Source organism: Pseudomonas sp. AE27, assembly GCF_037113495.1.
Lineage (GTDB): Bacteria > Pseudomonadota > Gammaproteobacteria > Pseudomonadales > Pseudomonadaceae > Aquipseudomonas > Aquipseudomonas palmensis.
This window is the reverse complement of the sequence record NZ_CP146966.1, coordinates 3954298-4069640: the sequence shown is the minus strand read 5'-3', so window position 1 is coordinate 4069640 and position 115343 is coordinate 3954298. Positions and strand designations below refer to the sequence as shown.

The window sequence follows — 115343 nt, the reverse complement described above, 5'->3', positions numbered from 1 at the left end:
CGATGGCCAGGGCGGCGTCAGATTCGTCCTGCCCAGCCGGTTAAGTGAGGTTGAAACCGTGTACGCCATGACGGTGCACAAGTCCCAGGGCTCGGAGTTCTCCCACACGGTTCTGGTGCTTCCCGACGCCTTGAACCCGGTGTTGACCAAGGAACTGATCTACACCGGCATCACCCGCGCCAAGGACTGCTTCAGCCTGATAGAGCCGCGCCAGGGCATTTTCGAGGAGGCGGTGCGGCGCAAGGTCAAGCGTATTTCCGGGCTGATGCTGGAACAGGTGTAAGGCGCCGGCGCAGGCGACGATTCGGCTGATCCGCCCTTGGAGGCGACCTCGCGGGAAAAGCAGGCGTTATGCTATCTTGCCCCCACGCAAGGCATGGTCTTAAGAGATTTCCTATATGAAGGTCGCCGCCCTTACACCGGGACGTGTAAAACGCTGGAGGCTCATGCTGCTGGCGGCGTTGGTGCTGGTACTTCCGCTGCACGGCATGGCCCAGGGCGCCGCAGCCGCCACACTGGCCGAGCAGCGGGCCAAGGCAGTGACCCAGGTGGTACTGGGTATCCTCAGTTACGCGCGCTGGCCGGTGGAACCCGAACAGCTGCGCCTGTGCCTGATCGGCCCTACCGAATATGCCGACGACCTGGTCAAGGGGACCACCCAGGCCACCGGCCGGCCGCTGACCGTACGTCGTCTGCTGGCGGGGGATCCGCGTATCCTCACCCAGTGCGACGCGGTGTACATCGGCAAGCTCAGTGGCGAGGCGCGCAGCCAGCTCATCAGCGCGATCAACGGCAAGCCGGTGCTGAGCATCAGCGAAGCGGATGACCCCTGTACGGTCGGCAGCCTGTTCTGCCTGCGGGTCAAGGACACCCAGGTGGCCTTTGACGTGAACCTCGACTCGGTGGCGCGCAGCGGCGTGCGCATCCATCCCAGCGTGCTGCAATTGTCGCGGCGCCGAGCGCTGCAGCCATGATCGGCTGGCTCAAGACACGCGAACGGACCACGTTGCGCGCGGTGCTCAGCCGCGGGCACCTGGGCGTGGCGTTGCTGGCCATCGGGCTGGCCGGCATCTCGCTGACCGTGCTGGGGGTGCTGGCATTGCGCGTCTATGCCAACCACAACCTTCACCTGATTGCCCGTTCGATCAACTACACCGTCGAGGCCGCGGTGGTGTTCAACGACAGCAGCGCCGCCAACGAAGCCCTGGCGCTGATTGCTGCGGCCGAGGAAGTGGCCAACGTCAAGGTCTTCGACGATGCGGACCAGTTGCTGGCCAGTTGGGAGCGCAGCGAAGGCGGCATGCTCGACCAGCTGGAGCTCAAGATCGCCCGGACCCTGCTCGAAGAGCCGATCCGGCTGCCGGTGGTGCACCAGGGCCAGCAGGTGGGGCGCATCGAGCTGGTTGGCCAGGGCGGCAGCCTGATGCGCTTTCTGCTCAGTGGCCTGGCGGGCATCCTGCTGTGCACGGCGCTCAGCGCGGTAAGTGCCCTGTACCTCTCGCGCCGACTATTCGCCGATATCGTGGGGCCCCTGCGCGGGCTGGCCAGCGTGGCCCATGCGGCGCGGCGCGAACGCAGCTTCGACCGGCGCGTGCCCTCCACCCAGATCGCCGAACTCAACGAGCTGGGCAACGACTTCAATGCCCTGCTCGACGAAATGGAAGCCTGGCAAAACCACCTGCAGAGCGAGAACGAGACCCTGGCCCACCAGGCCAGCCACGACAGCCTGACCGGCCTGCCCAACCGGGCGTTCTTCGAGGGCCGCCTGAGCCGCAGCCTGCGCAACGCGATCAAGCATGGCGACGGGCTGGCGCTGCTGTTTCTGGACAGCGACCGCTTCAAGGAAATCAACGACAGCTACGGCCATGCCGCAGGCGACGAGGTGCTGGTCGCCGTGGCCAGCCGGGTGCGTGCGCAGCTGCGCGAGCACGACCTGGTGGCGCGTCTGGGGGGGGACGAATTTGCGGTGCTGCTTACCCCTCTGCATCGCTTCGAGGATGCCCAGCGTATCGCCGACAAGATAGCCGCCAGCATGAGCCTGCCTATCCGCCTGCCGGACGGCCAGTGCGTCGTTACCTCGTTGAGCGTTGGCATCGCAGTGTTTCCCGATGACGGCCGTACCCCGGCCGAGTTGCTCAATGCCGCCGATGCGGCGATGTACCAGGCCAAGCGTCACACCCGTGACGGGCCCCAGTCGGCAGAGGCGGAGTTCTCTGCGTCCAGCGCAAAAACAGGAGCTGAACCGTGATTCACCTGACTCGATACCTTCGCTTGCACCTGGCCTTTCTGGCCCTGGCCCTTTTCGCCCTCGGCGGCTGCCAGACCCCGCCGCCCAAGGGCCTGACCCCCGAGCAGATAGCCGTGCTCAAACAGGAGGGGTTCACCCCCACCGACGAGGGCTGGACCTTCGGCCTGTCCGGCAAGGTGCTGTTCGGCAGCGACCTGGATGCACTCAACACCCAGAGCCGCGAGATCGTCGAACGTATCGGCAAGGCGCTGCTGTCGGTGCGCATCGAGCGGGTGCGGGTGGATGGCCATACCGATTCGTCCGGCAAGGCCAGCTACAACGAACAGCTGTCGGCGCGCAGGGCGGCCAGCGTGGCCAGGGTGCTGGTGGGCGTGGGCATGCGCCCGGAGAACGTCGAGACCCGCGGCCTTGGCAGCCGCGAGCCGGTGGCCAGCAACGACACCGCCGCCGGCCGCACCGAAAACCGCCGCGTGGCGATCGTGGTCGCCTCCGACTAGTCGGCAAAACTCATCGTGTGCGACTCGCCCATCAGCAGGGGCGCGTTGCGCTCGGTCACGTCGCGGATGTAGTCCCACAGCAGCGTGATGCGCTTGAGCTTGCGCAAGTCTTCCCGGCAGTACATCCAGAACTGCCGGGTAATCTCCACTTCCCCCGGCAGCACCGGCACCAGCCGCGGGTCCTGTGCGGCCAGAAAACACGGCAGGATGGCCAGCCCGCGACCCTGCTGGGCCGCCACGTACTGGGCGATCACGCTGGTGCTGCGCAGGTGTGCGGTGGCGGTGGGCAGCAGGTTGGCCAGGTACAGCAGCTCGGAGCTGAATGCCAGGTCGTCCACGTAGCTGATGAACGGGTGCCGGGCCAGGTCGCTGCTGCGCAGGATCGGCTCGTGGTTGTCCAGGTAGTCGCGGGTGGCGTACAGGCGCAGGCGGTAGTCGCACAGCTTGCAGCACACATAGGGCCCGTGTTCCGGGCGCTCCAGCGCGATCACGATGTCGGCCTCGCGTTTGGACAGGCTGATGAAGTGCGGCAGCGGCAGGATATCCACCGAGATCGCCGGGTAGGCATCGACGAAGTGGCTCAACTGCGGGGTGATGAAGAAGCTGCCGAAGCCTTCGGTGCAGCCCATGCGCACATGCCCCGACAGCGCCACGCCCGAGCCGGACACCTGCTCGCAGGCCATGTGCAGGGTGCTCTCGATGGCCTCGGCATAGCTGAGCAGGCGCTGCCCCTCGGCGGTGAGCACGAAGCCGCTGGTGCGCGACTTTTCGAACAGCAACGTGCCCAGCGCCACCTCCAGCGAACTGATGCGCCGCGACACCGTGGTGTAGTCCACGCCCAGGCGCTTGGCCGCGCTGCTGGCCTTGCGCGTGCGCGCCACTTCGAGGAAGAACTTGAGGTCGTCCCAGTTCAGCGACCCCAGGGATGTGATGTTTTTTTGCATGTTGGTCCGGCTTTTATGTGCGTTCTTATTAGAAGTTTGCACATCTATACTCCAATTCAGCCCAGGACCCAAGCACCGTCGCGGCTGCCGCGTCGGCGTTTCTCTCCCTAACAATAAATCCAGGAGAACCCCTCATGAACGCATCCCTCACGCCCGGCCAGACCAAGGTCGACAGCGTCAAGCTGCTGATCGACGGCCAGTGGGTCGAGTCGAAAACCACCGAATGGCGCGACGTGGTCAACCCGGCCACCCAGCAGGTGCTGGCCCGCGTACCCTTTGCCACCGCCGAAGAAGTCGATGCCGCCATCGCTGCCGGCCAGCGTGCGTTCAAGACCTGGCGCGACACCCCGATCGGCGCGCGCATGCGCATCATGCTCAAGCTGCAGGCGCTGATCCGCGAACACTCCAAGCGCATCGCCGTGACCCTGAGCGCCGAGCAGGGCAAGACCATCGCCGACGCCGAAGGCGACATATTCCGCGGCCTTGAGGTGGTCGAGCATGCCTGCTCCATCGGCACCCTGCAGATGGGCGAGTTCGCCGAGAACGTGGCCGGCGGCGTCGATACCTACACCCTGCGCCAGCCCATCGGCGTGTGCGCCGGCATCACCCCGTTCAACTTCCCGGCAATGATTCCGCTGTGGATGTTTCCGATGGCCATCGTGTGCGGCAACACCTTCGTGCTCAAGCCGTCCGAGCAGGACCCGCTGTCGACCATGATGCTGGTGGAGCTGGCGCTGGAAGCCGGTGTGCCGGCCGGCGTGCTCAACGTGGTGCACGGCGGCAAGCAGGTGGTGGATGCGCTGTGCACCCATACCGACATCAAGGCGATCTCGTTCGTCGGCTCCACCGAGGTCGGTACCCACGTGTACAACCTGGCCGGCCAGCACGGCAAGCGCGTGCAGTCGATGATGGGCGCCAAGAACCACGCCGTGGTGCTGCCCGACGCCAACCGCACGCAAACCCTCAATGCCCTGGTAGGTGCCGGTTTCGGCGCCGCCGGTCAACGCTGCATGGCCACCTCGGTGGCGGTGCTGGTGGGCAAGGCCCGCGAATGGCTGCCGGAGCTCAAGGCCCTGGCCGCCAAGCTCAAGGTCAACGCCGGCAGCGAGCCTGGCACCGATGTGGGCCCGCTGATCTCCAAGCGCGCCAAGGAGCGTGTGCTGGGCCTGATCGAAAGCGGCATCAAGGAAGGCGCCACCCTCGAACTCGATGGCCGCGACGTGCAGGTGCCCGGCTACGAGCAGGGCAACTTCGTCGGCCCCACGCTGTTCTCCGGCGTGACCACCGACATGCAGATCTACACCCAGGAAATCTTCGGCCCGGTGCTTGTGGTGCTGGAGGTCGACACCCTCGACGAGGCCATCGCGCTGGTCAACCGCAACCCGTTCGGCAACGGCACCGGCCTGTTCACCCAGAGCGGCGCCGCGGCGCGCAAGTTCCAGAGCGAGATCGACGTGGGCCAGGTGGGCATCAACATTCCGATCCCGGTGCCGGTACCGTTCTTCAGTTTCACCGGTTCGCGCGGCTCCAAGCTGGGTGACCTGGGCCCCTACGGCAAGCAAGTGGTGCAGTTCTACACCCAGACCAAGACCGTCACCGCGCGCTGGTTCGACGACGACAGCGTCAACGATGGCGTGAACACCACCATCAGCCTGCGTTAAGGAGTCGACCATGCGTATTGCATTCATCGGGCTGGGCAACATGGGCGCGCCGATGGCGCGCAACCTGATCAAGGCCGGCCATCAGCTCAGTCTGTTCGACCTGAACAAGGAGGTACTGGCAGAGCTGGCCGAACTCGGCGGGCAGATCAGTGCCTCGCCCAAGGACGCGGCCAGCGCCAGCGAGCTGGTCATCACCATGCTGCCGGCCGCTGCCCATGTGCGCAGCGTGTACCTCAACGAAGACGGCGTGCTGGCCGGCGTACGCGCCGGTACCCCGGTAGTGGACTGCAGCACCATCGACCCGCAGACCGTGCGTGCGGTGCATGCAGCGGCGGCCAGGCAGGGTGTGGACCTGGCCGATGCACCGGTGTCGGGCGGCACCGGCGGCGCGGCGGCGGGTACCCTGACCTTCATGGTCGGCGCCAGTGAGGCGCTGTTCGCCACCCTGCAGCCGGTGCTGGCGCAGATGGGGCGCAATATCGTGCACTGCGGCGAGGTGGGTACCGGGCAGATCGCCAAGATCTGCAACAACCTGCTGCTGGGCATCTCGATGATCGGCGTGTCCGAGGCCATGGCCCTGGGCAATGCCCTGGGCATCGACACCAAGGTGCTGGCCGGCATCATCAACAGCTCCACCGGGCGTTGCTGGAGTTCGGACACCTACAACCCGTGGCCGGGCATCGTCGAGACGGCGCCGGCATCACGCGGGTACACCGGTGGCTTTGGTGCGGAGCTGATGCTCAAGGACCTGGGGCTGGCCACCGAGGCGGCGCGTCAGGCGCACCAGCCGGTGATTCTGGGCGCGGTGGCGCAGCAGCTGTACCAGGCGATGAGCCTGCGCGGGGAGGGTGGCAAGGACTTCTCGGCGATCATCGAGGGCTACCGCAAGCCCGAGTAGAAAAGCTTCGCCAGCAAGGCTGGCTCCTACAGGTGAACGTGTTGCCTGTAGGAGCCGGCCTTGCCGGCGAAAGGGCCCTCAAGCCCACCAGTACCGTACAAAGTGAAAGAACACCGGCGCCGCGAAACATACCGAATCCATGCGGTCCAGCATGCCGCCGTGCCCCTCGATCATGTGCCCCCAGTCCTTCACCCCGCGGTCACGCTTGATCGCCGACATCACCAGCCCGCCAAAGAAGCCCATGACGTTCACGGTCAGCGCCATCAGCGCCGCCTGCCAGAAGGTGAACGGGGTGATCCAGAACAGCGTCGCGCCGATCAGCGTGGCCAGCGCCACACCGCCCAGCAACCCCTCCAGCGTCTTGGACGGCGACAGCCGCGGCGCCACCTTGCGTTTGCCGAACAGCTTGCCGCACACGTACTGCAGTACATCGGAAATCTGCACCACCAGAATCAGCCAGGCGATCAACAGCAGGTTGCGCCCCTCGAACCCGGGGATATCCAGCGTCATCAGGGCCGGTACCGACGACAGGCAGTACACCGCGATCATCAGCCCCCACTGCACCTTCGAGGCCCGCTCCAGAAAGCGCGTGGTATCGCCGCCGAAACTGGCCAGGATCGGCAGCAGCAAGAACAGGTACACCGGGATGAAGATACTGAACAACCCGTACCAGTCCATCGCGATCAGCAGGTACTGCACCGGCAGCGCCACATAGAACGCCGCCACCAGTGCCGGGTAGTCGCCACGCCGGGTGGGCGTGAGGGTGAGGAACTCGCGCAGCGCATAGAACGACACGCAATAGAACAGCAGGATGACCCCCAGCTTGCCGAACACGAAGGCCAGGCCGATCACCAGCACCATCACCCACCAGGCATTGATGCGCGCATTGAGGTTGTCGATGACCGCGTGCGGGGCCGGGCCCGCGCGCCATTTGAGCAGGCGCCCGATCAGGCTGGCGAGCAGCAGCAGGCCACCGATACCGGCAAACAGCAGAAGTGTGTTGTGGTCCATCTCAGGATTCCTTGGGGGCCAGGGCCAGCAGGGCAAGGCGTGCCCGTTCCAGAAACGCGTGCTTGCTGTCATCGGGCAAGCGTTGCAGCGGCTCGCCGAAGCTCAGGGTGCACAGCAGCGGCAGGGGCAGGGCACGGCCCTTGGGCATCACCCGGTTGAGGTTGGCGATCCACACCGGGATCACCTCCACCTCGGGGTGGGCACTGGCCAGATGGAACAGCCCGCTCTTGAACGCCAGCAAGGGCTCGTCGCCCAGGTTGCGCGTGCCTTCGGGGAAGAAGATCAGCGAGTCGCCCTGCTCCAGCGCCGCATGGATCGGCTGCAAGGGGTCGCTCTGAGCCTCGCTGTGCTGGCGGTCGATCAGCACGCCGTTGAACACCCGGTTGATCAGAAATTGGCGAATGCCCGGTTTTTGCCAGTAATCGGCCCCGGCCACCGGGCGGGTGTGCCGGCGCAGTTCCTGGGGCAGCGAGGCCCAGATCAGCACGAAGTCCCCGTGGCTGCTGTGGTTGGCGTAGTACAGGCGTTGCACCGGCTGCGGTGTACAGCCCAGCCACAGGGCGCGGGCGCCCGTGATCAGGCGGGCCACCGAGGTGATGCCGAAGGCGGTGAGGGCGGCTAGCATGACGAGGTCCTTATCCGACGAGAGAAAGCCAGGGCAGGCACAGGATGCCGGCAATCGCCAGCAGTACCTGCACGCCAAGGCACAGCAGTTGCTGGCGCATCAGGCGCAGTGCGGCCCGGCTGCGCGCCTGCCAGTCGCGGTCGTCGACCGGGGCGGGCTTGAGGCCCAGGTCGAACAGCGCCTGGTCCAGCGCGCGGGTAGTTGGCGACAATGTTGCGGCCTGGGTGGCCAGGTGCGCGAACAGCTCGGCGTCCAGCGCAACCCGCATGCCCCAGTATTTTTGCAGCAGGCCGGCTGCCAGCAGCAGTACGCACAACAGGGCGCCGATCACAGGGGCCGGCGCGCCGGCAAGTGGCGCCAGGCCATAGGCCAGCGCCAGCAGGCTGATGCCGTCCGACAGGCGTTCCACCTGGCGCCCGCGCCGCAACAGGCTGGCCACCAGCGCCAGGTGGGTCTGGCTACTCACAGGCCGCCCCCCGCCGGCAGGCTGTCGATCACCTGGCGGTGCGCCGGGTGCAGCACGACCCCGGGGCGGGCCTGGGCGATCAGTTGCTGGGCCTGCTGTGCGTTCTGGCAGCGCCCGCCGAGTACCAGCCAGGCGGCCACGGCGCAGGCACTGCGCGAGTAACCCAGGGCGCAGCACACCAGTAGCGGGCCCTGCTGGCGCAGTCGCTCGATGGCCTGGGCCGCCTCGCGGCAACGTTCGGCACTGGGCACCACCAGGTCCAGGCAGGGCAGGCTGCAATAGGCCTGGCCCGGCGTGTGTGCCGCCGGCAGTTCTGCACACAGGTCGACCACCGCGGCAAACGATGCCGCCTGACCTCGTGCAGGCACCCGCCCCAGGTACACCCCCTCGCACACCTCGTCGGCCTGTGGATGGCGGCGCGTCCACCAACGCGAATTGAGCCAGGCGCCGATCAGGTACGGCGCCAGCAGCCAGCGCGCGGCATACGACAACTGGCCGCTCGGGCCTTTCTGAAAGCCCTCGACGCCCAACACGGCATAGTTGAGCGCCACCATCAGCAGTGCGAGGGCGGGCCACAGCAGCAACAGGGCGATACCGCCGGCATACAGCGCCAGCCCACCCAGCACGGCGCTGCCCAGCGCGTAGTACGCGGCCAGGCGCCAGCGCCGGCGGTCACGGGTCGGCTGCAGGCTGCCCAGTACCGGCCGGCCCTCCACGGGCCACAGCCACACACACAGCGCGCCTGCCACTGCGCCACTGGGCACGTCGATGAAGTGGTGCTGCCAGGTGGTCAGCACCGACAAACCGATCAACCCCATCCAGCCATGCAGCAGCCAGCGCACCAGCCGCCCACGGGTGTGCCGGGCGAACATCGCCCAGATGATCACCAGCAGCGCGATGTGCAGCGAAGGGGCCTGGTTGAACGGCTTGTCGAAGCCCATCAGCACATCGAACAGCCAGCCGAACACGCCCTGCAGTTCAGGGCGCTCGAAGGTGAAGCGCAGCGGCCACAGCAGAAAGCCGGCGATGCAGATCAACTGTGCGCTCAGCAGGCGCAAGGCATGCCGGTCTATCTCCAGGCGGCTGAGCGGCAGCAGGAAGGACAACCCGTACAGCAGGTCGATGGACCAGTACGGCAGGATGGTCCACGGCCACAGCGGGATGCTGCTTTCCCAGGCGAACACCAGGCTGCCGACGTCGCTGCGCCTGGCGGTGAAGGTGTTGCTCAGGCCATAGCTCAAGAAGAACAGCGGCCCGAGCAACAGCAGCCAGAGCACGCCGCGCCGGATCAGGCCCGGCTCGCGCACTGTGCTCATTCAGCAACTCGCTGGGCCAGGCTGACGCTGAAGATGCCCCACTCGTCGATGCGCTGGCACACCTTGCGAAAGCCTGCCGCTTCCACCAGCTGGTCCATCTCCACCTGGCTGCGCCGACGCATCACCCAGGCCTGACCGGCGCGGTGGCTGGTCAGGGCGCGGGCGATCATCTCCAGCTGCGGGTGCCACGGCTGGCCGGTGTACACCAGGTAGCCGCCCGGCGCCACGGCCTGGGCCAGGCCGCCCAGCGAGTCGCCGACCATCTGGTTGCTGGCGAACAGTTCATACAGCCCCGATACCACCGCCAGGCTCGGACGCGGTTCAAGGGTGGCCAGGCTCTGCGCATCGAAGGCATCGCCCTGCACGAAGCGGGCGATGTCGGCCAGGCCTTTGTGTTCGATCAGCGCCGTGCCTTCGCGCACGTTGAGCTCGCTGTAGTCGCGCAGCAGGATCGAATCCGGGCGCTGCTCCAGGCCCTGCAGGGCTTCGAGAATGTAGCGGCCATGGCCGGCGGCGATGTCGACGATATGCACCGGTGCGCCTTGTTCGCGCAGGCGCTCGATGGCCAGGCGCAACAGCTCTTCCACATGCAGCTTGCGCTGGCGGATGCCCTTCCAGCCGATGGCGTCGAGGTAGTTGCGGTCGATCATGCGGCCCAGCTTGCCCTTGCCGGTGGCCTGGTTGCGGTAGACGTAGTCCAGCGTGCTGCCTGAATCGAAACCGGTGTCGAAGCCCAGTTTTACCCCGCTCGACAGGCCCTTGCCCAGGCGCAGGCCGGCGCGGGTTGCGCGCCAGTACAGGTCGGCCGGCGAGTTGTGCGGCAGCGGCGCGGCCAGGCTTTCGGCCTCGGCGCAGCTGGCGCCGAGCTGGTCGGCATCGAGCAGCGACGGGCGCTGGGGCGCCACGCTGAAGCAGTGCTCCACGAAGCGCCGGATACGCGCCAGCGCATGCCCGCGATCACGCTCGCCGAGGGTGTCGTGGAAGAAGCCGGGCAGCACGTGCTTTTCCTTGTGTACGCTGCCCAGGCGCTCGAAGAACTGCTCCTGCGGCTGGCGCTTGACCACGAAGTCGGCGCCGGAAATCAGCACTTGGGTCGGCACCTGGATCGCCTGGGCATCGGCCACCACGCGTTCGGCAGCTTCGTACAGCCCCAGCAGCATGTTCACCGAAATCGGCCGGCTGATCAGCGGGTCGTTTTCATACGAGGCGATGCGCTCGGGGTCGTGGCTGAGCAGGCGCGGCTTGACGTAGCTGTTGACGAAGAAGTTGCCGCGCCAGGCGCGCATCAGCTTGAGCCCCGGGCGGGCGAACGGCACGTACAGCTTGACCTTGAAGGCCGGCGAGGCGAGCACCAGGCAGCGCACCTTCGGCGCATAGTCATGCGCCCAGGTTGCGATCAGCACGGCGCCGACGCTTTGCGCCAGCACCGCCATGTCCTGTTCGTCGATGGCATGCTCGCGGGCGATGTGCTCGATGAAGGTCTGCACATCGCGCACGCTGCACGCGAAGCTCGGGCTGTCGCCACGGGCCCCGGGCGACTCGCCATGGCCACGGGCGTCCCAGGCGAAGAAGTCATGGCCGGGCAGGTCGAGTTCATCCACCAGGTGGGCCATGCGCCCGCCGTGTTCGTGGCCACGGTGGAACAGCACCACGGCGCGGCGCGGCTGGCCGGGCTGGCGGTTGGCCGGCCAGTGGCGGTAATGCAGCTCTACGCCGTCATGGGTGGTGAAATGCAGGGATTGCGCGGTGCGCATGGCAAATATCCTTATCTGGCTCGGAGGGCTTCAGCGGGGTTGCGCCAGGCCTCGGCTCACCCGGTTGTAGAGGGTATGAAGCGACAGCAGCAGCACCACCAGCAACACGCCGTTGAGCCACGCTGCGCTCAGCAGGCCGGTGGCCACGCCGGCACCGAGCACACCGAACACGAAGGCACGGTCGCTCTTGCCCATCGGGCCGTCATAACGGCGTTCGGCGCCTACCAGGGGGCCCATCACCCCGGCGTATTCGCTCACCAGCGCGGCCAGCACCACGATCACCACCAGCGCCGGCGACACGCCCGGCAGCAGGGCGAAGGGCAGGTACAGTGCGCTGTCGGCGACCACGTCGCACAGCTCGTTGAGGTAGGCGCCCAGGCGTGACTGCTGGCCGAATTCCCGGGCGAGCATGCCGTCGATGGCATTGAGCGCCATGCGCAGCAGCATCCAGGCCGGCACCAGGGCGAACAGCCAGGTGATGTGCGGTGCGGCGGCCAGCAGCAGGCCGAGCGCCACACTGACCGCCGCGGCGGCGACCGTCACCTGGTTGGCAGTTATGCCGCGCTCGTACAGACGCTTGACCATAGGGCGCAGCAGCGCCTGGAAGCGCGGTTTCAACTGGTAGATCGACGGCACGGAAAACTCCCTTTACGGCTCGTAGGCACGGCATTGTCTTGTTACATAGCGGTGCGCGAAGGCGATTGTGGGTGGATTGTCCCTGCCGGGGCAATAGCGCCTGCCGACAAGCTTTGCAGAAGTGTGCGCGTGTGCCCGGGAAGCGCCGAAAAATTGCGGCTGCACAGGCGCAGCTGGCGTTGTGCCCAGGGTTCGTCCAGCGCCAGGCTGTGCAGCGCCAGCACCCCTTGCCAGCGTTGCACGGCAGCCTGCGGCACGATGCCCAGGCCTGCGCCATGGGCCACCATGCGTATCACCCCGTCGAAGCCTTCGGCACGTACCCGCACCTGCAGCCGGCGCCCCAGGTGCAGGGCCTGTTCCTCCAGGTACAGGGCCAGGGCGCTGTCTGCCTGCAGGCCGACATGGCCATGTTCAAGGGTGTCGGCAAAGCGCAGGTGCGGGTGGCTGGCCAGCGGGTGATCCGGCGCCATGATCAGCACCAGCGGGTCGTCGCGAAACGCCACGCTCTGCAGGTGCTCGCTGGCCACGGCATTGGAGATGATGCCCAGGTCGGCCTCGCCCTGGGTGATCGCCTGCACGATACGCAGGCTGGGCAATTCGACCACGTCCACGTCGATGGCCGGGTGGCGGGCCAGAAACGTCGCCAGCAGTTCGGGCAGGTACTCGGTCAGCGCCGCGGTGTTGCACAGCAGCCGCACCTGGCCCTGCAACCCCTGGGCATACTGGCCCAGGTCGAATTGCAGCCGCTGCACCTGCTGGCCGATCTGGCGCGCATGGTTGACCAGGGCCTGGCCGGCGGCCGTGGGGTGCACGCCGCGCCGGTTGCGCTGCAGCAGCGGTACGCCCAGCGAGCTTTCCATGGCGCGAATGCGCGCGCTGGCCGCCGGCAGCGACAGGTGGCTGCGCTGGGCGCCGGCGGTGATGTTGCCGCACTCCACGGTGTGCAGAAACAGTCGTAGGTCAATCAGATCGAAATGCATGAGCCTCTGCCTGGGCAATAGTCTGGCTCAGTATATGGCAACTGTTCACGGGCGTGCGGGCAGGGCAGCATGGGCCCATGACGACTTTATTCGGCTTCTATCAGGCTATCGGCCCGGCGCTGTCGCTGCTGGTTGTGCTTACCTTCGTGCTGGCAGGCACGGTCAAGGGCGTGATCGGCCTGGGCCTGCCCACCGTGGCCATGGGGTTGCTGGGGCTGGCTATGTCACCGGCGCAGGCTGCCGCGCTGCTGATCGTGCCGTCGACGGTCACCAACCTTTGGCAGCTGGCGGCGGGTGGCCACTTGCGTGCATTGCTGCGCAGGCTCTGGCCGATGCAACTGATGATCTTCATCGGCACCTTGCTGGGCAGTGTCTGGCTGGGCATCGACAGTGGCGCGTGGGCGGCGCACGCATTGGGCGTGGCGTTGCTGGTGTATGCACTGTACGGCCTGTGCCACCCAGGCCTGCACCTGGCCCCCCGCCACGAGCGCTGGCTGGGCCCGCTGTGCGGGTTGGTGACGGGCATCATCACCGCCGCCACCGGGGTGTTCGTGATACCGGCCGTACCGTACCTGCAGGCCCTGGGCCTGCACCGTGAACAGATGGTGCAGGCGCTGGGCCTGTCGTTCACCGTCTCGACCCTGGCGCTGGCCGTGGGCCTTGCCGGGCAGGGCGCACTGGGCGGCGAGGCGCTGGGGGCCTCGCTGGTGGTGCTGATACCGGCATTGCTGGGCATGTGGCTGGGCCAGTGCCTGCGTCAGCGCATCAGTGCCGTGCTGTTCAAACGCTGCTTTTTCATCGGCCTGGCGCTGCTGGGCGCCCATCTGGCGCTCAACGGCTAGCCGAGGACGGGCTGAGCATCTCGATCAACTGGATGTCGAAGTCGCGCTCAAGGTATTCCATGCGCCGCTCGGCAAACTGCTGCATGTGCGGCAGCGCCGAATGCACATCCAGTGCGGCCTTGCTGGCCCAGATTTCGTAGAACACGAACAGGCTTGGGTCCTGCCGGTCGCGCAGCATGTGGTACTCGATGCAGCCGGGCTCGGCACGGCTGGGTTCTACATAGCTGCGAAACAGCGCCTCGAACTCCTCGGCCTTTTCGGGGCGGGTCTTGGCTTTGAGGATGAAACCGTAGGGTTCGCTCATGGGGAGGCTCCTGTAAAAAGTGAGCCAATCTTATTTCAACAATAAGCGCTGAATTCGTGCTTTTTGGTCAAAAGCGTTTTGCCCGCGCGAGGGTATTTGCGCTGCGCTGAACTGATTAATCTGCCGCCATCACATTCACCGGGCCGCCCTTCTGTTGGCCGCCCCGAACACACATGAGGCAGATGATGAAGAAGATCCTGTTGCTCAACGGCGGCAAGCAGTTCGCCCACTCCGATGGCCGCCTGAACGAGACCCTGCACGAGGCCGCGCTGGCGTTTCTCGACCGCGCCGGTTTCGACGTCAGGAGCACCTACATCGATGGCGGCTACGACGTTGCCGAAGAAGTGCAGAAGTACCTCTGGGCCGACGTGGTCATCTACCAGATGCCCGGTTGGTGGATGGGCGCGCCGTGGACCGTCAAGCAGTACCTGGACGAAGTGTTCACCGCCGGCCACGGCAGCCTCTACGCCAGCGACGGGCGCACCCGCTCCGATGCGTCGAGCAAGTACGGCAGCGGCGGCCTGATCCAGGGCAAGCAGTACATGCTGTCGCTGACCTGGAACGCACCGCAGGAAGCGTTCGACGATCCGGCGCAGTTTTTCGAAGGCAAGGGCGTGGACGCGGTGTACTTCCCGTTCCACAAGGCCAACCAGTTCCTGGGCATGAGCGGTCTGCCGACCTACCTGGCCACCGACGTGATGAAGAACCCCAACGTCGAGGCTGCCGTGGCCGGCTACGAGCAGCACCTGGCCCGGGTTTTCCACACTGGCGCCTGATGAAGGGTTGCGCGGGCAACGCCAAGCGGCTATCTATCACGGCTGAACGCCACACCAGGGAACAGCCGTGAAAGCCAGGTCCGATGAATTGCAGATGTTCGTCTCGGTCATCGAGTGCGGCTCTATTTCCGCCGCCGCCGAACAGGGCGGGCAGACCCCGTCGGCCATCAGCCGCAGCCTGTCGCGGCTGGAGGCCAAGCTGGGCACCACGCTGATCAACCGCACCACGCGGCGCATGGACCTCACCGAAGAGGGGCGGTTTTTCTTCGAGCGTGCCAAGGCCATCCTGCAACAGATGGACGAACTCGAAGAGCGCCTGAGCCTGCACCGCCAGACCCCGTCCGGGCGCCTGCGCATCAATGCGGCGGCGCCGTTCATGCTGCATGCCATCGTGCCCTGGGTGGGGGAGTTCCGCCAGCTGTACCCGGATATCCAGCTGGAGCTCAACACCGACGACTTGATCATCGACCTGCTCGAACAGAGCACCGATATCGCCATCCGCATCGGCGAGCTGGCCGACTCCAGCCTGCACGCCCGCTCGCTGGGGTGCAGCCCGCTGCATGTGCTGGCCAGCCCCGCGTACCTTGCGCGGCGCGGTACGCCACGGCATGTGGAGGAACTGGCCGGGCATTCGCTGCTGGGCTTCACCCAGACCGAAACCCTCAATCACTGGCCGCTGCGCCACACCGAAGGCGACCGCCTGGCGATCCGCCCCGACCTGTGCGCCTCCAGCGGCGAAACCCTGCGCCACCTGGCGCTGGCCGGCGAAGGCATCGCCTGCCTGTCGCACTTCATGACCCACGAAGACCTCCAGGCCGGCCGCCTGCAACTGGTGCTGGCCGAGGCCAACAGCGGCTATCGCCAGCCGATCAACGCGGTGTACTACCGCAACTCGCAACTGGCCCTGCGTATCCAGTGCTTTCTGGATTTCATCCAGCACAAGCTGTCGATCTACGCCTGCTGAAAACCGCAGGCGGCATTTGAAAAATCCCTGGGCATGCGCCTTAATGGTTGTTCGATAAAAACAACACCAAGGAAACCCGCATGCGCACTCTGATGTTTCGAACGCTGACCTTGAGCGCTGCGATCGTCGCCAGCTCATCAGCCTATGCCGTGACGCTGGACGGCGGCGCGGTGGCCGCGCCCGATCAATATGGTGCACAGGTCGCCGCCGACATCCTCAAGAAGGGCGGCAACGCAGTGGACGCCGCGGTGGCCACTGCCTTCACCCTGGCCGTTACCTACCCCGAGGCCGGCAACATCGGCGGCGGCGGTTTCATGACCCTGTACATGGATGGCAACCCCTACTTCCTCGACTACCGTGAAGTGGCGCCCAAGGCGGCCAGCCGCAACATGTACCTGGACGACAAAGGCGAGATCATCGAGAACCTCAGCCTGGTGGGCGCCCGGGCCGCCGGGGTGCCGGGCACGGTGATGGGCCTGTGGGAGGCGCACCAGAAGTTCGGCAAGCTGCCCTGGGCCGAGCTGCTGACCCCGGCGGTGGGCTACGCGAAGAACGGCTTCAAGATCGCCGCCAAGCAGTACCAGTACCGCGAAGATGCCCAGGGGCTGTTCAAGGACAGCACCAACTTCAACGACTATTTCGGCAGCATGAAGGTGGGCGAGACCTTCAGGCAGCCCGAGCTGGCGCAGACCCTGGAGCGCATTGCCGACAAGGGTGTGAGCGAGTTCTACCAGGGCAAGACCGCCGACCTGCTGGTGGCGCAGATGCAGGCCGACAAGGGCCTGGTCAGCAAGGAAGACCTCAAGGACTACAAGGCCGTGTGGCGTGAGCCGATGGGCATCGAATGGCGTGGCAACGTGGTCTACACCGCGCCGCTGCCCAGCTCGGGCGGCATCGCGCTGGCGCAGTTGCTGGGCATCAAGGAAAACCGCGCAGCCGACTTCAAGGGTGTCGAGCTGAACTCGGCACGCTACATCCACCTGCTTTCGGAAATCGAGAAGCGTGTGTTCGCCGACCGTGCCGACTACCTGGGCGACCCGGCGTTTTCCAAGGTGCCGGTGGCGCAGCTGATTGCCAAGGACTACCTGGCCAAGCGCGCGCAAGAGGTCAACCCGACCGCCATCTCCGACACCGCCAAGGTGCGTCCGGGGCTGGAGCCGCACCAGACCACGCACTTCTCCATCGTCGACAAGCAGGGCAACGCGGTCAGCAACACCTACACCCTGAACTGGGACTACGGCAGCGGCGTGGTGGTGAAGGGCGCGGGCTTCCTGCTCAATGACGAGATGGACGACTTCAGTGCCAAGCCGGGTGTGGCGAACGCCTTCGGTGTGGTCGGTGGCGATGCCAATGCCATCGAGCCGGGCAAGCGCATGCTGTCGTCGATGGCGCCGAGCCTGGTGACCCGCGATGGCAAGGTCACGCTGGTGCTGGGTACGCCGGGTGGCTCGCGGATCTTCACCTCGATCTTCCAGGTGCTCAACAACCTATACGACTACAACCTGCCGCTGGAGAAGGCGGTGGCGGCGCAGCGTGTGCACCACCAGTTGCTGCCCAAGGACACTATCTACTACGACGCCTATGCGCCGCTCGATGGCAAGGTGGCCGAGGAACTGAAGAAGATGGGCTACACCCTGGAGGACCAGGGCTGGGAGATGGGCGATATCCAGGCGATCCGGGTGACGGGTTCGGCGCTGGAAACCGCGTCTGACCCGCGTGGACGCGGGGTGGGGCAGGTCGTCAAGTAAGGGCTGACAGCATCGCGGGCCAAGTCCGCTCCCACAAGGTTTCGCTGAACCTGGTGGGAGCAACTGTCTTTTTGTAGGAGCCGGCTCTGCCGTCGATGGGGTGCTTAGCGCCCCTGGCCCGGCGTAGCCGGGCATCGCCAGCAAAGCTGGCTCCTACGGTTGAGCGATCTGCTCCTGCCACGGCGTACCGGCCTTGAGCATCGCATTCAAACGGACGATCAGGACTCTCATGCATGCCACTACCGCTACCTTCGCTAGCTTTCCCTGGGCCCTCATAGCGGTATAACGCTCAGTGAAGTCCTTGTTGTGCCGGATGACGACCCAGCACGCCATGTACAGCGCCCGCCTGATTCGTGTCCGCCCTCCCCAGATCGAACGTTTGCCAGAGTGTTTGCCACTATCTTCGTTAAACGGCGCGACACCCACTAGAGCCGCGATCTCCTGGCGACTCACCTGACCCAGTTCCGGTAGCAATGCCACCAGTTTGGCGGCTGTGACCAGGCCGATACCTTTGACCTGCATGAGCTGCGCTACGCGGTCGTCATGCAGTTCCTCCGCCTGCTTGGCAATTTCTTGCTCAAGCGCTTTGATCTCGGCCTTCAGATAATTGATATGGCGCTCCAGACTCGCCAAAACACATGCCGTTTGCGCTTGCTTCAGTCGGCGCTTGTCATCGTCACGTTGCTGGACGAAACGATCCCGCTGGATCAGCAGTTCACGTAGCAAAGCTCGCTCAGGGGTCATCGTTACGCAACGTTGAGGCGGCAGCACCTCGGCGAAATGGGCAAGCACAGCTGCATCGATAGGGTCGGTCTTGGCACGCTTGCCCATGGACTTGGCGAAATCCCGGGCGCGATTGGGGTTGATTCGGAAGGCCGGGAAACCAGCACCTTGCAGTGCCCGAAGGGCACTGCATTCATAACCGCCGGTTGCTTCAAGCAAAATGGCTGAAACCTGGTACTCGCCAAGTTTTTCGACGAGCTGCTTAAATCCACTCAAGTCATTGGAAACATTGAAACTAATATCCTCGGGGCGGATGTGAACGGCGAGCGTGGCACTGGAAACATCGATACCGACAGAGGAAGACATGGCCAAACCCTCTTAGACTCAAGGTGTGAGAGTACTTTGGCTTGGCCCACGCTTGTGATTCGAGATTTGGCCCTCATCCAACTGTTCGGGCTCTCGCCAAAGTAGAACGGTGAATGGCAGCTTGTGCTCCCACGCGTGCTCAGGGCACCTCGGGCTATCAGCTTGCCATTCACCGCTCTCACTTCAGATTCTAACCCCTCCTCAAGACACAAGCGGGCTTGACCCGCGATGGCTACGCCGTCCGATTCGGTCAGACGCGGAAGTGGCTGACCAGCATCTGCAACTGATTGCCCAGGCGCGCCAGCTCGACGCTGGATGCCGCCGTCTCCTGGCTCGCCGCCGCCGTCTGCTCCGACACATCACGCACGTTCAGGATGCTGCGGCTGATCTCTTCGGCCACCGCGCTCTGCTGCTCGGCCGCCGCGGCGATCTGCTGGTTCATCGACTGGATGTTCGACACCACGCGGGTGATGTTCTCCAGCGAGGCACCCGCCTTGCGCGTCAGCTCCACGCTGCTGTCGGTCAGGCTGCGGCTGCCATGCATCACGTTGGCCACCTGCTGGGTGCCGCTTTGCAGGCCCGCCACCAGCACCTCGATTTCCTCGGTGGACTTCTGGGTGCGCTGCGCCAGGCCGCGCACTTCATCGGCCACCACGGCAAAACCACGCCCGGCTTCACCCGCCCGTGCCGCTTCGATCGCGGCGTTGAGCGCCAGCAGGTTGGTCTGTTCGGCCACCGACTTGATCACGTCCATCACGCTGCCGATCTTCTGGCTTTCCTGCTGCAACTGGCCCATGGCCTCGGTGGAGCGGTTGACCTCGACCGCCAGGCGCTCGATCTGCGCGATGGCCTGGGCCACCACCTGGTCACCGGCGCGGGCCTGGCCGTCGGCGTCGGTGGCGGCCTCGGACGCCTGCTCGGCATTGCGCGCCACTTCCTGCACGGTGGCCGCCATTTCGTGCATGGCGGTGGCCACCTGGTCGGTCTCGACCTTCTGGCTGTTGACCCCGGCGTTGGTCTGCTCGGTGACCGCCGACAGCTCTTCGGCCGCACTGGCGATCTGGGTCACGCCGTCACGGATGCCGCCGATCAGGTCGCGCAGGGTTTCGCCCATGCGCTGGATGCCTTGTTGCAGCACGCCCAGTTCGTCACGGCGGGTGACGCGCAGGGTGTGGGTCAGGTCGCCGGTGGCGATCTTCTCCACCACTTCCAGGGTCTCGCGCAGCGGGCGGGTGATCTGGCGGGTGATGATGATCGCCGCCAGCACGCCGAACAGCAGCGCCGCCAGGGTGCTTGCCAGTTGCCAGGTACGCGCCTGGGCACTTTCGAGGTCGCGACGTTGCAGCTGGATGGCGTACAGCTCATCGCTCAGGCGCACGATGTCGTAGCCCTGGGTGGTCATTTCCTTGCGCGCCTCGCCGATCGCCGTGTTGGCGGCCTTGAAGCTGCGCACCGCTTCGGCGTAGTGCAGGGTGGCGGCCTCGAGCGGTCGGGCACGAGCATCGGTGGCGGCCAGCTGGCGGGTTTCGGCCAGGGTGGCGTCGAGCTGGCGGGCGGCGACCTGTTCGGTTTCCGGGGTGAGGTCGGCGATGTAGCCGCGCACCTCGAAGCGGGCCAGCAGCAGGTGCTGGCGTACGGTGGTCAGGCGCTTGAGATGTTCCAGGCGCTCGCTGTCACTCTGGCCAGAGGACAGGCTGTCGGCCAGCAGGGTTTCCATCAGGGCACCGGCCTCATTGGCGGTAACGCCCATGCTGCGGCGCGCTTCGCCACCCTGCTTGTAGGCGCTGCGCATCTTGGCCAGGGACACCTCGTAGGCGGCGACCACCTGCGCCTGTTCGCGCAGCAGCTTGACGTTCTCCGGGCTCTTGAAGGTGTTCAGCAGGTTCTGCTGGCGGGCCTTGAAGGTATCCAGCTTGGCCTGGACATTCTGCGCGAGCTTGTCGTCACCGTCGGCAATCATGTACTGCAGGCGGGCGATGCGCAGTTCGGTGAGCTCGTTGTTGAGCTGGGTGATGTCGCTCATCCAGTTGCTGCGGTCGATCAGACCGCCCAGGCTGGTCCAGCCGGTCAGGGCCAACAGGCCGGTCAGCAGCAGCACCAGGCCGAAGCCCAGGGCGAGTTTCAGGTTGACGCTGATATTGGCAAACCAGCTGTTCATGCGATCCCTCCAGGATTCTGTGCGCTCTTTGATCTAAATCGCTGGAGGTTGTTTTTCTTGGAGGCCAGCTGATGTGAGCTGCCTTTATCGGCGGGATGTTGCAGAGCTGAAACGCTTTTTCTCCAATTCCGACGAAAACCATCAACAAAATGTTTAGGGTGTTTGCGCGAGGCCGCAAACACCCCATTACAGGCGTCAGAGTCTGCTGGCGCCAAAGGTGTCGCACTGGTTGAGGTCGCCCTTGGCGAAGCCGGTCTTGAACCAGCGCACGCGCTGCGCGGAAGTGCCGTGGGTGAACGAGTCGGGCACCACGCGGCCTTTGCTCTGCTGCTGCAGGCGGTCATCGCCGATCGCGTTGGCGGCGTTCAGGGCCTCTTCGATATCGCCCGGCTCCAGCCAGTTATGGCGTTGCTGTGCCTGGTAGGCCCACACGCCGGCCAGGCAGTCGGCCTGCAGTTCCTGACGTACCAGCAGGCCGTTGTCGCCTTGCAGGCGCTGGCCGCTGCGACGGGCCTGGTCGATCCTGGCTGACACCCCCAGCAGGGTCTGCACATGGTGGCCGACCTCGTGGGCGATCACGTAGGCCTGGGCAAAGTCGCCCGCTGCCGCGAAGCGGGTTTCCATCTCCTTGAAGAAGCTCATGTCCAGGTACACCTGCTGGTCGGCCGGGCAATAGAACGGGCCGGTCGCCGACGAGGCAAAGCCACAGGCGGAGTTGACCTGACCGCTGAACAGCTTGAGGGTCGGGTCCTTGTACTGGCGCCCGGCCTGGGCAAACAGGGCGCGCCAGGTGTCTTCGGTGTCGCCCAGGATGCTGGCGACGAACTCGGCCTGTTCGTCGCCGGCCGGTGGTGCCTTGCGCTCGCCGGTGCTTGCCGGCGCGCTCTGTTCGCTCATCTGCCCGCTCAGCTGGCCAAGGATCTGCATCGGGTCCTGCCCGGTCAGCAGGCCGATCCCCACGATCAGTACCACCGCCGTCAGGCTCAGGCCCTTGCCGCCCAGGCGCATGCCACCACCACCGCCGCCTTCACCGCGAGCGTCGACCACGTTGTCGCTGCGCCTGCCTTTTCGCCAGAGCATGAGCGTTCTCCCAAGCTTGAAATATGAAGATAAAGATTAGTCCACCCGGCCCGGCGGCGTCAGCGCTTTGGACATAACCATACGGTTATGGGTTCAAGGATTCTTTTCAATGTTCGCCGGTGCATGCCTCGGCCACACTGCCCATCACTCCTGCCCGTACAGGCCTCCAAAAATCCAATAAGAGGAGAACGGCATGTCTGCACAAGACACCAGTCGTTTCGTTATCCGTGATCGGAACTGGCATCCGAAAGCCCTTACCCCCGACTACAAGACCTCCGTCGCGCGCTCGCCTCGCCAGGCGCTGGTGAGCATTCCACAGTCCGTCAGCGAAAGCACTGGGCCGGATTTCTCCCACCTGAAATTTGCCGAGCACGACAATGACCTGCTGCTGAACTTCAACCACGGCGGCCTGCCCATCGGCGAGCGCATCATCGTGGCCGGGCGCGTGTGCGACCAGTATGGCAAGCCGATCCCGCACACCCTGGTCGAAATGTGGCAGGCCAATGCCGGCGGCCGCTATCGCCACAAGAACGACCGCTATCTGGCGCCGCTGGACCCCAACTTCGGGGGTGTGGGGCGCGCGCTGACCGACAGCGAGGGCTACTACAGTTTCCGTACCATCAAGCCGGGCCCGTACCCGTGGCGCAACGGCCCCAACGACTGGCGCCCGGCGCATATCCACGTGTCGATCAGCGGCCCGTCGATTGCCACGCGTCTGATCACCCAGCTGTACTTCGAAGGCGACCCGCTGATCCCGATGTGCCCGATCGTCAAGTCGATCGCCAACCCGGACGCGGTACAGAGCCTGATCGCCCGGCTCGACATGGCCAATGCCAACCCCATGGACTGCCTGGCCTACCGCTTCGACATCGTTCTGCGCGGCCAGCGCAAGACCCACTTCGAAAACCGCTGAGGAGCCCCGCCATGCCTATCGAACTGCTGCCGGAAACCCCATCGCAGACCGCCGGCCCCTACGTGCACATCGGCCTGGCCCTGGAAGCGGCCGGCAACCCGACCCGTGACCAGGAAATCTGGAACCGCATGGCGCGCAGCGATGCGCCCGGCGAGCACATCCTGCTGATCGGTCACGTCTACGACGGCAACGGCCACCTGGTGCGCGACTCGTTCCTGGAGTTCTGGCAGGCCGACGCGGCCGGGCAGTACCACAGCGAATTCAACCTGGAACAACCGTTCAACAGCTTCGGACGCACCGCCACCACCTTCGATGCCGGTGAATGGACGCTGCAGACGGTCAAGCCCGGTGTGGTCGCCAATGCCGCCGGCGTGCCGATGGCACCGCATATCAATGTCAGCCTGTTCGCCCGCGGCATCAACATCCACCTGCACACGCGGCTGTACTTCGACGACGAGGGCCAGGCCAATGCCAAGTGCCCGGTGCTCAACCTGATCGAACAGCCACAACGCCGCGAGACCTTGGTCGCGCGGCGCTGCGAAGTGGATGGCAAGCTGGCCTACCGTTTCGATATCCGCATCCAGGGTGAAGGCGAAACGGTGTTCTTCGATTTCTGAGGCCGCCTAGCGGGGGACCGGGTTCAGGTCGAAGTGGTTGCGCTGATACTGGAACAGCAGGCAAGGCTCCTTCTTGGCGGTCATCTTGCAACCGCTCTCATGTTCCAGCCCGGCCGGCAACTGGTAGTACGAACCGGCCGGGTACTCGGTCTCGACCAGCTTGCCGTTCTTGTCCTTGATGCGGGCGTAGAACACGCCGCTCATCACCACGGTCGGCAACGTCTCGGTGTGGGTGTGGTAGCCATTGTCCACACCGGGACGGAAACTGACGAAGGCCTCGTAGGCACCACTGCCCAGGATGTCGCCCTGCACGTTGGCGTAGGTGACGTTGTTGTTGGTGCCCGGTACCACTTTCCAGGTCAGTGCATTTTTCGGCAGGGAGATGAGTGGGGCGGTGCAGTAGCAGACCGCAGCCACGGCGGTAGTGGCGCAAGCTGCCAGCAGCAAGCCGGCGGCGGTAACTCGAAGTGCTTTCATGGTTGAAACCCTCTGATGAACAATCGAAAGAAGGTTAATCAAACAACGAACGCACAAATACGGCAGAAGCAGCCCAGAACCTGTGTGCTTCTTGCACAGATCACATCTTGATTTCCCATCGTGGTTCAGCGTAGTACGCCCGCGCATACTCGACCAATGCCCGAACCTTGGGCGCCAGATAGCGGCTTTGGGGGAACATCGCGTACACGTGCCGGGAGGGCTGCTGCCATTCGGGCAGCACCTGTACCAGGCGCCCGTCGAGCAGGGCGTCATGCACGATGAAGCGGTCGAAGCTGGCGATACCCAGGCCGGCAATGGCCGCCGCACGCAACGCCATCGGCGAGTTGGCGCTCAGCCGGCCGGGCATTGCCACGTCCAGGCGCTGCCCGTCGGGCCCCTGCAGGCTCAGCCGTTGCGGCTGGGCCAGGCGGTTGTAGCCGAGCAACGCATGCTCGCCCAGGGTGTGCGGTTCGATGGGGGCCGGCCAGCGCTGCAGGTACGCGGGGGCGGCTACCAGCACGACTTCGCTGACGGCCAGTTGCCGGGCCACCAGGTTGGAGTCGGGCAGGTGGGTGGTCACCCGCAGGCACACATCGATCCCTTCTTCGAGCATGTCCACAAAGCGGTCGGTGCAGATGAGCTCCACCTGCAACTGGTCGAAGCGCTCGACGAAGTCCGGTAGCCAGCGCCCCAGCTCCAGTTCACCGAATGCCGTGGCCACGCTCAGGCGCAGGGTGCCTGTGGGTTGCTGCTGGTGTTCGGAAATCTCCAGGCTCATGGCTTCGAGCTGCTCCAGCACCTGCACGCAATGGCGGTAGCACAGTGCGCCGGCTTCGGTGACGTGCAGGCGCCGCGTGGTGCGGCTGAGCAGCTGGGTGCCGAGGTGGCGCTCCAGGTTCTTGACCTGGCGCGACAGCACGGTGTGCGATTGCCCGGTCAGGGCCGCAGCGGCGCTGAAACCACCACTCTCTACCACGCGGCGAAACGCCTGCATCGCGCTGATCTGGTCCATGGTCGGCTGGCTTTCATGAAGGAGTCGGGTCGCCAGTCTAGCAGCAGCCGGCGCGCCTACTCGTAGGCACTGACCCCGGCAATGTGCCGCCCGGCGATGTAGCCGAAGGTGGTCGCCGGCCCCAGATTGATCCCGCCCGCCGGGTAATGCCCGCCCATGATGCTGAGCATGTCGCTGCCGGCGGCATACAGGCCGGCAATCGGCTGCTGCTGTGCATCCAGTACCTGGGCGTGGGCATTGGTCCTGAGCCCGGCAAAGGTGCCGAAGCAGCCCGGCTCCACCTTCACCGCATAGAACGGCCCCTGCTCGATGGGCGCCACGCACGGGTTGGGCCGGTGCAGCGCATCGCCCTGCTTGCGGTTGTAGGGCGTGCTGCCACGGCCGAACTGCGGGTCTTCGCCGTGGCGCGCATGGCGGTTGTAGTCGCTGAGCGTGGCACTCAGGCCCTGGGGGTCGATGCCGCAGGCGATGGCCAGCGCCTCGATGCTGTCGCCGCACTTGAGGTAGCCGCTGCGAATGAAGGGCGCCACCGGCAGTGGGAAGGGCCGGGAGATGCCCAGGCCGTAGCGGCGCTGGAAGGCGTGGCTGCAGATCAGCCACGAGGCCACCTGCTCGCCGGGCGCGCTGGCGACCATCGCGCTCACGTAGTCGTAGTAGCCGTTGGCTTCGTTGACGAAGCGCTTGCCGTTGGCCAGCACACCGATGATGCCGGGCTTGGCACGTTCGATGATGTGCGGGAAATGGCCGAAGCTGCCGTCCTTGTACGGCACTTTCGACACCGGGGCCCAGGCCACCGGGCTTGCCAGATCGTCGACCACGTGTGCGCCCACGCTCTCGCCCAGGCGCAGGCCATCGCCGCTGGCGCCCAGCGGCGGCAAGGCCAGGTGCTCATGCCCGGTGGGGGTACGCGGGAACAGCGCCTTGCGCCGCTCGATATCGTTGGGGAAGCCGCCGGCTGCCAGCACCACGGCCTTGCGCGCATGAATGCTCACGTCGCCGTTGGCCGTCTGCACCACCGCCCCCGTCACCCGGCCAGCGTTGTGCAGCAGGCGCTGCGCCGGGGCCGATGCCCACAGCAGCACGCCGAGGTCTTCGGCCGACTTGGCCAGGCGCGCGATCAGGGCCACGCCGTTGACCAGCTGCATCGCCCGGCCGTAGCGTGCGAGGTCGAGCAGATGGCGTGCCAGGCGCTTGCCCACATGCAGCAGCGAGCGCCACGAACGGGTCAGGGTGAGAAAGGCGGTAAGGTCCTTGCCGGCCATGATCGGCATGCCCATGAATGAGGTTTCGCGCATCGTGCGGCGCAGTTGCCTGAGCAGCTTGCCGACCTTGCGCCCGTCATACGGGGCGGCGATCACCGAGCGCCCGCCCGTGCCGGCCCCGGGCGTGTCGCCGTGGATATCGGCAATGCCGTTGCCGTCGGCGAACTGCAGGGCGGTATGGCGTTCGAAGAACGACACCATGTGGGGCGCCGCCTCCAGGAACGCATCGATCATCGCCGGTTCGAAGCGTTCGCCCAGTTCGTGTTGCAGGTAGGTGCGCGGCAGCGAACGGTCCTCGACGATGCCGGCGCGCTGTGCCAGCGGGTTGCACGGTACCCACATCCAGCCGCCGGACCAGGCCGTGGCGCCGCCGAACACCGGGTCTTTTTCGACCACGATGACCTTCTGCCCGTGAAAGGCGGCGGTCACCGCGGCGCTCAGGCCGGCAGCGCCGGAGCCGATGACCAGGACATCGCAGTCCACCGGGCGGGAGGTAGGGGTGTGGGCAGTCATGCTGGGTCCTCGCAGTGCGCGCAATTATTATTTTGGAACTAAGTTCCATATTCTATGATTGCACGTCGGCTGCCAAGGCCGTTGCCTGCAAAGTTGGGCGAAGATCGAACAGTGGTTTGCGCTTTGCCCAGCGCTCTTTAGAATCGGCGAAATTTTCAGGGACCGTGACCATGGCCGGCAGTCAGATCGAACGTGCTTTCAGCCTTCTCGAAAGCCTCACCAGCGAGCCGCGCGGGCTGCCGATGCAGACCCTGGCCGAGCAGCTGGACATCCCCAAGAGCGCGACCCATCGCATGCTCGCCGAGCTCATGCGCCTGGGCTACGTGCGCCAGAATCCGGAAAACAGCCGGTACCTGCTGAGCACCAAGCTGGTGGGCATGGGTTTTCGCTACCTGGCCCAGAGCGGTGCCGACATCGTCCAGCCGATTCTCGACCAGTTGGCCGCGCAGACCGGCGAGCTGGTGCGACTGGGGATCATCGACGGCGAGCGCCAGGTGTGGATCGCCAAGGCCCAGGGCGCCCGCTCCGGCCTGCGCTACGACCCGGACATGGGGCGTGAGGCGCCGCTGTTCTACAGCGCGTCGGGGCATGCCTGGCTGGCCAGCCTGAGCGATGCCCAGGCGTTGCTGCTGGTGGAGCGCCAGGGCGTGGGCCGGCGCGAGGACTTCGGGCCGAACGCGCCAGCTTCCAATGCCCAGCTGCTGGAACGCCTGCGCATGGCGCGGGAACTGGGCTATGCGTGGGTGGTGGAGAGTTCGGCGCTGGGTACGTCGGCGTTGGCGGCGGTGGTACGTCACCCGCAGGATGGGCATGTGGTCGGGGTGTTGAGCGTGGCCGGGCCGACCGCGCGCCTGAACGAGGCGCGCCTGCACGAGCTGGCGCCGGCGTTGCTGGCGGCGGCGGCCGAGCTGTCGGCGGCCAGCCCGGCGTCGCAGCTGTTTGTCTAGACGCTTCGCTGCCAAGCCAGCGAAGCGGTCCTCAGGCAAACAAAGGCAGTTTTGCGGAGCGCAAAGCTGTTTTTTTGTACTTGCATTGAAATTGGAACTAAGTTCTAAATAATGCAAATACAACAACGCACCCGAGACTCCTCCATGAACCCACGTGTCATGTCCCTGGCCGCCCTCACTGTCCTTGAGCTGTCCCCACCCCGGATGGTCGAAGTCGCCGCCCGGGCCGGCTACAGCCATGTCGGCCTGCGCCTCGAGCCGGCCACCCCCGAAGAGCATCACTTCCCGCTGGCAAGCGACGCCGGCCTGCGCCGGCAGACAGCCGAGCGCCTGCGCGACACCGGCATCCGGGTGCTCGATGTGGAGATTCTGCGGCTCAAGCCCGACACCCTGGTCGCCAACTTCGAGGCCCTGCTCGCGGTGGGCGCCGACTTCGGTGCCAGTGAGCTGCTGGTTGCCGGCAACGACCCGGATGAACAGCGCCTGACCGACAACTTCGCGGCGCTGTGCGACCTGGCCGCGCCGTATGGCCTGCACCCGCACCTGGAGTTCATGCCGTGGACCGATGCCAAGGACCTGACCCAGGCCACCCGCATCGTCGAAAACGCCGGGCGCGCCAACGGCTGCGTGCTGGTCGATGCCTTCCACTTCGATCGCTCGGCGTCGCGCCTGGAAGACCTGCGCCGCTTGCCGGCCTCGCGCATCCGCTACGCGCAACTGTGCGACGTGGCGGGCCCGCGCCCCGACGACATGGCCGAGATCCTGCGTCAGGCGCGTAACGAGCGACGTTTTCCCGGGGATGGGGAGTGCGACCTGAACGGGTTGCTGCACAGCTTGCCGGCCGACCTGCCGCTGAGCCTGGAGATCCCCACGCGCCAGTTGCTGGAACAGGGGGTGAGTGCGCTGCAGCGCGCGCAGTGGGCGCTGGAGAAGGCCCGCAAGGTAATGAACGCCGGCTCCCTGTAGGAGCCAGCGTTGCTGGCGAAGGGCTGCATTGCAGCCCGGGCTTACGCCTCGACTGTCGGGATCCTGCGCGGTGCCATGAAATACATCCACAGCAGCGCGATGAAATACATCGCCGGAATCATGGTGAACAGCACGGTGTAGTTGTTGTTGGTGCTGGTCAGCACATGCCCCACGATCTGGGTCATGAACATCCCCCCGGTGGCCGCGCACATGCCGCCAAAGCCGAACACGGTGCTCATCATGTGCTTGGGCGTGTAGTCCATCACCAGGCTCCAGATGTTGGCGGTCCAGGCCTGGTGCGCGGCAATCGCCAGGGAGATGGCCAGTACCGCCACCCACAGGCTGCTGGCGCCTGCGGCGAAGATCACCCCGACGATGGTGGTGGCGAACAGCAGCATCGACAGCAGCCGCGCCTTCACCGGCGCCATGCCGCGACCGATCATGAACGAGGACAGGATCCCGCCACCCACGCTGCCGAAGTCGGCACTGAGGTAGATCACGATCAGCGGGATGCCCATCTGCGTGACGCTGATGCCCAGGTTGTACTGCTGGTTCAGAAACGGCGGCAGCCAGTACAGGTAGAACCAGAACACCGGCGCGGTGATCGAGTAGGCCAGGGCAAAGGCCCAGGTGCCACGCATGCGCAGGATACGGGTGAACGGCACGGCCGCCTGTTCAGGCTCGACCTCGCTCTGGATGTACGCCAGTTCCGCCTTGCTCACGCTCGGGTGGTTTTCCGGGTTGAAGTACTTCAGGCCCCAGAACGTGGCCCACACCAGGCCCAGCGCGCCCATGGCCATGAACGCCGCCTGCCAGCCCCATACAGTGAGGATCAGCGGCAGCAGCATCGGGGTGAACATGGCGCCGACGTTGGTGCCGGCGTTGAAGATGCCGGTGGCCACCGCCCGCTCGCCCGCCGGGAACCACAGCCGGGTGGTCTTCACGCAGGCCGGGTAGTTGGCCGCTTCGGTCAGGCCGAGGATGAAGCGACAGACCATGAAGCCCACCGCCGAGGTGGCCAGGCCGTGGGCGCCAGTGGCCAGGCTCCACAGCAGCACCGCGCAGAAGAACACGCGCTTGACGCCGATGCGGTCGATCAGCCGGCCCTGCAGCACGAAGCCGATGGCGTAGCCCACCTGGAACCAGAAGTTGATGTTGGCGTAGTCCATCGCCGTCCAGCTCATTTCCTTGGCCAGGATCGGCTGCATCACGCCCAGTGCGGCGCGGTCGATGTAGTTCAGGGTGGTGGCGAAGAATACCAGCGCCAGCATCACCCAGCGGGTCTTGCCGACGCCCATGGCGCCACGGATCTTGTCGCCGATGCCGGCGTGCGGGGTACTGGCCGATGGCTGGGCCAGGGGAGTGCTTTGGCTGTGGATCATGTGGTGATTACCCGTATTTTTATGTTTATGGGTCAAGCCAGGATGACACGCGGTACACCAGTCGACTACGGCAGGTTCGTCGGTGCTTTTGGCAAGATGCTCATCTGCCTGGTGGTAAGAAATGGTGCGCATTGGTCAAAAAAGGGTCAATTGATCTGGGCGGGTACTGGGCGATAATCGCACACAAAACTAACCAGTTCGTACCTTTTGATTGAGCTAGGATAAACCCCAGCCAATAATTCGTGCAGCTGGGCACTGCCTGCCCGTTGGAGCCTGAAGATGCAGCGTTCGATTGCCACCGTGTCCCTGAGCGGCACCTTGCCGGAAAAACTCGAAGCCATTGCCGCCGCCGGATTCGACGGCGTGGAGATCTTCGAAAACGACCTTCTCTACTACGACGGCAGCCCCCGCGAGATTCGCCAGCGCTGCACCGACCTGGGGCTGGACATCACCCTTTTCCAGCCGTTTCGCGATTTCGAGGGCTGCCCGCGCGGGCGCCTGGCGCGCAACCTGGAGCGCGCCGAGCGCAAGTTCGAACTGATGCAGGAACTGGGCACCGACCTGGTGCTGGTGTGCAGCAACGTGTCGGCCGACGCGCTGGGCGGCCAGCAACTGCTGGTCGACGATCTGAGCCTGCTGGCCGAGCGGGCCGCCGCCCACGGTGTGCGCATCGGCTACGAGGCGCTGGCCTGGGGGCGGCACGTGAACACCTGGCAGCAGGTGTGGGACATCGTGCGCCAGGCCGATCACGCCAACCTGGGCATGATCCTCGACAGCTTCCACACCCTGTCGCTCAAGGGCGACCCCAGCGCCATCGCGCAGGTGCCGGGGGACAAGATCTTCTTCGTGCAGATGGCCGATGCGCCGATCCTGGCCATGGATGTGCTGGAGTGGAGCCGGCATTTTCGCTGCTTCCCGGGGCAGGGCGAGTTCGACCTGCCGGGGTTTCTGGCGCCGATTCTGCAGGCCGGCTATCGCGGGCCGCTGTCGCTGGAGATCTTCAACGACGGTTTTCGTGCCGCGCCGCCACGGGCCAATGCCGCCGACGGCCTGCGTTCGCTGCTGTACCTGGAGGAAAAGACCCGTCAGTTGCTCGAACGCACCGCACCGCTGGCCGACCCCGAGCTGCTGTTCGCGCCGCCGCCGGCCAGCAGCTGCGATGGCATAGAGTTTCTCGAGTTTGCGGTCGACGACGCCTCGGGCGCCAAGCTGGGCAACTGGCTCGAAGGCCTGGGCTTTGCCCGTGCCGGCAAGCATCGTTCGAAGAATGTGAGCCTGCTGCGCCAGGGCGAGATCAACCTGATCCTCAACGCCGAGCCCTATTCGTTCGCGCACAACTTCTTCGAAAGCCACGGCCCCTCGCTGTGCGCCACGGCGATCCGGGTCAGGCACAGCGCCCAGGCGCTGGCCCGGGCGGTGGCCTATCACGGCCAGCCCTATCGTGGCCTGGTGGGGCCCAACGAACGTGAGCTGGCAGCGGTACGCGCCCCCGACGGCAGCCTGATCTACCTGGTGGACCAGGGCGCGGACGGACGCACCATCTACGACACCGACTTCAGCCTCAGCGAGCAACCCGCCCATGGCCTAGGCCTGACCCGCATCGACCACATGGCACTGGCCCTGCCGGCCGACAGCCTGGACAGCTGGGTGCTGTTCTACAAAAGCCTGCTCGACTTCAGCGCCGATGACGAGGTGGTGCTTCCCGATCCCTATGGCCTGGTCAAGAGCCGCGCCCTGCGCAGCCAGTGCAGTTCGATCCGGCTGCCGTTGAACATCTCCGAAAACCGCAACACTGCGATTGCCCACGCGCTGTCCAACTACCGCGGCTCGGGCGTGCATCACATCGCCTTCGACTGCCAGGACATCTTCGCCGCCGTCAAGCGCGCCAAGGAAGCCGGCGTGGCGCTGCTCGATATCCCGCTGAACTACTACGACGACCTGGCGGCCCGGTTCGACTTCGACGATCAGTTCCTGAGCGAGCTGGCCTACTACAACGTGCTGTACGACCGTGATGCCCAGGGCGGCGAGCTGTTTCACGTATACACCGAGCCGTTCGAGGAGCGCTTCTTCTTCGAGGTGCTGCAGCGGCGCAATGGCTACAGCGGTTACGGCGCGGCCAACGTCGCGGTGCGCCTGGCAGCGATGGCCAAGGCGCGCAGCGGCGGGCTGCGGCATGCCAAGCTGTAACGTGTCAGCGCCCGTCAGGCTTTCTTCTGGCGCACCCCGGGGCCATAATCGCGCGGTTAACCGACTGGTCAAGAGCCCCGTATGACGACAACTCCAGCACCCTTGGCGGCACCTGCCGAGGCGCCGCGCAAGAGCCGCAAGAACAATCCTGAGAAAACCCGCGAGAACATTCTGCAGGCGGCCATCAGCGAGTTCGTGCAGCAAGGCCTGGCCGGTGCCCGGGTCGATGCGATCGCCGAGCGCACCCAGACCTCCAAGCGCATGATCTACTACTACTTCAACAGCAAGGAGCAGCTGTATGTGGAGGTGCTGGAGAAGCTTTACGGCGATATCCGCAGCACCGAAAGCAACCTGCACCTGGCTGAACTGGAGCCGCGCCAGGGCATTCGCCGGCTGATCGAATTCACCTTCGATCACCATGATCGCAACGTCGACTTCGTGCGTATCGTGTGCAACGAAAACATGCACCACGGCGAGTACGTCAAGCAGTCGGCCGCGATCCGCTCGATGAACAAGACGGTGCTCACCGCGCTGGACGAGATACTCCAGCGCGGGGCTGCCGAGGGAGTGTTCCGCCAGGGCCTGACGGCGCTGGACGTACACCTGCTGATCAGTTCGTTCTGCTTCTATCGCGTGTCCAACCGGCACACCTTTGGCGAGATCTTCCAGGTGGATTTCGAGGACAAGGCGCTCAAGGACAAGCACCGCGAGATGATCTGCGAGTCGGTGCTGCGCTACCTGCAGGCGTGATGCCGGGGAGCCTCCAGTCGCCGGCAGGGCCGGCACCTGCGGGTTGACCACCCTGTACAGGTGCCGGCTAAGCGTTCAATCCCCCAGGCTGTTGAAGTGCCCGATCATGCGCTGTGCATCCGGCACCACGCCGCTGAACAGCTCGAAGGCCTTCACCGCCTGAAACACCGCCATGTTGGCCCCGTTGAGCGTGCGGCATCCCAGTGCCCGCGCCTCGCGCAGCAATAGGGTCTCCAGCGGGAAGTACACGATCTCGGCCACCCACATTTCGGCGCGCAGCAGCGCCCTGGGCACCGGCATGCCCGGCAGCTTGGCCATACCCATGGGGGTGGTGTTGACCAGCCCGCAGGCCTGGCCCATGGCCGCTTGCAGGTCATGCCCGCAGCGTGCGGGGCTGCCCTCGAAATGCTGGTTGAGGTTGTCTGCCAGTGCCTGGGCCCGGGCGGGCTCCACATCGAAGAGCGTCAGCTGGGCCACCCCTTCGCTGAGCAGCGCATGGGCCACCGCGGCACCCGCACCGCCTGCCCCCATCTGCACCACATGACGGCGTGAAACATCACCCAGGCCACGCCTGAAGCCCTCGGCAAACCCCAGGCAGTCGGTGTTGTGGCCGATGCGTCGACCGTCCTTGAGCACCACGGTGTTCACCGCGCCGATACCACGCGCCTCGGGCGACAGCTCATCGAGCAGGGGCACGATCGCCTGCTTGCACGGGAAGGTGATGTTGAGCCCGGTAAAGCCCATGTACTCGGCCGCGGTCAGCAGTTCTTCGAGGGCGCTGCTGTCCAGCTTCAGCTGGTCCAGGTCGATCAGCCGGTACAGGTAGTTGATGCCCTGGGCGGCGCCTTCGTGCTCGTGCAGGGCCGGGGTACGCGAGGCCTGGATGCCGGCGCCGATCAGGCCGGCGAGAATGCCGGAAGGGGAGGCCAAACTCATCGGTAAAACTCCATTGTTGTTCTTGGCAGGGGGAGGGAGCGTCACGACTAAAATGTACTGACTGGTTAATGGGGTCAATCGGGGCGGGCCGTGCATTGATCGTTTCTGTTCGCTGATCGAACAAGCTGTGCTAAACCTGTTGTTTTGCACGGCACCACGGAGGGCGACATGGCGGCGCAGTTCGAAGAGATGCGGGACGTTCACGACACCTGGCCGGGCCTGGCCAGCCTGACCCAGTCGGTTTTCGCCGGGTTGGGCGCCAGGGGCTTCAGGAATCCGTTCCGGCTCGAGCGCTCTACAGCCACCTGCCTGCTGTTGATCGACGGCTTGGGCTGGAACCTGCTCAAGGCGCACGCCGAGCATGCACCGTTCCTGGCCGCGCTGATGCAGCCCGACAGCCATTTCAAGGTCGGCTTCCCGGCCACCACTGCCGCCAGCCTGGCCGCCGTGACCTCCGGCATGGGCAGCGGTGCGCATGGCATCGTGGGCTGCGATTTCGCCCTGGATGCCCATTCGGTGTTCTCGCCGCTGTCATGGACCACTGCGGCCGCGCAGACGGGCAGCGTGCCGACCGCGGCGCCTGTCGCGGCCTCCTTCATCGTGCCGCAGACCGCCTGGGAAGACGCGGCCGCCCAGGGCGTACAGATCAGCACGGTCATGCTCGGGCGCTTTGCCGACTCGGACTTCACCCGTGCCATCTACAAGGCCGGCGGCATCCTTGCCGCGCCGGCCTACGATGCCTATCCCGAGCTGGTGCGTAGCGCACTGGAGGTAGAGGCGCCAGCCTTCTGCTTTGCCTATTTCGGTGACCTGGACTTTGCCGGGCACCTGTATGGGCCGGGCTCGCCCGACTGGTGCAGGCAACTGGAGATTGCCGATCAGCTGGCCCGCGACATTGCCGGACGCCTGCCGCGCTCGGCGCGCATGCTCGTGATTGCCGACCACGGCATGCTCGACCTGGACCGCGCCCAGGTGCATGACTTCGATACCGACAGTGCCTTGCAGGACGGGGTGCGGGCGATGGCCGGGGACATCCGGGCGCGCTACCTGTACACCCACGAGCATCAGCAGGACCGCGTGCACGAGCGCTGGCAGAACCGCCTGGGGGATGAATACCGGGTGTTGAGCAAGGCCCAGGCGATTGGCGCGGGGTTGTTCGGGGACGTGATGCTGAGCCAGGCCGAGGGGCGTATCGGGGACCTGATCGTGGTTCCGACCGGGGCCGGCGGGATCATTCGCAGCGTGGAGGAGAAGCACCCCAGCCAGTGGCGCGGGCACCATGGGGCGTTGACGGACGCGGACCAGGTGGTGCCGCTGTTGATGTACTCAGATTAGGGCCATCGCGGGTCAAGCCCGCTCCCACAGGTACCCCACTGCCCTTCAGAGCCGTGACATTCCTGTGGGAGCGGGCTTGACCCGCGATAGAACACCGCCGATCCGGGCCTAGCGCCGAACCAGCAGCACCCCGCTTTCCATATGGTGCGTATACGGGAACTGGTCAAACAGCGCACACCGCTCGATACGGTGCGTATCGCTCAACTGCTCGATGTTCGCCGCCAGTGTCTCGGGGTTGCACGAGATGTACAGGATGTTATCGAAGCGCCGGGTCAGCTCGCAGGTGTCCGGGTCCATGCCCGCGCGCGGCGGGTCGACGAACACGCTGCCAAAGGCATAGCTTTTCAGGTCGATGCCTTCCAGGCGCCGGAACGGCCGCACCTCGTTCAGGGCCTCGGTCAGCTCTTCGGCCGACAGGCGCACCAGGCGCACGTTATCCACGCCGTTGTCGTCCAGGTTGTGCAGCGCGGCGTTCACCGAGGTCTTGCTGATCTCGGTGGCCAGCACCTTGCGCACCCGCGTGGCCAGCGGCAGGGTGAAGTTGCCGTTGCCGCAGTACAGCTCCAGCAGGTCGTCCTCGCGCTCGCCCAGGGCCTCGTAGGCCCAGTTGAGCATCTTCTGGTTCACCGTGCCGTTGGGCTGGGTGAACGCGCCTTCTGGCTGGCGATAGCGGAAAGTGCGCCCGCCCACGGCCAGCTCTTCAACCGCATAGTCACGGCCGATCACCACGCGCTTGCCCTTGGAGCGCCCGATGATGCTCACGCCCAGGTCGGTCGCCAGTTGCCGGGCAGCGGCTTCCCAATGCTCGTCCAGTGGACGGTGGTAGCACAGGGTGATCATCGCGTCGCCCGCCAGGGTGGTCAGGAACTCCACCTGGAACAGCTTGAAGCTCAGCGCCGAACTGGCCTGCCACGCCGCCTTGAGCTGCGGCATCAACTGGTTGATGCGCTGGCTGGCGATGGGGAAGTCGTCGATCAGGATCGCCTGGTGCTTTTCACCCGGGGCGAACATCGCGTAGTGACGCTGCTCGTTCTCGCGCCACAGGCGAAACTCGGCGCGCAGGCGGTAATGCTCGCGCGGCGAGTCGAACACCGCCGGCTCCGGTGCGCCGAATGGCGCCAGCAGTGCGCGCAGGCGCTCGACCTTGGCCTCAAGCTGCGCGGTGTAGGTAGTCGGGTCGTAGACGGAACTCATGCGGCGTACCAGCCCAGCTTGATCACGAACAGGATGGAGAGCACCACCAGCGCCGAGTTCAGTTCATGCCGGCGGCCCGAGATCAGCTTGATCACGGTCCAGGAGATGAAGCCGAAGGCGATGCCGTTGGCAATCGAATAGGTCAGCGGCATGGCCAGCGCGGTGACCACCACCGGGGCGGCCTCGGTCACGTCGTCCCAGTTGATTTCCGCCAGGCCCGAGGCCATCAGCACGGCGACGAACAGCAGTGCAGGCGCGGTTGCGAAGGCCGGCACGCTGCCGGCCAGCGGGGCGAAGAACAGTGCCAGCAGGAACAGCCCAGCCACCACGATGGCGGTCAGCCCGGTGCGTCCGCCGGCACTCACGCCGGCCGCCGATTCGATATAGCTGGTGGTGGTCGAGGTGCCCAGCAGCGAGCCGGCCATGGCCGCGGTGCTGTCGGCGATCAGGGCGCGGCCCATCTTCGGCATGTGGCCGTCCTTGCCCATCAGCCCGGCGCGCTTGGCCACGCCGATCAGGGTGCCGGAGTTGTCGAACAGGTCGACGAACAGGAAGGCGAAGATCACGCTGATCAGGCCGACATCCAGTGCGCCCTTGATGTCCAGCTGCAGGAAGGTCGGGGCCAGCGAGGGCGGCATCGACACGATGCCGTTGAACGGGGTGTAGCCCAGGCCGATGGAGGCGACGGTGACCGCCAGGATGCCGATCAGCACGGCGCCGCGTACCTTCATCGCCTCGAGCGCGACGATCAGGAAGAAGCCCAGGGTGGCCAGTACCGGTGCCGGGTTGCGCAGGTCGCCCAGGCCCACCAGGGTGGCCGGGTTGTCGACCACGATGCCGGCGTTGTGCAGGGCGATCAGCGCCAGGAACAGGCCGATGCCGGCGGCAATTGCCGAACGCAGCGGCAGCGGAATGCTGTTGACGATCCATTCGCGGATGCGAAAGATCGACAGCAGGAAGAACAGCACTGCCGAAATGAATACCGCCCCCAGTGCCACCTGCCAGGTGTGGCCCATGTGCAGCACCACGGTGTAGGTGAAGAAGGCGTTCAGGCCCATGCCCGGCGCCAGCGCGATCGGGTAGTTGGCGATCAGCCCCATCACCGCCGAACCGATGGCGGCAGCCAGGCACGTGGCGACGAAGATCGCGCCCTTGTCCATGCCGGTCTCGCCGAGGATGCTCGGGTTGACGAACAGGATGTAGGCCATGGCCAGGAAGGTGGTGACCCCCGCCAGGATTTCGGTGCGCACGTTGGTATTGTGCGCTTTCAGTTGAAACAGCCTTTCCAGCATGCCAGCTCCCCGTGGCGCACTGCGGCGCCTTGAATGTTCGACCCCATCAGCAAAGCACAGACTGTACCGGACACGGGGTGCCGGACTGAGTGATTTTTGAATGGGCCGCAAAAAAGCCGCGCATCATATCAGCAAGACCGCCACTTTTGGACCAGGACCATGACCGTGCAGCTGATTCACTACGATGCGCTGACCCCGGCCCAGCGCGCAGGCCTGCCCGGCATCGAGGTGCTGGCGGCGCAGCGGGCGTTTTGCGGTGACATCGAGGGCGCGCTGCATACCCTGCTGAACCGGCCCGGCGACGATGTGCGCGGGCTGGCGCTGCTGGTGGGGGGCGTGCCGCAGGGCTTCCTGCTGCTCAAGCGTGGTGCACACCTGCCGCCGTGGGCCCGCCATGATGCGGCCACCTTGCATGCCCTGCAGGTGGACTGGCGGGCGCAGGGGCAGGGGCTTGGCCGCTGGTGCCTGGCGGCGCTGCCGGCGCGGGTGCGCGAAGTGTGGCCGCAGGTGCGTTGCCTGCAACTGTCGGTGGATACCGACAATCAGGCGGCGTTGAGGCTGTACCGCGCGGCGGGGTGGGTGGACAGCGGCGAGGGGTATCGCGGGCGGGTGGGGTATGAGCGGCAGATGACCCTGATGCTTTGATCTGGCTGGCCTCATCGCCGGTCAAGCCCGCCCCCACAGATTCAGTGAGGCCCTTGTGGGAGCAGGTTTGACCCGCGACTGGGTGTGCGCGGTCAGCCCTTTTTCTGGGTATGCATGTGATCGCGCCCCGCCAGCGTCGGGAACAGCTTGATCCACACGCCCGTCACCACCAGCGTGCCCACCCCGCCCAGCACCACAGCCGGCACGGTGCCGAACCAGTGCGCCGTGACCCCGGACTCGAACTCGCCCAGCTGGTTCGAGGCGCCGATGAACAACCCGTTCACCGCGCTTACCCGACCACGCATCTCGTCCGGCGTCTCCAGTTGCACGAACGCGCTGCGGATCACCATGCTGATCATGTCCGCCGCGCCCAGCACCGCCAGCACCGCCAGCGAGAACCAGAACGAGGTCGACAGGCCGAAGGCAATGGTCGCCACGCCAAAGACCCCCACCGCCGTGAACATCACCCGCCCGACCTTGCGCTCGATGGGGAAGCGCGCCAGCCACACCGACATCAGCAGCGCCCCCACCGCCGGCGCCGAGCGCAACAGGCCCAGGCCCCACGGGCCGGTCAGCAGGATGTCCTTGGCGAACACCGGCAGCAACGCCGTGGCGCCGCCCAGCAGCACGGCGAACAGGTCCAGCGACACCGCGCCGAGCACGTCCGGGCGGCTGCGAATGAAGCGAATGCCCGCCAGCAGCGATTCCAGGCTCGCCCGGCCCCGGTTGGCCGGCTGGCGGGCGGCGCTCAGGCGCAAGGTCAGGCCGCAGGCGATCACGTACAGCACCACGGTCGGGCCATACACCCACACGCTGCCAAAGGCATACAGAAAGCCCCCCAGCGCCGGCGCGACGATGGTCGCCGACTGCATGGCCGAGGCCGACGCGGCCACTGCCCGCGGGAACAGCGCCGAGGGCACCACGTTGGGCAGCAACGCCTGGGTGGCCGGCATCTCGAAAGAGCGCGCACTGCCCAGCAGGAACGCCAGCACGAAGATCAGTTCGCGGGTCACACTGTGGGTGCTGCTGCCCACCACCAGCGCCAGGGCGATCAGCGCCTGGGCGAACTGGCACAGCGCTGCCACCCGGCGCCGGTCATAGCGGTCGGCCACATGCCCGGTGTGCAGCATGAACAGCACCCGCGGGGCGAATTCCACCAGGCCCACCAGGCCCAGGTCGAGCACGTTGCCGGTCAGCTGATAGAGGTGCCAGCCGATGGCCACGGTGAGCATCTGGAAGCCGCTGGCAGTGAAAATTCGTGCGCACCAGAATGCCAGGAAGGGGCGGTGATGGCGCAGCAGAAGCGGGGCATGGTCTGACATGTGCGATACAGAGCCTTTGCGGGGGCGGCGGGGCAGATTATCACCAGTTTGTAACAGCAGGTTGCGAAAGCCGTCATCCCCGTGCGGTAGGCGCACCGATTCGTGTGTGCGTAAAGGGGGTGAGGCAACCGGTCACGCGGCAAACCACCACACAACCATGCGGCCCGTTCAGGACTATGCTTTCAGGCAATCGTTGACCTGGATCAATTGTTGTTTTTGCAACTGTTTCAAATGCAACGATGTGGCCGGAGGGCCGAATTCCCTGCGATTGCAAGTTTTCAGAACAATTCCAACTCGCCGCACTCAATGACGTAGGGGCAGTTGGCGCCAAGGCCGTGACCCTGACGCCGGATAACCTGACAGAGGAAGCACTATGTTCGGATTAGAGGCTCTAGATCTCGCCCGAATCCAGTTTGCGTTTACGATCTCTTTCCACATCCTGTTCCCGGCCATCACCATCGGCCTGGCGAGTTACCTGGCGGTGCTCGAAGGCCTGTGGCTCAAGACCCACAACAGCGTCTACCGCGACCTGTACCACTTCTGGTCGAAGATCTTTGCCGTCAACTTCGGCATGGGCGTGGTCTCCGGCCTGGTCATGGCGTACCAGTTCGGCACCAACTGGAGCCGCTTCTCGGACTTCGCCGGCTCGATCACCGGGCCGTTGCTGACCTATGAGGTGCTCACCGCGTTCTTCCTCGAAGCGGGCTTTCTGGGGGTCATGCTGTTCGGCTGGAACAAGGTCGGGCGCGGCCTGCACTTCTTCGCCACCATCATGGTCGCCGTCGGCACGCTGATCTCCACCTTCTGGATCCTGGCGTCCAACAGCTGGATGCAGACCCCGCAAGGTTATGAAATCGTCAACGGCGTGGTGATCCCAGTCGACTGGTTCGCGGTGATCTTCAACCCGTCCTTCCCCTACCGCCTGGCGCACATGGCCACGGCAGCATTCGTGGCCACGGCCTTCTTCGTCGGCGCCTCGGCCGCCTGGCACCTGCTGCGCGGCAAGGACAACCCGGCGATTCGCAAGATGCTCTCGATGGCCATGTGGATGGCGCTGATCGTGGCGCCGGTGCAGGCGGTGATCGGTGATTTCCACGGGCTCAACACCCTCAAGCACCAGCCGGTGAAGATCGCCGCCATCGAAGGCCACTGGGAAAACGTCGGCGACGAGCCGACCCCGCTGATCCTGTTCGGCATTCCCGACATGAAGAACGAGACCACCCACTTCAAGCTGGAGATCCCGGCGCTGGGCAGCCTGATCCTGACCCACAGCCTGGACAAGCAGGTGCCGGCGATGAAGGAGTTCCCGCCTGAAGACCGGCCCAACTCCACCGTGGTGTTCTGGTCGTTCCGCATCATGGTCGGGCTGGGCATGCTGATGATCGCCGTGGGCCTGTGGAGCCTGTGGCTGCGCAAGCGCGGCACCCTGTACAGCTCGCGCCCGTTCCTCTACCTGACCCTGTGGATGGGCCCGTCCGGGCTGATCGCGATCCTGGCCGGCTGGTTCACCACCGAGGTCGGTCGCCAGCCGTGGGTGGTGTACGGGCTGATGCGTACCGCCGATGGCGTGTCCAACCACAGCTATGCACAACTGGGCATCACCCTGGTGATGTTCGTGGTGGTGTACTTCGCGCTGTTCGGCGCGGGGCTCGGCTACATGATGCGTCTGGTGCGCAAGGGGCCGGAAACCGGCGAGGGCGACGAGCCGACCCATGGCGGGCCTGGCCAGCAACGCACCCCGGCGCGGCCGTTGTCGGCTGCCGACGACGACCATGCCGACGACCACGCCAGCCTGAGCAAGGGGAACTGACTCATGGGTATTGATCTTCCGCTTATCTGGGCCGTGATCATCATCTTCGGCATCATGATGTACGTGGTGATGGACGGCTTCGACCTGGGCATCGGCATCCTGTTTCCCTTCGTCAAGGGCGAGCGCGACCGCGATGTGATGATGAACACCGTCGCCCCGGTCTGGGACGGCAACGAGACCTGGCTGGTGCTGGGCGGGGCGGCGCTGTTCGGCGCCTTCCCGCTGGCCTATGCGGTGGTGCTCTCGGCGCTGTACCTGCCGTTGATGCTGATGCTGATGGGGCTGATCTTCCGTGGCGTGGCCTTCGAGTTCCGCTTCAAGGCCAAGGCCGACAAGCGCCACCTGTGGGACAAGGCGTTCATCGGCGGCTCGCTGGCCGCGACCTTCTTCCAGGGCGTGGCACTGGGCGCATTCATCGAAGGCTTCAAGGTGGTCGAACGCAACTACGCAGGCGGCTCGCTGGACTGGCTGACGCCGTTCAGCCTGTTCTGCGGGGTGGGGCTGATCGTGGCCTATGCCTTGCTCGGCTGCACCTGGCTGATCATGAAGACCGAAGGCCCGTTGCAGAGCAAGATGCATGACCTGGCGCGCCCACTGGCCTTCGTGCTGCTGGCCGTGACCGGTGTGGTGAGTATCTGGACGCCGCTGGCGCATCCGGACATCGCCACGCGCTGGTTCAGCCTGCCCAACCTGTTCTGGTTCCTGCCGGTGCCGATCCTGGTGCTGGTCACCCTGTACGGGCTGGTGCGGGCGGTGGCACGCCATGCCCACTACACCCCGTTCCTGCTGACGCTGGTGCTGATCTTCCTGGGCTACAGCGGGCTGGGCATCAGCCTGTGGCCGAACATCATCCCGCCGTCGATCTCGATCTGGGACGCCGCAGCGCCGCCGCAGAGCCAGGGCTTCATGCTGGTGGGCACGCTGTTCATCATCCCGTTCATCCTGGGCTACACCTTCTGGAGCTACTACGTGTTCCGCGGCAAGGTGACCCACGACGACGGCTATCACTAGGAGGGCCTGGCAATGACTGGCAAAGACACCTTCGAACCGGAGAAAAAGCCGCTGATGCAGCGCCTGGGCTGGCTGCTGCTGATCTGGGCAGTGAGCGTGGCAAGCCTGGCCGTGGTGGCCTGGCTGATGCGGATGTTCATGGCGGCGGCGGGCTTGAGTACCCACTGAGCCAAGGTATTTCCCATCCCGCCCTGGGCGGGTTTACACCCTGCGCCGCGTGAGCTGCGCAGGGTTTTTTTTGCCTGTCTCGGCCGCCTGGCGCAGGAGCCGCTTGCCGGCGAAGGTGTCGGCCCCGTACCCGGCCTACTTGCGCGCCTTGAGCACCACGAACTTCGGCGTGGCTGCCACCTGCTCCACTCCCCGGAACAATCGCGCCAGCTTGCTGTGATAGCCCAGGTGCCGATTGCCCACGATGTACAGCGCCCCGCCCACCACCAGTGCCTCGCGTGCCTGCTGGAACATGCGCCAGGCGAGAAAGTCCCCCACTACCTGCTGCTGGTGAAACGGCGGGTTGCACAGCACCACGTCCAGGGACTGCGGCGCCTGCCCGGCCAGCCCGTCGTCGGCGCGCACCGTCACGGCTCGCTCGCCCAGCGCCGCCTGCCAGTTCTGCTCGGCCGACTGCACCGCCATGTACGACTCGTCCACCAGGGTGTAGTGCGCCTGCGGGTTGGCCAGCGCGCTGACGATGCCCAGCACGCCGTTGCCGCAGCCAAGGTCGGCCACCCGCGCATCGCCCAGGTCGCGGGGCAGGTGTGGCAGGAAGGCACGGGTACCGATATCCAGCCCTTCGCGGCAGAACACATTGGCGTGGTTCACCAGCTCCAGCGGTGGTTGCTCCAGCTGATAACGGGTGGGGTAGGGCGAGGCTGCCGCCGCCCTGGGCTCGGCCGTGGCGATCAGCAGGCGCGCCTTCTTGCGCGCCAGCGATGCCTGCACCGGGCCGATGTACTTCTCCAGCAGGTCGCCGGCTGCCCGTGGCAGGTGCTTGATCATCGCTCCGGCGATTACCTGCGCGCCGGGTGCCAACTGGCCCTGCAGCCGGATCAACTGCTCTTCGAGCAGCGCCAGGGTCTTGGGTACGCGCACCAGCACCCGGTCGAACGGCCCCTGCCAATGCTGGCTGGCGGCGATGAAGGGCACGCTGTCGAATGCCTGGCCATTGCGCACCAGGTTCTTCTCCAGTGCCAGCCGGGCCAGGTAGGAGTCGCCGCTGCCCAGCACCTGGGCATGTGCGCGCAGGCTGATGGCCAGCGCGCCGAAGCTGTCGTTGAGTACCAGTACCCGGCTTGTGGCAGGCAGCGCCTGCGCGGCCAGGTGTTCGAGCAGGTACTCGTCGGCCGCGTCGAAGGCCTGCAAGGGGTCGTTGGCGTATTCAGGCTGGCGAAGCAGCTCGAGCTCGGCGAAGGGGGTGATCAACAGGGGCATGGCGTAGGGCTCTGGGCTTTGGCGCGCGCGCTGGGGCTTGGCGCTGGACGGGCGCAGATTCTACAGCGTTTTTACCGGTGGGGAGGGGGGTGGCGAGCAGAACCTCAGATCAACCCGTACTGGGTGGCGATGGCGACCGCGCTGGTCTTGTTGGTGGTGTTGAGTTTGCTGGTGATGCTGCGGATATGAAAATTGACCGTGCTTCTGGACAGCGTGAGGATGCAGCTGATGTCTTCGGCAGTCTTGCCGGCAGCGGTCCACTGCAGCACCTCGCGTTCCCGGGGCGAGAGTGCCTGCAGACGGGCCTTGGGCGGATGCAACTTGGCAACCATCAGGGTGTGCAGCAGGTTGCACAGCCACAGGGTCTGGGCCGACTTTTCGTATAGTTCCGCCATGCTCACTTCGCCCTGCCGGCGTGATACGCACAGCACGCTTTCGTTGCCGCGCAGGTCCTGGGTGCCCTGGCTCCAGCCATGGCACAGGCCATGTTCGCACGCCGTCTGTCGCAACTCGGGGGCTTGCTTGTACAACTGCGGGGACCACAGCACCGGCATGTTCGAATGATGGCAATGCACAAGCACCGGGTCGATGCGCGCGTACTCGTTCTTCTTGTAGAGCTCGTTCCATTCGGCCGGGTAGTTGTTGAACATCATGACCTGCGGGCCTTCGGCGACCGTCCTGCCGGTCAGGCGGTATGCCAGAAACTCCATGTCCAGTTGCTCGGCCAGTGACAGTGCAGTGGCAAACATCTGTTGCTGGTTTTCCTCCTGCGTCAGTTGTTGCAACTGCTCCTGCTTCCAATATGGCATTTGAGCCTCCGTGCACCTTTGCAATTTAGTCACCCTGGATCGAGTGTAGGAAAAGTCGCACGTTGTTCTAGGTTTTTTTTGCTATAGAAATGTTCCAGAGCTCTACATAAAAAAAGGGTTGTACAACCCGCGTTACATGTTTTGTTACGTGGTTGAAACACATGAGCGTAATGCCATTACACCGCGGCGGTGTTTATCCTGTCAGCTTTGCGCGACACTGTGTTTACCTGAATTGTGGAGCACACCATGACTGCCAGTGCGGAGAAGTTCACCCGCCAGACCCTGCTCGATGTCCAGCCGCTGACCCCCAACCTGTTCAGCCTGCGCGTAACCCGTGATCCCGGTTTTCGGTTCCGGGCCGGCCAGTTTGCTCGCCTGGGCGTGACCCGTGCCGATGGCAGCGTGGTGTGGCGGGCGTACTCGATGGTTTCGTCGCCGTTCGACGAGTACCTGGACTTTTTCTCGATCGTCGTGCCCGGCGGCGAGTTCACCAGTGAGCTGAGCCGGCTGCGCGAGGGTGACCAACTGTTGATCGACCGCCAGGCGTTCGGTTTCCTGACCCTCGATCGCTTCGCCGACGGGCGGGACCTGTGGTTGCTGGCGACCGGTACCGGCATTGCGCCCTTCATGTCGATACTGCAGGACTTCGAAGCCTGGGAGCGGTTCGACACCATCAAGCTGGTCTATTCGGTGCGCGAAGCCAGGGAGCTCGCCTATCAGCAGGAGATCGCCAGCCTGGAGCAGCGCGACTACCTGGCCGAACATGCGGGCAAGCTGCAGTTCATTCCGGTGGTCACCCGCGAGCAACACCCGGGTGCGCTGAACGGGCGTATCACCACCCTGATCGAGAACGGCGAACTGGAGCGTGCGGCCGGCCTGGCGCTGACCCCCGAACATTCGCGGGTGATGCTCTGCGGCAACCCGCAGATGATCGACGACACCCGCCAGGTGCTCAAGGCACGTGATCTTCAGCTGAGCCTCAGCCGCCGGCCGGGCCAGGTGGCGGTGGAAAACTACTGGTAGACAGCACAACGGCGCCCGAAGGCGCCGTTACGGTCAGGCAGGCCCGGTTCAGGGCTGCTGGTTCTGCGCCTTGAGCAGGTCGCGGATTTCGCCCAGCAGTTCTTCTTCCTTGGTGGGTACCGGCGGCAGGGTCGGGGCCACCGCTTCTTCGCGCTTGAGGCGGTTGATCACCTTCACGCCCATGAAGATCGCGAAGGCCACGATCAGAAAGTCGATCACCGTCTGGATGAACTTGCCATAGGCCAGCACCACCGCCGGCGCGTCACCCTCGGCCGCCTTGAGCACCACCGCCAGATCACTGAAGTCCACTCCACCGATCAGCAGGCCCAGGGGCGGCATCACCACATCGCCAACAAACGATGAAACGATTTTGCCGAACGCGGCGCCGATGATGATACCGACGGCCATGTCGACCACGTTGCCCTTGACCGCGAAGGCCTTGAATTCACTGATCACGCCCATGGTTTATTCCCTGTAACAGATGAGATTGGTCATCGCAGTGTAAATCAGCTATGCGCTTCATGCTCCGCGTTGCAGTAAAAGACCCCGGCTATGCCGAATAGTTTTGTCGCCCAGGCGGCGCCCCGCAGCTGGGTCGGCTCGGCTATCATGGCCCCTTTTTCCAGGAGACTGCCCCATGGCCAAGGCCAAGCGCATGTACGGCTGCACCGAGTGCGGCGCGACCTTTCCCAAGTGGGCGGGCCAGTGCGGCGAATGCGGCGCGTGGAACACCCTGGTCGAGACCATGATCGAAAGTGGCGGCGCCGCGGCGCCTGCCGGGCGCACCGGCTGGGCCGGGCAACAGGCGCAGATCAAGACCCTGGCCGAGGTCAGTGTCGAGGAGATCCCGCGTTTCAGCACCGCCAGCGCCGAGCTGGACCGCGTGCTCGGTGGCGGCCTGGTCGATGGATCGGTGGTGCTGATTGGTGGTGACCCGGGCATCGGCAAGTCCACCATCCTGCTGCAGACCCTGTGCAACATTGCCACGCGCATGCCGGCGTTGTACGTCACCGGGGAAGAATCCCAGCAGCAGGTGGCCATGCGTGCCCGTCGCCTGGGCCTGCCGCAGGATCAGTTGCGGGTGATGACCGAGACCTGCATCGAAACCATCATTGCCACCGCGCGGGTCGAAAAGCCCAAGGTGATGGTGATCGACTCCATCCAGACCATCTTCACCGAACAGTTGCAGTCGGCGCCCGGTGGCGTGTCGCAGGTGCGTGAGAGTGCCGCCTTGCTGGTGCGCTATGCCAAGCAGAGCGGCACGGCGATCTTCCTGGTCGGCCACGTGACCAAGGAGGGCGCGTTGGCCGGGCCGCGGGTACTGGAACACATGGTCGACACCGTGCTGTATTTCGAGGGCGAGTCCGACGGTCGCCTGCGCCTGCTGCGCGCGGTGAAGAACCGCTTTGGTGCGGTCAACGAACTGGGCGTGTTCGGCATGACCGACCGCGGCCTCAAGGAAGTCTCCAACCCGTCGGCGATCTTCCTGACCCGTGCCCAGGAGGAAGTGCCGGGCAGCGTGGTGATGGCCACCTGGGAAGGTACCCGGCCGATGCTGGTGGAGGTGCAGGCGCTGGTGGATGAAAGCCACATGGCCAACCCGCGCCGTGTGACCCTGGGCCTGGACCAGAACCGCCTGGCCATGTTGCTGGCGGTGCTGCATCGCCATGGCGGCATCCCCACCCACGACCAGGACGTGTTCCTAAACGTGGTGGGCGGGGTCAAGGTACTGGAGACCGCGTCGGACCTGGCCTTGATGGCGGCGGTGATGTCGAGCCTGCGCAACCGCCCGCTGCCACACGACCTGCTGGTGTTCGGCGAGGTGGGCCTGTCTGGTGAAGTGCGCCCGGTGCCGAGCGGGCAGGAGCGCCTGAAGGAGGCCGCCAAACATGGCTTCAAGCGCGCCATCGTGCCCAAGGGCAACGCGCCCAAGGAAGCGCCGCCGGGGCTGCAGGTAATTGCGGTGACGCGCCTGGAGCAGGCGTTGGATGCGTTGTTTGAATAAAATGTAATCAATTTGCCATGATGGCTAATTGGCACCATTGTTCTGTCTCTCTACTATCGCGCCTTCGTTTTTTGCTTCCAGGGATGGGAAGATGGCGTTTTTGGTATCTGGCACAAAGCTGTCCTGCTTCTGGCTGTTGTTGGGCATCCTTGCTGGCCCTGTATCGGCCGCGAGCTTGCCGGGGGACCAGGAACTGATTCGCGAGCGTCAGGGGCGGTTGCTTGAAGAGCAGCAGCGGCGACTGCAGGAACTCAAGGAGCTGCCTGGCAGCACCGCCCCGGCCCAGACTGCACCGGCGCCGGCCGATGCCCGCTGCTTTATTAAATATGGAGTTTTGCGATGAGTCTTACTATCTTGGAGTTTGCAAGATCGTATGTAGCAGGAAGACTGACAGCCAAAGTTTTTTCTGAGGCGTATATTGAGCTTTGGAAAATTGAGCGAGATAGGAATGTCCTTCAGCTCGATGAGCCTTCGTTGAGCGAGTGCTTGTCCAGCATTTTTTGTGCTGCGGATATGTACGAGCCAGATGAATCAAGGGAAGAGTATGAGCTTGACGATGAAATGCTTAAATCTAAGGTCGCGAGCTTGATGCAAAAAATAGTCACTGATTAGTTTGTGCAAAAGCAACCTCTCCTCTCGCAACAGATCTTGGGAAGGCTTCATTTGATGCTGCTAATGGGGGCCTAACAATGTACTTCCCGAAAGTGACGATGAATGCCGGTGAGGTCATATTTGACGACTTTACTGTTGGTGCATCGAAAGGTTTTATTGGCAATGGTCCCGGTGGGGCTGCCGAGTTAGTTGGGCCGCTTAAAAAAACTCCTACAATATACCCAATCTCAAGGAGGCAAGACGGTCACTATTAAAGGCTGTTATGCATCAGAGGTAGGCGCAGCATTAGGGGCTGGAAAAGTGGGGGAGCAGTTATCTTTTAGTTTTCCCCGCTACCAAAGAAGGTCTTAAAGTTTTTTGAAGAGTCTCAAATAGATGGGTCATCAAAAAACAGTATGCAAGCATCTTGAAAGTCTTATTGTGTCTGGTTGTGGAGATTATATGTCTCTCAGTTATGATTTAAGTTAGGGGCGTATCGAATAGATTTCGATGGCGGCGTTTTGAAGTTTTTTGAAAAGGATATAATTGTAAGTCGTCAGAAATAAAACATTGAAGTGTTGTGTTCTGATATTTATAAAATTCGCTTTCCGATGGCCAACAGGCACACACAAAAAGGGCCGGTGCACGTGCACCAGCCCTTCCTCATCAACCGAGCACTATCAATGCTCAGCCACCGTCTCTCGCCTCACTACCTGCCCCCCATGCTCATCCTTCTCCAGCAACGGAATCTCCTTGCCCTCGGCATCGAACAGCTTGCCGTCTTCGAAGTAGTCGCCGTCACGCAGCCCGGAAATGTCCGAGTAGTTCAGCGTGCGCTCGGAGGCGGCCACGAACACCGACTGATGATCGGAGTTGCCGGTCTTGAAGTGGTTGAACACCAGGTTCAGCAGAATCGCCATGATCGCCGACGAACTGATGCCGGAGTGGAAGATGGTCTCGAACCAGTTCGGGAACTGCGCGTAGAAGTTGGGCGCGGCAATCGGGATCATGCCGAAGCCCAGTGAGGCGGCCACGATGATCAGGTTCATGTTGTTGCGGTAGTCCACCTTGGACAGCGTGCGGATACCACTGGCCGCCACGGTGCCGAACAGCACGATCCCCGCGCCACCCAGTACCGAGGTCGGTACGGCGGCAATCACCCGGCCCATGATTGGCAGCAGGCCCAGCACCACCAGGATCACGCCACCGGTGGCCACCACGTAGCGGCTCTTCACCCCGGTCACGGCCACCAGGCCGACGTTCTGGGCGAATGCGCTCTGGGTGAACGAACCGAAGATCGGCGCCAGGATGCTCGAGGCCATGTCGGCACGCAGGCCATCGCCCAGGCGCTTGGAGTCGACCTTGGTGTCGATGATCTCACCTACCGCGAGGATGTCGGCCGAGGTTTCCACCAGGGTCACCATGATCACGATGCACATCGACAGGATGGCCGCGATATGGAAGGTCGGCATGCCGAAGTGGAACGGGGTAGGGAAGGCCACCAGCGGACCTTCGAGCACCTTGCTGAAATCAGCCATGCCCAGCGACCAGGCGATCAGGGTGCCGAACACCATCGCCAGCAGGATCGACAGCCGCGAGATCGCCGCGCTGCCCAGCTTGCTCAGTATCAGCACGATCAGGAAGGTCACCGCCGCCAGGCCGATGTTGGACATGCTGCCGAAGTCCGGTGCCTTGCTGTTGCCGCCCATGACCCAGCGCGCCGCGACCGGCATCAGGGTCAGGCCGATGGTGGTGATCACGATGCCGGTCACCAGTGGCGGGAAGAACTTGGTGATGCGCGAGAACACCGGGGTGATCAGAAACCCGATCAACGAGGCCGCCATCACCGCGCCCAGCACCCCCGGCAGGCCGCCGCCGCCCTCGCTGCTGAGAATCGCGCCCATGGTGGCCACGCCGGCAAACGAAACGCCCTGTACCAGCGGCAACTGGCAACCGAAGAACGGCAGGCCCAGGGTCTGCAGCAGGGTCGCCAAGCCACCGGCAAACAGCGATGCGGCAATCAGCAGGCCGATGTCGGCCGGGCCCAGGCCGGCCGCCTGGCCGAGAATCAGCGGTACCGCGACGATACCGCCGTACATGGTGAGTACGTGTTGCAGCCCGTACGCCAGGTTGGCGCCGAGCCCCAGGTTCTCGTCTTCAGGACGTGATGCCGTGGACGTGTCGGGGGAGGACGTAGTCATGGGAGCAGGTTCTCTGTTTTATTGTTGTGGCGCTACTGTAGACAACTCGTGCCATTCATTGCCAGAACAATTGTATACAATTTTTAGATTGGCACAGGAACAGTCAGGTCATTGGTTTGGGTGCAGGCGTGGATGCAGTTATCGTTCCAACACGCAGCACCAGGCCCGCCAGGGCTGGGTCCGGTGGCATGAACGGCTGTTTGAAAGCTGTCTGGGTGGACAGGAAGGCGGGGCGGGGTCAGGTCGGTAGCGGGCTAAAAGATTTCAAATGTCGATGAGTTGATGGAATTCGCGCTCCAGTTCGGTGCGATCGGCCAGGTTGAGCTCCACCAGGCGGCACAGGTGCTCCAGCGAATCGAGGTCGATGTGCTCGCAGATAAACCCCAGCTGGGTGTCGTCGACATGGCGCAGTTCCACCGTCATGGTGACAAACGCCTCTTCACCCAGGCGTATCTGCGCAGCGAACGGCCGCTCGAGGTCGGCGTCCCAGGCCTTGGGCGCCTCGATCAGCAGGCCCTTGAGCGACAGGTCGAGCAGGTTGACCGGCCAGCGTCGTTCGCCCTGGAGCAGTTCGGTCGGTGCATCGAAGGGTATGCGCTGGAAGCGCCGGCGTTCTGGGTGATCGCTCATGGTGGAGGCCCTTTGCAGTAGAACCTGGCTGGAACCTGACTGACTATAGCTCAGGGCTTGCCAGCATGATCGCGAACGCGCATAACGAGACTGTGGGCGGGCCTGCAGGCTCTAGACCAAAGCAAGTATGGCAATGCGCCAAGACTCGCCCTAGACTCGATGGGCGGTCTTTCATATCCACTAGCTGGAAGCAAACCATGAACAACAATAATAGCCTGCTACGCCATATACCGTGGCTGCTGCTGGCAGTCCTGGGGGCCTGTGCGCTGGGTGTGGTTGCCCTGCGCCGTGGCGAAGCGATCAACGCCTTGTGGATTGTGGTTGCCTCGGTAGCCCTCTACCTGGTCGCCTACCGTTACTACAGTCTGTTCATCGCCACCAAGGTGATGCAGCTGGACCCGCGCCGGGCCACCCCGGCGGTGCTCAACAACGATGGTCTGGACTACGTGCCGACCAACAAGCACATCCTGTTCGGTCACCACTTCGCGGCCATCGCCGGCGCTGGCCCGCTGGTGGGCCCGGTACTGGCTGCGCAGATGGGCTATCTGCCCGGTACGCTCTGGCTGATCGCCGGCGTGGTACTGGCCGGTGCAGTGCAGGACTTCATGATCCTGTTCCTGTCCACCCGCCGCAACGGTCGCTCGCTGGGCGACATGGTGCGTGAGGAAATGGGCCGCATTCCGGGCACCATCGCCCTGTTCGGCTGCTTCCTGATCATGATCATCATCCTTGCGGTGCTGGCGCTGATCGTGGTCAAGGCCCTGGCCGAAAGCCCATGGGGCATGTTCACGGTGATGGCGACCATCCCCATCGCGATGTTCATGGGCGTGTACATGCGTTATATCCGCCCGGGCCGCATCGGCGAGATCTCGCTGATCGGTGTGGTGCTGCTGTTGCTGTCCATCTGGCTGGGGGGCCTGGTGGCCGCCGATCCGGTGTGGGGCCCAGCGTTCACCTTCACCGGCGTGCAGATCACCTGGATGCTGGTGGGCTATGGCTTCGTCGCCGCCGTGCTGCCGGTATGGCTGGTGCTGGCGCCGCGTGACTACCTCTCTACCTTCCTCAAGATCGGTACCATCATTGCCCTGGCCATCGGCATCCTGGTGCTGGCGCCCGAGCTGAAGATGCCGGCGCTGACCCAGTTCACTGACGGCACCGGCCCGGTGTGGAAGGGCACCCTGTTCCCGTTCCTGTTCATTACCATCGCCTGTGGCGCGGTATCGGGTTTCCATGCGCTGATCTCCTCGGGCACCACGCCCAAGCTGCTGGACAACGAAGTCAACGCCCGCTACATCGGCTATGGCGGCATGCTGATGGAGTCGTTCGTCGCGATCATGGCCATGGTTGCCGCCTCGGTGATCGAGCCGGGCGTGTACTTCGCCATGAACAGCCCGGCCGCGGTGGTCGGTGCCGACGTGGTGTCGGTGGCGCAGACAGTCAGCAGTTGGGGCTTTGCCATCACCCCCGAGCAGCTCGAGGCGGTCGCCCGGGACATCGGCGAGCACACCGTGCTGGCCCGTGCCGGTGGTGCGCCGACCCTGGCGGTGGGTATCGCGCAGATCCTGCACCAGGTACTACCGGGTGAAAACACCATGGCGTTCTGGTACCACTTCGCGATCCTGTTCGAAGCCCTGTTCATCCTCACTGCGGTAGACGCCGGTACGCGTGCCGGGCGCTTCATGCTGCAGGACCTGCTGGGCTCGTTCGTGCCGGCGCTCAAGCGCACCGAGTCGTGGGGCGCCAACCTGCTCGCCACCGCCGGCTGTGTGGCGTTGTGGGGCTACCTGCTGTACCAGGGCGTGATCGACCCGCTGGGTGGCATCAACACCTTGTGGCCGCTGTTCGGCATCTCCAACCAGATGCTGGCCGGTATCGCGCTGATGCTCGGCACCGTGGTGCTGATCAAGATGAAGCGCCAGCAGTACATGTGGGTCACCCTGGTGCCGGCGGTATGGCTGCTGATCTGCACCACCACCGCAGGCTTCATCAAGCTGTTCGACCCGAACCCGGCGGTGGGCTTCCTGGCCCTGGCCAACAAGTACAGCGCGGCGCTGGACGCCGGTCAGGTACTGGCCCCGGCCAAGGACATCGCGCAGATGCAGCACGTGATCTTCAACGCGTACACCAACGCGACGCTGACCGCGCTGTTCCTGTTCGTGGTGTTCAGCATCCTGTTCTTCGCGCTCAAGGTCGGTATCCGCGCCTTGAACAAGAAAGAACGTACCGACAAGGAATCGCCGTTCCAGGCCTTGCCGGACGCGTAAACCAAGAGGATTGCAGACATGTTCAACGATCTCGGTCGACTGGGTAAGTACCTGGGGCAGGCAGCCCGCCTGATGGTCGGCATGCCCGACTACGACAATTACGTCGAGCATATGCAAACCCGGCACCCCGACCTGCCGCCGATGACCTACGAGGAGTTCTTCCGGGAACGCCAGGAGGCGCGCTACGGCGGCAAGGGCGGGCCCAAGTGCTGTTGAAAGACGGCACCGCCCGCGTGTGACAAACCTGTGGGAGCCCGGGCAGCCGGGCTCCCACAGTCATTTCAGTGTTCAGGAGATTTTCCGTGCAACCCATTCCCGTCACCGTGCTCAGCGGTTTTCTGGGGGCCGGCAAGACCACCTTGCTGCGTCACCTGCTCAAGGCCGAGCACGGCCTGAAAATCGCCGTGATCGAAAACGAGTTCAGCGACGCCGGCATCGACACCCAACTGCTGGGCGACGAACCGGTGCAGGTCATGACCCTGGCCAACGGCTGCGTGTGCTGCACCATCCACACCGACCTGACCAAGGCGCTGTTCCTGCTGCTGGAGCGTCTGGACAGCGGCGAAATCGCCTTTGACCGGCTGGTGATCGAGTGCACCGGCCTGGCCGACCCGGCACCGGTGGCGCAGACCTTCTTCATCGACGAAGAGCTGCGCGAGCGCTACATCCTCGACGGCATCATCACCCTGGTGGATGCCGCGCATGCCGACCTGCACCTGACCCAGACCATCGCCCAGGCCCAGGTCGGGTTTGCCGATCGCCTGCTGGTGAGCAAGACCGACCTGGTCGATGCGGCCGCGTTCGAGGCTTTGAGCCAGCGCCTGGCGCGGATCAACCGACGTGCGCCGATCCGTGTGGTGGACAACGGCAGGATCGACCTGGCCGAGCTGCTGGATGTGCGCGGGTTCAACCTCAACGCCAGCCTCAACCTGCGGCCTGTTGTGGCGGCGGGCAACAGCCTGGACCGGATCTCCAGCATGGTGCTGCGTACCGATGTGCCGCTGGATATCGACCGGCTGAGCGAGTTCATGAACCAATTGCTGGAGGCCCATGGCAAGCAGCTGTTGCGCTACAAGGGCGTGTTGAACATTGCTGGCGAGGATCGGCGGCTGGTGTTTCAGGGCGTGCTGAAGCTCTATGGCTTCGACTGGGATACCGAGTGGGTCGAAGGCGAACAGCGCGAGAGTGTGATGGTGTTCATTGCCGATGACCTGCCCGAGGCGAAGATTCGCGAGGGGTTCGAGGCCTTGAGCCGTCAGTAGGGCGCCTTCGCCAGCAAGGCTGGCTCCTACAGGGTGGGACAGCACCCACAAAAAAGCCCGGCTGGGAGCCGGGCTTTTTCACATCAGGTACCTGCGATCAGTTGCCGTACACCGGCAGCTTGGCGCAGATGGCCTTGACCTTCTCGCGAACGGCGTCGATCACCGCTTCGTTGTTCAGGTCGTCCAGGATGTCGCAGATCCAGCCCGCCAGTTCCTTGCACTCTGCTTCCTTGAAGCCGCGAGTGGTCACGGCCGGGGTGCCGAAGCGCAGGCCGGAAGTGACGAACGGGGAGCGTGGGTCGTTTGGCACGGAGTTCTTGTTGACGGTGATGAAGGCTTTGCCCAGGGCAGCGTCTGCGTCCTTGCCGGAGATTTCCTGCTTGATCAGCGACAGCAGGAACAGGTGGTTTTCAGTACCGCCCGACACCACGTCGAAGCCGCGCTCGATGAACACGCCGGCCATGGCCTGGGCGTTCTTCACCACTTGCTGCTGGTAGGCCTTGAACTCAGGCTGCAGCGCTTCCTTGAAGCAGATCGCCTTGGCCGCGATCACGTGCTCCAGCGGGCCGCCCTGGGCGCCCGGGAATACGGCGGAATTCAACTTCTTCTCGATGTCGGCGTTGGCACGGGCCAGGATCAGGCCGCCACGTGGACCGCGCAGGGTCTTGTGGGTGGTGGTGGTGACCACGTCGGCGAACGGTACCGGGTTCGGGTACACGCCAGCGGCGACCAGGCCAGCCACGTGGGCCATGTCGACGAACAGGTAGGCACCGACCTTGTCGGCGATTTCGCGGAAGCGCGGGAAGTCCAGCACCTGCGAGTAGGCCGAGAAACCGGCCACGATCATTTTCGGCTTGTGCTCGACGGCCAGGCGCTCGACTTCGTCGTAGTCGATCAGGCCGTTGGCGTCGATGCCGTACTGGATGGCGTTGTACAGCTTGCCCGAGGACGACACGGCTGCGCCGTGGGTCAGGTGGCCGCCGTGGGCCAGGCTCATGCCCAGGATGGTGTCACCGGCCGACAGCAGGGCCAGGTAGACGGCAGCGTTGGCCTGGGAACCGGCGTGCGGCTGCACGTTGGCGTAGTCGGCGCCGAACAGCTGCTTGGCGCGGTCGATGGCCAGTTGCTCGACCACGTCGACGTATTCGCAGCCACCGTAGTAGCGCTTGCCCGGGTAGCCTTCGGCGTACTTGTTGGTCAGTACCGAGCCTTGAGCTTCCATCACCGCAGGGCTGGTGTAGTTTTCCGAAGCGATCAGCTCAATGTGCTCTTCCTGGCGCTGAGCTTCTTGCTCCATGGCGGCAAAGAGATCGGCGTCGTACTTGGCAATGGTCAAATCACGGCTGAACATGGCGGTCCTCAAGGATCGTGCTGAAATAGGCGGGCATTCTACCTCATCGGCTTTTGTCTGGCATATGAAAGGGCATCATGTCGCAGACAAGCGGGGCTCATTCAGGCTCGGTGTGAACTTATCGCGAGTCAAGCCCGCTCCCACAGGTCCGGTATCCGCTCTCGGGGGCCGAGAACATCCTGTGGGAGCGGGCTTGACCCGCGATGCGTCATTCGAACATGAACAACGTTTCGTTGCTGAACTGCGCCTCGAACTGGTTGGCCGGCATCGGCCGCCCGAACAGGTAGCCCTGCACCTCGTCGCAACCGTGCTCGCGCAGAAACTCCAGTTGCTCATGGGTCTCCACACCCTCGGCGATCACCGCCAGGTTCAGGCTGTGGGCCATGGCGATGATGGCGCGGGCGATCTGCGCATCCTGCTCGCCCTCGGGCAGACCGTCGACAAATGTGCGGTCGATCTTGAGCACGTCGATGGGGAACTGCTTGAGGTAGTTGAGCGACGAGTAGCCGGTGCCGAAGTCGTCCACCGCAATGCTCAGCCCCAGATTCTTCAGGCTGTCGAGGATCACCATCGCCTCGTTGACCTCGCGCATCAGGATGCTTTCGGTCAGTTCCAGCTCCAGGCACGCCGGCGGCAGCCCGGTATCGGCCAGGATGGTGGCGATGCGCGTGCCCAGTTGGCCATCGGAGAACTGGCGCGCCGAAATGTTCACCGACACCTTCGGCACTCGCACCTTGGCCTGGTGCCAGGCCTTGAGCTGGCGGCAGGCTTCGCTGATGACCCAGTCGCCCACGTCCACCACCAGCCCCAGCTCCTCGATCACCGGGATGAAGTCGCCCGGCGGCACCAGCCCGCGGCGCGGGTGGCGCCAGCGCAGCAGGGCCTCGGCACCGGTCAGGCGCTTGCCGTCGCCGCTGAACTGCGGCTGGTAGTAGAGGATGAATTCGTTCTGCTCCAGCGCATGACGCAGGTCGCTTTCCAGCTCCAGGCGCTCCAGCGCACTGGCGTTCATGTCGGCCTGGTAGAACTGGAAGTTGTTCTTGCCGCGCTCCTTGGCGTGGTACATCGCGGTGTCGGCGTTCTTCATCAGCTGGCTCAGCTCGCTGCCGTCCTGCGGGCTGAGGGCGATGCCGATGCTGGCAGTGACGAAGAACTCGCGGTTCTCCAGCACGAACGGTCGCACCAGGCTGCCCAGGATCTGCTCGGCCACGTGGATCGCGCGGTTGAGCGCGATTTCGCGGGTGGCCTTGGGTTGCAGCAGCAAGGTGAATTCGTCGCCGCCCATGCGTGCCACGGTGTCGTCGTCGTGTACGCAGTCGAGCAGGCGTTCGGCCATGTCCTTGAGCATGCGATCGCCCGCGGCATGCCCCAGGGAGTCGTTGATCGGCTTGAAACGGTCCAGGTCCAGGAACATCAGCACCACCCAGGCCTTCTGCCGCTCGGCCTGCTGCAGCGCGGTGTGCAGGCGGTCCTGGAACAGCGTGCGGTTGGGCAGGTGGGTCAGGGCATCGTAGTAGGCCAGGCGGTGAATGCGCTGTTCGCTGGCCTTGCGCTCGCTGATGTCGGTGAAGAAGCATACGTAGCTGGCCAGGTCACCCTCGTCGTCGAGTACCGCGGTGATGCCGACCCACGCCGGGTAGTGCTCGCCGCTGCGGCGCTTGAGCCAGACCTCGCCTTCCCAGGTGCCGCGCTGGTGCAGTTGCTTGAGCACGTAGTTGAGGTGGGCTTCCTGCTGTTCGTCGACGGTGAGCAGGCTCGGCAACTGGTCGAGCACGTCGCTCACCGCGTAGCCGCTGACCCGGCTGAAGGCTTCGTTGGCCTGCACGATGTAGCCGGCCGGGTCGGTGATCAGGATCGCCGAGGTGGAATGCTCGAACACCGTGGCGGCCATGCGCAGGTCTTTCTCGGCGCGGCGTTGCTGGCTGATGTCGCGGCCGACGCCCAGGATGCCCTCGAAATGGTTGTGCTCGTCCCACACCAGTACCACGCGCAGCTCGATCGGGATCTTGCGGCCGTCGGCGCGCAGACAGTCGAACAGGAACAGCTGGGTGGTCACCTCGGTGCGCAGGCGTTCCAGCGCGGCGGGTTCCTCGAGGGCCCGCTTGACCCGTTCGAACAGGGTGAACACGCCGGTCAGCTGCGCCGGGTTGGCAATGGTCGACTGCCAGCCGTTGGCGAAGATCCACGGCACGTCGTAGCCCAGTACCGTCTGCACCGAAGGGCTGACGTAGTTGAGCTGCAACTGCGGGTCGGTGGAGAAGATCACGTCGCTGATGCTCTCGGCGAGCATGCGGTAGCGCTGCTCGCTGTCGCGCAGCGACTCGCTCGCCTCGATCTGGTCGGTGACGTCCTTGCCCACCCCGATGATGCGCAGCACCGTGCCGTCAGGGTCGCGGGTAAGGGCCTGTTCGCGAATGTCGTAGCGTCGCCAGCTCTGGTCGTGGTGAAGAAAACGCAGTTGGCAATGCAACTGCTCCACATAGCCGCTCTGGCGCTGCTGCTGGCGCATCTGGCGAAACAGCTCGGCGTCCTGCGGGTGCAGCAGCACTTCCCAGAAGTACTCTCCCATCTGCGCCAGCTCGCTGCGCGAATAGCCCAGGGTCTGGCCCAGGTGGCGGTTGCTGAAGATCATGCGCAGGCTGTGCACATCCTGCACGTACAGCTGGTCGGGCACGGTGCGCACCACGTCCGACCAGAAGCTTTCGCGCTCCAGCAGCGACAGCTCCACGCGCTTGCGGCTGGTGATATCGCTGATGCTCAGGATCACGGCCTGGTAGTCACGCCGTGCCTGGGGGAAGCGCACCATTAGCCACAGGTGCTGGTCCTGGCCCTGGGGGTCGCTGAGCCGCACTTCCAGCTCCAGCAGGCGCAGGTCCTGCACCACTGCCTCGACCAACTGCATGCCCACCCCGTCGGCGCCCGGCGAGTGGCCTTCGATCAGGCGCTGCCAGGCGCTCTCGCAGCAGCCGGCGCCCAGCAGTTGCAGGGCCACCTGATTGACTTCGGTAACCTTCAGCTCGTCCAGCAGGCTGTGGCGCAGCGATACATCCTGGGCCAGGCGCTGGGCCAGCTCGGCTGTGCTGCGCAGGCGCAGGCGTTCCAGCAGTTCGGTCAGCCCCGACAGGTCGAGTACGCACAAGGCCACGCCCGTGCCTTCGAAGATGTCCTGATAGCGTCGCCGACCTTCCTGCAGGGCGCGGTGACGGCGGCGCATGCTGATCAGCGCCAGCAGCGGGATCAGCGCGCACACCAGGCCCAGCACGCACTTGCCGATCAAGGCCGGCAGCAGTTGCTGGCGGCTGTAGGCGGCATCGAACAGGCCGCGCAGTTGCCAGTCGCTGTTGTCCAGGTACGCCAGCAGCACGCTTTGCGGCGGCTCGATGCTGGCGTCGCGCGCATCGAGCGGCGGCGCGTGGCGATCGATGACCTGAGCCGTGCGGCTGTTTTCCAGCAGCCACAGAGGTGGCGCGGCGTGGTCCAGGGGTTGGCTCAGTTGCTGGTAGTACTCCGGGGCCAGGCGCAGCAGCCAATAGCCACGGGTGTCACTGTCGGGGTGCTGCAGCAGCAGGTAGACCAGGCTGTTGTCGTCGCTGTTGCTGAAGTAGTACGGGCGCTCCTGGCCCAGGTGCAGCAGCTCCTGGAGCGCCTTGCGGTCGGCACTGATGCCCGCGCTGTCGCGCAGCAACGCGCCCTGGGCGTCCACCCACACCAGGCTGCGCAGGGCGGGCAGGCGTGCGTGCAGGTGTTCGAGCAGCGGCGGCAGGTCGGTGACGGCCGGTGCGGCAGGGTAGGGTTGCAGCAGGGTGAGGGCTTTTTGCGCGTTCAATGCCAGGCTCAGGTTGAGCTGGCTGGCCAGTTCGGCACTTGCATCCAGGCTCTGCTGGCGGCGATCGGCCTGGGTATGGCGGAACTGCTCGAACACCTGCCAGAACAGCAGCGCGAGCAACAGCAGCACCAGGATGGCCAACGCGCCTTTGAGCGAGCCACGTAAGGGCGAACCGGACGCACTCGTGGCTTTGCGCGGGGATGAAGGCTGAGTCAGATTGGTCAAACGCTGTTCCTGCGTGAGGCTGTGGCAGGTGATCGCTACGCAGCGACAAGCGGCGCAGTGTGCGGTAGTCCTGTCGCATCCCGGTTCCAGGCGCGCACTATAAGCTGCACGCCCGAAGGGCGGCTAGCATGCCTTGAAGTGTGGCAAAGTGCCAGTCCTGTTCGTCAGCGGAATGGTTTCCTGCTTTTTGATACAAATTGCACACGCTGTGTTGATTGCAATGTGCCATTTCCCTATCTAGGATGTGCCCCCTCACTTAAGGCAGCGAACCCACGGATGGGTGTTTGACGCTGTTTTGGTAGGCCCCGTGCCGCCTGGGCGTTTTCGGCCGGCGCGGGGCCTGCAGTCCAACTACAGGCCAAGGATGTCCTACTCAAGCAAGTTGCACGCTCGTTACCACGAGGTTGCCCGGCAGGCTGTATCACCAGACTGTTTTGCGGGCGAGGACGTGCGTTTTTCCAGTGAGTACGAAGCACTGGAAGGCGAGTTGAACAAGGCTCAGTCCGTTCACGAGAGCGGCCAGATCGACTGGCTCCGCGTGCTCGAGAACAGCGAGACGCTGCTGCGCACACAGTCCAAGGACCTGCGGGTTGCCGCCTGGTTGACGTGGGCGTTGTATCAACGCGAATCCTTCCCGGGCCTGCTGGCCGGCGTGGGGCTGTTGCAGCACCTGTGCGAGCAGCACTGGGCGCAGGTGCACCCGGCCAAGCCGCGCACGCGGGCCGCGGCCATCGGCTGGCTGGTGCCGCGCCTGGAGCAGGTACTGGGTGAAAACGTCGCGATCAAGGAGCAACTGGCGCTGTTCCGCCGCCTGGTCGACAGCCTGCAGGCGCTCGATGCAGCCCTGACCACGCACCTGGGCGATGAGGCGCCGCTGTTGCTGCCGTTGTGCCGACGCCTGTCGAGCATGGTGCAACGTGCTGCCGACAATCAGCCCGAACCTGGTGCTGTGGGCGCGGTCGTGGCCCAGGTCAAGCAGGCCGCCACCCAGTTGCTCACCCCCGGCGCGCCCGTCGACAGCGAAAAAGACGCGCACAAGGTGTTACGCACCCTGCAGGATGGCGCTCGACCGTTATCGAACTGGTGGCTCAAGCAGAAGGCCACCGACGTGCGCGCCTTGCGCCTCAACCGCACGCTGCTGTGGTTGCAGATCGACGCGGTGCCCGAGCGCAATGCCGAACAGGTGACCGTGCTGCGCGGGTTGCCGGTCGACCGCCTGAAGATCTACCAGGAACGCTTTGCCAACGGCCAGTACGCCGACCTGCTGATGGAGCTCGAGGCCAGCCTGGCCAAGTCGCCGTTCTGGTTCGACGGCCAGCGCATGGTCTGGGAGTGCCTGCTGGAACTCAACGCCGAGCAGGGCATGCGCGAGGTGGAGTTCCACTTCGCGCAACTGCTGCAGCGCCTGCCCGGGGTGGTGGAGCTGCGCTTTCATGACGGCACGCCGTTTGCCGACCCGGCGACGCGGGGCTGGATCAACGCCAGCGTCATGCCGCACCTGCAGAGCACCAGCGCACCGCGCAAGGTCGAGACCGACCTCGCGACCAGCCTGCCACCCTGGGAGCTGGCCCTGGAGGCGGTGCTGCCCGTGCTGCGCAAGGACGGCCTCAAGCCTGCCGTGCAGATACTCAAGCAGGGCATGCAGGCGGCTCAAGGCGGGCGTGTGCGCTTTTTCTGGCAGCTCAGCCAGGCGCGGCTGTGCTTTCTGGCCAAGAAGTACGAACTGGCCAAGACCCAGCTCGAAGCCCTCGATCACGAACTGCAACAGGCCGGCCTGCATCAGTGGGAGCCGGACCTGGCACTGGAAGTACTGCGTCTGCTGCACAGCTGTTGTGAGCTGCTGCCGCAGAACCACGCCGTGCGCGAACGCAAGGATGAGGTTTATCGCAGGCTGTGCCACCTCGACCTCGAAGTGGTACTCGACTAGGCCCCCGGGCCGCAAACGCAAGGAGAAAAGCCATGGCCAAAGAAGGCTCGGTAGCCCCCAAGGAACGCATCAACGTCACGTTCAAACCTGCCACGGGCGGTGCCCAGGAAGAAATCGAACTGCCCTTGAAGCTGCTCGCGATCGGTGACTACACCCAGCGTCCGGACGAACGCAAGGTAGAGGACCGCAAGCCCATCAGCATCGACAAGATGACGTTTGACGAAGTGCTCGCCAAGCAGGAGTTGAGCCTGACCCTCAGCGTGCCCAACCGCCTGCAGGACGACGAAAGCGCCAGCGATGAGCTGGGCATCAGCCTGCGGGTCAACTCCATGAAGGACTTCAACCCGGCCAGCCTGGTCGAGCAGGTGCCAGAGCTCAAGAAGCTGATGGAACTGCGCGATGCGCTGGTGGCACTCAAGGGCCCGCTGGGCAACGCACCGGCTTTTCGCAAGGCCATCGAAGGCGTGCTCGCCGACGATGAGTCGCGCACCCGCGTACTCGGCGAACTGGGCCTGAGCGCCACGCCGACCACCGACGCTTGAGCCTCCCCCGTCAAGGAAGAACACCATGAGCACCAGCGCAGCACAGCAAACCAGCAGCACCGATGGCGAGTACAGCATTCTCGACAACATCATCGCGCAAACCCGCCTGACGCCCGACGATGAAGCCTATGACATTGCCAAGCGCGGCGTGTCGGCCTTCATCGAAGAGCTGCTCAAGCCGCACAACGACGGCGAACCGGTCAAGAAGGCCATGGTCGACCGCATGATCGCCGAGATCGATGCCAAGCTCAGCCGCCAGATGGACGCGATTCTCCACCACCCCGACTTCCAGTCGCTGGAGTCGGCCTGGCGTGGCCTGCAGTTGCTGGTCGACCGCACCAACTTTCGCGAAAACATCAAGATCGAAATTCTCAACGTCTCCAAGCAGGACCTGCTGGACGACTTCGAGGACTCGCCCGAAGTCATGCAGGCCGGTCTCTACAAGCACATCTATACCGCAGAGTACGGCCAGTTCGGTGGCCAGCCGGTGGGCGCGATCATCGCCAACTACTTCATGTCGCCCAGCTCCCCCGACGTCAAGCTGATGCAGTACGTCTCCAGCGTTGCGTGCATGTCCCATGCGCCGTTCATCGCCGCTGCCGGTCCGAAGTTCTTCGGCCTCGAAAGCTTCACCGGCCTGCCGGACCTCAAGGATCTCAAGGACCACTTCGAAGGCCCGCAGTTTGCCAAGTGGCAGAGCTTTCGCCAGTCCGAGGACGCGCGCTACATCGGCCTCACCGTGCCGCGCTTCCTGCTGCGCAACCCTTATGACCCGGAGGAAAACCCGGTCAAGTCGTTCGTCTACAAGGAAACCGTGGCCAACAGCCACGAGCACTACCTGTGGGGCAACACCGCCTATGCGTTCGGCACCAAGCTGACCGACAGCTTCGCCAAGTTCCGCTGGTGCCCGAACATCATCGGCCCGCAGAGCGGTGGCGCGGTGGAAGACCTGCCGCTGCACCACTTCGAAAGCATGGGCGAGATCGAGACCAAGATCCCCACCGAAGTGCTGGTGTCGGACCGTCGCGAGTACGAGCTGGCCGAGGAAGGCTTCATCTCCCTGACCATGCGCAAGGGCAGTGACAACGCCGCCTTCTTCTCCGCCAGTTCGGTGCAGAAACCCAAGTTCTTCGGCATCAGCGCCGAGGGCAAGGCCGCCGAGCTGAACTACAAGCTCGGTACCCAGCTGCCGTACATGATGATCGTCAACCGCCTGGCCCACTACCTCAAGGTACTGCAGCGCGAGCAGCTGGGCTCGTGGAAGGAGCGCACCGACCTGGAGCTGGAACTCAACAAGTGGATCCGCCAGTACGTGGCCGACCAGGAGAACCCGAGCGCCGAGGTGCGTGGGCGTCGTCCGCTGCGCGCGGCCCAGATCATCGTCAGCGATGTGGAAGGGGAGCCGGGCTGGTACCGGGTCAGCCTCAACGTGCGCCCGCACTTCAAGTACATGGGCGCCGACTTCACCCTGTCGCTGGTCGGCAAGCTGGATAAAGAGTAAGCGGGGGCGCGTACATGAGCGGATATGGCAGCCTTTTCGAGCGTCTGGGCGGCGAAGCCGACAAGCGTCGCGGCTGGAGCCGCGAGAGGGCTGCCATGACCTCGGTGGCGGTGCACCTGGGCAAGATGCTCAGTACCCGTGCGGGCAGCGTGCAGACGCTGCCCGATTACGGGCTGGCAGACCTCAATGACATGCGCCTGAGCCTGCATGACGCGCTGAGCCAGGCGCGTCAGGCCATCGAGCAGTTCATCGAAGCCTACGAACCGCGCCTGACCAATGTGCGCGTGGTGTCGCTGCCGCGTGATCACGATCAGCTCAAGCTGGCTTTCAGCATCGAAGGCCTGCTTGAGCTGGACGGGATCAAGCGTCAGGTCAGTTTTTCCGCGCGCCTGGAGGGCGGCGGGCAGGTGCAGGTCAACTGAGACGCGCACCGCGCTGTCGTCTCGCGAACAGGACGTTCCTGAGCATGCAAAACAGGTAACCGAGCATGTCCTTCAATCATTACTACCAGAGCGAGCTCACCGCGTTGCGCCAGCTGGGGCGACGCTTTGCCGAGCGCAGCCCGGCCCTGGCGCCGTTTCTGGGGCAGGCCGGGCGCGACCCGGACGTGGAGCGGCTGCTCGAGGGCTTTGCCTTCCTCACCGGGCGCCTGCGCCAGAAGCTCGATGACGAACTGCCCGAGCTGAGCCATTCGCTGATGCAGTTGCTGTGGCCCAACTACATGCGCCCGCTGCCGGCGTTCAGCATCCTGCAGTTCGACCCGCTGGGCCAGTCCGGCCCGCCCTTGCGGGTGGCGCGCGATACACCGGTCGAGAGCCAGCCGATCGATGAGGTGCGCTGCCGTTTTCGCACCTGCTACCCCACCGATGTCATGGCCCTGGACCTCACCGCGCTCAATTACTCGGTAAAGGGTGATGGGGCGCTGCTCAGCCTGCGCCTGGAGATGAGCTGCGACGGGCATGTCGGCGAGCTGGAACTGAGCCGCCTGCGCCTGCACCTGGCAGGCGAGCGCTATATCAGCCAGATGCTCTACCTGTGCCTGCTGCGCAACGTGGAAGGCATCGAGCTGGTGCCACTGGGGGGCGATGGCAAGCCGCTGGTGCGCGCCAGTGGCGAGAACGTGACAGTGCGCCTGGCTGGCAACCGTATCCAGCCGGTCGGCTTCGCCGAGGAAGAGGCGCTGATTCCCTACCCGCTGAACACCTTTCGCGGTTACCGCTACCTGCAGGAGTACTTCGCCTTCCAGGACAAGTTCCTGTTCGTCGACCTCGACGGCCTGGAGGCACTCAAGTCCCTGGGCACGGAAACCCTCAAGCAGATGCGTGGGCTGGAGATACGTTTCGACATCCGCAGGGGCGGTATCCAGCGCATGCGCCCCACGCTGGACAACGTCAAGCTGTACTGCACCCCTATCGCCAACCTGTTCCAGCACGATGCCCTGCCGATTCGCCTGGATGGCAAGCAGGACGAATACCTGCTGCTGCCCGCCGAGTACGACCTGGAGAACTGCGGGGTGTTCTCGGTGCACAGCGTGACCGGCTGGAAGCCCGGCGGCGTGGGCTACCAGGCCTATGTGCCGTTCGAGTCGTTCGAGCACGACCCCAGTTTCGACGTGCCGCAGACCAGCCCGCACTACAGCATTCGCCAGCGCTCCTCGCTGTTGCATGACGGCCTGGACACCTACCTGAGCTTCGGAATACGCGATACCCGCACCCACGAGACGCTGTCCATCGAGCTCACCTGCACCAACCAGAACCTGCCGCGCCGGCTCAAGCTGGGTGATATCGACCAGCCGTCCGAGCAGACCCCGGAGTTTCTCACCTTCCGCAACATCACCCCGGTCACGGCCAGCTACGCACCGCCCCTGAACCGGGACTTCCTGTGGAAGCTGATCAGCAACATGTCGCTCAACTACCTGTCGCTGGCCAACGTCGATGCGCTCAAGGTGATCCTGGAAACCTACGACTTGCCGCGCTACTACGACCAACATGCCGAGAAGGTCAGCAAGCGCCTGCTCGGCGGGCTCAAGTCGATCCGTCACGAGCATGTCGACCGACTGCATCGCGGCCTGCCCCTGCGCGGGCTGCGCACCGAACTGACCATCGACCCGCAAGGCTACATCGGCGAAGGCGACCTGTTCGTGTTCGCCTCGGTGCTCAACGAGTTCTTTGCCCTTTATGCCAGCCTCAACTCGTACCACGAGTTGCGGGTCAGAAGTACCCAGGGAGAGGTGTACCAATGGACACCACGTATGGGCCTGCAGCCCCTGCTTTGAGCGGGCTGAGCCACGCAATACGCGAGTACTCGCTGTTTCAGGCCGTGCTGCTGGTCATCGACCGGCTGCGCGAGTTCCATCCGCACCTGAGCGAAGAGGAACTGTACGACCAGCTGGAGTTCCAGGCCAATCCGAGCCTGGGCTTTCCGGGCAGCGACGTCGATCGCGTCGAGTTCTTCGACGACCGCGGGCAGATGCGTGCACGCCTGCGTTTCAACCTGATCGGCCTGTGCGGCGCCAGCTCGCCGCTGCCGGCGTTCTACGTGGAGCAGGCGCTGGGCGATGGCGAGGACGGCAACACGACCCGGCAGTTTCTCGACGTGTTCCACCATCGGCTACAGCGCCTGATGCTGCCCATCTGGCGCAAGTACCGTTATCGCGCACGCTTCCAGAGCGGGGCGATGGACCCATTCTCGGCGCAGCTGTTCGCCCTGATCGGGCTGGGTGGCGAGCACATTCGCGAGGCCCGCGAATTGAACTGGAAGCGCCTGTTGCCCTACCTGGGCCTGCTGAGCCTGCGCGCCCACTCGGCGGCATTGATCGAGGCGGTGCTGCGCTACTACTTCAAGCATGCGCAGCTGGTCATCGAGCAGTGCATCGAACGTCGCGTGGTCATCCTGCAGGAGCAGTGCAATCGCCTGGGGCGCGCCAACAGCCTGCTGGGCGAGGACGTGGTGCTGGGCGAGCGGGTGCGTGATCGCAACGGCAAGTTCCGCATCCACATCACCCAGCTCGACTGGCAGCGCTTTCACGAATTCCTGCCGATCGGCTTCGGCTATCAGCCGCTGTGTGCCCTGGTGCGTTTCACCCTGCGCGACCCGCTGGACTACGACATCCGCCTGGTGCTGCGCCAGGAAGAGATTCGCGAGCTGCGTATCGGCCAGGACAACGCCTGCCGTCTGGGATGGACGAGTTGGCTCGGTCACGAACGCGCCGATGGCGTGGTGACCCTGGGAAGCAAAATTCATTAAGGACCGATGGACATGATCACCGTAGACCTGCAACAACTCATCCAGGCGCTGGACGCCGACACCCGTCGTGACCTGGAGCGCTGCGCCGAACGTTGCGTGGCACGTGGCGGCAGCAGGATCCTGGTCGAGGACCTGCTGCTGGAATTGCTCGATTGCCCCGAAGGCCTTCTTGAACGGGCCTTGCACGACGCCGACGTGGCGCCGGGCGAACTGCGCGCCACCCTGCAGGTGCAGCTTGAACACAGCGCTTCGCGCAACCCGGTGTTCGCCCCCGAACTGGTGCAGTGGCTGCAGGATGCGCTGCTGGTGGCCAACCTCGAACTGGGCAGCAGCCAGGTCGAACAGGCTGCGCTGATCCTGGCGCTGCTGCGCAACCCCGTGCGCTATGCCGGCAGCCATTACCAGCCGTTGCTGGCCCGCCTGAACATCGAGCGCCTCAAGGGTTTCGCCCTGGCGTCCCGGCCGGTTGCAGCGCAGGGTGCCGCGGGCGGGCAGGGCGAGTCGATGCTGCAGCGCTTTACCCACAACCTCACGCAGCAGGCCCGCGACGGCCGACTCGACCCGGTACTGTGCCGCGATCAAGCGCTGCGCCAGATGATCGACATCCTTGCCCGGCGGCGCAAGAACAACCCCATCGTGGTGGGCGAGGCCGGTGTGGGCAAGACCGCCATCGTCGAGGGCCTGGCGCTGCGCATTGCCGCCGCCGAAGTGCCGTCGGCACTGCGCGGGGTAGAGCTGCTGGCGCTGGACATGGGCCTGCTGCAGGCCGGCGCCAGCGTCAAGGGCGAGTTCGAGCGACGCCTCAAGGGCGTGATCGACGAGGTCAAGGCCGCGCCCCGACCGGTCATCCTGTTTATCGATGAAGCCCACACCCTGATCGGTGCGGGCGGCAACGCCGGCGGTTCGGATGCGGCCAACCTGCTCAAGCCTGCACTGGCGCGGGGCGAGCTGCGCACCATCGCCGCCACCACCTGGAGCGAGTACAAGAAGTACTTCGAGAAGGACCCGGCCCTGGCCCGGCGCTTTCAGCCGGTACAACTGCACGAGCCGACAGCGGACGAGGCGGTGACCATCCTGCGCGGCCTGGCCCAGGTGTATGAGAAGAGTCACGGTATCTACCTGCGCGATGATGCGGTGGTGGCGGCGGCGCACATGTCGGCGCGCTACCTGGCCGGGCGACAGTTGCCGGACAAGGCGGTCGATGTGCTCGACACCGCCTGTGCCCGGGTGCGCATCAGCCTGGCCGCCGCGCCGCAACGCCTGGAACGCCTGCGTGCCTCGCTGGCCGAGGGCGAGCGGCAGGTGCAGGCGCAGCAGCGCGACGCCGAAGCCGGTGTGGCCATAGACCAAGAGGCGCTGCACCTGTTGCAGGCGCAACTGCGCAGCGACCAGGCCGACCAGCAGGCCGTGCAGGTGCGCTGGGAACAGCAGCGCGCGCTGGCCGAGCAGGTGCTGGACCTGCGCCGGCAGTTGGCCGAAGCCCGCGAGCAGGGCAATGCACGGGATGACGTGGCCGTACTGCAGGCCAGCCTGGAGACCACCCGCAGCCTGCTGGAAGCGGCGCAGGCCGAAGAGCGCCTGGTCAGCTTCGAAGTGTGCCCGCGCCTGGTGGCCGAAGTGATCAGTGCCTGGACCGGCGTGCCGCTGGAGCAACTGGCCCGCGAGCACAACGCCAGGATCATGCGCTTTGCCGAAGACCTGCGTGCGCGTATCCGTGGTCAGGAGCAGGCCGTGCAGGCACTGGACCGGTCGATGCGGGCCAACGCCGCCGGCCTGGCAAAGCCCGATGCGCCGGTCGGGGTGTTCCTGCTGGTGGGGCCCAGTGGCGTGGGCAAGACCGAAACGGCCCTGGCCCTGGCCGACCTGCTGTATGGCGGCGAGCGCTTCATCACCACCATCAACATGTCCGAGTTCCAGGAGAAGCACACCGTGTCGCGGCTGATCGGCGCGCCGCCCGGTTACGTCGGGTATGGCGAGGGCGGCATGCTCACCGAGGCGGTGCGCCAGAAGCCCTATTCCGTGGTGCTGCTGGATGAGGTCGAGAAGGCCGACCCGGACGTGCTGAACCTGTTCTACCAGATCTTCGACAAGGGCGTGGCCAACGACGGCGAGGGGCGCGAAATCGACTTTCGCAACACCCTGATCCTGATGACCTCCAACCTGGCCAGCGAGCAGATCGCGAGCCTTTGCCAAGGCGCCGAACGGCCCTCTGCCGAGCAGCTGGAACAGGCCATACGGCCCGCCTTGAGCAGGCATTTCAAACCGGCCTTGCTGGCGCGCATGCGTGTGGTGCCGTATTACCCGGTGAGCGGCCCGGTGCTGCGCGAGCTGGTCGAGATCAAGTTGCAGCGCTTTGGCCAGCGGCTGCTGCGCCGGCAACTGGGTTTCACCTATGCCCCGGCGCTGGTCGAGCACCTGGCCGAGCGTTGCACCCAGGGCGATAGCGGCGCGCGGCTGATCGACCACCTGCTCGACCTGCACCTGATGCCGCAGGTGGCTGACCGGCTGCTGGCAGCGATGGCGGCCGGGGAGTCGTTGCAGCAGGTGCATGCCACGCTCGATGGCGATACGGGCGTGAGGTGCGAGTTTGCCTGAGGTGGGGGTGATGTTCACCCACGTGCCGCAGCCCTTGCGCTATGCCGAAGCCCTGTTGACGCACTTCGCCAGCCTGTCGCGTACGGGCCGGGAACCCGCGCTGCAGGAGCGCTTCGTGCAGGCGGTGGCCGAGCTCAGCGGTTGCGAGCTCAGTCAGCTGTACCTGCTCGATGCCACCCACACTTCGCTGAGCCTTGCCGCCGAATGGCTGGGCGGGGCCTTGCAGCCGCGTGCTGCCGCCAGCGTGCCGGTGGATTACAACGGCGAGCAACTGCTGCAGTTCGCGCTGTGCCAGAACCGTTCGGTAAGCCTTGCCGACCTGCCCGCCAGCCTGCTCGACACCAGTTTCCTGCCGGTGCTGCACAGCCCCTGGCAGTCGCTGCTGTGCGTACCGCTGCTCAACCCGCAGCAGGCCATCGCCGGCCTGCTGCTGTGTGCCAGCCGTACCAGCGTCGACCTGGGCGGCTTTGCCCAGTCGCTGGGACAGCTGGGGGCGTTCGTGCTGGTGCAAATGGAGTTGCTGCAACGCCTGCACCAGCCCGAGGCGGCGCCGGCGCCGCTGCCCGCCACGCGCGCAGGCGCCACCGACTACGGGCTGATCGGCAACAGCGCCGCGATGCGCCAGGCCTACCAGCTGATCAGCAAGGTGCTGCACAGCCCCTACACCGTCCTGCTGCTGGGCGAGACCGGCACCGGCAAGGAGGTCGTGGCCCGGGCGATTCACGACTACGGCCCGCGCGGTACCCGGCCGTTCGTGGTGCAGAACTGTGCGGCCCTGCCGGAGAACCTGCTGGAGAGTGAACTGTTCGGTTATCGCCGGGGCGCCTTCACCGGCGCATTGCGCGACCGCCCTGGCCTGTTCGATGCCGCCCACGGCGGCACCCTGCTGCTCGACGAGATCGGCGACATGCCGCTGTCGCTGCAGGCCAAGCTGCTGCGCGTGCTGCAGGAGGGCGAGATCCGCCCGCTGGGTTCCAACGACACCCACACCATCGATGTGCGCATCATCGCCGCCACCCACCGCGACCTGGCGGTGCTGGTCAGCGAAGGGCGCTTTCGCGAAGACCTGTACTACCGCCTGGCGCAGTTCCCCATCGAGTTGCCGGCCCTGCGTCAGCGCGGCGGCGATGTGCCAGTGCTGGCCCGGCATTTCTCTGCCAAGGCCTGCGAGTTTCTGGGGCGCAAGCCCCTGCAGTGGTCGCCGGCGGCACTGGCCTACCTCGACGGGCTCGCCTGGCCGGGCAACGTGCGTGAACTCAAGGGCCTGGTGGAGCGCGCGGTGTTGCTGTGCGACGGCGAGTGCCTGCTGCCTGAGCATGTTGCCCCGGCCAGCGAAGTACCGTCGGGGGACAGCGGGCTGAACCTGCGCGACCGCCTTGAAAACGTGGAGCGCCACTGGCTGCTCGACTGCCTGCGCAAGAACGCCGGCAACCAGACCCTGGCCGCACGCGAGCTGGGCCTGCCGCGGCGCACCCTGCTGTACCGCCTGGGGCGGCTGAACATCAACCTTGGCGAGTTCGAAGGTTGAGCGGCCATGGCGAGCGATGCTGCATTTTCCCTTACAACCGTGCGCTGCCCCCGGCGGGCGGCGCCCCGTGCAATGCCCACCGATGGAGATCTGCAAATGTCTGTTCGTCAATGGCCCGCCTTGCTGCTGGCGCTGATCGTGCTCAGCGGCCTGGGCGGCTGTAGCGGCAATTACAAATTCAACGACGACACCTATCGCCCGCTGGGCGATCCGCAGGCAGCCAACCGCGGCAAGTGAGTGCAAGGAGCATCAACATGGAACTGGTTCTTGAAACGCAGGGACGCAGCAAGACCTTCACCCGTGCAGGCGGCGTGATCGGGCGCGACGAGGCGTGCGACTGGGTCATCAGCGACCCGCAGCGGCATGTTTCCAAGCGACATGCGCTGGTCACCTGTCAGGAGGGCGTGTTCTTCCTCACCGACATCAGCAGCAACGGCACCCGCGACGGACGCAGCGGTGCGCAGTTGCGCAAGGGGCAGGCGCAGCGAATCGAGCAGGACAGCGTGTACCTGCTGGGCGGTTTCGAGGTGCGCGCGCGCCTGGTCACCCGCACCGCAGCCGATGTCGAGGTCGGCCTGCCCAGCGCCGCGGGCAGCATCATCCCTGACGACGCCTTTCTTGAGCTGGACCCGTTCCATGCCCTCGACCAGCAGGACGTCGAACCTTCGCCCCTCGACGCACTGAGTGCACTCGACACGGTTGCACCGGTGGCCCGCCAGCGCCCCGACTACGCGCGCATAGACATGGAAAGCCTGCTGGTACCCAACCTGGTGGCGCAGCCCGAACCCGACGACGAACCACAGGCGCCGCCGGCACCTGCATGTAACGAACGGTTCTGGGCAGCCTTTGGTACCGCCCTCGGGGTCGATCTGGGCGGGCTCGACCCTGGCGCCCGTGAAGCCCTGGCGATCAAGGCGGCCGGCCTGCTCAAGCAGAGCATCGGCGGCGTGCAGCAAAGCCTGCGCACCCGCAGCGAACTGAAGAACGAGTTGCGCCTGGCCCTGACCACCTCCCACCGCGCCAGCCACAACCCGTTGAAGTCGAGCGCCGATGCCGGCCAGGCGCTGGGCCTGTTGCTGCACCCGGCCGCGCCCGGCCAGCTCCCTGCGAGCCAGGCACTGACCCAGGCCTACCGCGACCTGCAGGCGCATCAGGTGGCGATGCTGACGGCCTGTCGCGCTGCGCTGCAGGGTGTGCTTGAGCACTTTTCGCCACGCCAGCTGGGCCTGCAGTTCGAGCGCGGCCGGGCACCGCTGCTGCGGACTGCCGGCAGCCAGTGGCGCGCCTACGTGCGCTACCACCAGGCCCTTGGCCAGGACGATGAATGGAGCGAGCGCCTGCTGGCGCGCGACTTCGCCCAGGCCTACGCCGAACAGGTTCGCCTGATCGGCACCCTTCACACCGACGCTCAAGGATGATCCCCATGCTGCGCTGCAAGACCTTTCTCTCCACCGGCCTGATGGCGCTGGCGCTGTTGCTGGCCGGTTGCTCCGCGCTGTCGCCGTACTCGGAACTGACCAAGCTGCAACTGACCCTCGACGCCGGTGACCAGCTCAACCCGGACCTCAATGGCCGGCCCTCGCCGATCGTGGTGCGCCTGTTCGAACTCAAGCACCCGGTGGCCTTCGAGCATGCCGACTTCTTCAGCCTGTACGAGCGGGCCAAGGAATCCCTGGCGCCAGACCTGGTGGTCAGCGAAGAGCTGGAGCTGCGCCCCGGTGAGCACGTGACGCTGCGCCTGAGCGTGGAACCTGGCAGCCGCTACGTCGGCGTGCTGGCGGCCTACCGCGACCTGGAGCAGACCCAGTGGCGCTACGTGGTCCAGATCACCCCGCAGGCACTCAACAGCGCCAGCCTGACGCTGGACCAGGCCGGCATTCGCAACAGCAACGCCACACTGGCCCGGACGGAAAACTGATCATGCATGTGCACAAAGTCATCTGGCAGGAAGGCATGCTGCTGCGTCCGCAGCACTTCCAGCACAACGATCGCTACTACGACTACCAGATGAAAACCCGCACCCAGCTGCTGGGCAGCTACAACTGGGGTTTTCTCAGCCTGGAGATCGACCAGCAGTTCCTGAGCATGGGCAAGCTGGTGGTCAGCCAGGCCAGCGGCGTGCTGCCCGACGGCAGCCTGTTCGAGCTCAGCAGCAACATCGAGCCGCTGGCCCTGGACATACCGCCCAACACCGGCAACACGCCGGTGTACCTGGCACTGCCGCTGGTGACTGGCAACCACATCGAGACCCGGCGACTGGAGCAGTCCGATGTGCTGGCGCGCTACATCGCCTACGAGACCCCGGTCAGCGACTCCAACGCCGGTGACGACATCAACAGCGACATCAGCTGTGCACGGCCGGACTTTCGCCTGCTGCTGGGCGAGCAGCAGGGCGATCAAGCCTACGTCAAGCTCAAGCTGTGCGCCGTGCTCGACACCACCCCGGACGGCGTGATCAGCCTGGACCCCGAGTTCGTGCCGACCTTCATCCACACCCACGCTTCAAGCTACCTGCTGTCGTGCCTCAAGGAGGTGATCAGCATGTTCGGCCACCGTGGCGACACCATTGCCGAGCGCATCCGTTCCAACGGCAAGGTCGGCGGCGCGGAGGTGGGCGACTTCATGATGCTGCAACTGATCAATCGCACCGAACTGCTGCTGCGTCACTACCTGGGCCTGGACCAGCTGCACCCCGAGGAGCTGTACCGCACCCTGCTGACCATGCTGGGGGACCTGGCGACCTTTGCCAGCGACACCAAGCGCCCGCGTACCGACAGCCGTTATCAGCACAGCGACCAGGGCGCGAGCTTTCGCCGGCTGATGGACGGCATACGCGAGGTGCTGTCGATGGTGCTGGAACAGCACGCCATCGAACTGGACCTGCAAACCCGCCAGTACGGCATCCTGGTGGCCGCCGTGCACGACCAGACGCTGCTCGCCTCGGCCTCGTTCGTACTGGCCGCCAGCGCCAACTGCGACAGCGAGACCCTGCGCACGCGCCTGCCCTCGCACCTCAAGGTCGGCCCGGTGGAACGTATCCGGCAACTGGTCAACCTGCACCTGCCTGGCATCAAGGTGGTGCCGTTGCCGGTGGCGCCGCGGCAGATCCCGTTCCATTCCAACAAGACCTACTTCCTGCTCGAATTCAACGCCGAAGACCAGGCCCTGCTGGAGCGCTCCGGTGGTTTTGCCTTCCACGTCTCGGGCGAGTTCGCCGAGCTCGAACTGAAATTCTGGGCCATCAGGAACTGACCGCATGCACAAGGACATCGAACACCGTCAGGACGACAAGACCGTGCTGGTGGACCGCCAGGGCCAGGCGCCCAGGCAGGTTCCGCTGACCGATGGGTTGGCCACGCCGCGCCTGGAGCAACTGGAAGACCGGATGATCTACTCGGCTCGCCTGGGCCCGGCCGAGGCCATCAACATCAGCCTCAACACCCTGGTGGCAGCCGCCTCGGACCTGCTCTCGCACGTGGTGCGGCTCAAGCACAGCGACAGCCGCGAAGACCTCGACGCCCTCAACCAGACACTCAACCATGGCATCAAGCTGTTCGAGGCCCATGCGCTGCACAACGGCGCCGAGCCCAGCCAGGTGATGACCGCGCGCTACGTGCTGTGCTCGGTGCTCGACGAGGCCGTGGTCACCACCTCCTGGGGCAACGAGAGCGAGTGGGCGCAGATGAGCCTGCTCAGCACCTTTCACAACGAGACCTTCGGTGGCGAGAAGTTCTTCCAGCTGCTCGATCGTCTGTCGAAGAACCCGGTCAAGCACCTGCCGATGCTGGAGCTCATGTACCTGTGCCTGTCGCTGGGGTTCGAGGGCAAGTACCGCGTGATGGTGCGCGGCATGCTCGAACTCGAAGGGATTCGCGACGCCTTGTTCCGCCAGGTGCGGCAACTGCGCGGGGATGCCCCGCGCGAACTTTCGCCGCAGTGGGAAGGGCTCAACGACCAGCGTCGCAGCCTGGTGCGGGTGGTGCCGTGGTGGATGGTCACGCTGTTCGCGCTGATCTGCCTGGTGGTGATGTATTCGGGGTTCGCCTGGGTGTTGGGCGAGCAGCGCGAGGCCGTGCTGCAACCTTTTCAGCAGCTTGACCCGGAAACGGTCCAGGCGCAGCAGTAGAACAGGGACGTGTGATGAAAAACTTCTTCAAGAAAGTCGGCGATTTTTTGCGCAAGACGTGGGTATGGACGCTGTTGCTGGTGCTGTCGCTGGTACTGCTGGTGTGGTTCGTGGGGCCGCTGCTGGCAGTCGACGACCACCGCTTCTGGGCCTCGGCCACCTCGCGCCTGCTGACCATCAGTGCGCTGTTCCTGTGCTGGGGGCTGGGCATGGTGTTCGCCAGCTGGCGCGCCGGGGTGCAGAAAAAGGCTGTCGAAGAGAGCGAGGACGGCCAGGAACGCCTGCGCCGTGAAGCGCGCATTGACGAGGACCACAAGGAACTGCGCAGCCGCTTCAGCGAGGCGTTGCGTACGCTCAAGGGCTCGAGCCTGTATGGCGGGCGCAGCGAGCGCTGGCGCAACGACCTGCCCTGGTATTTGCTGATCGGCCCCCAGGGCAGTGGCAAGACCAGCCTGCTGGACTTTTCCGGCCTGGAGTTTCCGCTCAACAAACTGGACCGCCAACTCACCCGCGACACCCGCGGTACGCGTCATTGCGACTGGTATTTCGCCGACCACGCGGTGTTGATCGACACCGCCGGACGCTACCTGACCCAGGAAACCGCCGAGGTCGACGCCAGTGCCTGGCGTACCCTGCTCAATCTGCTGCGTCGACGCAGCCGCAGCCGGCCGCTCAACGGCGTGCTGGTCAGCGTGCCGGTCGAGCTGCTGCGCAGTGGCGACGAGAAGGGCCTGGAAAACCTGGCGCGCCAGGTCCATGCGCGACTGCAGGAAATCCAGCAGACCCTGCATGTCCAGGTGCCGGTGTACCTGGTGCTGAGCAAGGCCGACCAGTTGCAGGGGTTCGACGATTTCTTCGACCAGCTCAGCCGTGAAGAAAGCGACCAGGTACTGGGCAGCACCTTCACCAAGGCGCAGAACGGCACCGATGTGGCCGTGCTGCGCCAGGCCTTCGAGGCGCTGCTGCGGCGCCTCAACAGCCAGGTGATCATGCGCATGCACCACGAGCGCGATACACAGCGGCGCGCGCGCATCCTCGACTTCCCGCACCAGCTGGCGCAGATCGGCGAGCAGCTGTGCCTGTTCGTAGACATCGCCTTCACCGGCAATCGCTACCAGCGCGCCAGCCAGCTTCGCGGGTTCTACCTCACCAGTGCGCCGCACCTTGTCCAGCAGCTGGACCCGGACACCGCCAGCATCGGGGCCAGCCTGGGCCTGCCCAGCACGGTGCTACCCACCTTGCGCAGCGGGCGTTCGCGGTTCATCCATCACCTGCTCAGCCGGGTCATCTTCCCCGAGGCCGACCTGGCCGGCCTCGACCAGCGCGAGCGGCGACGCATCGACTGGGGGCAGCGCGCACTGTATGTCGGCGCGCTGGGCGTACTGGTGTGCTGCGGGTTGCTGTGGGCGGGCGGTTTCAGTGCCAACCACGACCGCCTCGAGCAGCTGCGCGGGCTCGGTCAGGTGTGGGCCGGGCAGCGTGCAGCGCTGACCCCGCAAAGCGATGCCATGGCCGCGCTCAAGCCGCTGGACAGCAGCTATGCCGCGACCCAGGTATTCCCGCCTTCGGGTGATGCGTCACTGCATGAGCGCCTGGGCCTGTACCAGGGCGAGCAGAGCAATCCGTTGCTTCGCAGTGCCTACGAACAGGACCTGCACACCCAACTGCTGCCACGGGTGGCCAAACAGCTCGAAGGGCAGATACGTGGCAACCTGCGCGACCGTGAGCGCCTGCTCAACAGCCTGCGTGCCTACCTGATGCTGAGCATGCCCGACCGCCGCGAAGCCGCCTGGCTGCAGGAGTGGGTAGCCGCTGACTGGTCGCGCCGCTACGCGGGCAACACGGCGGTGCAAAACGGGCTCAACGGGCATTTCGAACGCCTGCTGCAACTGCCATTCAGCTACCCGCTGGACCCGCAACTGGTGGCCCAGGCACGCAAGGTGCTGCGCAGCGAATCGCTGGTCAACGTGGTGTACCGGGTACTGCGCGAGCAGGCCAGCAGCCTGCCCGACTACCGCCTCAGCCAGCACCTGGGCCCCCAGGGCGGGCTGTTTTTCGGCACCGACTACGTGATTCCGGGGTTTTACACCCAGCAGGGCTACGAGCAGTATTTCTCGGTACAGGGCTCGACCCTGGTCAGCGAGCTGCTGCGTGACAACTGGGTCCTGGGTGAGGGCAGCGGCATCAGCGACATGGACATGCGCCGCCTGCTGGTAGGATTGGAACAGCTGTACTTTCGCGACTACGCCAACCACTGGAGCGAGGCTGTCGGCCAGGTCGGCCTGCAACCGTTCGGCGATGCCGGCGAGGGCGCCGATCAGCTCGCCGGGCTCACCTCGGCCAACTCGCCGGTACTTCAACTGCTGGTGCAGGTGCGCGACAACACCCGTTTCGAGCCCGTGCCGGGCAGCACCGATGAGCCCGCCGAGGCACCGGCCAGCGACCCGGCCCAGGGGGTCAAGCTGGGCAAGAAGGCCAACACGGCGGTCGCCGTGGCCGGCAAGGTCCAGGGCGCCCTGGCGAGCAAGCCCGCCGTGGCGGCCAAGCCGCTGCCCGACACCGCGAAGAAGTCCCTGCAGCGGCGTTTCGAATCCCTGCATCGGCTGCTGGACGAAAACAATGGTCCCTCCGCCGACCTCACCCCGGCGCTGCAGGCGCTCAACGACCTGCAACTGCAGATGGCCGGCCTCGCCCGCGCCAGCCAGCCGGAGCAGATGGCCTTCGAACTGGCCAAGACCCGCATGGGGGGCCAGCGCGATGCGCTCAGCGCCCTGCGCAACGCCTCCGGGCGTCTGCCGCGACCGCTCAATGGCTGGTTCAACCTGCTGGCCGAAGACAGCTGGCGGCTGGTACTCAACGATGCCTACCAGTACGTCAACGAGCGCTACCAGAGCGAGCTGTACGGCTTCTACGGTGAGTCGATCCAGCAGCGCTACCCGTTCGATGCCCACAGCACCAGTGACGTGGCGATCAACGACTTTCGCGAGTTCTTCAAGGCCCAGGGCATCGCCGAGCGCTTCTTCGACACCTACCTGCGCCCGTTCATCAGCGGCGACCCGGGCAGCTACCGCCTGCGCAGCATCGACGGCCAGAGCCTGCCGATCTCGCGGGTCTACCTGGACCAGATGGCCAGGACCCAGACGATTCGCCAGAGCTTCTTCGCCGAGAACCCGGCGCAGCCGCAGGTGCAGTTCAGGCTCGAGCCCTACACCCTGGACTCGGCGGTGAGCCGCGCCGAGTTCCGTTTTGGCGATCGGCAGCTGGACTATCGCCACGGCCCGGTGGTGCCCATGACCTTCAACTGGCCGACCGATGCCCAGGACGGTCGCGCAAGCCTGGTGCTCGAACGCATGGTCGAGCGCCCGATCGGCATCGAGAAGAACACCGGGCCGTGGTCGCTGTTCCGCCTGTTCGACCTGATGCAGACCGAGTACCTCAAGGGCCGCGACGTGCTGGTGCTCAAGGCCGAAGTGGGCGGGCTGCGGGCCAACTACCTGCTCAGCAGCCAGCGTGCGCCCAACCCTTTCGACGTTGGCGTGTTACGCGGCTTTCGTCTGCCGGGGTCGCTCTAGATGCAGGTTGGAGCACGCTGGCGCAGCGCGGCGCGCACGGATGCTGGCAAGGTGCGCATGCGCAACGAGGACGCGTTTCTGGAGTGCCCGGCGCAGGGCCTGTGGGCGGTGGCCGATGGCATGGGCGGCTACCGCAGTGGCGACCTGGCCAGCCAGCTGATCGTCGCCAGCCTGGCCGAGTTGCCGGCCCATGGCAGTTTTGACGAGCGCCTGGAAGGGGTGCGCGGGTGCCTGCATTGGATCAACCGGCGCCTTGGCCAGGAACTGACCGTCACGGATGCACATCACGACAGCATCATGGGCAGCACGGTGGTGGCGCTGCTGCTCGAGGGCGAGCGTGCCGCGTGCATCTGGGCCGGCGACAGCCGCTGCTACCTGTGGCGCCAGCAGCGTCTTTATCAGCTGTCACGCGACCATTCGTTGCAGCAGCAGTTGATCGACCAGCGCCAGATGAGTGCGGAGCAGGCGCGGGCGCAACCGGGCGCTCGCGCCCTGACCCGCGCCCTTGGCGCCAGCGAGCAGCTGACCCTGGAGGTGCTGGAGCTGCAGGTATACCCGGGCGATGCGTTCCTGCTGTGCAGCGACGGCCTGTACCAGGAACTGAGCAGCGATGCCCTGGGCAAGGCGTTGAGCCTGGCGTCGGCGCAGGTCGCGCTGGAGCGTCTGTTCGAAGGGGCATTGCGCGGCGCGGCGGGGGACAACCTGACCGCAGTGGTGATTCGCCAATGAGCAGACACCAGCCCGACCTCGGTGCCTTGCTGGCCACCGAATCCCGCGACGCCAACCTCACCTATTTCGCTTTCGTCAACGGTCAGTTGGCCACCCCGGCGCCCGCTGCGGCCAAGCGCAAGGGGCGCCGCGCAGGCAAGAAAAAGCCGGCGCCGACACCGCCGCTGGTGCCGCTGCCGCAGGTGCTGGCCGGGCGCTATCGGCTCGAACGCCTGCTCGGTGCCGGCGGCATGGGCATGGTCTATCGCGCCCGCGATCTGCTGCGCGAGCAGTTCGGTGACCCGCAGCCCTGCGTGGCGATCAAGCTCATGAGCGAGGCGCTGGCCGCCTCGCCGGATGCCAACGCGCTGCTGTTCAGCGAGTTTGCCCTGACCCGGCACGTGGCGCACCCGCAGGTGGTCAACCTGTACAGCTTCGAGATCGACCCGCCGAGCCAGCGCGCCTTCATCACCCTGGAGCTGCTGCGTGGGCCTGCACTGGACAAACTGCTGTGCGAGCAACCGCTGGGCCTGCACGGGCAGGCGTTGAACGCGATCGTGTTGCCGCTGCTGGAAGCCCTGGCCTGCTGCCATGCCCGGGGGGTGTTTCACGGCGACCTCAAGCCGAGCAACGTGATGCTCGGCGAAGACGGCGTGCGCCTGTTCGATTTTGGTCTTGGCCAGGCCGATGCCGGTGTGCTTTCGGGGCTGGCCCACCTCAGCCGCGAGCGCTTCAACGCCTGGACGCCTGGCTACGCTGCACCGGAACTGCTGGAACACGGCATGCTGGGTGCGGCGGCGGATATGTATGCGGTGGCCTGCCTGATCTACGAGCTGGCCAGCGGCAAGCATCCCTATCGGCGCCTGCCTTCAACTCAGGCCCGCGCCGAGCAGCTCGATCGCACGCTGACGCGCCCGTCGAACCTGCCCGCGCACTGCTGGCCTGCGCTGAAAATTGCGCTGGCATTCGACCCTGCCCAGCGCACGATCAGTGCGCGGCAACTGCAGGAGGCGCTGGCGTCGAAAGGGGGCTGTTGGGGGCGTGTTTTTTCGCTTTTCAAGCGCTGAAAACCTACCCTGCCGTTTTTACCAACTGCGCAACTTCTTGCGCACTCAAATGTGGATAACCCTGTGCATACATTTCCCTAGGCCTTTGGGATAAAGGCCTACAGACGAGTGCGCAACTTCTTGCACAGTACTGCGCAAGAAGTTGCGCACTTTTTCGGGTTTTCTCGCGTAAAAGTGCTCAAAAAACGTACAGCAAAAACGCAAGCCACTGATTAAAAACAACTAAATTTCAGTTGGCACGGGTCTTGAACTGTCTCCTTGCAGCCGCACGGCATTTTTCGCCTGTCCGGCTTCACTTTTTGCAAGGAGCAAACCCCCATGGCAACACCTGCCTACATGTCCGTCACCGGCACCAAACAAGGCCTGATCACCGCCGGTGCCTTCACCGCCGATTCGGTCGGCAACACCTACCAGGAAGGCCACGAAGACCAGGTCATGGTCCAGGGCTTCAACCACGAAGTAATCATCCCGCGCGACCCGCAGTCCGGTCAGCCGACCGGCCAGCGCGTGCACAAGCCGGTGGTCATCACCAAGGTCTTCGACAAGGCGTCGCCCCTGCTGCTGGCCGCGCTGACCTCCGGCGAGCGCCTGACCGAAATCGTCATCCACTGGTACCGCACCTCGGCGGCCGGCACCCAGGAGCACTATTTCACCACCAAGCTCGAAGACGCGATCATCGTCGACATCAAGGACTACATGCACAACTGCCAGGACCCGGCCAACGCGCACTTCACCCACCTCGAAGACGTGCACTTCACCTACCGCAAGATCACCTGGACCCACGAAGTGTCCGGTACCTCCGGCTCGGACGACTGGCGCACCCCGGTCGCCGGCTAAGCCTGCGTTAGTTCACTGCCCCGGCCAGCCAGCATGGCCGGCCGGGGCAGCCTGTCACCCCAGTTTTTGCAGCGGGAGGAACATCGGATGTTCTCAGCGGCCAACCAGCCCCATTTCACCCTGACCCTGGACGGGGTCGACAGCGACTTTCAGGTGCTGTCGTTCAGCGGGCGCGAAGCGCTCAGCCAGCCGTTCGAATTCGAACTGGAGCTGGTCAGTGAACGGGCGTCGCTGAACCTCGAATCCCTCCTGCACACGCTCGCCTTCCTGCAGCTGTCGCCCAGCGGCAGTGGCATTCACGGGCTGGTCTACAGCGCTGCGCAGGGCGAAGCCGGGCGGCGCCTGTCGCGCTACCGGCTGGTGCTGCGCCCGCAGCTGGCGTACCTGGCGCACCGCATCAACCAGCGCATCTTCCAGCACAAGACGGTGCCGCAGATCATCGCCCAGGTGCTCGAAGAGCACGGCATCCTCGCCAGCGACCACCGCTTCGTGCTTGGCGCGGTGTACCCCGAGCGGGTGTACTGCGTGCAGTACGACGAGTCCGACCTGCACTTCATCCAGCGCCTGTGCGAGGAGGAGGGTATCCACTACCACTTCCAGCACAGCCCGCAGGGCCATGCGCTGGTGTTCGGCGACGACCAGACCGTATTCCCCACGCTGGCCCCGGTGGCCTACCAGCAGGACACCGGGCTGGTGGCCGACGTGCCGGTGATCAAGCGCTTCGGCCTGCGCCTGGCCACGCGCACCAGCCGCACCACGCGGCGCGACTACGACTTCACCAAACCGCGCATCCAGCTCGAAAGCGACGCCGACAGCGGTGCTGCGCCGGACCTGGAAGACTACGACTACCCGGCGCGCTTCAGCGACCGCGCGCGCGGCAAGCACCTGGCCACCCGCGCCCTGGAGCGCCACCGCAGCGACTACCGCCTGGCCGAGGGCCGCAGCGACCAGCCGAGCCTGGTCAGCGGGCATTTTCTGAGCCTGACCGAGCATGCCAACCCGGCGTGGAACGACCTGTGGCTGCTCACCGAAATCATCCACGAAGGCAAGCAGCCGCAGGTGCTCGAGGAGGTGATCAGCAGCGACGTCACCGACCTCAAGGACGACTTCCACCAGGGCTATCGCAACCGCTTCTGCGCCACGCCGTGGGACGTGCCGTACCGTCCGCCGCTGAGGCATCCCAAGCCCAAAGTGCTGGGTGCGCAACGTGCGGTAGTGACCGGCCCCGAAGGCGAGGAGATCTATTGCGACGAGTACGGCCGGGTCAAGGTGCAGTTCTTCTGGGACCGCGAAGGCCAGTCGGACGACAAGACCACCTGCTGGATGCGCGTGGCCTCCAACTGGGCCAGCCAGAGCAGCTTCGGCGCCATCTCGCTGCCGCGTGTGGGCATGGAGGTGCTGATCACCTTTCTGGAAGGCGACCCCGACCAGCCGCTGATCACCGGTTGCCTGTACCACGGCGCCAACCTGCCGCCGTACCGGCTGCCCGACTTCAAGACCCTGGCCACGGTCAAGAGCAAGGAATACAAGGGCAGCCGCAGCAACGAGCTGCGCATCGACGACACCACCAGCGAGATCAGCATCGCGTTGCGCAGCGACCATGGCGCCAGCGCGATCAACCTCGGCTACCTGACCCATCCGCGCCCCTCGGGCGGCCAGCCGCGCGGTGAGGGTTTCGAGCTGCGCACCGACCGGCATGGGGCGATCCGTGCGGCGGCGGGTTTGCTGCTGACCACCGAGCCGCGCCATCACGAAGCCAAACACCACAAGGACCTGCCCGAAACCGCCGAACGCCTGGCCACCGCCAGCGAGCAGCAGGACGGCTTCGGCCAGCAGGCGCGCGAGGTACAGGCGCAGGAGGCGGGCGACCAGGACGAGGTGGCCAAGGCCCTGCATGCCCAGCACCAGGGCATTGTCGGCAGCGGCCCGACCAACCAGAGCGCCAACGAGTTTCCCGAGTTCAGCGAACCGCACCTGGTGCTGGCCAGCCCGGCGGGCATCGCCCTGACCACGCCACGCTCGACGCATGTCGCGACCGGTGAACACCTGGCGTTGAGCAGCACCGGGCATACGAGTCTCTCGATCGGCAAGCGCCTCTTGGCCAGTGCCAGCCAGGGCATGCGGCTGTTCGTGCAGAACATGGGCTGGCGGTTGGTGGCGGCGTCGGGCGACATCGATATCAAAGCACTGAAAGACAACATCAACCTGCTGGCCAAGCTCGACATCACCGCCAATGCCGACCGCATCACCCTCACCGCCAAGACCGAACTGGTGGTGCAGGGCGGCGGCAGTGCCACCACCTACAACGCCAGTGGCATCACCCACGTGACCACCGGGCCGTACACCGCGCACGCGGCGAACTTCGCCCATGTGGGGGCCAAGAGCCTGGCCGGGACCTTTCCCGAGCCGCCGAAACCGGGCAAGGGCGATCTGGAGTTGCTGTACCAGTACGCCAACAGCAAAGGCGTGAAAACCGGCGACTTCAACGTGACCGACGCACTGGGCAAATCGATCAAGGGCACGCTCGACGCCGACGGCTTCAACCTCGCCAGCGGTGCCGCCCTCGGCCCGCTGTGGGCCGACTTCGGCCTGGACCCGGCTGACACCTGGGCCGAGGCCAGCCACTTTGGCGCCAGCACGTGGCCGCTCAGCCCCTCACTCGACGATATCGCACCCGGCCAGCAATCAGTGGTCGGCGAGGTGCTGGGCGCGGCCAGGGATGGCCTGGAGAACGGCAAGGCACTGGTGCAGCAAGGCATGGACAAGGGCAAAGGACTGGTACAGGACGTTATGGCACAAGGAAAGACAATGGCCCAGGGCCTCATGGGCCCCGGTGGCTCTGCAGTGATGGACGATGGCAAGGCGCTTGCGGGCAGCGGGCTGCAACTGGCCAGAAGTGGCCAGGCGGCCTTGCAGCAGGCACAGCAGGTGGGCGCTGCACTCAAGGGCGAGCCTGCCGCGATGGCCGGCCTGGCCAGTAGCGTGGTGCCCGGCGCAGCGGCGTCGCTGAAAGCGGCAAGGGCGCTCAAGACCTTGCCCGGTCTGGCCCAGCCGACCTTGCCGAGCAGCCCGGCCAAGGCTCTGGCCAGCCGCGAGGTGCTGGCATGAGCGAGTCCGCCAAACCCCGCGAACCCCAGGTCGCGGTCGCCCCGCTCAACACCATCGACGCCAAGGACGTGGGCCGCGGCGCCGCCGAATTCGACGCCTGGCTGCAATCGATCAGTGGTGGCACCGTCACCCTGGAGCGCATCAAGTCCGTGGCCGGCGCCTTGCCGGTGGTGGGCAACATCATGGCCCTGGTGGATGCACTGGGGGACGTGGTCACCCTGGTCAAGAGCAAGCAGCGCGAGGTGCTGGACTGGGTCAGCCTGGGCATCAACCTGATCGGCGTACTGCCGGCACCGCCGACCATGGCGGCCGCGCGCATGAGCCTGCGCCCGACGTTGTTTCTGGTGCGCCAGGAGCTGCGCAACAGCGCCAAGATGCTGCTGGGCGACTCGCTGATCCAGGTGCTGATAGGGCACCTGAACGCCACCATCGCCGGCACCATCGACGACTTCGTCACCCAGGCCAAGCCCAGGCTGGCCGAGATTCTTGACGCAGCGGGTGCGAAGGGCACCCAGATGCTCGGCGAAATCGCCGACGGCCTGGACGCCGTGGCCACCGGCCAGCTCAATGCCAGGAGCGACCGCACGGCGATGAGCCAGCAGTTGTCTGCGGCTGGCGACCAGCTCACGCACAGCCCCAGGGCGGCGATCAGGAATATCTTTGGTGCGATGCACAGTGCCTGCAAGGCTGCGGGCAAGGGGGTGGTGAACAGCGCCGTGAGCAAGCTGGTGTCGGATGACATCAAGGCTCAGGTACTGGCCCAGACCGGGCAGTTGCGCAAGCTGGGGCCGGAGTTGGCGCGCCAGTTGAACAGGCTGGCGGACCCGTCGCTGGCGATGAGCATCGGTTCGATGCTCAATGTGCTGGACGGCGCCGTGAAGGGCTTTCGCAAGCGCAACAAGAACGGGCAGTCGGGCGTGAGCAAGCCGGGCACCGTGACCCAGGTGGAACGGGAGAAACCCAAGGGGGAGTTGGGGGCGACGGCCAGGCAGCATGAGGCCGTGGCTTCGACCAGCCCGCTTCCAGATACCTGCCCGATCCCGCGCCCAGCGCCCAAGGCGCACTCAGGCAACCACATCAGCTTTGCCCTGGGTTCGGAATTCATCATCCATACCGACTTCAGCCTGCCGGGTGCATTTCCCATCGAGTGGCAGCGTATCTACCACTCGCGCCTGGCCGAGTACGACCAAGGCAACCTGGGCGCTCGCTGGGTCACGCCGTTCACCACCTGCATCGATGTGGTCGGCACGGGTCTACTGTTTCACGACTACGATGGCCGTAGCCATGCGTTCGACCTGCCCAAGGTCGAGAAGGCGCAGTACAACGCTATCGAAGACCTGCTGCTGGTTCGCAGTCGTGAAGACGAACTGGTGATCTGCCGCGGCTTCGTGCGCAAGGAACACTATCTGCGCGTGGGCGAGCGCTACTACCTGCAGAAGATCCTGCTGCACAACGATGCCGGCTGCATGCTGCATTACGAGCATCGACACGAGGGCCGGCCGGTACTGTCCGACATCATCACCTTTCAAGGCGACATGAGTGACGTGCTGCGTCACCTTGGCACCCTGATCGATGACCATGGCCGTATCACCGGCCTGTGGGAAATGCGTGACGGCCAACCGCTACGCCAACTGTGTGCCTATCACTACGATGCCCATGGCGACCTGGTCGCCGCGCAGGATGAACACGCAGGCACCTGGCACTACCACTATCAAAATCACCTGGTAACCCGTTACACCGACCGTACCGGCCGGGGCATGAACCTGGAGTGGAAGGGCAGTGCGTTCGATGCCAAGGCCATCCGCGAATGGGCCGATGACGGCAGCTACGAGTTGCACCTGGAGTGGGACAGCAACATTCGCCTCACCTACGTCACCGACGCCCATGGCCAGGAGACCTGGTACTACTACGACATCCTTGGACATCTGTACCGTGTGCGTTACCCCGACGAGCGCTCGGAGTGGATCTTTCGCGACGAGCGCAAGCACATCGTTCGGCATGTCCACGTCGATGGCAGCGAAGACCGTTACGATTACGACGAGCAAGGCAGCGTGGTGCGGCATATCCGTGCCGACCACAGCCAGGTTCACTTTGCCTACGACGACCGCCGTCGCCCGATCAGGATCCGCGACGCCGAGGCCGGTGTATGGGAACGCCAGTACGACCTCAAGGGCAACCTCAGCGAAACCGTCGACCCGCTGGGCAACAAGACCGAGTTCGCCTACACACCCTCCGGTCTGGTCAAGGCGATCAAGGACGCCAACGGCAACGAAAAGGCGCTGGTGTACAACGACGCCGGGCAACTGGTCGAGTACACCGACTGCTCGGGCAAGACCAGCAAATGGGCCTATGACGATATCGGGCAGTTGGTGCAGTTCACCGATGCCGCCGGCAACAAGACCCAGTACACGTACAAGGCCGGCCAGCTCGCCCTGGTCATCCATCCGGACAAGACCGAAGAGCGCTTCGAGCGCGATGCCGAGAGTCGCCTGCTGGCCCACGTCGATGCCCTCGACCGCTGTACCACATGGACCTACACCGTCGCTGGCTTGCTGGCCGAGCGTGTGGATGCGGCCGAGAACACTCTGCGTTATCGCTGGGACAAACTGGGCCGCCTCACGGGCCTGGAAAACGAAAACGAAAGCCACGCCAGTTTCCGCTACGACCCGGTCGGCCGTCTGCTGGAAGAGAGCGGCTTCGACGGCCTCACCACGCGCTACCAGTACGACACGAACACTGGGCGCCTGACCTCCACCCACGTGGGGCAACGCCGCCTCGACGTCACCTTCGATCCCGTCGGCCGTCTCATTTCCCGCGTGGCCAGCCAGGGTGACCAGCGCGAAGAAGAAACCTTTGCCTACGACGGCAACGGCAGGCTGATCCAGGCCATCAACGCCGCGAGCAAACTGCAGTGGTTCCATGACGAGGCCGGCAACCTCGTTCGTGAACACCAGCACTACCTGGCCACCGGCACCCCGATGGTCGCGGTGTGGCAGCACGAGTACGACGCCCTCAACCTGCGTACCTCCACCACTCGTCCGGACGGGCACAAGGTCAGCTGGCTGACCTACGGTAGCGGTCATCTGTTGGGCATGACGGTCGATCAGCATGAACTGCTGGCCTACGAGCGCGATGACCTGCACCGCGAGGTTGTGCGGCATCAGGGCAACAGGTTGAGCCAGACTCAGGCGTGGGACCCGGCGGGGCGCCTGCAGGAGCAGCTGCTGGGCAGCCAGGACGGCAAAGCGACCCTGCTCAAGCGCGAGTACCAGTACGACGCGGTAGGCCAGCTGACCGACATCCACGACACCCGTCGTGGTCATCTGGCCTACCAGTACGATCCGATTGGCCGCCTGTTACAGGCCACCAGCCGCCTGGGCGTGGAGACCTTCGCCTTCGACCCGGCCGGCAACCTGCTGGACGACAAGCACCACGAGCCGACGCGGCCGCTGGAGCGCACGCCCAGGCGTAACCGTTTGATGGACAACCTGCTGCGCGAGTATGCGGGCACGCATTACACCTATGACGAGCGGGGCAACCTGAGCCATCGGTTGCACAACGGTGTGCAGGCCCGGTTCACCTGGGACCTGTTCGACCGTTTGCAGGCTTACAGCGACGACAAGCTCAAGGTCGAGTACAGCTATGACGCCCTTGGGCGTCGGTTGCACAAGCACTCGACGGCGCATTACTGGAACAAACCTGAAGCCGGTACTGGCTGGAACCAGCTGGAGCGAGCCAAGCGCCAGCGCGAGATGAACTGCGGCTTCACCCTGTTCGGCTGGGACGGCGACACCCTCGCCTGGGAAAGCTCGCCTGCGCAGGATGAGGGTGATACCGGGCGCACGGTGCATTACCTGTATGAACCGGGCAGCTTCGTGCCGGTTGCACAGGCGCTGCGCAAGGCGCCGATACGCCTGCACAAGCAGCCGGACTGGAGCGGGCGCAACTACGACATCGACCAGGACCCGCTGTGGCAGGAGCCGAAAAAGCCGCAGCCGTTGGATGCAATTGCCTGGTACCAGTGTGACCACCTGGGTACGCCGATGGAGCTGACCGACCACAACGGCGACGTGGCGTGGTCGGCGCAGTACAAGGCGTGGGGCGAGGTGAAACAAGAACGTTCGGCCTGGGCGAAACAGGTGGGGTTGAACAACCCGATCCGCTTCCAAGGCCAGTATCACGACCATGAGACTGGACTGCATTACAACCGGTATCGGTACTATGATCCGGCGGTTGGGCGGTTTGTTGGGCAGGATCCGATTGGCTACTTGGGTGGCTTCAATCTCTATAGGTATGCTGGAAATCCAATAAATTGGACTGATCCGTTAGGTTTATGTGCAGGTAAAAAAATATCCAGTGTCGGATGCCCCACCCGACAACTCGCAGATGACGCACACGCGGTGCTGGATCCTACAGCGCAAAGATTTAAGTCCACTGCTGTCGGGGTGATGCCTGACGGCAGTATGGGGATAGCGTCAAGCGATAAGAAAGTCCCAAGAGTTCAACGGGAATTTGCTGAGGAAAAAGGTTTGGCTGTTGTAAATGGAGTTGGACATGCTGAGGAAACCCTTATCAATGCTGGAGCTACTCATGTGGATGCCAACAGGGGAGTATGCTTGGACTGTGAAACCATGATGCGAGATGGAAAAGTGACTACTGATACACCTTTTACTGGAAAGAAAAGTAAGCGGAGGCTGTAATGAAATTTAGCTATGATTTGTTGTTTGGGTTGCCAGATGAGAAAATTGCTTTGTTCTGTTTGTTAGGCGCTCAAAGGATGGAGGGTATATATGATAAGTTTTGCAAAAAATACTTGGATGGTGTTAATGCTAATTCGGATGCGCTGAGGGAGTTATTTGAACTTCTTGAAGGTGGGGGGAAGAGTCGGTTGGAGTTAATTTATAATAGGGTGTATTCCGCTATCCCGGATACAGAAGATTATGATGATGAACTGGCCGATCAAGCCCAGTGTGCAATAATCAGTACGTCCTACTGTATTTCATACTTAGTGGAAAAAAATAGAGAGATGGCACGTTTTGCGGTTGAAAAAATTTTTGACGCAATTGATGTGTTGGGAGAAGATGTTGGTATGTTTATTGCGGCTGAAGTAAGTTGGTGTGAAGAGTTGATAAATGATTTGAGTGCAGCAGATTTGAGTGATAATGCTTTCGTTGAGTGTTTGGTGGTGAGGAATTTGGGGCACTCGATTCCGGTAGTTTGAGTTTGAAGTCGAGGTATTTTTTAAAGGTATTAAGCTGCTCTTTCCGATGTTGATTAAAGGGAAGTAATTGGTACGTGAGTGGTGATGCAGGTGGCGGTTAAGTATCTGGCACTCTAAGCGAGCTAGTGGTCTTGGAGGATATCAGATGCTACGGGGTATCGGGGATGTGTCGATTTATTGTCACTGTCGTGGGCATCTGGCGTTCAATCCTCAGAAGCTACTTGCTCATCTTGAAAAATTTTAGGCCGTTCTCGGCGCGTTATCAGTGGAGGGAAGTAGACCCACTGGGGGGCTTCTGGATGGTGGCTGAGTAGCTGCTAATAGGTCATCGGGCAACTGACCGACACCCCTGACACCCGGCGTGGTCATCTGGCCTACCAGTACGACCCGATTGGCCGCCTGTTGCAGGCCACCAGCCGCCTGGGGGTGGAGACCTTCGCCTTCGACCCTGCCGGCAACCTGCTGGACGACAAGCACTACGAACTGACGCGGCCGCTGGAGCGCACGTCAAAGCGCAACCGTTTGATGGACAACCTGCTGCGCGAGTATGCGGGCACGCATTACACCTATGACGAGCGGGGCAACCTGAGCCACCGGTTGCACAACGGTGTGCAGGCCCGGTTCACCTGGGACCTGTTCGACCGCTTGCAGGCTTACAGCGACGACAAGCTCAAGGTCGAGTACAGCTACGACGTATGACTGCGGATAAGAGGGGTCAGCTTATGAAGGAACAGAATATCCGGGATGAGGGCGGAACGTTCATTCATGATAGAAGTACAAAAAAACTTGTACCTGTTGTGGGGGTTTCAGAGGTTGTTAGGCTGCAATGACAATAAAAAATAATTTTGCTGTTTGGGGGGCGGTGAGTGAATTGGCTTCCGCTTATAAGAAAATGAATAGTGAAAATGAGATGGTGGATGATATCGAGTCTCAGGAGCTTGTGAGGAAGGCGATAGCTGCTAAGTATGATTTTTTTTATCGAAATGGGCTTTTGCTTGTAAATCCATTTTCGGAAGAAGGGGAGCTTATAGTGAATCGCCCCTGGTTTCCTAGACACTCTCCAAGCTCAGGAAATAGCGTTTCTCATACTCTACTGGAGACAGCTGCATAGCACTGCTGTGTCGGCGTTTAGGGTTATAGAACATCTCGATGTAATCGAAAATATCACTTCGGGCTTCTTCACGGGTTGTGTAGATCTTTCGTCGGACTCGCTCCCGCTTCAAAAGCTGGAAAAAGCTCTCGGCTACGGCATTGTCGTGGCAGTTTCCCCGCCGGCTCATGCTGCTGATTACATTGTTGGCCTTCAAGAAACTTTGCCAATCCGAGCTACTGAACTGACTGCCTTGATCTGAGTGAATCATCACTTGCTGCTGAGGCTTGCGTCGCCAAACAGCCATCAACATCGCGTCGATAGCTAGGTCGCTGCTCATCCTTGGCTTCATTGACCAACCAATTACTTGGCGTGAGAACAGATCCAGCACTACCGCGAGGTAGAGCCACCCTTCATAGGTGCGGATGTAAGTGATATCTGTCACCCAGACCTTGTTCGGCTCACTGACCTTGAACTGCCGCGCGAGGTGGTTGGGCGAGGCCACTGTTGGTTTTCCACCATAGAACCCTGGACGCCGCCGATAGCCCGTTTGAGAACGCAGCCCCTCCGCCTGCATCAAGCGCCCGACTCGATTTCGACCGCATTCCTCTCCCAGCTCACGCAGGTCATCGTGAATTTTGCGGTAGCCGTATACACCTCCGCTTTCCAGCCAAGCGTGTTTGATCAAGCCAAGCAGACGTTGATCTTCTTTTGCTCGGGAAGATTGAGGCTCGGCCAGCCAGGCGTAATAACCGCTGGGGTGCACCTTGAGGGTATGGCAAAGGCGCCGCACCGGGTAATCAGTCGAGTGCTTCTTGATGAAGGCGTACTTCAGCCGCACTCCTTGGCAAAGTACGCGGCGGCCTTTTTTAAGATGTCTCGCTCTTCCGTCACGCGCTTGAGTTCAGCGCGTAGCTTGCGCAGTTCGGCCTGCTGATCGTCGTCTTGCTGACGCTGCTCTTGGGGCTTGCTGTAGACCTTGATCCAGGCGTAAAGGCTGTGCACGGACATACCCAGGCGCTGGGCGACATCGGCGACAGGTTTGCCTTTCTCGGTCACTTGCTTGACCGCTTCGATCTTGAATTCTTCGGGGTAACGCTGACGACTCATGGCTCCTCCTATTTGGGCCTCATTATGAGGCTTGGAGGTGTCTACGAAACTAGGGGCGATTCATAGATAGGGTGTATAGGAGAAAAGATTTTTCTGATGAAGGATTTGAGCTATGTCGGAAAAAGGTACCAGCCTGGATGAGAAGTAAAGCGTCAAAGAAAAATCCTCCGGATATTTCTGCACTTGAAAAAGCCCTGAAGGACATGAGGGGGGCTTAATTGCGCAAGGTGTATGCGCAAATTTCGGAAAGTATGGCGGAAGAAATGGCCATGAGTGGGGAATGAAAGGGTTCACTTGAACGTTGCCGTTAATTACACGCCCTGATGTTGACTGAACCGCTACTAGGGTCTGTATGAAAAGTCTTGAGACGAAGGTCAGGCAAGACGAAAACAGCCTAGGAGGCGGAGTTTACGGGCTGTAAATGAGCATTCCGAGGTTCAGCATCGCCGAGTATCAAGGCTTTTCATACCGATCCTAGAACGACGTCAAGCTCAAGGACTAGTACAGCTATGACGCCCTTGGGCGAAGGTTGCGCAAGCACTCGACGGCGCATTACTGGAACAAACCTGAGGCCGGTACCGGCTGGAACCAGCTCGAGCGAGCCAAGCGCCAGCGCGAGCTGAACTGCGGCTTCACCCTGTTCGGCTGGGACGGCGACACCCTCGCCAGGGAAAGCTCGCCTGCGCAGGATGAGGGCGATACCGGAAAAACGGTGCACTACCTGTATGAACCGGGCAGCTTCGTGCCGGTGGCACAGGCTCTGCGCAAGGCCCCGATACAGTTGTCTCCGCCTGGAAATATCAAAAGCGGGCATGGCCCGGGTGCGGTTCACATTCCGCCAAACCAAGTCCCTAAAGAATGGAGCGTCATTCCCCCAGGGGCTGAACCATCACAACCGATAAGAGGTTAATAAGTGCTTAACGAAGCAGCAAGGAAAATATTCGATGACTATTATGGTTTTGATGATGGTTTGATCAAATCATTTGAATATGATTTTTTTCACGCGGATGCATTGAGAATAAAAATAGATGTGTATGCTAGGAACTATGAGCTCGAAGGTGATGTGTGGCGAACTGTTCGAATAATTATTGATGATGTCAGTGAGGTTCGGTCTGTGTTCGAAGCGGGTGCTTTTAATGTTATTTGCTCTCGTGTGAAGCTATTGAATTTTGATGGTAAATGGTGTGTTGAGGTCGATGGGGACTTTGGTGGTATCCCTATATCGCTGGAAGCAATTAGAAACTATAGTACGTGCTACGTTGTAGGGGAGAGGGTGGAAGTGCTGGAGGTCGATGGATAACGTAGCGGCTTAATATCGGATGCTGTTTGGGAGTGGCTGGTTAAAGTTGTTTTCACATTAACTGGAAGGGTTAGTTAGGTTTGCTGGAGGATTGGGTCGATTTCACGATGGTATCGTGAACACTTTTAGTGTGAGTTTACGCGGCACGGTACAGCTGCGTCAGGTCATGGGCACCTTCTAGATCCTCCCGGTAACTTCAAGAGTGCACATGGATCCGGCGCGGTACATGTTCACCCAAGCAAGGTTCCAGACGGTTGGAGTATTATTCCACCTGGCACCAAGCCTTCGCAGCCATTAGGTGGTTGAAATGTTTAATGAAGACGCAGTTGGGCTTGTTGACGGATTTGATCGATTCAATGATGGAGTAATGAACTATTTTAAGTATGAATTTTTGGGGGACGGTACGCTTTCTGTGCATATCGAATTCTGCGCCCGTGATTACAGGATTGAGGGGAATGTATGGAAAAGGGTCAGGGTGATTGTTGCTCACGTTGACGAAGTTCGTTCTACATTTTCTGGTGGGCAAACAAATGTTGTATGCTCCGGTGTCAAGCTTTTGAAATTCGGTGAGGTGTGGTGTGTTGAGGTGGATGGAGATCACGGGCCAAATGATCCATCTTCTCTTGAAGAAATTAGAAAGTACGGTTCTTGCTACATAACTGGCGATACTGTCGAGGTGGTTGAGGTTGAGTGAGTTGTATTTTTTGTGCTCGGACGTGGCGCAGGTTAAAGCAGTTACTGGCATGTGAACGAAACTACAAGCGACCTCATGCGGCGTGATCGACCAGGCCATAGCGTGCCAAGGAGTTGGATCTCAAATTCTGTTACATGATGGAGCCGTTTCAGGGTGTTACCGATCTGGCATATTCGCAGGACAGCGCAGTGTCTTCAGACGTGTTGAAAACCTGCATGAATCACTACTTGCTGCACGATGATCTTCTGGACGTGAGTCAGGGCCACCAATACAGTGCACAACGCGGGATTCTTGTAGCCTCCAGTGATGGACATCGAAACCGAATGTCAAAAACGCGTGTCATCGGCACAACGCTTTCTGCAATCGCTTCTGCAGAGAAGGAACTGAACAGAACGTTCCCCACATCCTTTTCCCGCTGGCTGCTTGCCAACAATGGACGGTCATTGGGTGGCCTGGTGGTGTTCCCCGTGTTCGACAGCCGAGACCCGAGGAAGACCTGGGACTCGATCGTCCGAAATTACACGTCAGGGTGGCAGGCGTGGCTGGAAAACTTCTCGCAATTGCCTGAGCGTTTTGCACCGCTGTTGCCCTTCGCAGAGTTTGGAACAGGTGATTATTATTGCTTCGATTATGACGCGCAAGGCGCCTCAGGCGAGCCTGCCGTGGTGTTGTGGGATCATGAAACGGGCAGTGCCCGCCGGTTTGCGGATGACTTTGAGCAGTGGCTGAGTAGCGTTGATCCTGCTCCTTAACGATCATCAGTACCCCTGGATGGCTTGAATGTTTGACAGCGGCTATGAGTATCTGGGCTGCCCAGCGTGATACCCGCTCGATGACGCCCGCGTTCCCACGACATGCAACGGCATGTTGATGTTCAGCCCTCTTCCAATCAGGCACCATCGGACGTGAGTGCAAAGGCCTGCACCTCCACACGTAATACATCCCATCACACAAGGACGGACCCACCTCATGAAAGACATTGTTCGCCTGGGCGATGCCACCACCCACGGTGGCGTGGTACTCGAAGCCTTTTCCAACACCAACCTCAATGGCAAGCCGATTGCCGGGGTAGGGCACAGCGTCAGTTGCCCCCTGTGCAAAGGGGTATTTCCCATTGCCGAGGGCAGCAGCACCTACAGCGTCGGCGGTACGCCCGTGGCGCTGGATGGCATGAAGACCGCCTGTGGCGCCGCGCTGATCGCCAGTGGCCCCAAGGGCGCAGTCATCAGCTAGGCATTGCCCGCAACGTGCACTTTCCCCCCGGCCGCACCGCCAGTCGCGACGATGGCCGGGGTACCCAATTGTGTCTACAATCAGCTCCTTTGATTGACCTACTTACTGGAGCTCACGTTTTGGCTCAATACGTCTACACCATGCATCGGCTGAGCAAAGTTGTGCCGCCGAAGCGGGAAATCCTCAAGAACATTTCGCTGTCCTTTTTCCCCGGCGCCAAGATCGGCGTGCTCGGCCTCAACGGTTCGGGTAAATCCACCCTGCTGAAAATCATGGCCGGCGTCGACACCGAGTTCGACGGCGAAGCGCGTCCGATGCCCGATCTGAATGTCGGCTACCTGCCGCAAGAGCCGCAACTGGACCCCACCAAGACCGTGCGTGAAGTGGTCGAAGAGGCCGTCAGCGTGATCAAGGACGCCCAGGCCCGCCTGGACGAGGTCTACGCCGCCTATGCCGACCCGGACGCCGACTTCGACAAGCTGGCCGCCGAACAGGCCAAGCTGGAAGCGATCCTGCAGGCCAGCGACGGTCACAACCTCGAGCGCCAGCTGGAAGTCGCCGCCGACGCGCTGCGCCTGCCGGCCTGGGACGCCAAGGTCGAACATCTGTCCGGTGGCGAGAAGCGCCGCGTGGCCCTGTGCCGCCTGCTGCTGTCGGCCCCCGACATGCTGCTGCTCGACGAACCGACCAACCACCTGGATGCCGACTCGGTAGCCTGGCTGGAGCACTTCCTGCACGACTTCCCGGGCACCGTGGTCGCGATTACCCACGACCGTTACTTCCTGGACAACGTCGCCGGCTGGATTCTGGAGCTCGACCGCGGCGCCGGTATTCCTTACGAGGGCAACTATTCGGGTTGGCTGGAAGCCAAGTCGGACCGCCTGGCCCAGGAATCCAAGCAGCAGTCGGCCCATGAAAAGGCCATGAAGGAAGAACTGGAATGGGTGCGCAAAGGCGCCAAGGCCCGCCAGTCCAAATCCAAGGCGCGTCTGCAACGCTTCGAAGAAATGCAGTCGCAGGAATTCCAGAAGCGCAGCGAAACCAACGAGATCTACATCCCGGCCGGCCCGCGCCTGGGTGACAAGGTCATCGAGTTCAAGAACGTCACCAAGGGCTACGGCGACCGCGTTCTGATCGACAACCTGTCGTTCAGCATGCCAAAAGGCGCCATCGTCGGTGTGATCGGCGGTAACGGTGCCGGTAAATCGACCCTGTTCCGCATGCTGATGGGCAAGGAGCAACCGGACTCGGGCAGCATCGAGATCGGTGAAACCGTGCAACTGGCCTGCGTCGACCAGAGCCGCGAAGACCTGGACGGCGGCAAGACCGTGTTCCAGCAGATCTCCGACGGTTCCGACCAGATCCGCATCGGCAACTACGAGATTCCGGCGCGTACCTACGTGGGGCGCTTCAACTTCAAGGGCGGCGACCAGCAGAAGTTCGTCAAGGACCTCTCCGGTGGTGAGCGTGGCCGTCTGCACCTGGCGTTGACGCTCAAAGAGGGCGGCAACGTGCTGCTGCTCGACGAACCGTCCAACGACCTCGACGTCGAAACCCTGCGTTCGCTGGAGGAAGCCCTGCTGGACTTCCCGGGCGCCGCTATCGTGATCTCTCACGATCGGTGGTTCCTTGACCGTGTGGCTACCCACATCCTGGCCTACGAAGACGATTCGCAGGCGGTGTTCTTCGAAGGCAACTACACCGAATACGAAGCCGATCGCAAGAAGCGCCTGGGTGAAGCCGCTGCCCAGCCGCACCGGGTACGGCACAAGAAACTGGCATGACCTTCACGGTCTTGCACTGAAACGGGGCCTTCGGGCCCCGTTTTTTTTGCCTGGAATCCGGGTGAATCCTTCGCCGGCAAGGCCGGCTCCTACAGGGTTGTGCGGCCTGCTGTAGGAGCAGGCTTTGCCGGCGAAGGTGTATACATTTATAGAAATGCACCATTTATTTCCATAAAAACGACATTTTGCCCTGTTGCGGTGCGAGTGGTTCTTGGTAAAGTCCTGAAAAAACTAATAAGTCCAACTCTATCTGGTGAATGTCTAAATGATCGAATCCGTCGAAGACTTCCTCGCACGCCTGCAAAAACGCGACCCTGCCCAGCCCGAATTCCATCAGGCCGTGGAAGAGGTACTGCGCAGCCTGTGGCCCTTCCTCGAAGCCAACCCGCACTACCTGCAGGCCGGTATTCTCGAACGCATGGTCGAGCCGGAGCGGGCCATTCTGTTCCGTGTATCGTGGGTCGACGACAAGGGCAGGGTGCGTGTCAACCGTGGCTACCGCATCCAGATGAGCAGCGCCATCGGCCCATACAAGGGCGGCCTGCGTTTCCACCCTTCGGTGAACCTCGGCGTGCTGAAGTTCCTGGCCTTCGAACAGGTACTCAAGAATTCCCTCACCTCGCTGCCCATGGGCGGCGGCAAGGGCGGCTCGGACTTCGACCCCAAGGGCAAGAGCGACGCCGAAGTCATGCGCTTCTGCCAGGCATTCATGAGCGAGCTGTACCGCCACATCGGCGCCGACCTCGACGTGCCGGCCGGTGACATCGGCGTAGGTGGTCGCGAAATCGGCTTCCTGTTCGGCCAGTACAAGCGCCTGGCCAACCAGTTCACCTCGGTGCTGACCGGCAAGGGCATGAACTACGGCGGCAGCCTGATTCGCCCCGAAGCCACCGGCTACGGCTGCGTGTACTTCGCCGAAGAAATGCTCAAGCGCGACGGCCTGCGCATCGACGGTCGCCGTGTGGCCATCTCCGGCTCCGGCAACGTGGCGCAATATGCCGCGCGCAAGGTCATGGACCTGGGCGGCAAGGTCATCTCGCTGTCCGACTCCGAAGGCACCCTGTACTGCGAAGCCGGCCTGAACGATGCGCAGTGGGATGCGCTGATGGAGCTCAAGAACGTCAAGCGCGGCCGCCTGAGCGAGCTGGGCGGCGAGTTCGGCCTGGAGTTCCGCGCCGGCCAGCGCCCTTGGAGCCTGGCCTGCGACATCGCCCTGCCGTGCGCCACCCAGAACGAGCTGGACGCCGAAGACGCACGCACCCTGCTGCGCAACGGCTGCATCTGCGTGGCCGAAGGCGCCAACATGCCGACCACCCTGGACGCCGTGGACCTCTTCATTGAAGCCGGCATCCTGTTCGCCCCGGGCAAGGCCTCAAACGCCGGCGGCGTGGCCGTCAGCGGCCTGGAGATGTCGCAGAACGCCATGCGCCTGCTGTGGACGGCCGGCGAGGTGGACAGCAAGCTGCACAACATCATGCAGTCGATCCACCATGCCTGTGTGTACTACGGCGAAGAGAACGGCCGCATCAACTACGTCAAGGGCGCCAACATCGCCGGCTTCGTCAAGGTTGCCGACGCCATGCTGGCCCAGGGCGTGGTCTAGGCCTGCGGCTCGATGGCGACGACCTCGATCAGTTGATCACCCGCCGGTCGTCGCCACAGCACCTCGTCACCGGGCGCTGCCCCCAGCAGTGCCCGGCCCAGGGGTGACCCCCAGTTGATCAGGCCACTGGCGGCATAGGCCTGGTCTTCGCCGACCAGTTGCACTTCATGCTGGAGGCCTTCTTCATCGACAAACACCACCCGGCTACCGATCTGCACCTTGCTCTGCGAGGTGGCGGGTGCGGCCACCTGGGCGCTCTGCACGCGGGCGCTGAAGTAGCGCAGGTCGCGCTCGACCTCGGCCAGGCGTTGTTTGTCGGGGTCGCCCAGCAGCGTGCTGCGCAGGGTCTCCAGTTCGCTGACCCGCTGCTTGAGCAGGTTCAGGCCCTGGGCGGTGACGTGGTTGGGTTGTTCGCTGATGCGCCGCTCTACCGGTTGATTGGCCTGATCGGCGGCCTGGTCTTCGTTGACGAATGCTCGGCTCATGGTTGGCCTCCTTTGTAGGAAGACCATGATGCGCGGTCACCGGTTGCATCGAATGTTCGAGGGCGACCTATTGGCGTCGATAGGCGCGGGCGGCGTCGCGGTCCTTTTCCTGCTGCCACTGCTGATCGCGCTCGTCCCAGTGGCGGCTGCGGTAGGTGTCCTGGTCCTGGCTCTGCTGCATGGCCTGGCACTGGCGAAAGCCGTCGTCCCAGCCGGTCTCGTACTGGCGGTCGTGCAGATAGCGCGGCACGTCCTTGCGAAACTCGCCCATCATCACGCCTGCGGCCTGGTGGCCGCTGCTGCAACCGGCCTGGAAGCCGTCGGCGTAGGGGGCAGGGTAGCCTTGCTCGATCAGTTGATCGTGGGTGCTGGCGCAACCGCCCAGTATTATTGCCACCAGTACCCAGTGCCCGCGCATGTTCGAACTCTCCCTCTGTTGCTGGGAGTCTAGGCGGTGGATTGTAGGAAAGGGGTCAAAACAGTGTGAATCTGTTGTGGCCTCTTCGCCGGCAAGGCCGGCTCCTACAGGCGGTGCTGGCTTTGCCGGCGAAGAGGCCCTCAGATCAGTAGTTGTACCACTTCACCTCGAGCATCACCTCGTTCTGCGCCGTCGCCAGCTGGCTGAACTCGCGCCTGGCACTCAGGCGCAGGCCCAGGTTGCGCGACAGTTCCCACTGCTGGTTGAGGCTCAGGCTGCGGCGGACCTCGCCATTGGTGAAGTAGTCGCCCTTGGCCTCCAGGCTCAGGTTGCCCAGCCCGTTGCGCCACAGCACGCCGGTGTTGAACCCTGCCGCGGGTGCGATGAACCCGGCAAAGTCATTGTTGTGCTCCACCCGCACCGTGCCCAGGGCAAACCCGAGCATGTCCTCGCCCAACTGCCAGGTGCCCCCGGCGCCGCCATTCACATGGCTGACCAGCACCTCGTTCTCATGCTTGCCCAGCACCCGTTCCAACCCGCCGGCCACCTGCCACGACCACGGCTTGAGCAGGTCGTTGCGCGGCGTCAGCGAGCGGATCGTTGCCAGGTCCAGGCGCTGCACCTGCCAGTCGTTGTGTTCGTACTGGCGCACCTTCAGCTGCAGGATCTCGATCTGCGCGCCCAGCGGGAAGCCGTAGGCGTTGTCGTTGAGGTCGTGATAGGCCATGCGCAGCCCGTACTCGGCAAAGGCCCGGTCTTCTCGGGTACCCACGCCCAGCTGCCAGGTGCGCGACTCGTGGCCGTCCTCCGGCAGCCCGGGGCGTTCGATCTGCAACGGCGGTGGCGGGTTGCGGTTGATCGCGCGCAGCAACTCGAAGCTGCGCCTGGCCCGCTCCGGGTCGCGCTCCAGGCCATTGGCGCGGTAGCGCTCCAGGCGATAGGCGGCGTCCTGCACCAGCGCCTGGCGCTCGCGCGGCAGCTCGGTGAAGGCGGGGCTCTGCAGTTGCGCGGTGTCGGCGCTCACGGCCAGCACCTGCTGCTGTTCGGCATGGTCCAGCGGTTTGGCCCGCTCCAGCAGCTCGCGCTCGCGCGATGGACGGTAGTCGGTACGCGCCACCAGCCCGGACTGTTTCACCGCCTTGACCGTGTCGGTGGGGATCGCCGTGAGCGGGAACTGCGAGGTCAGGTCCAGGCTCGGCCGTGCCACCTGCAGCAGTTCGAGCAGGCGATACGAGCAGTTTTCGTCGAAGAAGAAATAGTCGAACTGGATCTGCTTGAGTTCCCAGATGTGCTCGACCATGCGCCCGGTTTCCTCGGGCGTAAGGTTCAGCCGGTACTCCCACAGGTCGCGGTTTTCCAGGCTGCGGTACTCGGACAGCTTCTCCTGGTAGGGCACCAGCGCGAACAGGCCGGGGTAGCCGCCCATCAGGCCCTTCCAGGCATACAGGATGCTGTTGTCGTTGCCCTCGATGTAGGCGCCGAAGTTGATCGCGTAGCTCAGCAGTGCGGTGTTGTCGCTCTGCACGTCGGCCTGGTCGATACGCAGCAGCGTGTGCCCGAACATCGACGAGGGGCTGTTCAGGTAGGCGGCCGGGAAGATCATCACCGCGCTGTGCGGCGACACGTCCGAGTACCACTGGGTGTAGGCCTTGCAGTCCGGCGCCGGCAGGTCGGTGAGCTGCAACTGCTCGCGCAGCCAGCGGGTGCGCGCCGGGAATACGCATTGCGCGTGCTGGTCGCCCAGGCTGGCCGGGGCGTACAGCGCCTCATAGGTGGCGCGCAGTTCCTGGTCAGGGTGGTGCGCACCGTCCTTGGCCAGGAAGAATTTGGGGTCGTCCACGTAGCTGCGCCATCCGCCGAGCTTGGCGGTTTCGTAATGGCCCAGGGAGATCCAGTAGCGGTCGTTGGCCAGTGCGTGCAGACGAGCATCGTCCAGCACGGTGGCAGCGTGCAGCGGGGCGCAGGCACAGAGCGCCAGGTAGGCAAGGCGTTTGAGCATGTCGGGCAACTACGTCTGAATGATGCCGATAGAGGCGGGCAAACAAACCCGCCCCGTGGTCGGGGCGGGTGTGCCGAGCTTAGGCCGGGGTTGCGTATTTGGCCAGACGGGCGTCGCTTTTCAGGACGGCGAGGGTGTTGGTGTGAACATCTTCAGCGGTAGCGTCGGCTGTGGTGAAGATTTCCTGGAAGTGCTGGTGGGTCACGGCCGCGAAGTGCGCACGGTCTTCCGGTGCGACGCCCAGTACCACCGCGTAGGTGGTCAGTGCTTCGCCCTGGCCTTGCGCCATGTCTTCGGACAGCTCGTTCATCATGCCATTCATGGCGAACCAGGATTTGCCGCCATAGGTCAGCGACGCATTGGTGGAGCAGCCGTTGGTGCCCGAGGTCATGCCGAAGGTGGCGTTGCCCGAGGTACCGTTGGTGGTGGATGCGAGGAAGTGAGCCGGCGTGCCGCGTTGGCCCTCGAACAGCATGTTGCCCCAGCCGCAGTCCGGGCCGCCTGGCGCCTGGGCCATGGCGTTGAGCGAAACCGCGGTGAACAGAGTACCCAGAAGAATCCGTTTCATAGCATTGTTCTCTTTCTGATGTTCAAACCAAAGGTCAGGGTTATCTGGCATGTCTGTAGGACTAGTTGCCAGGACGGGTCGGTTGTTTACCCAGCCGCGCAGTTTGGAGTTTAGGCACGATCTAAGGGTTCCGTGATTAATTGCAAAAGATTGCTTGAAATAATTGACGCGGAGCAGGTTTTCGACCCTGCGCGCTAAAGCGTTGAAGAGCCTTGCAAGCCGGGCGCAGGCGGCGCCAGAATGCCGTCATCCGCCCCGCCGAAGTAAGGAAGCCCGATGCCCGATCCTGTTGCTGCGAGCCTGCGTCTTGCGCCCGAAGCCCTGACCCGGCCGTTTTCCGCTGAACAGTTCGATTTTTCCACCACCAATGATCTGGAGCCCTTTCGCGGTGTGCTAGGCCAGGAACGTGCAGTCGAAGCCTTGCAGTTCGGCGTCGCCATGCCACGCCCCGGTTACAACGTGTTTGTCATGGGCGAGCCGGGCACCGGCCGCTTCTCGTTCGTCAAGCGCTACCTCAAGGCAGAAGGCAAGCGCCTGCAGACGCCGTCCGACTGGCTGTACGTCAACAACTTCGACGAGCCCCGCGAACCCAAGGCGTTCGAGCTGCCGGCCGGCAGTGCCGGGGCCTTCATCGCCGATATCGGGGGCCTGATCGACAACCTGCTGGCGACCTTTCCGGCGGTGTTCGAGCACCCGTCCTATCAGCAGAAGAAAAGCGCCATCGACCGCGCCTTCAACCAGCGCTACGACCGTGCCCTGGATGTGATCGAGCGCGCCTCGCTGGAAAAGGACGTGGCCCTGTACCGCGACAGCAGCAACGTCGCCTTCACCCCCATGGCCGATGGCAAGGCGCTGGACGAGGCCGAGTTCGCCCAGTTGCCTGAGGCCGAGCGCGAGCGTTTCCACGAGGACATCGCCGCGCTGGAAGAGCGCCTCAACGAAGAGCTCGCCAGCCTGCCGCAGTGGAAGCGCGAGTCGAACAACCAGCTGCGCCAGCTCAACGAAGAAACCATCACCCTGGCCCTGCAGCCCTTGCTGGCCCCGCTGTCGGAGAAGTACGCCGAGAACGCTGCGGTGTGCGCCTACCTGCAGGCCATGCAGGTCAACCTGCTGCGCACCGTGGTCGAGCAACTGGTCGACGACAGCAAGACCGACGCGGTGGCGCGCAAGATGCTCGAAGAGCAGTACGCCCCCAGCCTGGTGGTCGGCCATCACGCCAGCGGCGGCGCGCCCGTGGTGTTCGAGCCGCACCCTACCTACGACAACCTGTTCGGCCGCATCGAATACGGCAACGACCAGGGCGCGCTGTACACCACCTATCGCCAGTTGCGCCCGGGGGCGCTGCACCGCGCCAATGGCGGGTTCCTGATTCTGGAGGCCGAGAAGATGCTCGGCGAGCCGTTCGTGTGGGATGCGCTCAAGCGCGCCCTGCAATCGCGCAAGCTGAAGATGGAGTCGCCGCTGGGCGAGTTCGGTCGCCTGGCCACCGTGACCCTCACCCCGCAGATGATCCCGCTGCAGGTCAAGGTGATCATCATCGGCGCCCGCCAGCTGTACTACGCGCTGCAGGACCACGACCCGGACTTCCAGGAGATGTTCCGGGTGCTGGTGGACTTCGACGAAGACATTCCCATGGTCGAGGAGAGCCTGGAGCAGTTCGCCCAGTTGCTCAAGACCCGCACCAGCGAGGAGGGCATGGCCCCGCTGACCGCCGATGCGGTGGCGCGCCTGGCCACCTACAGCGCCCGCCTGGCCGAGCACCAGGGGCGCCTGTCGGCGCGCATCGGCGACCTGTTCCAGCTGGTCAGCGAGGCGGATTTCATTCGCCACCTGGCCAACGACGAGATGACCGATGCCGGGCACATCGAGCGGGCGCTCAAGGCCAAGGCCACGCGTACCGGGCGGGTATCGGCGCGGATTCTCGACGACATGCTGGCCGGGATCATCCTGATCGACACCGAAGGCGCGGCGGTGGGCAAGTGCAACGGCCTGACCGTGCTGGAGGTGGGCGATTCGGCGTTCGGCGTGCCGGCGCGGATTTCCGCCACGGTGTACCCGGGCGGCAGCGGCATCGTGGATATCGAGCGTGAGGTCAACCTGGGCCAGCCGATCCACTCCAAGGGCGTGATGATCCTCACCGGGTACCTGGGCAGCCGCTATGCCCAGGAGTTCCCCCTGGCCATTTCGGCCAGCATCGCGCTGGAGCAGTCCTACGGCTATGTGGATGGCGACAGCGCATCGCTGGGCGAGGCCTGCACGCTGATCTCGGCCCTGTCGAAAACCCCGCTCAAGCAGTGCTTTGCGATCACCGGCTCGATCAACCAGTTCGGTGAAGTGCAGGCGGTGGGCGGGGTCAACGAGAAGATCGAGGGCTTCTTCCGCCTGTGCGAGGCTCGTGGCCTGACCGGTGAGCAGGGCGCGATCATCCCGCGGGCCAACGTGGCCACGCTGATGCTCGACGAGCGCGTGCTGCAGGCGGTGCGCGCCGGGCAATTCCATGTGTACGCAGTCAGCCAGGCCGACGAGGCCCTGAGCCTGCTGGTGGGCGAGCCGGCCGGGCAGCCGAACGAGGAGGGCGAATTCCCCGAGGGCAGCATCAATGCGCGGGTGGTCGAGCGGTTGCGGGTGATTGCCGAGATGATCAGCGAAGAGGACCTCAAGGAAGCCGAGAAGGAGCAGGCCGAAGAGGCGCTGGCGCAGGTGAAGCCTTCCTGACCGCGGTGGGTTCTTCGCCGGCAATGCCGGCTCCTACATGTGGGAGTCGGCATTGCCGGCGAAGGGGGCAGTTCGGCGCACGGTACATGACCGCTCGGCGCCGACCGCTTGTCGCCGGCGGATTTCTTCTATCCTCAAGGCATGGACCGTCGTGCGCAAAAGGATCGAAACCAGCCTGGCCACAGGCTACGCAACGCCTCACCGAGGACCGTCGCCATGCCGCGTACCCTCAGCCTTACCCGTCAATGCCTGGGCCTGGTGACCCGCATTGAGTGCCGTATCCGCCCGCTGGCCGGTGACACCGGCATGTGGACACTGCTGTTCGCCGCCGGCATGGCCGGCGAGCAACCCTCCGCGATCAAGGCCCAGGGGCCGTTTCACGGGCCGTTCGTGGCCGAGTCGGTGCTCAGCGCGATTGTCGACAGCCTGACCCTGCACGGCTACCAGGTGGCCGACGACCCGCAGATCTGGTGCGTGCACCTGCAGGCGCAGCTGCGTCGCATCAACGGCGAACGGGTTCACCATGTGGGTGACCTGCAGTCCAACCCCGACACCTGAACCGACCGGATCATCCACTGGCCTGTGGCAGCGTGTCGCGGGCTTTTCCTGTCACAGGTGGCTGCTATACTCGCGCTCGTTTTTTTCCAGCCACCTGGTGATCTGCTCAATGGAACGCTTTATCGAAAATGCGATGTACGCCTCGCGCTGGCTGCTCGCACCCATCTATTTTGGCCTGTCCCTGGGGCTGCTGGCGTTGGCGCTGAAGTTCTTTCAGGAGATCTTCCATGTGCTGCCCAACGTCTTCTCGCTGGCCGAGTCCGACCTCATCCTGGTACTGCTGTCGCTGATCGACATGGCCCTGGTGGGCGGCCTGCTGGTGATGGTGATGATCTCCGGCTACGAGAACTTCGTGTCGCAGCTGGATATCGCCGAAGGCACCGAAAAGCTCAACTGGCTGGGCAAGATGGACTCTTCCTCGCTGAAGATGAAGGTGGCCGCCTCGATCGTGGCGATCTCCTCCATTCACCTGCTGCGGGTGTTCATGGACGCGCGCAACATCGAGACCCAGTACCTGATGTGGTACGTGATCATCCACATGACCTTCGTGGTCTCGGCGTTCGCCATGGGCTACCTGGACAAGATGACCAAGCACTGACCTGCGGGGTATCACGCCTTGTCAGCCGCCCGTCCGTTGCATAACGGACGGGCGGTTGCGTTTCTGACTTGTGCTTTGGTCGATGCTGTACAAAAAATGAACGGCCTGTGGAGTGTTCCAGTAGCGAGGTATCGCAATGAACCTGCATGAACTGAACAGCGAGGCCAGGGCCGGCCGGGTGGACGAACTGAACCTGATCGCCATCGAAGGGGGGGACTTCGTGCTCGAGGCCCGGGTCAAGGGCAAGGCGCACCCGTTGCTGGATGCCAAGGGGGTACGTCTCAAGGTGCACTCGGTGGTCGATGGTCAGCGCCTGCTCAATGGCTTGCCCGCCGTGCCGTTGCACCTGGTGCACTGGTCGGTGCAGGACGAGATGTGCGGCCTGCACGGCACCCCCGAAGAAGACCTCAAGGTGCCGATGCCGCGACGTACTGCCTGGTAGCTGAACTGCTTTGCCGCAGTGTGCTAGGCTGCTTGCCCTTTTCACAGCGGGCGCGGCTTTTGTGCGCCCTGTAGCGGAGCAGAAACATGTCCGAACTCAACCTGTCCACCGACGAAACCCGCGTCAGCTACGGCATTGGCCGTCAGCTGGGTGGCCAGCTGCGTGACAACCCGCCACCGGGCGTCAACCTGGACGCGATCCTGGCCGGTCTGACCGACGCCTTCAATGGCCAGGCCAGCCGCGTCAGCGAAGAAGACCTGTCGGCCAGCTTCAAGGTCATCCGTGAAATCATGCAGGCCGAAGCGGCTGCCAAGGCCGAAGCGGCCGCTGGCGAAGGCAAGGCCTTCCTGGCCGAGAACGCCAAGCGTGACGGCATCACCACCCTGGCCTCGGGCCTGCAGTTCGAAGTACTGACTGCCGGTGAAGGCGCCAAGCCAAGCCGTGAAGACAGCGTGCGCACCCACTACCACGGCACCCTGATCGACGGCACCGTGTTCGACAGCTCCTACGAGCGTGGCCAGCCGGCAGAATTCCCGGTCGGCGGCGTGATCGCTGGCTGGACCGAGGCCCTGCAACTGATGAACGCGGGCAGCAAATGGCGCCTGTACGTACCGAGCGAGCTGGCTTACGGCGCCCAGGGCGTTGGCAGCATCCCGCCGCACAGCGTGCTGGTGTTCGACGTCGAGCTGCTGGACGTACTGTAATACCTCTTCGCCGGCAAGGCCGGCTCCTACAGGGTCAGCGCGTACCCGTGTAGGAGCCGGCCTTGCCGGCGAAGCGTTTTCAGTTCCACTGCGCGCCACCCCCAGGGCGCAACGCCCGGGCATAGCAGAACAGGAACAGATTCCTCACCAGCTCCTTGAGCACCACAGGCTCGCTCGAATTCAACCCGTGAAGATCCAGGTCGCCCTGGTCGCGCAGTTCGCCCAGCGCGTCTTCTTCGAGCACGGCGCATACCTCGCCGGTTTCGCGGTGCAGGATGCGCAGGTACGGATGGGGGCGGTCAAGCCAGGCGTCTATCAGATAAGTCATGGCTATTCTCCTTGAAAGCGTTCAATGAGAATAATTCTTATTATCAAAATAGCAAGTGACTATTGGATTTTTCTTGCGATTACCGCCGGGCGGTAGGGTCGAGGCTGCGAGTGCAGCCCCGGGCAGGCAGGGGTCAGACCTTGCGCACGAATTCCGATTTCAGCTTCATCGGGCCGATGCCGTCGATCTTGCAGTCGATGTCGTGGTCGCCGTCGCACAGGCGGATGTTCTTGACCTTGGTGCCGACCTTGACCACCAGCGAGGTGCCCTTGACCTTGAGGTCCTTGATCACGGTGATGGTGTCGCCGTCCTGCAGGACGTTGCCCACCGAATCCTTCTTCACCGCTTCGTCGCTGGCCGCTTCGGCTTCACCGCTGGCCGACCACTCGTGGGCGCACTCGGGGCAGATCAGCTGGCTGGCGTCTTCGTAGGTGTATTCGGAGTTGCATTTGGGGCAGGGTGGCAAAGTGCTCACTACGGTTCCTCAGGACTACGTGCAGAAAACCCACATTGTATAGGGTTTTGCCGGCCAGAGGAAAAGCAGGCCCATCGAGCGATGGGCCGGGGCAGGGGATCAGTGCGTGCGGGCGACGGCGAATTCGCTGAGTTCGACCAGCGCATCGCGGTATTCGCTGGCCGGCAGCACGTCCAGGCAGGCGATGGCACGGGCCACGTAGTCACGCGCCATCTGTGCGGTGTACTCCAGCGCGCCGGCGGCCTCCACTGCGTTGCGGATGCTCTCCAGGTCTTCAAGGCCACCTTTCTGGATGGCCTGGCGCACCAGCGCCGCCTGCTCGGGGGTGCCTTCGCGCATGGTGTAGATCAGCGGCAGGGTCGGCTTGCCTTCGGCCAGGTCGTCACCGACGTTCTTGCCCAGGGTCTCGGCGTCGCCCTTGTAGTCGAGCAGGTCGTCGACCAGCTGGAAGGCCACGCCCAGGTGGTCGCCGAAGGTACGCAGGGCTTCGCGCTGTTCGTCGCTGGCGCCGGCCAGTGCGGCGGCGCTGTGGGTGGAGGCTTCGAACAGCATGGCGGTCTTGCCGCGGATGACGTCCATGTAGACTTCCTCGGTGGTGCTGGCGTCGCGAATGCGCGACAGCTGCAGCACTTCACCCTCGGCAATCACGCGGGTGGCCTTGGAGAGGATCTGCATGACCGGCATCGAGCCCAGCTCGACCATCATCTCGAACGAGCGCGAGTACAGGAAGTCGCCCACCAGCACGCTTGGCGCGTTGCCCCACAGGGCATTGGCGGTGGAGCGGCCACGGCGCATGCCCGACATGTCGACCACGTCGTCATGCAGCAGGGTGGCGGTGTGCAGGAACTCGATGGTGGCTGCCAGCAGGCGCAGGTCGTCTCCTTCGCGGCCCAGTGCCTTGCCGCACAGCAACACCAGCAGCGGGCGCAGACGCTTGCCCCCGGCCGAGGTAATATAGTCGCCGATTTTCGATACCAGCGGCACACGTGAAGTCAGCTGCTTCTTGATGATCTCGTCAACGGCGCTGAAGTCGTCCGCTACCGCACGGTAGAAAGCTTGGGGTTGCATCGGCCACAGGTGCTCCATAAGGGTTGCGCGGCATGCTAGGTTGCGGGTCCCGGCGTGTCAAGGCGCACTGCCCGTGGGGTCAATGGCCACACTTGCAAGGCAAAGCTGGCTTGCGTACAATCGCGCACCCTGAACTTCCTGGGCAGCACCTGCCTTACGCAATTGCACTGGGCCGTTCCAGCCCTATGCAGCCATGCCAGCCAATACTCTTCCTATAAAGAGCTGGGTGAGCAGGATTATCGGAGAAATACCCATGTACGCAGTAATTGTTACCGGTGGCAAGCAGTACAAAGTCGCCGAAGGTGAATACCTGAAAATCGAAAAACTGGAAGTCGCCACTGGCGAATCCGTGACTTTCGACCGCGTTCTGTTGGTTGCCAATGGCGACGACGTGAACATCGGCGCTCCAGTCGTTGCTGGTGCCAAGGTTGTTGCTGAAGTGATCTCGCAAGGTCGTCACGACAAAGTGCGCATCATCAAGTTCCGCCGCCGTAAGCACCACATGAAGCGTATGGGCCACCGCCAGTGGTTCACCGAAATCAAGATCACCGGTATTTCGGCTTAATCGCCCAAATCCCCATTTCTGGAGAATTGAACCATGGCACACAAAAAAGCTGGTGGTAGTACCCGTAACGGTCGCGACTCAGAAGCCAAACGCCTTGGCGTGAAGATGTATGGCGGCCAGGCTATCATCCCGGGCAACATCATCGTGCGTCAGCGCGGCACCCAATTCCACGCTGGCTACGGCGTTGGCATGGGCAAGGATCACACCCTGTTCGCCAAGATCGCGGGTAAGATCAAGTTCGAAGTAAAAGGCGCCTTCGGTCGTCGTTACGTGAGCGTCGTTGCCGAGTAATCGCGCGATCGCTGGAAAAGCCCTGTCTCGCGACGGGGCTTTTTCGTTTGTGGGGTGAGTCTCTTGCAAAGCTGTTTGTATGGGCTGCCGGCGCTGGTGTTCTGGCCGTATCGGGGCCGCCGCGCTCACTTTTGCAAGAGCCTTATGTCTTTGTGTCACTCAGCTCGTCCAACTGACGAGAGGCGGTTTTTATGAAGTTTGTTGACGAAGTATCGATCAAGGTCAAGGCCGGTGACGGCGGTAACGGTTGCATGAGCTTCCGCCGCGAGAAGTTCATCGAGAACGGTGGCCCCAACGGTGGCGATGGTGGCGACGGCGGCTCGGTGTACATGGTTGCCGACGAAAACCTCAACACCCTGGTCGACTACCGCTACACCCGTCACTTCGAGGCCCAGCGCGGCTCCAATGGCGGCAGCACCGACTGCACCGGCAAGAAGGGCGACGACCTGATCCTGCGCGTGCCGGTCGGCACCACCGTGATCGACGCGGGCACCCAGGAAGTGATCGGCGACCTGGTCAAGGCCGGGCAGAAACTGATGGTGGTGCAGGGCGGCTGGCACGGCCTGGGCAACACCCGTTTCAAGTCCAGCACCAACCGTGCGCCACGCCAGACCACCCCGGGCAAGCCCGGCGAGCAGCGTGACCTGAAACTGGAAATGAAAGTGCTGGCCGACGTCGGCCTGCTGGGCTTGCCCAATGCCGGCAAATCCACCTTCATCCGTTCGGTGTCGGCCGCCAAGCCGAAAGTCGCCGACTACCCGTTCACCACCCTGGTGCCGAACCTGGGCGTGGTCAGCGTCGACCGCTGGAAGAGCTTCGTCATCGCCGACATCCCCGGCCTGATCGAAGGCGCTTCGGAAGGCGCCGGCCTGGGTATCCGCTTCCTCAAGCACCTGGCGCGTACCCGCCTGCTGCTGCACCTCGTCGACCTGGCCCCGCTGGATGAAAGCAGCAGCGCCGACGCCGCCGAAGTCATCGTCAACGAGCTGACCCGCTTCAGCCCGTCGCTGGCCGAGCGTGACCGCTGGCTGGTGCTGAACAAGACCGACATGCTGATGGACGACGAGCGCGACGAGCGCGTCAAGGAAGTGGTCGAGCGCCTGCAGTGGGAAGGCCCGGTGTACGTCATCTCGGCGATCTCCAAGCAGGGCACCGAGCAGCTCAGCCGCGACATCATGCGCTACCTCGAAGACCGTGCCGACCGCCTGGCGGCCGACCCGGCCTACCGCGACGAGCTGGCCGACCTCGACCAGCGCATCGAAGACGAGGCCCGTGCCCAGCTGCAGGCCCTGGACGACGCGCGCGCCCTGCGCCGTACCGGCGTCAAGAGCGTGCACGACATCGGCGACGACGATGATGATGACGACTGGGAAGACGACGAAGACGGCCCGGAAATCATTTACGTGCGCGACTGATTCGTTGCAGTACACTAAACGCCGCTTTTTCAAGCGGCGTTTTGGTATCTAAAGATCTCTATAGGTTGGAAGAAGATGCGGAGCAAGGTGACGGGTGCGCAGCGCTGGGTCGTGAAAATCGGCAGCGCGTTGCTGACGGCGGATGGCAAGGGCCTGGACCGCGCGGCGATGGGCGTGTGGGTCGAGCAGATGGTGGCCCTGCATGAGGCAGGGGTCGAGTTGGTGCTGGTCTCTTCGGGGGCCGTGGCTGCCGGCATGAGCCGCCTGGGCTGGAGCAAGCGACCGAGTGCGATGAACGAGCTGCAGGCTGCCGCCTCCATCGGCCAGATGGGCCTGGTGCAGGCCTGGGAGTCGAGCTTTGCCGAGCATGGCCGGCACACCGCGCAGATCCTGCTGACCCACGACGACCTCTCCGACCGCAAGCGTTACCTCAACGCCCGCAGCACCCTGCGTACCCTGGTGGAGCTGGGCGTGGTACCGGTTATCAACGAGAACGACACCGTGGTCACCGACGAGATCCGCTTCGGCGACAACGACACCCTGGCCGCACTGGTGGCCAACCTGGTGGAAGCCGACCTGCTGGTGATCCTCACCGACCGCGACGGCATGTTCGATGCCGACCCGCGCAACAACCCCGAAGCCCAGCTGATCTACGAGGCGCGCGCCGATGACCCGGCGCTGGACGCCGTGGCCGGCGGCACCGGTGGCGCACTGGGGCGTGGCGGTATGCAGACCAAGCTGCGTGCGGCGCGCCTGGCCGCGCGGTCCGGGGCGCACACCATCATCGTCGGCGGTCGCATCGAGCGCGTGCTCGACCGCCTCAAGGCCGGCGAGCGCCTGGGCACCTTGCTCTCGCCCGAGCGCGGCATGCTCGCGGCACGCAAGCAATGGCTGGCCGGGCACCTGCAGACCCGCGGCACCCTGGTGCTGGACGCCGGTGCGGTGCAGGCCTTGCGCCAGGCCAACAAGAGCCTGCTGCCGGTGGGCGTCAAGACCGTGCAGGGCAGTTTCCGGCGTGGCGAGATGGTCGTGTGCGTAGGGCCGGACGGCCTTGAAGTGGCCCGCGGCCTGGCCAACTACAGCGCGCTCGAAGCGCAGAAGATCATCGGCCAGTCATCCGAGGCCATCGAGGCCGTGCTGGGCTACAGCGCCGAGCCGGAACTGGTGCACCGCGACAACCTGATTCTGGTATGAGGAAATGAGCGTGATCAAAGGGATTTTTGCAGCCGCCTTGCTGGCCTTGCCGATGCTGGCCGGTGCCGAGGAAATCGGCCAGGTGTCGACGGTGTTCAAGTTCGTCGGGCCCAACGACCGCATCGTGGTCGAGGCGTTCGACGACCCCAAGGTGGAGGGCGTGACCTGCTACCTGTCGCGCGCCAAGACCGGCGGCGTGAAGGGTGGGCTGGGGTTGGCCGAAGACCGTGCCGAGGCGTCGATCGCCTGCCGTCAGGTGGGGCCGATTCGCTTCAAGGGCGAGCTCAAGGATGGCGATGAAGTGTTCAAGGAGCGCACCTCGCTGGTGTTCAAGACCATGCAGGTGGTGCGCTTTCTGGACAAGAAGCGCAACACGCTGGTGTACCTGGTGTACAGCGACCGCCTGATCGAAGGCAGCCCGCAGAACGCGGTGACGGCGATTCCGATTCTGCCTTGGGCGCAGTGATCGGGCACCGTGTCGCCCCTTTCGCCGGCAAGGCCGGCTCCTACAGGCGACGATAACCGCGTTTCGCCGGCAACGATAACTCCGTAGGAGCCGGCCTTGCCGGCGAAGGGGCCATCAAGGCCCCTGTACCTTCGTCAGATCGACGCCGGCTCAACCTCCACTTCCCGCACCTCGACCTTCACCTGATCGCGACGGCTGATGTACTTCCAGTCCGCCTCGTCGATGTAGATCCCGTTCGGCCCGCTACCGCCCTCCAGGTCGATTGCCACGTGCGCCGATACCTGCGGCTTCACGCTCGCCAGAATCGGCACGAAGCCCAACTGCAGGCTGGTCTCCAGCAATGCCGCCTGGTTGCGTTCGTCGATGTCGGCCGCCTCGTCCAGGTAGTACGGCAGGCGCACGCGCCCGGCCTGGTCGCGGTCCATCAGGTGCAGCAACAGGTACATGTTGGTCAGCGCCTTGATGGTCATGGTGGTGCCGTTGGAGGCCGCGCCATCGATGTCGGTATGGATGATCGGCTGGCCGCCTACCTTGGTGATCTCGAACGCCAGCTCGAACAGGTCCTTCAGGCCCAGCTGGTTGTGGTTGGCTGCCACCAGCCGCGCCAGGTACTCCTTGGCCTCTTCGTTCTTGTTGTCCTGCTCGGCGCTCTGGCTCAGGTCGAACACCGACAGGGTCTCGCCTTCCTCGTACTGGCCGGCACTGTGGATGATCTGGTCGATGTGCTTGAGCGCTTCCTTGTTCGGCGCCAGCACGATGCGAAAGCTCTGCAGGTTGGATACCTGGCGCTTGTTGATCTCGCGGTTGAACAGTGCCAGCTGGTGCTCGAGGCTGTCGTAGTCGCTGCGGATGTTGCGCAGGGTACGCGCGATGTCGGTCACCGCCGCGCGCCGCGCCTTGCCCAGGGTCAGGGCTTCGTCGGTACGGTGCGCGTAGGCGTTGATCAGCAGCTGCAGGCGGCGCTCCATGTCGTCTTCGCTGTCGAACTTGGCCACGCCCTTGAGGCGTACCTGGGCGTACAGCGCCTCGATCTGGCCATCCACCCGCAACAGGCCCTGCCAGCTGTCCTGATAGTCGTTGAGCAGCGGCAGCAGGTTGTCCATGGAGTCGTCGACCGGGTCCATGAACGGCGTGCCGAACGGCAGGTCGGCCGGCAGCAGCTGGCGACGGCGCAGGGCGTCGTCGAGGGTGCGCTGCTTGGCCTCCATGTCGGCGATCTGGCGACCGACCAGTTGCAGCTTGGCCGACAGTTGCTGCACGCGCTCGGTGAACGCGTCGCTGGAGCGCTTGAGCTCGTCCTGGGCCGCCTCCATCTGCGCCAGCTGCTCCAGCTTGTCGCCTTCCTCGGCCGACAGGGTCTGGGTACGGCGGTAGTCTTCCAGGGCCTTTTGCGCATCCAGCACCTGCTGGTACAGCGCTTCGGTCTGGGTCTTGCTCGCGGCGCGGTCGGCGGCCACGGCTTGCTGGGTCTTGAGCTGCTTGAGCTCTTTTTCCAGGCGCTCCTTCTGGTCGCGCAGCGCGGCGCGGTCGGCCAGGGCCTGCAAGGCCGGCGGCTCGATATGGCTGAGGTCGATGGACAGCCCCGGCGCCTCGAAGCGCTCGCCCTTGAAGCCGTCGAGTACCGCTTCCAGGGACTTGACCCACACGTCGCTGTCATCCAGCTCGATGCCGCGCTCGCCCAGCGGCAGGCTGAACAGCGCACCGTTGAACAGGCGCATCAGGCGCTCGACGTCCTGCTGCGAGAACTCTTCGCGCAGGCGTGCATAGCTGTTGTTGTCGGCATGGTCGAGCTGCTGCTTGACCGACTTCAGGCGTTTCTCCAGGTCGCGCAGGCGCTCTTCCAGGTCCTCGGCGCTGAACTGGCGCGACTGCGCCAGGGCACCGGCCAGTTCGTCGTGGGCGTCCTTGGCGGCCAGCAGCTGCTGCTCCAGCACCTTGACGTCATCCACCAGCGCGAAGCGGTGCTTGAGCACCGACAGTTCGCCCAGCCAGCGCTGGATACCGGTCATTTCGCGTTCCAGGCGCATCAGCTCCTGGGTGCCGCCGCGCTGGTTGTTCTGCAGCGCGTCCTGCTCGTGG

General features: G+C 64.0%; 102 protein-coding genes (2 of these 102 only partly in view). 66 read left to right on the top strand and 36 right to left on the bottom strand.

Features of this window, described 5'->3' with window-relative positions:
* The 4 genes from recD to V9K84_RS18680 all read left to right on the top strand — a co-directional run.
* A protein-coding gene (recD, locus tag V9K84_RS18695; protein WP_088513839.1) for an exodeoxyribonuclease V subunit alpha crosses the window boundary here: on the top strand, window positions 1-283 show its 3' portion. The gene continues 1796 nt to the left of window position 1, outside the view; the window shows 283 of its 2079 coding nt (coding positions 1797-2079); the start codon falls outside the window, past its left edge; the stop codon is at window positions 281-283.
* Between the two features lie 115 nt (window positions 284-398).
* Window positions 399-974 (top strand): YfiR family protein, encoded by a 576-nt coding sequence (locus V9K84_RS18690; protein ID WP_043860717.1) that lies wholly within the window; start codon window positions 399-401, stop codon window positions 972-974.
* On the top strand, window positions 971-2248 hold the full coding sequence (locus V9K84_RS18685; RefSeq protein WP_043860716.1) for a diguanylate cyclase: 1278 nt from the start codon (window positions 971-973) through the stop codon (window positions 2246-2248). Before V9K84_RS18690 ends, V9K84_RS18685 begins: the two co-directional genes overlap by 4 nt.
* On the top strand, window positions 2245-2745 hold the full coding sequence (locus V9K84_RS18680) for an OmpA family protein (RefSeq protein ID WP_088513838.1): 501 nt from the start codon (window positions 2245-2247) through the stop codon (window positions 2743-2745). The genes V9K84_RS18685 and V9K84_RS18680 overlap by 4 nt, the downstream gene beginning before the upstream one ends.
* Here the strand turns inward: V9K84_RS18680 and V9K84_RS18675 are convergent.
* Window positions 2742-3689: a LysR family transcriptional regulator gene (locus V9K84_RS18675; RefSeq protein ID WP_043860715.1), complete on the bottom strand. Its 948-nt coding sequence runs from the start codon at window positions 3687-3689 to the stop codon at window positions 2742-2744. The two genes, V9K84_RS18680 and V9K84_RS18675, sit on opposite strands and share 4 nt — an antisense overlap.
* 134 nt (window positions 3690-3823) lie before the next feature.
* Between V9K84_RS18675 and V9K84_RS18670 the strand changes: the two genes are divergently transcribed.
* On the top strand, window positions 3824-5350 hold the full coding sequence (locus tag V9K84_RS18670; protein WP_043860714.1) for a CoA-acylating methylmalonate-semialdehyde dehydrogenase: 1527 nt from the start codon (window positions 3824-3826) through the stop codon (window positions 5348-5350).
* 10 nt (window positions 5351-5360) lie between these two features.
* Window positions 5361-6248 carry a 3-hydroxyisobutyrate dehydrogenase gene (mmsB, locus tag V9K84_RS18665; protein WP_043860713.1) on the top strand — a complete coding sequence of 296 codons (888 nt, stop codon included), beginning with the start codon at window positions 5361-5363 and terminating at the stop codon, window positions 6246-6248.
* Window positions 6249-6326: 78 nt separating this feature from the next.
* Here mmsB and V9K84_RS18660 read toward each other — a convergent pair whose 3' ends face one another.
* The 7 genes from V9K84_RS18660 to V9K84_RS18630 are packed head-to-tail and all read right to left on the bottom strand — an operon-like array spanning window position 6327 to window position 13036.
* Window positions 6327-7259 (bottom strand): phosphatidate cytidylyltransferase, encoded by a 933-nt coding sequence (locus tag V9K84_RS18660; RefSeq protein WP_043860712.1) that lies wholly within the window; start codon window positions 7257-7259, stop codon window positions 6327-6329.
* Between the two features lies 1 nt (window position 7260).
* On the bottom strand, window positions 7261-7884 hold the full coding sequence (locus V9K84_RS18655; RefSeq protein ID WP_058540751.1) for a lysophospholipid acyltransferase family protein: 624 nt from the start codon (window positions 7882-7884) through the stop codon (window positions 7261-7263).
* A 10-nt stretch (window positions 7885-7894) separates the two neighbouring features.
* Window positions 7895-8350, bottom strand: a complete 456-nt coding sequence (locus V9K84_RS18650; RefSeq protein WP_078481796.1) for a hypothetical protein — start codon at window positions 8348-8350, stop codon at window positions 7895-7897.
* Window positions 8347-9666 (bottom strand): phosphatase PAP2/dual specificity phosphatase family protein, encoded by a 1320-nt coding sequence (locus V9K84_RS18645; protein ID WP_088513837.1) that lies wholly within the window; start codon window positions 9664-9666, stop codon window positions 8347-8349. The genes V9K84_RS18650 and V9K84_RS18645 overlap by 4 nt, the downstream gene beginning before the upstream one ends.
* Entirely contained in the window at window positions 9663-11420 is a 1758-nt protein-coding gene (locus tag V9K84_RS18640; RefSeq protein ID WP_088513836.1) for a bifunctional alpha/beta hydrolase/class I SAM-dependent methyltransferase, read from the bottom strand. Before V9K84_RS18640 ends, V9K84_RS18645 begins: the two co-directional genes overlap by 4 nt.
* 30 nt (window positions 11421-11450) lie before the next feature.
* Window positions 11451-12056, bottom strand: coding sequence for a CDP-alcohol phosphatidyltransferase family protein (locus V9K84_RS18635; RefSeq protein ID WP_054916548.1), 606 nt, complete (start codon window positions 12054-12056; stop codon window positions 11451-11453).
* Between the two features lie 41 nt (window positions 12057-12097).
* Window positions 12098-13036 (bottom strand): LysR family transcriptional regulator, encoded by a 939-nt coding sequence (locus V9K84_RS18630; protein ID WP_088513835.1) that lies wholly within the window; start codon window positions 13034-13036, stop codon window positions 12098-12100.
* Window positions 13037-13113: 77 nt separating this feature from the next.
* Here V9K84_RS18630 and V9K84_RS18625 point away from each other — a divergent pair, with 77 nt between their 5' ends.
* Complete coding sequence (locus V9K84_RS18625; protein ID WP_088513834.1) at window positions 13114-13878, top strand: sulfite exporter TauE/SafE family protein; 765 nt, start codon at window positions 13114-13116, stop codon at window positions 13876-13878.
* Here V9K84_RS18625 and V9K84_RS18620 read toward each other — a convergent pair.
* Window positions 13868-14182: a putative quinol monooxygenase gene (locus tag V9K84_RS18620; protein WP_043860704.1), complete on the bottom strand. Its 315-nt coding sequence runs from the start codon at window positions 14180-14182 to the stop codon at window positions 13868-13870. The two genes, V9K84_RS18625 and V9K84_RS18620, sit on opposite strands and share 11 nt — an antisense overlap.
* A gap of 185 nt (window positions 14183-14367) precedes the next feature.
* Here V9K84_RS18620 and V9K84_RS18615 point away from each other — a divergent pair, with 185 nt between their 5' ends.
* From V9K84_RS18615 to ggt, 3 genes are all read left to right on the top strand, one after another.
* Window positions 14368-14958 (top strand): NAD(P)H-dependent oxidoreductase, encoded by a 591-nt coding sequence (locus tag V9K84_RS18615; protein WP_054916551.1) that lies wholly within the window; start codon window positions 14368-14370, stop codon window positions 14956-14958.
* Window positions 14959-15025: 67 nt separating this feature from the next.
* On the top strand, window positions 15026-15922 hold the full coding sequence (locus V9K84_RS18610; protein WP_054916552.1) for a LysR family transcriptional regulator: 897 nt from the start codon (window positions 15026-15028) through the stop codon (window positions 15920-15922).
* Window positions 15923-16002: 80 nt separating this feature from the next.
* Window positions 16003-17670 (top strand): gamma-glutamyltransferase, encoded by a 1668-nt coding sequence (ggt, locus tag V9K84_RS18605; protein ID WP_088513833.1) that lies wholly within the window; start codon window positions 16003-16005, stop codon window positions 17668-17670.
* Between the two features lie 153 nt (window positions 17671-17823).
* Here the strand turns inward: ggt and V9K84_RS18600 are convergent, their stop codons facing one another.
* The 3 genes from V9K84_RS18600 to V9K84_RS18590 all read right to left on the bottom strand — a co-directional run bounded on the left by V9K84_RS18600 (window position 17824) and on the right by V9K84_RS18590 (window position 21997).
* Window positions 17824-18759, bottom strand: a complete 936-nt coding sequence (locus tag V9K84_RS18600) for a transposase (protein WP_338791484.1) — start codon at window positions 18757-18759, stop codon at window positions 17824-17826.
* 250 nt (window positions 18760-19009) lie between these two features.
* A complete protein-coding gene (locus V9K84_RS18595; protein ID WP_043860700.1) occupies window positions 19010-20917 on the bottom strand; it encodes a methyl-accepting chemotaxis protein in 1908 nt (635 codons plus the stop codon).
* A gap of 195 nt (window positions 20918-21112) precedes the next feature.
* Window positions 21113-21997 (bottom strand): neutral zinc metallopeptidase, encoded by an 885-nt coding sequence (locus tag V9K84_RS18590; RefSeq protein WP_043860699.1) that lies wholly within the window; start codon window positions 21995-21997, stop codon window positions 21113-21115.
* Between the two features lie 193 nt (window positions 21998-22190).
* Here V9K84_RS18590 and pcaH point away from each other — a divergent pair, with 193 nt between their 5' ends.
* Window positions 22191-22910 carry a protocatechuate 3,4-dioxygenase subunit beta gene (pcaH, locus tag V9K84_RS18585; protein ID WP_043860698.1) on the top strand — a complete coding sequence of 240 codons (720 nt, stop codon included), beginning with the start codon at window positions 22191-22193 and terminating at the stop codon, window positions 22908-22910.
* An 11-nt stretch (window positions 22911-22921) separates the two neighbouring features.
* Window positions 22922-23527 carry a protocatechuate 3,4-dioxygenase subunit alpha gene (gene pcaG, locus V9K84_RS18580; protein WP_043860697.1) on the top strand — a complete coding sequence of 202 codons (606 nt, stop codon included), beginning with the start codon at window positions 22922-22924 and terminating at the stop codon, window positions 23525-23527.
* A gap of 6 nt (window positions 23528-23533) precedes the next feature.
* Here the strand turns inward: pcaG and V9K84_RS18575 are convergent, their stop codons facing one another.
* The 3 genes from V9K84_RS18575 to V9K84_RS18565 form a co-directional block, all read right to left on the bottom strand.
* Window positions 23534-24004 carry a cupin gene (locus V9K84_RS18575; protein WP_088513893.1) on the bottom strand — a complete coding sequence of 157 codons (471 nt, stop codon included), beginning with the start codon at window positions 24002-24004 and terminating at the stop codon, window positions 23534-23536.
* Between the two features lie 100 nt (window positions 24005-24104).
* A complete protein-coding gene (locus tag V9K84_RS18570) occupies window positions 24105-25016 on the bottom strand; it encodes a LysR family transcriptional regulator (protein ID WP_088513892.1) in 912 nt (303 codons plus the stop codon).
* 56 nt (window positions 25017-25072) lie between these two features.
* Window positions 25073-26791, bottom strand: a complete 1719-nt coding sequence (locus tag V9K84_RS18565; protein ID WP_088513891.1) for an FAD-dependent oxidoreductase — start codon at window positions 26789-26791, stop codon at window positions 25073-25075.
* Window positions 26792-26961: 170 nt separating this feature from the next.
* Between V9K84_RS18565 and V9K84_RS18560 the strand changes: the two genes are divergently transcribed.
* Window positions 26962-27738 (top strand): IclR family transcriptional regulator, encoded by a 777-nt coding sequence (locus V9K84_RS18560; protein WP_088513890.1) that lies wholly within the window; start codon window positions 26962-26964, stop codon window positions 27736-27738.
* Window positions 27739-27882: 144 nt separating this feature from the next.
* Entirely contained in the window at window positions 27883-28704 is an 822-nt protein-coding gene (locus tag V9K84_RS18555; RefSeq protein ID WP_054916557.1) for a sugar phosphate isomerase/epimerase, read from the top strand.
* A 41-nt stretch (window positions 28705-28745) separates the two neighbouring features.
* On the opposite strand, the gene V9K84_RS18550 is transcribed toward V9K84_RS18555, so the two are convergent.
* Complete coding sequence (locus V9K84_RS18550; RefSeq protein WP_043860691.1) at window positions 28746-30086, bottom strand: MFS transporter; 1341 nt, start codon at window positions 30084-30086, stop codon at window positions 28746-28748.
* A gap of 279 nt (window positions 30087-30365) precedes the next feature.
* Between V9K84_RS18550 and quiC the strand changes: the two genes are divergently transcribed.
* Together quiC and V9K84_RS18540 are read left to right on the top strand one after the other, a co-directional pair.
* Window positions 30366-32273, top strand: coding sequence for a 3-dehydroshikimate dehydratase QuiC (quiC, locus tag V9K84_RS18545; protein ID WP_054916558.1), 1908 nt, complete (start codon window positions 30366-30368; stop codon window positions 32271-32273).
* 81 nt (window positions 32274-32354) lie between these two features.
* Window positions 32355-33023, top strand: a complete 669-nt coding sequence (locus V9K84_RS18540; protein WP_043860689.1) for a TetR/AcrR family transcriptional regulator — start codon at window positions 32355-32357, stop codon at window positions 33021-33023.
* Window positions 33024-33098: 75 nt separating this feature from the next.
* Here V9K84_RS18540 and V9K84_RS18535 read toward each other — a convergent pair whose 3' ends face one another.
* On the bottom strand, window positions 33099-33953 hold the full coding sequence (locus V9K84_RS18535) for a shikimate dehydrogenase (RefSeq protein ID WP_162484868.1): 855 nt from the start codon (window positions 33951-33953) through the stop codon (window positions 33099-33101).
* 174 nt (window positions 33954-34127) lie between these two features.
* Between V9K84_RS18535 and V9K84_RS18530 the strand changes: the two genes are divergently transcribed.
* Window positions 34128-35294 (top strand): alkaline phosphatase family protein, encoded by a 1167-nt coding sequence (locus V9K84_RS18530; RefSeq protein ID WP_088513889.1) that lies wholly within the window; start codon window positions 34128-34130, stop codon window positions 35292-35294.
* A 108-nt stretch (window positions 35295-35402) separates the two neighbouring features.
* Here V9K84_RS18530 and trmA read toward each other — a convergent pair whose 3' ends face one another.
* On the bottom strand, window positions 35403-36488 hold the full coding sequence (gene trmA, locus V9K84_RS18525; RefSeq protein ID WP_043860686.1) for a tRNA (uridine(54)-C5)-methyltransferase TrmA: 1086 nt from the start codon (window positions 36486-36488) through the stop codon (window positions 35403-35405).
* Window positions 36485-37780, bottom strand: a complete 1296-nt coding sequence (locus V9K84_RS18520) for an NCS2 family permease (RefSeq protein WP_043860685.1) — start codon at window positions 37778-37780, stop codon at window positions 36485-36487. Before V9K84_RS18520 ends, trmA begins: the two co-directional genes overlap by 4 nt.
* A 159-nt stretch (window positions 37781-37939) precedes the next feature.
* Here V9K84_RS18520 and V9K84_RS18515 point away from each other — a divergent pair, with 159 nt between their 5' ends.
* Window positions 37940-38425: a GNAT family N-acetyltransferase gene (locus V9K84_RS18515; RefSeq protein WP_054916561.1), complete on the top strand. Its 486-nt coding sequence runs from the start codon at window positions 37940-37942 to the stop codon at window positions 38423-38425.
* A gap of 92 nt (window positions 38426-38517) precedes the next feature.
* Here the strand turns inward: V9K84_RS18515 and V9K84_RS18510 are convergent, their stop codons facing one another.
* Complete coding sequence (locus V9K84_RS18510; protein ID WP_043860579.1) at window positions 38518-39747, bottom strand: MFS transporter; 1230 nt, start codon at window positions 39745-39747, stop codon at window positions 38518-38520.
* Window positions 39748-40120: 373 nt separating this feature from the next.
* Here V9K84_RS18510 and V9K84_RS18505 point away from each other — a divergent pair, with 373 nt between their 5' ends.
* Genes V9K84_RS18505 through V9K84_RS18495 form a run of 3 tightly spaced genes read left to right on the top strand, consistent with a single transcriptional unit; the run spans window position 40121 to window position 42736 of the window.
* Entirely contained in the window at window positions 40121-41557 is a 1437-nt protein-coding gene (locus tag V9K84_RS18505) for a cytochrome ubiquinol oxidase subunit I (RefSeq protein ID WP_043860578.1), read from the top strand.
* A 3-nt stretch (window positions 41558-41560) separates the two neighbouring features.
* Complete coding sequence (cydB, locus tag V9K84_RS18500) at window positions 41561-42568, top strand: cytochrome d ubiquinol oxidase subunit II (RefSeq protein WP_043860577.1); 1008 nt, start codon at window positions 41561-41563, stop codon at window positions 42566-42568.
* Between the two features lie 12 nt (window positions 42569-42580).
* Window positions 42581-42736 (top strand): DUF2474 domain-containing protein, encoded by a 156-nt coding sequence (locus tag V9K84_RS18495; protein WP_043860576.1) that lies wholly within the window; start codon window positions 42581-42583, stop codon window positions 42734-42736.
* A 135-nt stretch (window positions 42737-42871) separates the two neighbouring features.
* On the opposite strand, the gene V9K84_RS18490 is transcribed toward V9K84_RS18495, so the two are convergent.
* Both V9K84_RS18490 and V9K84_RS18485 read right to left on the bottom strand, forming a co-directional pair.
* On the bottom strand, window positions 42872-43996 hold the full coding sequence (locus V9K84_RS18490; protein ID WP_043860575.1) for a methyltransferase: 1125 nt from the start codon (window positions 43994-43996) through the stop codon (window positions 42872-42874).
* Between the two features lie 104 nt (window positions 43997-44100).
* Window positions 44101-44805, bottom strand: coding sequence for a LuxR family transcriptional regulator (locus V9K84_RS18485; protein WP_058540738.1), 705 nt, complete (start codon window positions 44803-44805; stop codon window positions 44101-44103).
* Window positions 44806-45051: 246 nt separating this feature from the next.
* On the opposite strand from V9K84_RS18485, the gene V9K84_RS18480 reads away from it, so the two are divergent.
* Entirely contained in the window at window positions 45052-45828 is a 777-nt protein-coding gene (locus V9K84_RS18480) for a ferredoxin--NADP reductase (protein WP_088513888.1), read from the top strand.
* A 48-nt stretch (window positions 45829-45876) separates the two neighbouring features.
* Here the strand turns inward: V9K84_RS18480 and mscL are convergent, their stop codons facing one another.
* Complete coding sequence (mscL, locus tag V9K84_RS18475; protein ID WP_054916565.1) at window positions 45877-46290, bottom strand: large-conductance mechanosensitive channel protein MscL; 414 nt, start codon at window positions 46288-46290, stop codon at window positions 45877-45879.
* A 175-nt stretch (window positions 46291-46465) separates the two neighbouring features.
* Here mscL and radA point away from each other — a divergent pair, with 175 nt between their 5' ends.
* The 3 genes from radA (at window position 46466) to V9K84_RS18460 (ending at window position 48445) form a co-directional block, all read left to right on the top strand.
* Complete coding sequence (radA, locus tag V9K84_RS18470) at window positions 46466-47833, top strand: DNA repair protein RadA (protein WP_054916566.1); 1368 nt, start codon at window positions 46466-46468, stop codon at window positions 47831-47833.
* A gap of 91 nt (window positions 47834-47924) precedes the next feature.
* Window positions 47925-48176: a hypothetical protein gene (locus V9K84_RS18465; RefSeq protein WP_088513887.1), complete on the top strand. Its 252-nt coding sequence runs from the start codon at window positions 47925-47927 to the stop codon at window positions 48174-48176.
* The gene (locus tag V9K84_RS18460; RefSeq protein WP_058540735.1) at window positions 48173-48445 is read left to right on the top strand and encodes a colicin immunity domain-containing protein; all 273 of its coding nucleotides are present in this window, start codon (window positions 48173-48175) and stop codon (window positions 48443-48445) included. The genes V9K84_RS18465 and V9K84_RS18460 overlap by 4 nt, the downstream gene beginning before the upstream one ends.
* A 659-nt stretch (window positions 48446-49104) precedes the next feature.
* Here V9K84_RS18460 and V9K84_RS18455 read toward each other — a convergent pair.
* On the bottom strand, window positions 49105-50625 hold the full coding sequence (locus V9K84_RS18455; RefSeq protein ID WP_043860568.1) for a nucleobase:cation symporter-2 family protein: 1521 nt from the start codon (window positions 50623-50625) through the stop codon (window positions 49105-49107).
* A 264-nt stretch (window positions 50626-50889) separates the two neighbouring features.
* Window positions 50890-51255 carry a PilZ domain-containing protein gene (locus tag V9K84_RS18450; protein WP_058540734.1) on the bottom strand — a complete coding sequence of 122 codons (366 nt, stop codon included), beginning with the start codon at window positions 51253-51255 and terminating at the stop codon, window positions 50890-50892.
* Between the two features lie 197 nt (window positions 51256-51452).
* Between V9K84_RS18450 and V9K84_RS18445 the strand changes: the two genes are divergently transcribed.
* The 3 genes from V9K84_RS18445 (at window position 51453) to yjiA (ending at window position 54781) form a co-directional block, all read left to right on the top strand.
* The gene (locus V9K84_RS18445; protein WP_043860566.1) at window positions 51453-53519 is read left to right on the top strand and encodes a carbon starvation CstA family protein; all 2067 of its coding nucleotides are present in this window, start codon (window positions 51453-51455) and stop codon (window positions 53517-53519) included.
* Between the two features lie 18 nt (window positions 53520-53537).
* Window positions 53538-53735 (top strand): YbdD/YjiX family protein, encoded by a 198-nt coding sequence (locus tag V9K84_RS18440; protein WP_043860565.1) that lies wholly within the window; start codon window positions 53538-53540, stop codon window positions 53733-53735.
* 86 nt (window positions 53736-53821) lie between these two features.
* The gene (yjiA, locus tag V9K84_RS18435) at window positions 53822-54781 is read left to right on the top strand and encodes a GTPase (protein WP_088513886.1); all 960 of its coding nucleotides are present in this window, start codon (window positions 53822-53824) and stop codon (window positions 54779-54781) included.
* A 97-nt stretch (window positions 54782-54878) separates the two neighbouring features.
* On the opposite strand, the gene glyA is transcribed toward yjiA, so the two are convergent.
* Together glyA and V9K84_RS18425 are read right to left on the bottom strand one after the other, a co-directional pair.
* Window positions 54879-56132: a serine hydroxymethyltransferase gene (gene glyA, locus V9K84_RS18430; protein WP_043860563.1), complete on the bottom strand. Its 1254-nt coding sequence runs from the start codon at window positions 56130-56132 to the stop codon at window positions 54879-54881.
* A 208-nt stretch (window positions 56133-56340) separates the two neighbouring features.
* Window positions 56341-60183, bottom strand: a complete 3843-nt coding sequence (locus V9K84_RS18425) for a bifunctional diguanylate cyclase/phosphodiesterase (protein WP_088513885.1) — start codon at window positions 60181-60183, stop codon at window positions 56341-56343.
* 364 nt (window positions 60184-60547) lie between these two features.
* Between V9K84_RS18425 and tssA the strand changes: the two genes are divergently transcribed.
* The 21 genes from tssA to V9K84_RS18320 all read left to right on the top strand — a co-directional run bounded on the left by tssA (window position 60548) and on the right by V9K84_RS18320 (window position 90860).
* A complete protein-coding gene (gene tssA / locus V9K84_RS18420) occupies window positions 60548-62110 on the top strand; it encodes a type VI secretion system protein TssA (RefSeq protein WP_043860561.1) in 1563 nt (520 codons plus the stop codon).
* Window positions 62111-62142: 32 nt separating this feature from the next.
* The gene (gene tssB / locus V9K84_RS18415; protein ID WP_043860560.1) at window positions 62143-62652 is read left to right on the top strand and encodes a type VI secretion system contractile sheath small subunit; all 510 of its coding nucleotides are present in this window, start codon (window positions 62143-62145) and stop codon (window positions 62650-62652) included.
* A gap of 25 nt (window positions 62653-62677) precedes the next feature.
* The gene (gene tssC / locus V9K84_RS18410) at window positions 62678-64153 is read left to right on the top strand and encodes a type VI secretion system contractile sheath large subunit (RefSeq protein ID WP_043860559.1); all 1476 of its coding nucleotides are present in this window, start codon (window positions 62678-62680) and stop codon (window positions 64151-64153) included.
* Window positions 64154-64167: 14 nt separating this feature from the next.
* Window positions 64168-64575 (top strand): type VI secretion system baseplate subunit TssE, encoded by a 408-nt coding sequence (gene tssE / locus V9K84_RS18405; RefSeq protein ID WP_088513884.1) that lies wholly within the window; start codon window positions 64168-64170, stop codon window positions 64573-64575.
* Window positions 64576-64640: 65 nt separating this feature from the next.
* On the top strand, window positions 64641-66428 hold the full coding sequence (tssF, locus tag V9K84_RS18400; protein ID WP_054916573.1) for a type VI secretion system baseplate subunit TssF: 1788 nt from the start codon (window positions 64641-64643) through the stop codon (window positions 66426-66428).
* Window positions 66392-67399, top strand: coding sequence for a type VI secretion system baseplate subunit TssG (gene tssG, locus V9K84_RS18395; RefSeq protein ID WP_043860556.1), 1008 nt, complete (start codon window positions 66392-66394; stop codon window positions 67397-67399). The genes tssF and tssG overlap by 37 nt, the downstream gene beginning before the upstream one ends.
* A 6-nt stretch (window positions 67400-67405) precedes the next feature.
* The gene (gene tssH, locus V9K84_RS18390; protein WP_168186815.1) at window positions 67406-69994 is read left to right on the top strand and encodes a type VI secretion system ATPase TssH; all 2589 of its coding nucleotides are present in this window, start codon (window positions 67406-67408) and stop codon (window positions 69992-69994) included.
* A 10-nt stretch (window positions 69995-70004) separates the two neighbouring features.
* Entirely contained in the window at window positions 70005-71522 is a 1518-nt protein-coding gene (locus V9K84_RS18385) for a sigma 54-interacting transcriptional regulator (RefSeq protein ID WP_088513882.1), read from the top strand.
* Between the two features lie 96 nt (window positions 71523-71618).
* The gene (locus tag V9K84_RS18380; RefSeq protein ID WP_043860553.1) at window positions 71619-71759 is read left to right on the top strand and encodes a hypothetical protein; all 141 of its coding nucleotides are present in this window, start codon (window positions 71619-71621) and stop codon (window positions 71757-71759) included.
* Between the two features lie 17 nt (window positions 71760-71776).
* The gene (tagH, locus tag V9K84_RS18375) at window positions 71777-72940 is read left to right on the top strand and encodes a type VI secretion system-associated FHA domain protein TagH (protein ID WP_078481829.1); all 1164 of its coding nucleotides are present in this window, start codon (window positions 71777-71779) and stop codon (window positions 72938-72940) included.
* 5 nt (window positions 72941-72945) lie between these two features.
* Window positions 72946-73440, top strand: coding sequence for a type VI secretion system lipoprotein TssJ (gene tssJ / locus V9K84_RS18370; protein WP_043860551.1), 495 nt, complete (start codon window positions 72946-72948; stop codon window positions 73438-73440).
* Between the two features lie 2 nt (window positions 73441-73442).
* The gene (gene tssK, locus V9K84_RS18365) at window positions 73443-74774 is read left to right on the top strand and encodes a type VI secretion system baseplate subunit TssK (protein WP_088513881.1); all 1332 of its coding nucleotides are present in this window, start codon (window positions 73443-73445) and stop codon (window positions 74772-74774) included.
* A gap of 4 nt (window positions 74775-74778) precedes the next feature.
* Complete coding sequence (icmH, locus tag V9K84_RS18360; RefSeq protein WP_088513880.1) at window positions 74779-75648, top strand: type IVB secretion system protein IcmH/DotU; 870 nt, start codon at window positions 74779-74781, stop codon at window positions 75646-75648.
* 14 nt (window positions 75649-75662) lie between these two features.
* Entirely contained in the window at window positions 75663-79220 is a 3558-nt protein-coding gene (gene tssM / locus V9K84_RS18355; protein ID WP_088513879.1) for a type VI secretion system membrane subunit TssM, read from the top strand.
* A complete protein-coding gene (locus tag V9K84_RS18350) occupies window positions 79221-79949 on the top strand; it encodes a PP2C family serine/threonine-protein phosphatase (protein WP_058540723.1) in 729 nt (242 codons plus the stop codon). It abuts the gene before it with no gap.
* The gene (locus V9K84_RS18345) at window positions 79946-80995 is read left to right on the top strand and encodes a serine/threonine-protein kinase (protein WP_088513878.1); all 1050 of its coding nucleotides are present in this window, start codon (window positions 79946-79948) and stop codon (window positions 80993-80995) included. The genes V9K84_RS18350 and V9K84_RS18345 overlap by 4 nt, the downstream gene beginning before the upstream one ends.
* Before the next feature lie 318 nt (window positions 80996-81313).
* On the top strand, window positions 81314-81832 hold the full coding sequence (locus tag V9K84_RS18340; RefSeq protein ID WP_043859617.1) for an Hcp family type VI secretion system effector: 519 nt from the start codon (window positions 81314-81316) through the stop codon (window positions 81830-81832).
* Between the two features lie 87 nt (window positions 81833-81919).
* The gene (tssI, locus tag V9K84_RS18335; protein WP_338791842.1) at window positions 81920-84940 is read left to right on the top strand and encodes a type VI secretion system tip protein TssI/VgrG; all 3021 of its coding nucleotides are present in this window, start codon (window positions 81920-81922) and stop codon (window positions 84938-84940) included.
* A complete protein-coding gene (locus V9K84_RS18330; RefSeq protein WP_256582858.1) occupies window positions 84937-89640 on the top strand; it encodes an RHS repeat-associated core domain-containing protein in 4704 nt (1567 codons plus the stop codon). The genes tssI and V9K84_RS18330 overlap by 4 nt, the downstream gene beginning before the upstream one ends.
* The gene (locus V9K84_RS18325; RefSeq protein WP_088515253.1) at window positions 89640-90161 is read left to right on the top strand and encodes a hypothetical protein; all 522 of its coding nucleotides are present in this window, start codon (window positions 89640-89642) and stop codon (window positions 90159-90161) included. Before V9K84_RS18330 ends, V9K84_RS18325 begins: the two co-directional genes overlap by 1 nt.
* Before the next feature lie 402 nt (window positions 90162-90563).
* Entirely contained in the window at window positions 90564-90860 is a 297-nt protein-coding gene (locus V9K84_RS18320; RefSeq protein ID WP_043860205.1) for a hypothetical protein, read from the top strand.
* 350 nt (window positions 90861-91210) lie between these two features.
* On the opposite strand, the gene V9K84_RS18315 is transcribed toward V9K84_RS18320, so the two are convergent.
* Window positions 91211-92361 (bottom strand): IS3 family transposase gene (locus V9K84_RS18315; RefSeq protein ID WP_095160079.1). Its coding sequence is split into 2 segments (ribosomal slippage): window positions 91211-92118 and window positions 92118-92361, totalling 1152 coding nucleotides; the frame shifts between segments, so codons are not numbered across the junction.
* A gap of 529 nt (window positions 92362-92890) precedes the next feature.
* Here V9K84_RS18315 and V9K84_RS18310 point away from each other — a divergent pair.
* The 7 genes from V9K84_RS18310 (at window position 92891) to gdhA (ending at window position 98975) form a co-directional block, all read left to right on the top strand.
* Entirely contained in the window at window positions 92891-93271 is a 381-nt protein-coding gene (locus V9K84_RS18310; protein ID WP_178075076.1) for a hypothetical protein, read from the top strand.
* Window positions 93272-93274: 3 nt separating this feature from the next.
* The gene (locus tag V9K84_RS18305; protein ID WP_143516660.1) at window positions 93275-93661 is read left to right on the top strand and encodes a hypothetical protein; all 387 of its coding nucleotides are present in this window, start codon (window positions 93275-93277) and stop codon (window positions 93659-93661) included.
* Between the two features lie 307 nt (window positions 93662-93968).
* On the top strand, window positions 93969-94355 hold the full coding sequence (locus tag V9K84_RS18300; protein WP_143516661.1) for a hypothetical protein: 387 nt from the start codon (window positions 93969-93971) through the stop codon (window positions 94353-94355).
* A gap of 113 nt (window positions 94356-94468) precedes the next feature.
* Window positions 94469-95107, top strand: a complete 639-nt coding sequence (locus tag V9K84_RS18295) for an SMI1/KNR4 family protein (protein ID WP_256582859.1) — start codon at window positions 94469-94471, stop codon at window positions 95105-95107.
* Between the two features lie 217 nt (window positions 95108-95324).
* Complete coding sequence (locus V9K84_RS18290) at window positions 95325-95588, top strand: PAAR domain-containing protein (RefSeq protein WP_054916267.1); 264 nt, start codon at window positions 95325-95327, stop codon at window positions 95586-95588.
* Window positions 95589-95707: 119 nt separating this feature from the next.
* The gene (ettA, locus tag V9K84_RS18285; protein ID WP_043860207.1) at window positions 95708-97372 is read left to right on the top strand and encodes an energy-dependent translational throttle protein EttA; all 1665 of its coding nucleotides are present in this window, start codon (window positions 95708-95710) and stop codon (window positions 97370-97372) included.
* A gap of 265 nt (window positions 97373-97637) precedes the next feature.
* Window positions 97638-98975: an NADP-specific glutamate dehydrogenase gene (gene gdhA / locus V9K84_RS18280; protein ID WP_043860208.1), complete on the top strand. Its 1338-nt coding sequence runs from the start codon at window positions 97638-97640 to the stop codon at window positions 98973-98975.
* On the opposite strand, the gene V9K84_RS18275 is transcribed toward gdhA, so the two are convergent.
* The 4 genes from V9K84_RS18275 to V9K84_RS18260 all read right to left on the bottom strand — a co-directional run bounded on the left by V9K84_RS18275 (window position 98972) and on the right by V9K84_RS18260 (window position 102445).
* Entirely contained in the window at window positions 98972-99460 is a 489-nt protein-coding gene (locus V9K84_RS18275) for a GreA/GreB family elongation factor (RefSeq protein ID WP_088515254.1), read from the bottom strand. The genes gdhA and V9K84_RS18275 overlap by 4 nt on opposite strands.
* A gap of 67 nt (window positions 99461-99527) precedes the next feature.
* Window positions 99528-99878: a hypothetical protein gene (locus V9K84_RS18270; RefSeq protein WP_088515255.1), complete on the bottom strand. Its 351-nt coding sequence runs from the start codon at window positions 99876-99878 to the stop codon at window positions 99528-99530.
* A 145-nt stretch (window positions 99879-100023) separates the two neighbouring features.
* Window positions 100024-101877, bottom strand: coding sequence for a DUF4105 domain-containing protein (locus V9K84_RS18265; protein ID WP_043860211.1), 1854 nt, complete (start codon window positions 101875-101877; stop codon window positions 100024-100026).
* A gap of 79 nt (window positions 101878-101956) precedes the next feature.
* On the bottom strand, window positions 101957-102445 hold the full coding sequence (locus tag V9K84_RS18260) for a DUF3015 domain-containing protein (RefSeq protein ID WP_043860212.1): 489 nt from the start codon (window positions 102443-102445) through the stop codon (window positions 101957-101959).
* A gap of 276 nt (window positions 102446-102721) precedes the next feature.
* Between V9K84_RS18260 and V9K84_RS18255 the strand changes: the two genes are divergently transcribed.
* The 5 genes from V9K84_RS18255 (at window position 102722) to V9K84_RS18235 (ending at window position 107462) form a co-directional block, all read left to right on the top strand.
* Window positions 102722-105160, top strand: coding sequence for an ATP-binding protein (locus V9K84_RS18255; protein ID WP_043860213.1), 2439 nt, complete (start codon window positions 102722-102724; stop codon window positions 105158-105160).
* A 216-nt stretch (window positions 105161-105376) separates the two neighbouring features.
* Window positions 105377-105718, top strand: a complete 342-nt coding sequence (locus tag V9K84_RS18250; RefSeq protein WP_043860214.1) for a hypothetical protein — start codon at window positions 105377-105379, stop codon at window positions 105716-105718.
* A gap of 109 nt (window positions 105719-105827) precedes the next feature.
* Entirely contained in the window at window positions 105828-106316 is a 489-nt protein-coding gene (locus V9K84_RS18245; protein ID WP_043860215.1) for a TIGR00645 family protein, read from the top strand.
* Between the two features lie 136 nt (window positions 106317-106452).
* On the top strand, window positions 106453-106758 hold the full coding sequence (locus tag V9K84_RS18240; protein ID WP_043860216.1) for a DUF6482 family protein: 306 nt from the start codon (window positions 106453-106455) through the stop codon (window positions 106756-106758).
* An 86-nt stretch (window positions 106759-106844) separates the two neighbouring features.
* Window positions 106845-107462, top strand: a complete 618-nt coding sequence (locus tag V9K84_RS18235; RefSeq protein ID WP_043860217.1) for an FKBP-type peptidyl-prolyl cis-trans isomerase — start codon at window positions 106845-106847, stop codon at window positions 107460-107462.
* A gap of 79 nt (window positions 107463-107541) precedes the next feature.
* On the opposite strand, the gene V9K84_RS18230 is transcribed toward V9K84_RS18235, so the two are convergent.
* The 3 genes from V9K84_RS18230 to V9K84_RS18220 all read right to left on the bottom strand — a co-directional run bounded on the left by V9K84_RS18230 (window position 107542) and on the right by V9K84_RS18220 (window position 109333).
* On the bottom strand, window positions 107542-107790 hold the full coding sequence (locus tag V9K84_RS18230) for a hypothetical protein (protein ID WP_043860218.1): 249 nt from the start codon (window positions 107788-107790) through the stop codon (window positions 107542-107544).
* Window positions 107791-107923: 133 nt separating this feature from the next.
* Window positions 107924-108265 (bottom strand): zinc ribbon domain-containing protein YjdM, encoded by a 342-nt coding sequence (locus tag V9K84_RS18225; protein ID WP_043860219.1) that lies wholly within the window; start codon window positions 108263-108265, stop codon window positions 107924-107926.
* Window positions 108266-108364: 99 nt separating this feature from the next.
* On the bottom strand, window positions 108365-109333 hold the full coding sequence (locus tag V9K84_RS18220) for a polyprenyl synthetase family protein (protein ID WP_054916263.1): 969 nt from the start codon (window positions 109331-109333) through the stop codon (window positions 108365-108367).
* A 253-nt stretch (window positions 109334-109586) separates the two neighbouring features.
* Here V9K84_RS18220 and rplU point away from each other — a divergent pair, with 253 nt between their 5' ends.
* From rplU to V9K84_RS18195, 5 genes are all read left to right on the top strand, one after another.
* Window positions 109587-109898 (top strand): 50S ribosomal protein L21, encoded by a 312-nt coding sequence (gene rplU / locus V9K84_RS18215; protein ID WP_038614793.1) that lies wholly within the window; start codon window positions 109587-109589, stop codon window positions 109896-109898.
* Between the two features lie 33 nt (window positions 109899-109931).
* Window positions 109932-110189 (top strand): 50S ribosomal protein L27, encoded by a 258-nt coding sequence (gene rpmA, locus V9K84_RS18210; protein WP_010225698.1) that lies wholly within the window; start codon window positions 109932-109934, stop codon window positions 110187-110189.
* 191 nt (window positions 110190-110380) lie between these two features.
* Window positions 110381-111604 (top strand): Obg family GTPase CgtA, encoded by a 1224-nt coding sequence (gene cgtA / locus V9K84_RS18205; RefSeq protein WP_043860221.1) that lies wholly within the window; start codon window positions 110381-110383, stop codon window positions 111602-111604.
* A 75-nt stretch (window positions 111605-111679) separates the two neighbouring features.
* Entirely contained in the window at window positions 111680-112798 is a 1119-nt protein-coding gene (gene proB, locus V9K84_RS18200; RefSeq protein WP_043860222.1) for a glutamate 5-kinase, read from the top strand.
* 4 nt (window positions 112799-112802) lie between these two features.
* Window positions 112803-113264, top strand: coding sequence for a CreA family protein (locus tag V9K84_RS18195; protein ID WP_078481775.1), 462 nt, complete (start codon window positions 112803-112805; stop codon window positions 113262-113264).
* 134 nt (window positions 113265-113398) lie between these two features.
* Here V9K84_RS18195 and mksF read toward each other — a convergent pair whose 3' ends face one another.
* On the bottom strand, window positions 113399-115343 hold the 3' portion of the coding sequence (mksF, locus tag V9K84_RS18190; RefSeq protein WP_054916262.1) for an Mks condensin complex protein MksF. Its footprint extends 890 nt past the window's final position; the window shows 1945 of its 2835 coding nt (coding positions 891-2835); its start codon lies beyond the right edge, outside the window — the gene reads right to left on this strand; it ends in the stop codon at window positions 113399-113401.

Coding starts and splice junctions, on each gene's coding strand:
- V9K84_RS18690 (WP_043860717.1), top strand. CDS start 399: ATGAAGGTCGCCGCCCTTACACCGGGACGTGTAAAACGCTGGAGGCTC.
- V9K84_RS18685 (WP_043860716.1), top strand. CDS start 971: ATGATCGGCTGGCTCAAGACACGCGAACGGACCACGTTGCGCGCGGTG.
- V9K84_RS18675 (WP_043860715.1), bottom strand. CDS start 3,689: ATGCAAAAAAACATCACATCCCTGGGGTCGCTGAACTGGGACGACCTC.
- V9K84_RS18670 (WP_043860714.1), top strand. CDS start 3,824: ATGAACGCATCCCTCACGCCCGGCCAGACCAAGGTCGACAGCGTCAAG.
- mmsB (WP_043860713.1), top strand. CDS start 5,361: ATGCGTATTGCATTCATCGGGCTGGGCAACATGGGCGCGCCGATGGCG.
- V9K84_RS18660 (WP_043860712.1), bottom strand. CDS start 7,259: ATGGACCACAACACACTTCTGCTGTTTGCCGGTATCGGTGGCCTGCTG.
- V9K84_RS18655 (WP_058540751.1), bottom strand. CDS start 7,884: ATGCTAGCCGCCCTCACCGCCTTCGGCATCACCTCGGTGGCCCGCCTG.
- V9K84_RS18645 (WP_088513837.1), bottom strand. CDS start 9,666: ATGAGCACAGTGCGCGAGCCGGGCCTGATCCGGCGCGGCGTGCTCTGG.
- V9K84_RS18640 (WP_088513836.1), bottom strand. CDS start 11,420: ATGCGCACCGCGCAATCCCTGCATTTCACCACCCATGACGGCGTAGAG.
- V9K84_RS18630 (WP_088513835.1), bottom strand. CDS start 13,036: ATGCATTTCGATCTGATTGACCTACGACTGTTTCTGCACACCGTGGAG.
- V9K84_RS18625 (WP_088513834.1), top strand. CDS start 13,114: ATGACGACTTTATTCGGCTTCTATCAGGCTATCGGCCCGGCGCTGTCG.
- V9K84_RS18620 (WP_043860704.1), bottom strand. CDS start 14,182: ATGAGCGAACCCTACGGTTTCATCCTCAAAGCCAAGACCCGCCCCGAA.
- V9K84_RS18615 (WP_054916551.1), top strand. CDS start 14,368: ATGAAGAAGATCCTGTTGCTCAACGGCGGCAAGCAGTTCGCCCACTCC.
- ggt (WP_088513833.1), top strand. CDS start 16,003: ATGCGCACTCTGATGTTTCGAACGCTGACCTTGAGCGCTGCGATCGTC.
- V9K84_RS18600 (WP_338791484.1), bottom strand. CDS start 18,759: ATGTCTTCCTCTGTCGGTATCGATGTTTCCAGTGCCACGCTCGCCGTT.
- V9K84_RS18595 (WP_043860700.1), bottom strand. CDS start 20,917: ATGAACAGCTGGTTTGCCAATATCAGCGTCAACCTGAAACTCGCCCTG.
- V9K84_RS18590 (WP_043860699.1), bottom strand. CDS start 21,997: ATGCTCTGGCGAAAAGGCAGGCGCAGCGACAACGTGGTCGACGCTCGC.
- pcaH (WP_043860698.1), top strand. CDS start 22,191: ATGTCTGCACAAGACACCAGTCGTTTCGTTATCCGTGATCGGAACTGG.
- pcaG (WP_043860697.1), top strand. CDS start 22,922: ATGCCTATCGAACTGCTGCCGGAAACCCCATCGCAGACCGCCGGCCCC.
- V9K84_RS18575 (WP_088513893.1), bottom strand. CDS start 24,004: ATGAAAGCACTTCGAGTTACCGCCGCCGGCTTGCTGCTGGCAGCTTGC.
- V9K84_RS18570 (WP_088513892.1), bottom strand. CDS start 25,016: ATGGACCAGATCAGCGCGATGCAGGCGTTTCGCCGCGTGGTAGAGAGT.
- V9K84_RS18565 (WP_088513891.1), bottom strand. CDS start 26,791: ATGACTGCCCACACCCCTACCTCCCGCCCGGTGGACTGCGATGTCCTG.
- V9K84_RS18560 (WP_088513890.1), top strand. CDS start 26,962: ATGGCCGGCAGTCAGATCGAACGTGCTTTCAGCCTTCTCGAAAGCCTC.
- V9K84_RS18555 (WP_054916557.1), top strand. CDS start 27,883: ATGAACCCACGTGTCATGTCCCTGGCCGCCCTCACTGTCCTTGAGCTG.
- V9K84_RS18550 (WP_043860691.1), bottom strand. CDS start 30,086: ATGATCCACAGCCAAAGCACTCCCCTGGCCCAGCCATCGGCCAGTACC.
- quiC (WP_054916558.1), top strand. CDS start 30,366: ATGCAGCGTTCGATTGCCACCGTGTCCCTGAGCGGCACCTTGCCGGAA.
- V9K84_RS18540 (WP_043860689.1), top strand. CDS start 32,355: ATGACGACAACTCCAGCACCCTTGGCGGCACCTGCCGAGGCGCCGCGC.
- V9K84_RS18530 (WP_088513889.1), top strand. CDS start 34,128: ATGGCGGCGCAGTTCGAAGAGATGCGGGACGTTCACGACACCTGGCCG.
- trmA (WP_043860686.1), bottom strand. CDS start 36,488: ATGAGTTCCGTCTACGACCCGACTACCTACACCGCGCAGCTTGAGGCC.
- V9K84_RS18520 (WP_043860685.1), bottom strand. CDS start 37,780: ATGCTGGAAAGGCTGTTTCAACTGAAAGCGCACAATACCAACGTGCGC.
- V9K84_RS18515 (WP_054916561.1), top strand. CDS start 37,940: ATGACCGTGCAGCTGATTCACTACGATGCGCTGACCCCGGCCCAGCGC.
- V9K84_RS18510 (WP_043860579.1), bottom strand. CDS start 39,747: ATGTCAGACCATGCCCCGCTTCTGCTGCGCCATCACCGCCCCTTCCTG.
- V9K84_RS18505 (WP_043860578.1), top strand. CDS start 40,121: ATGTTCGGATTAGAGGCTCTAGATCTCGCCCGAATCCAGTTTGCGTTT.
- cydB (WP_043860577.1), top strand. CDS start 41,561: ATGGGTATTGATCTTCCGCTTATCTGGGCCGTGATCATCATCTTCGGC.
- V9K84_RS18495 (WP_043860576.1), top strand. CDS start 42,581: ATGACTGGCAAAGACACCTTCGAACCGGAGAAAAAGCCGCTGATGCAG.
- V9K84_RS18490 (WP_043860575.1), bottom strand. CDS start 43,996: ATGCCCCTGTTGATCACCCCCTTCGCCGAGCTCGAGCTGCTTCGCCAG.
- V9K84_RS18485 (WP_058540738.1), bottom strand. CDS start 44,805: ATGCCATATTGGAAGCAGGAGCAGTTGCAACAACTGACGCAGGAGGAA.
- V9K84_RS18480 (WP_088513888.1), top strand. CDS start 45,052: ATGACTGCCAGTGCGGAGAAGTTCACCCGCCAGACCCTGCTCGATGTC.
- mscL (WP_054916565.1), bottom strand. CDS start 46,290: ATGGGCGTGATCAGTGAATTCAAGGCCTTCGCGGTCAAGGGCAACGTG.
- radA (WP_054916566.1), top strand. CDS start 46,466: ATGGCCAAGGCCAAGCGCATGTACGGCTGCACCGAGTGCGGCGCGACC.
- V9K84_RS18465 (WP_088513887.1), top strand. CDS start 47,925: ATGGCGTTTTTGGTATCTGGCACAAAGCTGTCCTGCTTCTGGCTGTTG.
- V9K84_RS18460 (WP_058540735.1), top strand. CDS start 48,173: ATGAGTCTTACTATCTTGGAGTTTGCAAGATCGTATGTAGCAGGAAGA.
- V9K84_RS18455 (WP_043860568.1), bottom strand. CDS start 50,625: ATGACTACGTCCTCCCCCGACACGTCCACGGCATCACGTCCTGAAGAC.
- V9K84_RS18450 (WP_058540734.1), bottom strand. CDS start 51,255: ATGAGCGATCACCCAGAACGCCGGCGCTTCCAGCGCATACCCTTCGAT.
- V9K84_RS18445 (WP_043860566.1), top strand. CDS start 51,453: ATGAACAACAATAATAGCCTGCTACGCCATATACCGTGGCTGCTGCTG.
- V9K84_RS18440 (WP_043860565.1), top strand. CDS start 53,538: ATGTTCAACGATCTCGGTCGACTGGGTAAGTACCTGGGGCAGGCAGCC.
- glyA (WP_043860563.1), bottom strand. CDS start 56,132: ATGTTCAGCCGTGATTTGACCATTGCCAAGTACGACGCCGATCTCTTT.
- tssA (WP_043860561.1), top strand. CDS start 60,548: ATGTCCTACTCAAGCAAGTTGCACGCTCGTTACCACGAGGTTGCCCGG.
- tssB (WP_043860560.1), top strand. CDS start 62,143: ATGGCCAAAGAAGGCTCGGTAGCCCCCAAGGAACGCATCAACGTCACG.
- tssC (WP_043860559.1), top strand. CDS start 62,678: ATGAGCACCAGCGCAGCACAGCAAACCAGCAGCACCGATGGCGAGTAC.
- tssE (WP_088513884.1), top strand. CDS start 64,168: ATGAGCGGATATGGCAGCCTTTTCGAGCGTCTGGGCGGCGAAGCCGAC.
- tssF (WP_054916573.1), top strand. CDS start 64,641: ATGTCCTTCAATCATTACTACCAGAGCGAGCTCACCGCGTTGCGCCAG.
- tssG (WP_043860556.1), top strand. CDS start 66,392: ATGGACACCACGTATGGGCCTGCAGCCCCTGCTTTGAGCGGGCTGAGC.
- tssH (WP_168186815.1), top strand. CDS start 67,406: ATGGACATGATCACCGTAGACCTGCAACAACTCATCCAGGCGCTGGAC.
- V9K84_RS18385 (WP_088513882.1), top strand. CDS start 70,005: ATGTTCACCCACGTGCCGCAGCCCTTGCGCTATGCCGAAGCCCTGTTG.
- V9K84_RS18380 (WP_043860553.1), top strand. CDS start 71,619: ATGTCTGTTCGTCAATGGCCCGCCTTGCTGCTGGCGCTGATCGTGCTC.
- tagH (WP_078481829.1), top strand. CDS start 71,777: ATGGAACTGGTTCTTGAAACGCAGGGACGCAGCAAGACCTTCACCCGT.
- tssJ (WP_043860551.1), top strand. CDS start 72,946: ATGCTGCGCTGCAAGACCTTTCTCTCCACCGGCCTGATGGCGCTGGCG.
- tssK (WP_088513881.1), top strand. CDS start 73,443: ATGCATGTGCACAAAGTCATCTGGCAGGAAGGCATGCTGCTGCGTCCG.
- icmH (WP_088513880.1), top strand. CDS start 74,779: ATGCACAAGGACATCGAACACCGTCAGGACGACAAGACCGTGCTGGTG.
- tssM (WP_088513879.1), top strand. CDS start 75,663: ATGAAAAACTTCTTCAAGAAAGTCGGCGATTTTTTGCGCAAGACGTGG.
- V9K84_RS18350 (WP_058540723.1), top strand. CDS start 79,221: ATGCAGGTTGGAGCACGCTGGCGCAGCGCGGCGCGCACGGATGCTGGC.
- V9K84_RS18345 (WP_088513878.1), top strand. CDS start 79,946: ATGAGCAGACACCAGCCCGACCTCGGTGCCTTGCTGGCCACCGAATCC.
- V9K84_RS18340 (WP_043859617.1), top strand. CDS start 81,314: ATGGCAACACCTGCCTACATGTCCGTCACCGGCACCAAACAAGGCCTG.
- tssI (WP_338791842.1), top strand. CDS start 81,920: ATGTTCTCAGCGGCCAACCAGCCCCATTTCACCCTGACCCTGGACGGG.
- V9K84_RS18330 (WP_256582858.1), top strand. CDS start 84,937: ATGAGCGAGTCCGCCAAACCCCGCGAACCCCAGGTCGCGGTCGCCCCG.
- V9K84_RS18325 (WP_088515253.1), top strand. CDS start 89,640: ATGAAATTTAGCTATGATTTGTTGTTTGGGTTGCCAGATGAGAAAATT.
- V9K84_RS18300 (WP_143516661.1), top strand. CDS start 93,969: ATGTTTAATGAAGACGCAGTTGGGCTTGTTGACGGATTTGATCGATTC.
- V9K84_RS18290 (WP_054916267.1), top strand. CDS start 95,325: ATGAAAGACATTGTTCGCCTGGGCGATGCCACCACCCACGGTGGCGTG.
- gdhA (WP_043860208.1), top strand. CDS start 97,638: ATGATCGAATCCGTCGAAGACTTCCTCGCACGCCTGCAAAAACGCGAC.
- V9K84_RS18275 (WP_088515254.1), bottom strand. CDS start 99,460: ATGAGCCGAGCATTCGTCAACGAAGACCAGGCCGCCGATCAGGCCAAT.
- V9K84_RS18270 (WP_088515255.1), bottom strand. CDS start 99,878: ATGCGCGGGCACTGGGTACTGGTGGCAATAATACTGGGCGGTTGCGCC.
- V9K84_RS18265 (WP_043860211.1), bottom strand. CDS start 101,877: ATGCTCAAACGCCTTGCCTACCTGGCGCTCTGTGCCTGCGCCCCGCTG.
- V9K84_RS18260 (WP_043860212.1), bottom strand. CDS start 102,445: ATGAAACGGATTCTTCTGGGTACTCTGTTCACCGCGGTTTCGCTCAAC.
- V9K84_RS18255 (WP_043860213.1), top strand. CDS start 102,722: ATGCCCGATCCTGTTGCTGCGAGCCTGCGTCTTGCGCCCGAAGCCCTG.
- V9K84_RS18250 (WP_043860214.1), top strand. CDS start 105,377: ATGCCGCGTACCCTCAGCCTTACCCGTCAATGCCTGGGCCTGGTGACC.
- V9K84_RS18245 (WP_043860215.1), top strand. CDS start 105,828: ATGGAACGCTTTATCGAAAATGCGATGTACGCCTCGCGCTGGCTGCTC.
- V9K84_RS18240 (WP_043860216.1), top strand. CDS start 106,453: ATGAACCTGCATGAACTGAACAGCGAGGCCAGGGCCGGCCGGGTGGAC.
- V9K84_RS18235 (WP_043860217.1), top strand. CDS start 106,845: ATGTCCGAACTCAACCTGTCCACCGACGAAACCCGCGTCAGCTACGGC.
- V9K84_RS18230 (WP_043860218.1), bottom strand. CDS start 107,790: ATGACTTATCTGATAGACGCCTGGCTTGACCGCCCCCATCCGTACCTG.
- V9K84_RS18220 (WP_054916263.1), bottom strand. CDS start 109,333: ATGCAACCCCAAGCTTTCTACCGTGCGGTAGCGGACGACTTCAGCGCC.
- rplU (WP_038614793.1), top strand. CDS start 109,587: ATGTACGCAGTAATTGTTACCGGTGGCAAGCAGTACAAAGTCGCCGAA.
- rpmA (WP_010225698.1), top strand. CDS start 109,932: ATGGCACACAAAAAAGCTGGTGGTAGTACCCGTAACGGTCGCGACTCA.
- cgtA (WP_043860221.1), top strand. CDS start 110,381: ATGAAGTTTGTTGACGAAGTATCGATCAAGGTCAAGGCCGGTGACGGC.
- proB (WP_043860222.1), top strand. CDS start 111,680: ATGCGGAGCAAGGTGACGGGTGCGCAGCGCTGGGTCGTGAAAATCGGC.
- V9K84_RS18195 (WP_078481775.1), top strand. CDS start 112,803: ATGAGCGTGATCAAAGGGATTTTTGCAGCCGCCTTGCTGGCCTTGCCG.